The 112,877-nt window shown below is 69.9% G+C and carries 107 protein-coding genes, 2 tRNA genes and 6 pseudogenes (1 of these 115 running past the window's edge); 71 read left to right on the forward strand and 44 right to left on the reverse strand.

Translation table 11 applies throughout. The annotated features are described in order from the left end of the window. The 3 genes and pseudogenes from ABZ297_RS05550 to ABZ297_RS05560 all read left to right on the forward strand — a co-directional run. Window positions 1–202, forward strand: a pseudogene (locus tag ABZ297_RS05550) (hypothetical protein); the annotation flags it as partial. Between the two features lie 148 nt (window positions 203–350). After that, window positions 351–1,610 carry an MFS transporter gene (locus ABZ297_RS05555; protein ID WP_355339848.1) on the forward strand — a complete coding sequence of 420 codons (1,260 nt, stop codon included), beginning with the start codon at window positions 351–353 and terminating at the stop codon, window positions 1,608–1,610. Between the two features lie 32 nt (window positions 1,611–1,642). Continuing rightward, a complete protein-coding gene (locus ABZ297_RS05560; protein ID WP_355339851.1) occupies window positions 1,643–2,440 on the forward strand; it encodes a metal-dependent hydrolase in 798 nt (265 codons plus the stop codon). On the opposite strand, the gene ABZ297_RS05565 is transcribed toward ABZ297_RS05560, so the two are convergent. Beyond that, complete coding sequence (locus ABZ297_RS05565; RefSeq protein ID WP_355339854.1) at window positions 2,437–3,174, reverse strand: dienelactone hydrolase family protein; 738 nt, start codon at window positions 3,172–3,174, stop codon at window positions 2,437–2,439. The genes ABZ297_RS05560 and ABZ297_RS05565 overlap by 4 nt on opposite strands. Window positions 3,175–3,223: 49 nt before the next feature. Here ABZ297_RS05565 and ABZ297_RS05570 point away from each other — a divergent pair, with 49 nt between their 5' ends. From ABZ297_RS05570 to ABZ297_RS05580, 3 genes are read left to right on the forward strand one after another with little or no spacing between them, the layout of a single operon-like run. After that, complete coding sequence (locus ABZ297_RS05570) at window positions 3,224–3,643, forward strand: MarR family transcriptional regulator (RefSeq protein WP_355339857.1); 420 nt, start codon at window positions 3,224–3,226, stop codon at window positions 3,641–3,643. 48 nt (window positions 3,644–3,691) lie between these two features. Continuing rightward, complete coding sequence (locus ABZ297_RS05575; protein ID WP_355339860.1) at window positions 3,692–3,907, forward strand: helix-turn-helix domain-containing protein; 216 nt, start codon at window positions 3,692–3,694, stop codon at window positions 3,905–3,907. 3 nt (window positions 3,908–3,910) lie between these two features. Then, complete coding sequence (locus ABZ297_RS05580; RefSeq protein WP_355339863.1) at window positions 3,911–4,444, forward strand: Clp protease N-terminal domain-containing protein; 534 nt, start codon at window positions 3,911–3,913, stop codon at window positions 4,442–4,444. Window positions 4,445–4,448: 4 nt separating this feature from the next. Here ABZ297_RS05580 and sigJ read toward each other — a convergent pair whose 3' ends face one another. Next, window positions 4,449–5,363, reverse strand: coding sequence for an RNA polymerase sigma factor SigJ (sigJ, locus tag ABZ297_RS05585; RefSeq protein ID WP_355339866.1), 915 nt, complete (start codon window positions 5,361–5,363; stop codon window positions 4,449–4,451). A 79-nt stretch (window positions 5,364–5,442) separates the two neighbouring features. Between sigJ and ABZ297_RS05590 the strand changes: the two genes are divergently transcribed. The 4 genes from ABZ297_RS05590 (at window position 5,443) to ABZ297_RS05605 (ending at window position 8,299) form a co-directional block, all read left to right on the forward strand. Further along, window positions 5,443–5,515, forward strand: a tRNA-Ala gene (locus ABZ297_RS05590). A 603-nt stretch (window positions 5,516–6,118) separates the two neighbouring features. Next, window positions 6,119–6,898 carry a trypsin-like serine protease gene (locus tag ABZ297_RS05595; RefSeq protein WP_355339869.1) on the forward strand — a complete coding sequence of 260 codons (780 nt, stop codon included), beginning with the start codon at window positions 6,119–6,121 and terminating at the stop codon, window positions 6,896–6,898. A 36-nt stretch (window positions 6,899–6,934) separates the two neighbouring features. Further along, window positions 6,935–7,177, forward strand: a complete 243-nt coding sequence (locus ABZ297_RS05600; protein ID WP_355339872.1) for a substrate-binding domain-containing protein — start codon at window positions 6,935–6,937, stop codon at window positions 7,175–7,177. A 177-nt stretch (window positions 7,178–7,354) separates the two neighbouring features. Then, the gene (locus tag ABZ297_RS05605) at window positions 7,355–8,299 is read left to right on the forward strand and encodes an NADP-dependent oxidoreductase (protein WP_355339875.1); all 945 of its coding nucleotides are present in this window, start codon (window positions 7,355–7,357) and stop codon (window positions 8,297–8,299) included. On the opposite strand, the gene ABZ297_RS05610 is transcribed toward ABZ297_RS05605, so the two are convergent. Beyond that, entirely contained in the window at window positions 8,296–8,640 is a 345-nt protein-coding gene (locus ABZ297_RS05610; RefSeq protein WP_355339878.1) for a PLD nuclease N-terminal domain-containing protein, read from the reverse strand. The genes ABZ297_RS05605 and ABZ297_RS05610 overlap by 4 nt on opposite strands. A gap of 105 nt (window positions 8,641–8,745) precedes the next feature. On the opposite strand from ABZ297_RS05610, the gene ABZ297_RS05615 reads away from it, so the two are divergent. The 5 genes from ABZ297_RS05615 (at window position 8,746) to ABZ297_RS05635 (ending at window position 12,625) form a co-directional block, all read left to right on the forward strand. Next, complete coding sequence (locus tag ABZ297_RS05615; protein WP_355339881.1) at window positions 8,746–9,138, forward strand: DUF3224 domain-containing protein; 393 nt, start codon at window positions 8,746–8,748, stop codon at window positions 9,136–9,138. Window positions 9,139–9,358: 220 nt separating this feature from the next. Then, window positions 9,359–10,366, forward strand: a complete 1,008-nt coding sequence (locus ABZ297_RS05620; protein ID WP_355339884.1) for a class I SAM-dependent methyltransferase — start codon at window positions 9,359–9,361, stop codon at window positions 10,364–10,366. A gap of 137 nt (window positions 10,367–10,503) precedes the next feature. Next, the gene (locus tag ABZ297_RS05625) at window positions 10,504–11,559 is read left to right on the forward strand and encodes a 3-oxoacyl-[acyl-carrier-protein] synthase III C-terminal domain-containing protein (protein WP_355339887.1); all 1,056 of its coding nucleotides are present in this window, start codon (window positions 10,504–10,506) and stop codon (window positions 11,557–11,559) included. Next, window positions 11,556–12,065 (forward strand): isoprenylcysteine carboxyl methyltransferase family protein, encoded by a 510-nt coding sequence (locus ABZ297_RS05630; protein WP_355339890.1) that lies wholly within the window; start codon window positions 11,556–11,558, stop codon window positions 12,063–12,065. Before ABZ297_RS05625 ends, ABZ297_RS05630 begins: the two co-directional genes overlap by 4 nt. Before the next feature lie 17 nt (window positions 12,066–12,082). Next, a complete protein-coding gene (locus ABZ297_RS05635; protein ID WP_355339893.1) occupies window positions 12,083–12,625 on the forward strand; it encodes a TIGR03086 family metal-binding protein in 543 nt (180 codons plus the stop codon). A gap of 3 nt (window positions 12,626–12,628) precedes the next feature. Here ABZ297_RS05635 and ABZ297_RS05640 read toward each other — a convergent pair whose 3' ends face one another. Further along, complete coding sequence (locus ABZ297_RS05640; protein WP_355339896.1) at window positions 12,629–12,847, reverse strand: hypothetical protein; 219 nt, start codon at window positions 12,845–12,847, stop codon at window positions 12,629–12,631. On the opposite strand from ABZ297_RS05640, the gene ABZ297_RS05645 reads away from it, so the two are divergent. Both ABZ297_RS05645 and ABZ297_RS05650 read left to right on the forward strand, forming a co-directional pair. Next, window positions 12,846–14,342: a von Willebrand factor type A domain-containing protein gene (locus tag ABZ297_RS05645; protein WP_355339899.1), complete on the forward strand. Its 1,497-nt coding sequence runs from the start codon at window positions 12,846–12,848 to the stop codon at window positions 14,340–14,342. The two genes, ABZ297_RS05640 and ABZ297_RS05645, sit on opposite strands and share 2 nt — an antisense overlap. A 159-nt stretch (window positions 14,343–14,501) precedes the next feature. After that, window positions 14,502–14,574: transfer RNA gene (locus tag ABZ297_RS05650), tRNA-Ala, on the forward strand. A gap of 639 nt (window positions 14,575–15,213) precedes the next feature. On the opposite strand, the gene ABZ297_RS05655 is transcribed toward ABZ297_RS05650, so the two are convergent. After that, a complete protein-coding gene (locus ABZ297_RS05655) occupies window positions 15,214–16,560 on the reverse strand; it encodes a hypothetical protein (RefSeq protein WP_355339902.1) in 1,347 nt (448 codons plus the stop codon). 28 nt (window positions 16,561–16,588) lie between these two features. Here ABZ297_RS05655 and ABZ297_RS05660 point away from each other — a divergent pair, with 28 nt between their 5' ends. The 6 genes from ABZ297_RS05660 to ABZ297_RS05685 all read left to right on the forward strand — a co-directional run bounded on the left by ABZ297_RS05660 (window position 16,589) and on the right by ABZ297_RS05685 (window position 20,574). Beyond that, a complete protein-coding gene (locus ABZ297_RS05660; RefSeq protein WP_355339905.1) occupies window positions 16,589–17,164 on the forward strand; it encodes a hypothetical protein in 576 nt (191 codons plus the stop codon). Further along, the gene (locus tag ABZ297_RS05665) at window positions 17,155–17,730 is read left to right on the forward strand and encodes a hypothetical protein (RefSeq protein WP_355339908.1); all 576 of its coding nucleotides are present in this window, start codon (window positions 17,155–17,157) and stop codon (window positions 17,728–17,730) included. Before ABZ297_RS05660 ends, ABZ297_RS05665 begins: the two co-directional genes overlap by 10 nt. A gap of 87 nt (window positions 17,731–17,817) precedes the next feature. Further along, window positions 17,818–18,864, forward strand: a complete 1,047-nt coding sequence (locus ABZ297_RS05670; RefSeq protein ID WP_355339911.1) for a HEAT repeat domain-containing protein — start codon at window positions 17,818–17,820, stop codon at window positions 18,862–18,864. Between the two features lie 334 nt (window positions 18,865–19,198). After that, complete coding sequence (locus tag ABZ297_RS05675) at window positions 19,199–19,360, forward strand: pentapeptide repeat-containing protein (protein ID WP_355340224.1); 162 nt, start codon at window positions 19,199–19,201, stop codon at window positions 19,358–19,360. Window positions 19,361–19,363: 3 nt separating this feature from the next. Next, window positions 19,364–20,146 carry a glycerophosphodiester phosphodiesterase family protein gene (locus ABZ297_RS05680; protein ID WP_355339914.1) on the forward strand — a complete coding sequence of 261 codons (783 nt, stop codon included), beginning with the start codon at window positions 19,364–19,366 and terminating at the stop codon, window positions 20,144–20,146. Further along, window positions 20,143–20,574 (forward strand): hypothetical protein, encoded by a 432-nt coding sequence (locus tag ABZ297_RS05685; RefSeq protein ID WP_355339917.1) that lies wholly within the window; start codon window positions 20,143–20,145, stop codon window positions 20,572–20,574. The genes ABZ297_RS05680 and ABZ297_RS05685 overlap by 4 nt, the downstream gene beginning before the upstream one ends. A 110-nt stretch (window positions 20,575–20,684) precedes the next feature. On the opposite strand, the gene fusA is transcribed toward ABZ297_RS05685, so the two are convergent. Continuing rightward, window positions 20,685–22,769, reverse strand: coding sequence for an elongation factor G (fusA, locus tag ABZ297_RS05690; RefSeq protein ID WP_355339920.1), 2,085 nt, complete (start codon window positions 22,767–22,769; stop codon window positions 20,685–20,687). 326 nt (window positions 22,770–23,095) lie between these two features. Continuing rightward, window positions 23,096–24,565 (reverse strand): SDR family oxidoreductase, encoded by a 1,470-nt coding sequence (locus tag ABZ297_RS05695; protein WP_355339923.1) that lies wholly within the window; start codon window positions 24,563–24,565, stop codon window positions 23,096–23,098. Window positions 24,566–24,680: 115 nt separating this feature from the next. On the opposite strand from ABZ297_RS05695, the gene ABZ297_RS05700 reads away from it, so the two are divergent. Further along, a complete protein-coding gene (locus ABZ297_RS05700; protein WP_355339926.1) occupies window positions 24,681–25,922 on the forward strand; it encodes an FAD-dependent monooxygenase in 1,242 nt (413 codons plus the stop codon). Between the two features lie 23 nt (window positions 25,923–25,945). Here the strand turns inward: ABZ297_RS05700 and ABZ297_RS05705 are convergent, their stop codons facing one another. The 3 genes from ABZ297_RS05705 to ABZ297_RS05715 all read right to left on the reverse strand — a co-directional run bounded on the left by ABZ297_RS05705 (window position 25,946) and on the right by ABZ297_RS05715 (window position 28,261). Further along, entirely contained in the window at window positions 25,946–26,743 is a 798-nt protein-coding gene (locus ABZ297_RS05705) for a YbgA family protein (protein ID WP_355339929.1), read from the reverse strand. Beyond that, window positions 26,740–27,219 carry a sigma-70 family RNA polymerase sigma factor gene (locus ABZ297_RS05710; RefSeq protein ID WP_355339932.1) on the reverse strand — a complete coding sequence of 160 codons (480 nt, stop codon included), beginning with the start codon at window positions 27,217–27,219 and terminating at the stop codon, window positions 26,740–26,742. Before ABZ297_RS05710 ends, ABZ297_RS05705 begins: the two co-directional genes overlap by 4 nt. A gap of 79 nt (window positions 27,220–27,298) precedes the next feature. Continuing rightward, the gene (locus ABZ297_RS05715) at window positions 27,299–28,261 is read right to left on the reverse strand and encodes a MerR family transcriptional regulator (RefSeq protein ID WP_355339935.1); all 963 of its coding nucleotides are present in this window, start codon (window positions 28,259–28,261) and stop codon (window positions 27,299–27,301) included. A gap of 97 nt (window positions 28,262–28,358) precedes the next feature. On the opposite strand from ABZ297_RS05715, the gene ABZ297_RS05720 reads away from it, so the two are divergent. Then, window positions 28,359–29,609, forward strand: a complete 1,251-nt coding sequence (locus ABZ297_RS05720; RefSeq protein ID WP_355339938.1) for a deoxyribodipyrimidine photo-lyase — start codon at window positions 28,359–28,361, stop codon at window positions 29,607–29,609. A gap of 466 nt (window positions 29,610–30,075) precedes the next feature. Continuing rightward, window positions 30,076–31,170 carry a serine hydrolase domain-containing protein gene (locus ABZ297_RS05725; protein WP_355339941.1) on the forward strand — a complete coding sequence of 365 codons (1,095 nt, stop codon included), beginning with the start codon at window positions 30,076–30,078 and terminating at the stop codon, window positions 31,168–31,170. 168 nt (window positions 31,171–31,338) lie between these two features. On the opposite strand, the gene ABZ297_RS05730 is transcribed toward ABZ297_RS05725, so the two are convergent. The 3 genes from ABZ297_RS05730 to ABZ297_RS05740 form a co-directional block, all read right to left on the reverse strand. Then, window positions 31,339–31,680 (reverse strand): hypothetical protein, encoded by a 342-nt coding sequence (locus tag ABZ297_RS05730; protein ID WP_355339944.1) that lies wholly within the window; start codon window positions 31,678–31,680, stop codon window positions 31,339–31,341. 222 nt (window positions 31,681–31,902) lie between these two features. Then, window positions 31,903–32,961 carry an HTTM domain-containing protein gene (locus ABZ297_RS05735; RefSeq protein ID WP_355339947.1) on the reverse strand — a complete coding sequence of 353 codons (1,059 nt, stop codon included), beginning with the start codon at window positions 32,959–32,961 and terminating at the stop codon, window positions 31,903–31,905. Beyond that, window positions 32,958–33,710: a DUF5819 family protein gene (locus ABZ297_RS05740; protein WP_355339950.1), complete on the reverse strand. Its 753-nt coding sequence runs from the start codon at window positions 33,708–33,710 to the stop codon at window positions 32,958–32,960. Before ABZ297_RS05740 ends, ABZ297_RS05735 begins: the two co-directional genes overlap by 4 nt. A 291-nt stretch (window positions 33,711–34,001) precedes the next feature. Between ABZ297_RS05740 and ABZ297_RS05745 the strand changes: the two genes are divergently transcribed. From ABZ297_RS05745 to ABZ297_RS05755, 3 genes are all read left to right on the forward strand, one after another. Then, window positions 34,002–34,547 carry a hypothetical protein gene (locus ABZ297_RS05745; protein ID WP_355339953.1) on the forward strand — a complete coding sequence of 182 codons (546 nt, stop codon included), beginning with the start codon at window positions 34,002–34,004 and terminating at the stop codon, window positions 34,545–34,547. A gap of 189 nt (window positions 34,548–34,736) precedes the next feature. Then, window positions 34,737–35,204 carry a nuclear transport factor 2 family protein gene (locus tag ABZ297_RS05750; protein ID WP_355339956.1) on the forward strand — a complete coding sequence of 156 codons (468 nt, stop codon included), beginning with the start codon at window positions 34,737–34,739 and terminating at the stop codon, window positions 35,202–35,204. A 105-nt stretch (window positions 35,205–35,309) separates the two neighbouring features. Further along, the gene (locus tag ABZ297_RS05755; protein WP_355339959.1) at window positions 35,310–36,074 is read left to right on the forward strand and encodes a class II aldolase/adducin family protein; all 765 of its coding nucleotides are present in this window, start codon (window positions 35,310–35,312) and stop codon (window positions 36,072–36,074) included. A 13-nt stretch (window positions 36,075–36,087) separates the two neighbouring features. On the opposite strand, the gene ABZ297_RS05760 is transcribed toward ABZ297_RS05755, so the two are convergent. Continuing rightward, window positions 36,088–37,035, reverse strand: a complete 948-nt coding sequence (locus ABZ297_RS05760; RefSeq protein WP_355339962.1) for a helix-turn-helix domain-containing protein — start codon at window positions 37,033–37,035, stop codon at window positions 36,088–36,090. Between the two features lie 71 nt (window positions 37,036–37,106). On the opposite strand from ABZ297_RS05760, the gene ABZ297_RS05765 reads away from it, so the two are divergent. Then, window positions 37,107–38,366: an MFS transporter gene (locus tag ABZ297_RS05765; RefSeq protein ID WP_355339965.1), complete on the forward strand. Its 1,260-nt coding sequence runs from the start codon at window positions 37,107–37,109 to the stop codon at window positions 38,364–38,366. Then, entirely contained in the window at window positions 38,363–39,022 is a 660-nt protein-coding gene (locus ABZ297_RS05770) for a peptidyl-tRNA hydrolase (RefSeq protein WP_355339968.1), read from the forward strand. The genes ABZ297_RS05765 and ABZ297_RS05770 overlap by 4 nt, the downstream gene beginning before the upstream one ends. A 6-nt stretch (window positions 39,023–39,028) precedes the next feature. On the opposite strand, the gene ABZ297_RS05775 is transcribed toward ABZ297_RS05770, so the two are convergent. Continuing rightward, entirely contained in the window at window positions 39,029–39,994 is a 966-nt protein-coding gene (locus tag ABZ297_RS05775) for a DUF3616 domain-containing protein (RefSeq protein ID WP_355339971.1), read from the reverse strand. A gap of 103 nt (window positions 39,995–40,097) precedes the next feature. On the opposite strand from ABZ297_RS05775, the gene ABZ297_RS05780 reads away from it, so the two are divergent. The 7 genes and pseudogenes from ABZ297_RS05780 to ABZ297_RS05810 all read left to right on the forward strand — a co-directional run bounded on the left by ABZ297_RS05780 (window position 40,098) and on the right by ABZ297_RS05810 (window position 47,554). Beyond that, window positions 40,098–40,949: a hypothetical protein gene (locus ABZ297_RS05780; RefSeq protein WP_355339974.1), complete on the forward strand. Its 852-nt coding sequence runs from the start codon at window positions 40,098–40,100 to the stop codon at window positions 40,947–40,949. A 35-nt stretch (window positions 40,950–40,984) separates the two neighbouring features. Then, the gene (ftsH, locus tag ABZ297_RS05785; RefSeq protein WP_355339977.1) at window positions 40,985–42,913 is read left to right on the forward strand and encodes an ATP-dependent zinc metalloprotease FtsH; all 1,929 of its coding nucleotides are present in this window, start codon (window positions 40,985–40,987) and stop codon (window positions 42,911–42,913) included. Window positions 42,914–42,978: 65 nt separating this feature from the next. After that, window positions 42,979–43,557, forward strand: a complete 579-nt coding sequence (locus tag ABZ297_RS05790; protein WP_355339980.1) for a DUF937 domain-containing protein — start codon at window positions 42,979–42,981, stop codon at window positions 43,555–43,557. A 16-nt stretch (window positions 43,558–43,573) separates the two neighbouring features. Then, entirely contained in the window at window positions 43,574–44,155 is a 582-nt protein-coding gene (locus ABZ297_RS05795) for a nucleoside triphosphate pyrophosphatase (protein WP_355339984.1), read from the forward strand. 10 nt (window positions 44,156–44,165) lie between these two features. After that, entirely contained in the window at window positions 44,166–44,891 is a 726-nt protein-coding gene (locus ABZ297_RS05800) for an EI24 domain-containing protein (protein WP_355339987.1), read from the forward strand. A 235-nt stretch (window positions 44,892–45,126) separates the two neighbouring features. Then, a complete protein-coding gene (locus ABZ297_RS05805; RefSeq protein WP_355339990.1) occupies window positions 45,127–46,236 on the forward strand; it encodes a DUF4192 domain-containing protein in 1,110 nt (369 codons plus the stop codon). Window positions 46,237–46,284: 48 nt separating this feature from the next. Continuing rightward, window positions 46,285–47,554 (forward strand): annotated as a pseudogene (locus ABZ297_RS05810) (ISL3 family transposase). A gap of 3 nt (window positions 47,555–47,557) precedes the next feature. Here the strand turns inward: ABZ297_RS05810 and ABZ297_RS05815 are convergent. The 7 genes from ABZ297_RS05815 to ABZ297_RS05845 form a co-directional block, all read right to left on the reverse strand. Next, window positions 47,558–47,704: a LacI family DNA-binding transcriptional regulator gene (locus tag ABZ297_RS05815; protein ID WP_355339993.1), complete on the reverse strand. Its 147-nt coding sequence runs from the start codon at window positions 47,702–47,704 to the stop codon at window positions 47,558–47,560. Further along, window positions 47,704–48,603 carry a dihydrodipicolinate synthase family protein gene (locus tag ABZ297_RS05820; protein WP_355339996.1) on the reverse strand — a complete coding sequence of 300 codons (900 nt, stop codon included), beginning with the start codon at window positions 48,601–48,603 and terminating at the stop codon, window positions 47,704–47,706. The genes ABZ297_RS05815 and ABZ297_RS05820 overlap by 1 nt, the downstream gene beginning before the upstream one ends. Beyond that, on the reverse strand, window positions 48,600–49,712 hold the full coding sequence (locus ABZ297_RS05825; RefSeq protein WP_355339999.1) for a sialidase family protein: 1,113 nt from the start codon (window positions 49,710–49,712) through the stop codon (window positions 48,600–48,602). Before ABZ297_RS05825 ends, ABZ297_RS05820 begins: the two co-directional genes overlap by 4 nt. A gap of 29 nt (window positions 49,713–49,741) precedes the next feature. Further along, window positions 49,742–51,103: an extracellular solute-binding protein gene (locus ABZ297_RS05830; protein WP_355340002.1), complete on the reverse strand. Its 1,362-nt coding sequence runs from the start codon at window positions 51,101–51,103 to the stop codon at window positions 49,742–49,744. Between the two features lie 26 nt (window positions 51,104–51,129). Continuing rightward, a complete protein-coding gene (locus ABZ297_RS05835; RefSeq protein WP_355340005.1) occupies window positions 51,130–52,020 on the reverse strand; it encodes a carbohydrate ABC transporter permease in 891 nt (296 codons plus the stop codon). A 3-nt stretch (window positions 52,021–52,023) separates the two neighbouring features. After that, on the reverse strand, window positions 52,024–53,067 hold the full coding sequence (locus tag ABZ297_RS05840; protein WP_355340008.1) for a sugar ABC transporter permease: 1,044 nt from the start codon (window positions 53,065–53,067) through the stop codon (window positions 52,024–52,026). Window positions 53,068–53,131: 64 nt separating this feature from the next. Further along, on the reverse strand, window positions 53,132–53,812 hold the full coding sequence (locus tag ABZ297_RS05845; RefSeq protein ID WP_355340011.1) for a GntR family transcriptional regulator: 681 nt from the start codon (window positions 53,810–53,812) through the stop codon (window positions 53,132–53,134). Window positions 53,813–54,083: 271 nt separating this feature from the next. Between ABZ297_RS05845 and ABZ297_RS05850 the strand changes: the two genes are divergently transcribed. From ABZ297_RS05850 to ABZ297_RS05865, 4 genes are read left to right on the forward strand one after another with little or no spacing between them, the layout of a single operon-like run. Then, the gene (locus tag ABZ297_RS05850; protein WP_355340014.1) at window positions 54,084–55,325 is read left to right on the forward strand and encodes an RICIN domain-containing protein; all 1,242 of its coding nucleotides are present in this window, start codon (window positions 54,084–54,086) and stop codon (window positions 55,323–55,325) included. Then, window positions 55,322–55,999, forward strand: coding sequence for an alpha/beta hydrolase (locus ABZ297_RS05855; RefSeq protein WP_355340017.1), 678 nt, complete (start codon window positions 55,322–55,324; stop codon window positions 55,997–55,999). Before ABZ297_RS05850 ends, ABZ297_RS05855 begins: the two co-directional genes overlap by 4 nt. 25 nt (window positions 56,000–56,024) lie before the next feature. Further along, window positions 56,025–59,357, forward strand: coding sequence for a sugar-binding protein (locus tag ABZ297_RS05860; protein ID WP_355340020.1), 3,333 nt, complete (start codon window positions 56,025–56,027; stop codon window positions 59,355–59,357). Between the two features lie 17 nt (window positions 59,358–59,374). Beyond that, window positions 59,375–61,339 carry a beta-galactosidase gene (locus tag ABZ297_RS05865; protein ID WP_355340023.1) on the forward strand — a complete coding sequence of 655 codons (1,965 nt, stop codon included), beginning with the start codon at window positions 59,375–59,377 and terminating at the stop codon, window positions 61,337–61,339. Between the two features lie 50 nt (window positions 61,340–61,389). Here ABZ297_RS05865 and ABZ297_RS05870 read toward each other — a convergent pair. Continuing rightward, a pseudogene (locus ABZ297_RS05870) lies at window positions 61,390–61,575 on the reverse strand (transposase); the annotation flags it as partial. Between the two features lie 50 nt (window positions 61,576–61,625). Here ABZ297_RS05870 and ABZ297_RS05875 point away from each other — a divergent pair. Continuing rightward, window positions 61,626–61,757: pseudogene (locus tag ABZ297_RS05875) on the forward strand (ISAzo13 family transposase); the annotation flags it as partial. A gap of 229 nt (window positions 61,758–61,986) precedes the next feature. Further along, a complete protein-coding gene (locus tag ABZ297_RS05880) occupies window positions 61,987–62,367 on the forward strand; it encodes a cytochrome P450 (protein ID WP_355340026.1) in 381 nt (126 codons plus the stop codon). On the opposite strand, the gene ABZ297_RS05885 is transcribed toward ABZ297_RS05880, so the two are convergent. Continuing rightward, complete coding sequence (locus tag ABZ297_RS05885) at window positions 62,357–62,509, reverse strand: hypothetical protein (protein WP_355340227.1); 153 nt, start codon at window positions 62,507–62,509, stop codon at window positions 62,357–62,359. The two genes, ABZ297_RS05880 and ABZ297_RS05885, sit on opposite strands and share 11 nt — an antisense overlap. Before the next feature lie 24 nt (window positions 62,510–62,533). Then, window positions 62,534–62,662 (reverse strand): annotated as a pseudogene (locus ABZ297_RS05890) (universal stress protein); the annotation flags it as partial. 741 nt (window positions 62,663–63,403) lie between these two features. Here ABZ297_RS05890 and ABZ297_RS05895 point away from each other — a divergent pair. Further along, window positions 63,404–64,273: a GNAT family N-acetyltransferase gene (locus ABZ297_RS05895; RefSeq protein ID WP_355340029.1), complete on the forward strand. Its 870-nt coding sequence runs from the start codon at window positions 63,404–63,406 to the stop codon at window positions 64,271–64,273. Between the two features lie 283 nt (window positions 64,274–64,556). Here ABZ297_RS05895 and ABZ297_RS05900 read toward each other — a convergent pair whose 3' ends face one another. Then, a complete protein-coding gene (locus ABZ297_RS05900) occupies window positions 64,557–64,907 on the reverse strand; it encodes a hypothetical protein (RefSeq protein ID WP_350810158.1) in 351 nt (116 codons plus the stop codon). A 133-nt stretch (window positions 64,908–65,040) separates the two neighbouring features. Here ABZ297_RS05900 and ABZ297_RS05905 point away from each other — a divergent pair, with 133 nt between their 5' ends. Next, window positions 65,041–65,634, forward strand: a complete 594-nt coding sequence (locus tag ABZ297_RS05905; RefSeq protein WP_355340033.1) for a DUF1707 and DUF4870 domain-containing protein — start codon at window positions 65,041–65,043, stop codon at window positions 65,632–65,634. Between the two features lie 92 nt (window positions 65,635–65,726). Here the strand turns inward: ABZ297_RS05905 and ABZ297_RS05910 are convergent, their stop codons facing one another. The 5 genes from ABZ297_RS05910 to ABZ297_RS05930 all read right to left on the reverse strand — a co-directional run bounded on the left by ABZ297_RS05910 (window position 65,727) and on the right by ABZ297_RS05930 (window position 71,696). Next, window positions 65,727–66,803 carry a hypothetical protein gene (locus ABZ297_RS05910; protein WP_355340036.1) on the reverse strand — a complete coding sequence of 359 codons (1,077 nt, stop codon included), beginning with the start codon at window positions 66,801–66,803 and terminating at the stop codon, window positions 65,727–65,729. A 167-nt stretch (window positions 66,804–66,970) separates the two neighbouring features. After that, on the reverse strand, window positions 66,971–67,675 hold the full coding sequence (locus ABZ297_RS05915; protein WP_355340039.1) for a septal ring lytic transglycosylase RlpA family protein: 705 nt from the start codon (window positions 67,673–67,675) through the stop codon (window positions 66,971–66,973). Window positions 67,676–67,986: 311 nt separating this feature from the next. Next, window positions 67,987–69,513 carry an ATP-dependent DNA ligase gene (locus ABZ297_RS05920; protein WP_355340042.1) on the reverse strand — a complete coding sequence of 509 codons (1,527 nt, stop codon included), beginning with the start codon at window positions 69,511–69,513 and terminating at the stop codon, window positions 67,987–67,989. Between the two features lie 218 nt (window positions 69,514–69,731). Then, window positions 69,732–70,106, reverse strand: a complete 375-nt coding sequence (locus tag ABZ297_RS05925) for an FKBP-type peptidyl-prolyl cis-trans isomerase (protein ID WP_355340045.1) — start codon at window positions 70,104–70,106, stop codon at window positions 69,732–69,734. 150 nt (window positions 70,107–70,256) lie between these two features. Further along, window positions 70,257–71,696, reverse strand: coding sequence for a GuaB1 family IMP dehydrogenase-related protein (locus ABZ297_RS05930; RefSeq protein WP_355340048.1), 1,440 nt, complete (start codon window positions 71,694–71,696; stop codon window positions 70,257–70,259). Between the two features lie 94 nt (window positions 71,697–71,790). Here ABZ297_RS05930 and ABZ297_RS05935 point away from each other — a divergent pair, with 94 nt between their 5' ends. Further along, entirely contained in the window at window positions 71,791–72,243 is a 453-nt protein-coding gene (locus tag ABZ297_RS05935; RefSeq protein ID WP_355340051.1) for a GyrI-like domain-containing protein, read from the forward strand. Between the two features lie 32 nt (window positions 72,244–72,275). After that, window positions 72,276–72,416, forward strand: a pseudogene (locus ABZ297_RS05940) (methyltransferase domain-containing protein); the annotation flags it as partial. Window positions 72,417–72,519: 103 nt separating this feature from the next. Here the strand turns inward: ABZ297_RS05940 and ABZ297_RS05945 are convergent. After that, complete coding sequence (locus tag ABZ297_RS05945) at window positions 72,520–73,056, reverse strand: helix-turn-helix domain-containing protein (RefSeq protein WP_355340054.1); 537 nt, start codon at window positions 73,054–73,056, stop codon at window positions 72,520–72,522. A 92-nt stretch (window positions 73,057–73,148) separates the two neighbouring features. On the opposite strand from ABZ297_RS05945, the gene ABZ297_RS05950 reads away from it, so the two are divergent. The 6 genes from ABZ297_RS05950 (at window position 73,149) to ABZ297_RS05975 (ending at window position 78,569) form a co-directional block, all read left to right on the forward strand. After that, the gene (locus ABZ297_RS05950) at window positions 73,149–74,366 is read left to right on the forward strand and encodes an FAD-dependent monooxygenase (RefSeq protein ID WP_355340057.1); all 1,218 of its coding nucleotides are present in this window, start codon (window positions 73,149–73,151) and stop codon (window positions 74,364–74,366) included. 10 nt (window positions 74,367–74,376) lie between these two features. Next, window positions 74,377–75,594: a glycosyltransferase gene (locus ABZ297_RS05955; protein ID WP_355340060.1), complete on the forward strand. Its 1,218-nt coding sequence runs from the start codon at window positions 74,377–74,379 to the stop codon at window positions 75,592–75,594. Between the two features lie 10 nt (window positions 75,595–75,604). Next, the gene (locus ABZ297_RS05960; protein WP_355340063.1) at window positions 75,605–76,309 is read left to right on the forward strand and encodes a hypothetical protein; all 705 of its coding nucleotides are present in this window, start codon (window positions 75,605–75,607) and stop codon (window positions 76,307–76,309) included. Next, on the forward strand, window positions 76,306–76,656 hold the full coding sequence (locus ABZ297_RS05965; protein ID WP_355340066.1) for a hypothetical protein: 351 nt from the start codon (window positions 76,306–76,308) through the stop codon (window positions 76,654–76,656). The genes ABZ297_RS05960 and ABZ297_RS05965 overlap by 4 nt, the downstream gene beginning before the upstream one ends. After that, a complete protein-coding gene (locus ABZ297_RS05970) occupies window positions 76,656–77,735 on the forward strand; it encodes a glycosyltransferase family 4 protein (RefSeq protein ID WP_355340069.1) in 1,080 nt (359 codons plus the stop codon). Before ABZ297_RS05965 ends, ABZ297_RS05970 begins: the two co-directional genes overlap by 1 nt. A gap of 108 nt (window positions 77,736–77,843) precedes the next feature. Further along, window positions 77,844–78,569, forward strand: a complete 726-nt coding sequence (locus ABZ297_RS05975; RefSeq protein ID WP_355340072.1) for a hypothetical protein — start codon at window positions 77,844–77,846, stop codon at window positions 78,567–78,569. Between the two features lie 32 nt (window positions 78,570–78,601). Here ABZ297_RS05975 and ABZ297_RS05980 read toward each other — a convergent pair whose 3' ends face one another. Next, a complete protein-coding gene (locus tag ABZ297_RS05980) occupies window positions 78,602–79,723 on the reverse strand; it encodes a CaiB/BaiF CoA-transferase family protein (RefSeq protein ID WP_355340075.1) in 1,122 nt (373 codons plus the stop codon). 140 nt (window positions 79,724–79,863) lie between these two features. Between ABZ297_RS05980 and ABZ297_RS05985 the strand changes: the two genes are divergently transcribed. From ABZ297_RS05985 to ABZ297_RS06005, 5 genes are all read left to right on the forward strand, one after another. Beyond that, window positions 79,864–81,390, forward strand: coding sequence for a serine/threonine-protein kinase (locus ABZ297_RS05985; protein WP_355340078.1), 1,527 nt, complete (start codon window positions 79,864–79,866; stop codon window positions 81,388–81,390). Continuing rightward, a complete protein-coding gene (locus ABZ297_RS05990; protein ID WP_355340081.1) occupies window positions 81,387–82,370 on the forward strand; it encodes an NAD(P)-dependent oxidoreductase in 984 nt (327 codons plus the stop codon). Before ABZ297_RS05985 ends, ABZ297_RS05990 begins: the two co-directional genes overlap by 4 nt. Before the next feature lie 131 nt (window positions 82,371–82,501). Continuing rightward, a complete protein-coding gene (locus tag ABZ297_RS05995; protein ID WP_355340084.1) occupies window positions 82,502–83,851 on the forward strand; it encodes an FAD-binding oxidoreductase in 1,350 nt (449 codons plus the stop codon). Window positions 83,852–83,855: 4 nt separating this feature from the next. Further along, window positions 83,856–85,115, forward strand: coding sequence for a cyclopropane-fatty-acyl-phospholipid synthase family protein (locus ABZ297_RS06000; RefSeq protein ID WP_355340087.1), 1,260 nt, complete (start codon window positions 83,856–83,858; stop codon window positions 85,113–85,115). A 318-nt stretch (window positions 85,116–85,433) separates the two neighbouring features. Beyond that, window positions 85,434–86,294 carry a LysR family transcriptional regulator gene (locus tag ABZ297_RS06005; RefSeq protein ID WP_355340090.1) on the forward strand — a complete coding sequence of 287 codons (861 nt, stop codon included), beginning with the start codon at window positions 85,434–85,436 and terminating at the stop codon, window positions 86,292–86,294. Here ABZ297_RS06005 and ABZ297_RS06010 read toward each other — a convergent pair. The 3 genes from ABZ297_RS06010 to ABZ297_RS06020 all read right to left on the reverse strand — a co-directional run bounded on the left by ABZ297_RS06010 (window position 86,287) and on the right by ABZ297_RS06020 (window position 88,501). After that, complete coding sequence (locus ABZ297_RS06010; protein ID WP_355340093.1) at window positions 86,287–86,439, reverse strand: hypothetical protein; 153 nt, start codon at window positions 86,437–86,439, stop codon at window positions 86,287–86,289. The genes ABZ297_RS06005 and ABZ297_RS06010 overlap by 8 nt on opposite strands. Window positions 86,440–86,564: 125 nt before the next feature. Continuing rightward, a complete protein-coding gene (locus ABZ297_RS06015; protein WP_355340096.1) occupies window positions 86,565–87,224 on the reverse strand; it encodes a response regulator transcription factor in 660 nt (219 codons plus the stop codon). Next, a complete protein-coding gene (locus ABZ297_RS06020; RefSeq protein WP_355340099.1) occupies window positions 87,221–88,501 on the reverse strand; it encodes a histidine kinase in 1,281 nt (426 codons plus the stop codon). The genes ABZ297_RS06015 and ABZ297_RS06020 overlap by 4 nt, the downstream gene beginning before the upstream one ends. A gap of 122 nt (window positions 88,502–88,623) precedes the next feature. On the opposite strand from ABZ297_RS06020, the gene ABZ297_RS06025 reads away from it, so the two are divergent. From ABZ297_RS06025 to ABZ297_RS06045, 5 genes are all read left to right on the forward strand, one after another. Then, window positions 88,624–90,210 (forward strand): alpha/beta fold hydrolase, encoded by a 1,587-nt coding sequence (locus ABZ297_RS06025; RefSeq protein ID WP_355340102.1) that lies wholly within the window; start codon window positions 88,624–88,626, stop codon window positions 90,208–90,210. 92 nt (window positions 90,211–90,302) lie between these two features. Further along, window positions 90,303–90,884, forward strand: coding sequence for a hypothetical protein (locus ABZ297_RS06030; protein ID WP_355340105.1), 582 nt, complete (start codon window positions 90,303–90,305; stop codon window positions 90,882–90,884). Further along, the gene (locus ABZ297_RS06035; RefSeq protein WP_355340108.1) at window positions 90,881–91,957 is read left to right on the forward strand and encodes an efflux RND transporter periplasmic adaptor subunit; all 1,077 of its coding nucleotides are present in this window, start codon (window positions 90,881–90,883) and stop codon (window positions 91,955–91,957) included. Before ABZ297_RS06030 ends, ABZ297_RS06035 begins: the two co-directional genes overlap by 4 nt. Continuing rightward, complete coding sequence (locus ABZ297_RS06040) at window positions 91,954–92,637, forward strand: ABC transporter ATP-binding protein (RefSeq protein WP_355340111.1); 684 nt, start codon at window positions 91,954–91,956, stop codon at window positions 92,635–92,637. Before ABZ297_RS06035 ends, ABZ297_RS06040 begins: the two co-directional genes overlap by 4 nt. Beyond that, on the forward strand, window positions 92,634–93,809 hold the full coding sequence (locus ABZ297_RS06045; RefSeq protein ID WP_355340114.1) for an ABC transporter permease: 1,176 nt from the start codon (window positions 92,634–92,636) through the stop codon (window positions 93,807–93,809). The genes ABZ297_RS06040 and ABZ297_RS06045 overlap by 4 nt, the downstream gene beginning before the upstream one ends. A 59-nt stretch (window positions 93,810–93,868) precedes the next feature. Here ABZ297_RS06045 and ABZ297_RS06050 read toward each other — a convergent pair whose 3' ends face one another. Further along, the gene (locus tag ABZ297_RS06050) at window positions 93,869–95,080 is read right to left on the reverse strand and encodes an MFS transporter (protein ID WP_355340117.1); all 1,212 of its coding nucleotides are present in this window, start codon (window positions 95,078–95,080) and stop codon (window positions 93,869–93,871) included. Window positions 95,081–95,327: 247 nt separating this feature from the next. After that, window positions 95,328–95,774, reverse strand: a complete 447-nt coding sequence (locus ABZ297_RS06055; RefSeq protein ID WP_355340120.1) for a MarR family transcriptional regulator — start codon at window positions 95,772–95,774, stop codon at window positions 95,328–95,330. 94 nt (window positions 95,775–95,868) lie between these two features. Between ABZ297_RS06055 and ABZ297_RS06060 the strand changes: the two genes are divergently transcribed. Next, window positions 95,869–96,315, forward strand: coding sequence for an SgcJ/EcaC family oxidoreductase (locus ABZ297_RS06060; protein ID WP_355340123.1), 447 nt, complete (start codon window positions 95,869–95,871; stop codon window positions 96,313–96,315). A gap of 32 nt (window positions 96,316–96,347) precedes the next feature. Here the strand turns inward: ABZ297_RS06060 and ABZ297_RS06065 are convergent, their stop codons facing one another. The 3 genes from ABZ297_RS06065 to ABZ297_RS06075 form a co-directional block, all read right to left on the reverse strand. Next, the gene (locus ABZ297_RS06065; RefSeq protein ID WP_355340126.1) at window positions 96,348–96,884 is read right to left on the reverse strand and encodes an AAA family ATPase; all 537 of its coding nucleotides are present in this window, start codon (window positions 96,882–96,884) and stop codon (window positions 96,348–96,350) included. Between the two features lie 144 nt (window positions 96,885–97,028). After that, window positions 97,029–97,361 (reverse strand): YnfA family protein, encoded by a 333-nt coding sequence (locus ABZ297_RS06070; protein ID WP_355340129.1) that lies wholly within the window; start codon window positions 97,359–97,361, stop codon window positions 97,029–97,031. Window positions 97,362–97,371: 10 nt separating this feature from the next. Beyond that, window positions 97,372–98,907, reverse strand: coding sequence for a long-chain fatty acid--CoA ligase (locus ABZ297_RS06075; protein WP_355340132.1), 1,536 nt, complete (start codon window positions 98,905–98,907; stop codon window positions 97,372–97,374). Window positions 98,908–99,055: 148 nt separating this feature from the next. Here ABZ297_RS06075 and ABZ297_RS06080 point away from each other — a divergent pair, with 148 nt between their 5' ends. From ABZ297_RS06080 to ABZ297_RS06095, 4 genes are all read left to right on the forward strand, one after another. Next, window positions 99,056–100,597 carry a GMC family oxidoreductase N-terminal domain-containing protein gene (locus ABZ297_RS06080; RefSeq protein WP_355340135.1) on the forward strand — a complete coding sequence of 514 codons (1,542 nt, stop codon included), beginning with the start codon at window positions 99,056–99,058 and terminating at the stop codon, window positions 100,595–100,597. 49 nt (window positions 100,598–100,646) lie between these two features. Further along, window positions 100,647–101,900 (forward strand): cytochrome P450, encoded by a 1,254-nt coding sequence (locus ABZ297_RS06085; protein WP_355340138.1) that lies wholly within the window; start codon window positions 100,647–100,649, stop codon window positions 101,898–101,900. A 115-nt stretch (window positions 101,901–102,015) separates the two neighbouring features. Further along, on the forward strand, window positions 102,016–102,852 hold the full coding sequence (locus ABZ297_RS06090) for an alpha/beta hydrolase (RefSeq protein WP_355340141.1): 837 nt from the start codon (window positions 102,016–102,018) through the stop codon (window positions 102,850–102,852). A gap of 155 nt (window positions 102,853–103,007) precedes the next feature. Further along, a complete protein-coding gene (locus ABZ297_RS06095) occupies window positions 103,008–104,249 on the forward strand; it encodes a cytochrome P450 (protein WP_355340143.1) in 1,242 nt (413 codons plus the stop codon). Between the two features lie 3 nt (window positions 104,250–104,252). Here ABZ297_RS06095 and ABZ297_RS06100 read toward each other — a convergent pair whose 3' ends face one another. Then, a complete protein-coding gene (locus ABZ297_RS06100; RefSeq protein ID WP_355340146.1) occupies window positions 104,253–105,788 on the reverse strand; it encodes a hypothetical protein in 1,536 nt (511 codons plus the stop codon). A gap of 446 nt (window positions 105,789–106,234) precedes the next feature. Here ABZ297_RS06100 and leuS point away from each other — a divergent pair, with 446 nt between their 5' ends. Next, window positions 106,235–108,685: a leucine--tRNA ligase gene (gene leuS / locus ABZ297_RS06105; RefSeq protein WP_355340149.1), complete on the forward strand. Its 2,451-nt coding sequence runs from the start codon at window positions 106,235–106,237 to the stop codon at window positions 108,683–108,685. A 10-nt stretch (window positions 108,686–108,695) separates the two neighbouring features. Here leuS and ABZ297_RS06110 read toward each other — a convergent pair whose 3' ends face one another. Continuing rightward, the gene (locus ABZ297_RS06110) at window positions 108,696–109,526 is read right to left on the reverse strand and encodes a TIGR03557 family F420-dependent LLM class oxidoreductase (RefSeq protein WP_355340152.1); all 831 of its coding nucleotides are present in this window, start codon (window positions 109,524–109,526) and stop codon (window positions 108,696–108,698) included. 42 nt (window positions 109,527–109,568) lie between these two features. Continuing rightward, window positions 109,569–110,000, reverse strand: coding sequence for a hypothetical protein (locus tag ABZ297_RS06115; protein ID WP_355340155.1), 432 nt, complete (start codon window positions 109,998–110,000; stop codon window positions 109,569–109,571). Between the two features lie 236 nt (window positions 110,001–110,236). Here ABZ297_RS06115 and ABZ297_RS06120 point away from each other — a divergent pair, with 236 nt between their 5' ends. Beyond that, window positions 110,237–112,877 carry the 5' portion of a PDZ domain-containing protein gene (locus ABZ297_RS06120; RefSeq protein WP_355340157.1) on the forward strand. Its footprint extends 503 nt past the window's final position, so 2,641 of the gene's 3,144 nt are visible here — the first part of the coding sequence; the start codon lies at window positions 110,237–110,239; its stop codon lies off the right edge, out of view.

The raw sequence follows: 112,877 nt of genomic DNA on the forward strand, positions 1-112,877 counted from the left end.
CCTGGCGCGCGGCGCGCGCCGGGTCGCGCTGGCGGCGCTGGGCGTCGAGCTGGTCGGCGTCCTGGTCGTCGGCACCGCCAGCGTCGTCGACGCGGCCGCCTTCCCGCACGATACGGTCTGGTCGGTGTACGGCAAGGGGTACCTGTTCATCCCCCTCGTGCTGCCGCTGGTGGGCCTGTACTGGCTGCTGCGCAGGCGTTAACACCATCCTGCAGGACCGGTCTGTCCTGTGAGCTTGCCCTCGGGCCCCCGGCGTGAGCTGGGAAGTTTGTCATGTTGGGCCCCAATGGTCAGGAATAAATGTTGATTTTGCTACTGTTGGTGAGGTTATTCGTCCCATGATTTGATGAGTGGAGGACCGGTCCCCCATGAGCGTGCTGGCCCAAGAGTCCCGAGGCAGAACCGGCTCCCTGGCCTGGCTCCTCGTGCTGGGGATCGTGCTCGCCGCGCTGAACCTGCGCACCGCCGTCACCTCCGTCGGCCCGCTGCTCGACCAGCTCGCCGCCGCGCTCGGCATGTCGAGCGTCGGCACCGGACTGCTCACCACGCTGCCCGTCCTGGCCTTCGCCACGGTGGGCGCGGTGACCCCGACGATGGCCAGGCGGGTCGGCGAGCACCGGCTGCTGCTGCTCGCGCTCGTGACGCTCGGCGCCGGCCTGCTGGTCCGGTCACTCGTCGACTCGGCGCCGGTGTTCCTGCTGAGCAGCGCGGTCGCGCTGTCGGGCGGGGCCGTCGGCAACGTGCTCATCCCGACGCTGATCAAGCGTCACTTCCCGGCCCGTACCGGGATCATGACCACCGTCTACACCACGGCCCTGGCGGTCGGCACCATGCTCGCCGCCGCCGCGACCGTGCCGATCGAGCGCGCGTCAGGCGACTGGCACATCGCGCTCGGCGTGTGGGCGGCGCTGGCCGTCGTCGCCGCCATTCCGTGGCTTGCGCTGCTGCGCAGTGAGCCGGAGCGCGACACCGGCCAGAGAGACGCGGGCATCCGCCAGCTCGCCAGGAGCAAGCTGGCCTGGATGGTCGCGATCTACTTCGGCACCCAGTCGATGATCGCGTACATCATGTTCGGCTGGCTCGCCACCATCCTCGTCGACGGCGGCTTCAGCACCAGCGAGGCCGGGGTGATTCTCGGGGTGTTCACCGCGCTGAACATCCCGGTGTCGATCCTGGTGCCGATGGTCGCCTCGCGCTTCCGCGACCAGCGTCCGGTCGTGGTGGGCCTGATCGTCTCGTACACGGTCGGCTTCCTCGGGCTCTGGTTCGCGCCCGGCTCCACCGCGCTGGTCTGGGTGGTGCTCGTGTCGATCGGCATGGGCTCGTTCCCGCTGGCGCTGATGATGCTGGCACTGCGCACCCGCACGCCGGAGGCGACCGCCGCGCTGTCCGCCTTCGGGCAGAGCGCCGGATATCTGATGGCGGGCGCCGGCCCGCTTCTCGTGGGTGTGCTGCACCAGCTGACCGGCGGCTGGGCGCTGACGTACACGCTGATCTTCGGTGTGCTCGTCGCGCAGCTGTTCACCGGCCTGTACGCGGGACGCGACCGCTACCTGGAAGACGAACGGCTGCCGAAGGCGATCGAGCTGCCTGAGATGATGAAGAGGTGAACCCGACAGTAGTCACATTCCCAGATGGCCAGGTGAGCGGGCGTTCGGAGATCATCGGAGCCGTGCAGGCGGGGGGCCTGCACGGTCTGATCGTCGCCGAGACGCCGTTCCACCCGCTCGACCACACCTGGCCCGACCAGCCCGCCGACCACGGCACCATCGGTGGGCTGCCGGTCGTCGACTGCGTCTCGGGGGCACAGTCGAACGACGGCGAGGTCGTCCTCGGGGCCGACATCCCCGTCCGGCGCGGCGCCGACGGCTGGCAATGGCTGGTCGTCCATCTGACCGAGAGCCCGCTCGACGTGGGCGCGGAAGTCGAGCTCTCGGTCGACGCTGCGTACCGGGCGGGGTTGTCGGCCGGTCACACCGCCTGCCATCTGGCGGCCCTCGCGCTCAATACGTCCCTGGCGGGCCGCTGGCGCAAGGAGGTCGCGGTCGACGGGCTCGGGAACCCCGACTTCGACCAGAGCGCGATCACGTCCTCGCGGATCGCGCCGTACGGCAGCGTGGACGTCTACCGGCTGGGCAAGTCGCTGCGCAAGAAGGGGTTCTCGGCCGAAGGGCTGGACCTCGACGAGGTCGCCCACGACGCCAACGTCCGGCTCAAGGCGTGGGTGGCCGCCGACGTGCCCGTCTGGCTCGACGTGCCCGACCGCGGGCTCACCGCCCGCCGCACCTGGCACTGCGCGCTGCCCGAGGGGGAGGCTGCGATCCCGTGCGGTGGCACGCACGTGTCGCGGACCTCAGAGCTCGGCGAGGTCACGGTCGGCCTGACGCTGGACGACGCCGCGCTGACCATGCGCACCACCGTGCGACCCTCCGGTACTTAGCGGGCGGCCAGGAAGGCCAGGACCCGCTGCCAGGCGTCCTGGCAGGCCGCGGCGTGGCCGGTGGCGTGGGCCTCGAAGAAGCCGTGCGGGGCGCCCGGATAGGTGACCAGCTCGTGCTCGACTCCTGCCGCCGTCAGGGCCTGGTCGAACTCCGACACCGCCTCGGCCGGGATGCCCTGGTCCGCACCGCCGAACAGGCCGAGGATCGGCGCGTCCAGCTCTGATGCGTGCTGGGTCGGCCCCGGCCCGTACGGGCCCGCGATGCCCGGAGCGCCGTAGAAGCCGATCACGCCCGCGAAGCCGAACCTCGGGGCCGAGGCGAGGAACGCGTTGCGTCCGCCCATGCAGAACCCGAGCGCGACGGCGGGCCTGCCCAGGTGGTCGGCGGCGGCCATGATGTCGTCCTGGATGGCGTCCCTGTTGAGCTTGGTGACGTGCTCCATGATCTGGAAGTCGGCGTCGCGGCTGTCGTCCGTCGCCGTGCGGCCGTAGTAGTCGATGGCGATGGCCGGGTGCCCCTGCTCGGCCAGCCGCACGGCGAGCTGCTTGTAGAAACCGTGCAACCCGCGCACGTCAGGAAGGATGACCACGCCCGGCCCCCGCTGGTCGCCGGGGCGGGCCTCGTAGGCGGCGAACGCGGTGCCGTCGGCCGAGGTGAGGCGGACGGCCCCGGCGGACGTCGAGGTGATGGGCGTGCTGTGGGCGGGTGGTGTCGCATCGTCGTCGTAACACATAGTGCCGCGAAGTTACCAAAGCCAGATTGATAAAGCTAGACTTGCTTTTGTGCTCTCAGAAGATTTGCGGATCGCCGTGGGGCGCCTCGCCCGGCGCATCCGCCAGCTCTACACGAACGCCTCGAACGACGAGCTCTCGTTCACCGAGCTCGCGGTGCTGTCGCGGCTCGATCGGGACGGGCCGCACACCTCGGCCCAGCTGGCGGCCCTGGAGAAGGTGACGGCGCAGGCCGTCGGCACCGTCCTGGGCGGCCTGGACAGGCGGGGGCTGGTGTCCAGGGAGCCCGACCCCGCCGACGGTCGCCGGGTCATCACCGCGATCTCGGACCCGGGCAAGGCGGCGCTGAACAACCGCGAACGGGTCATCACCGAACGGCTGGAGGCGGCGGTGAGCACGCTCACGCCCGAGGAGCGCGCCCGGCTGGCGGACGCCCTCCCGATCCTCGCCTTGATGGCGGAGCGACTCTAGTGTCAGCATGTGTTGACAAGCGGGTGCTTGTCAGCACATGCTGACACCATGAGAGTCACCGAACTGGCCGAGTCGGCCGGTGATCGCGACCCCGGCGTCGGCCTGGCGGCGGTCGCCGCCCTCAGAGCCCTGCTGGAAGAGCTGGAGGCCACGCACGTGTCCAACGCGCGCGCCCAGGGCTGGTCCTGGGAGCAGATCGCGGACGCGCTCGGAGTCAAACGGCAGTCCGCCCATCGCAAGCACGCCCGCCGGGTCAGGAGGTAGTCCTTGTTCGCCAGGTTCACCGAGGCCGCCCGCCGCGCCGTCATCAAGGCCGGCACCCACGCCCTCGACGCCGGACGTCCCGCGCTCCCCGCCGAGCTGCTGCTGCTCGGGCTGGCCGAGGTGCGTCCCTTCGCGCTCGACACTTTCACCGCGACCGCCGAGGACCTACGGGAACACCTCGACACCGGCGACGCGCGCACGCTGCTCGCCACGCTCGGCATCGACCTCGACGCCGTCCACCGCCGCACCCGGGCCGGAACCGACGACTCGGCTCTGTGGCGGCTGACCCGCTCCCGCGTCAGGCCGCTGCGCGTCACCCTGTACGGGCCGCTCGGGGCGATCCCGCTCGCCGCGCACGCGCGGAAGGCGGTCGAGGTGGCCATGTCGCGGCCCGGGCCCGTCACGGGCGAGCGCCTGCTGTGGGGGCTGCTCGCCGACGGCTCCAACGGCGCCGGACGGATTCTGCGAGCCACCGGCGTCGACCTCTGCGCGCTCGTCCGCGAAGCGGGCATCCCGATGGTCCGGCGTGCCGCCTGACCGGTTACCCGCCTGGCCGTGCGGCGGTTCCGCCCCACGGCAGGTGGGCGATCTTGTCGGGGTTGGCGAGGAGGTAGATCGTGTCGATCCTGCCGTCCGAGACCAGCAGGGAGATGACCGTCACCACCCGGCCCCCGGCGAGCAGCACCATCGCCGGGCCGCCGTTCACGTCCTGCACGCCGTACGAGAAGTCCGTGTAGTCCTGGACGCCGATCGACGCCATGAACTTCGCGATGCCCTCAGGCGTCCTGGTCGACATGAGGAACTGGGTGACGTTGCCGGCCCCGGTGAGAGCGCGCAGCGGTGACCTCGCCTTACCGCCGCCGTCGCCGACCAGCGTGACGTCGCTGGAGAACAGCTCGATCAACCCGCCCAGATCGCCGTTGACGGACGCGTGGATGAACCGCTCCGTGATCCTCCTGCGCTCGCCCAGATCCACGTCGAAGCGCGGCCGCTTCTCCTGCACGTGATCACGGGCCCGCTTCGCCAGCTGCCGGGTCGCGGGCTCCGCCCGCCCGATCACCTCCGCGATCTCCGAGAACGGCAGGTCGAACGCCTCCCGCAGCACGAACACCGCCCGCTCCAACGGCGACAACGTCTCCAGCACCACCAGCAGCGCCAACTCCAGCGAATCGGCCAGCTCGGCGTGCTCCGCCACGTCAGGCGCCGTACTGATCGGCTCCGGCAGCCACGGGCCGACGTACGACTCCCGCCGCGACTTCGCCCACCGCAGCCGATCGAGCGCCAGCCTCGACGTCACCCGCATCAGGTACGCCCTCGGATCGGCCACGGCTGCCTCGTCCACCGCTGACCAGCGCAGCCACGCCTCCTGCACGACGTCCTCGGCGTCGGCGACGCTGCCCAGAATCCGGTAGGCGACACCCGTCAGCAGGCTCCGGTGCTCATCGAAAGTCGACACAAAACCTATGACGTATCACGGACGGCTCGGCGTGACACGAGGGCGCCCGTATTCCGATACACTTGGCGACGCATCGCAAGGGGCTATGGCGCAGTTGGTAGCGTGCCTCCATGGCATGGAGGAGGTCTGGGGTTCGAATCCCCATAGCTCCACCCAAGTAGCGTTACTCGAACACGGTTCTGCAAGGGCGGTGGCGAGGAGCGTCGAGGTATCCGCGGCGGCGGTGTCTGAAGAGACACCGCCGCTTCTGCTGTTCCGGCCCTGTGGTTCCTCACCCTGCTCGTCGCCGGTGCCGGCGCATCCACGCTGAACAGTCCACCCCGCGCGCTCTTGCGTCGGTGGCCGTGAGGTGACGCCGGACGTCAGGCCAAGGTGATGGTCTGCCCGGTTCGGCGAGAGCGTTCGGCGGCGAAGACCACCCGGTGACTGTCGACGCTCTCCTGGATGCCGGAGAGGATCAGCTTCGGTCGGCCCTCGTGCAGCGCGGTGACGAAGGACTCGACGAGCTGCCGCGCAGGTGAATCGGCAGGACTGGGCCCCGGGGGGCCGATGCTCGCTTCTGTCGGTAACAGCGGGGGTGTCCACCAGGACACCCCCGTTTTGCGTGTTCGGGCCTGTGAACGTGCGGCAGTGGCGTGCCGAGCAGGCTCAGCCGTCACGAGACAGGGCTGGTTTCACCTGGCTCCTGACTGGTGGTGAGTAGATCTTTTTACCGCGTGTGTCATGTGGAGGCTATGGGCGGCTACACTTCCCCAATGCGTTTTGTCCCTTTTGTCATGATTCCTCTGGTAATTGTCATGACTGTCGCCACCCCCGCATCGGCCATCACCAACGGCACCGCTGACGGAGACGCTCACCCAGAAGTGGGAGCCCTCATCGCCGAAGAACCGCACCCCGACGGCACGTGGGCCTACTGCACCGGCACGCTCATCTCGCCCACCGTCTTCCTCACCGCCGCCCACTGCGGAGAGGGGAAGATGAAGACCGCCCGGGTCTCCTTCGCCAGTCACTACAAGCCTGGGAGCCAGATCTATACCGGTCGCTACATAGCGGACCCGCGCTACCGCGAAGAGGCTGGGCTCCACGACATGGCCGTGGTCGTCTTCGACGCCGCCATCCCCGGCATTAAGCCCGCCCAATTGCCCGGTTTGGGCATGCTCGACCAGCTCGAAGCCGATAATCAGCTGAAGTCGGCGCGATTCACTCCCGTCGGGTACGGCTCTCTGGCCCCGAAAAAGAAGAAGACGCACGGGCGGCGGTTCATCTACACCGACACCCGCAACCAGGCCTCCATCTCCTTCAAAAACCTCTCCCGCAGGTGGCTCGACCTGACAATCGACCACTCCAAGGGTGACGGCAGCACCTGCTTCGGCGACTCGGGCGGCCCGAACTTCCTGGGAGGCCCCACCTCGCACCTGCTCGTCGCCACCACCATCACCGGGGCCGACAACGCCTGCAAGGCGGCCAACTACGACTACCGCCTGGATACCGCCACGGCCCGGCACTTCCTCGGCAAGTACGTCACGCTTCCCTGACCTGCTCGCGGGCGCGTGACCGGAGGTCGGCGTGCGGTGGACCTCGTGATCACCAGGGTCGGGGACGTCGTGATCGTGCCGCAACGCAGTGGCTTCTTCGGTCGGTTCCCCGAGTCGGAGTTCTTCTCGCCTCCGCTCACCACCATCAGGCAGGACTTCGGCGCTGTCGGCAGGCGCAGCATCGAGGTGCTGCTCAGGCACGTCGAGGGCGGGCAGGGGCGGGAGCGGCTCGTGGTTCCCCCCACGTTCGTCCACCGGGGGAGCACGGTCCGGCGCTAGCCGTACCTCGGACTGGCAGTTCGCCAAGGAACTGCGCTGGAACCAGGCGTACTACCGGCTCGCCCAAGGGTTCTAACCGGGGCAAAACTCCCCCTAAGAAGCTCCATGGCCAGGTTGGCGGCGAATGGCCCAGGGGACGTCCACCTCGGCCGTTTCAGTCGTCGACGGGAGTTTGTCGTGCGTGCCATCGCCATCACGGAATTCGGCGCAGATCCAGAGATCGTGCAGCTGCCCGCGCCGGAGCCGGCACCGGACGAGCTGTTCGTCCGGATCCGCGCCGCCGGGTACAACCCCGTCGATCTGAAGATCGCGAGCGGTGCGATGAAGAACACGATGCCCTACCGCTTCCCGATGATCCTGGGAGTCGACGGGGCCGGCGTCGTCGAGGCCGTCGGCGTGGAGGTCACCCGGTTCAAGCCGGGCGACGAGGTCTACGGGCGCTTCCTGGACACCGCGCGCGGGCTCGGCAGCTACGCCGAGTACGGCGTCGTCTCCCAGGACGGGCCCGTCGCGCTGATGCCCAAGGGCATGATCGCCGAGCAGGCCGCGGCCGTGCCGACGGCCACCTGCACGGCCCACGACCTGGTCGAGACCGCCAGGCTCGACACCGGGCAGACCGTCCTGATCGTCGGCGCCACCGGCGGAGTCGGCCAGAGCGCCATCCAGCTCGCCGCGCTGCGCGGCGCCCGCGTCATCGCGAGCGCGTCACCCGACGCCGACGAGCTGATGCGGGAACTGGGCGCGGTCGAGATCGCGGACCGTCTCGTCAGCCCGATCGCCGAGCAGGTGCTCGACCGTCACCCCGACGGCCTCGACGCGGTCTTCGACCTGGTCAGCCCCGCCGACTCGATCGAGCAGATGGCCGAGCTGCTGCACCCGGGCGGCGTCATCATCAGCACCATCCACTCCCTCGACCCCTCCTCGCCCTCCTACCGCGAGATCCGCGCCGTCAACCTGCTGGTCAAGCCCACCGGCCAGCTCCTGTCGGTGCTCGCCGACCTCATCGACGGGGGTCAGCTGCGCGTCCACATCGAGTCGCAGGTGCCCTTCGACCAGGCTCCCGCGCTGCTGCGGGACATCGCGCACGGTCACGCGCGCGGCAAGACCGTCATCAAGATCTAGCTCTCGTCGGACGGCGGTTTCGGGGCGTTCCTGCGCTGTTCCTCGGCGCGTTCACGGCAGCGCCGCAGGAACTCCTCGTCGTCGTCGGGGTTGGTCGCGACGAATCGGCCGGGACGGTCGTACTCCGGGTAGCGGCCGGGACGCGCCGCCCCCGCGTGCTGCGGACGTCCGGCGACCAGCCAGGCGATCGAGCCGATCAGCGGGAAGAACAGCACGATGATCACCCAGAGGGCCTTCGGCAGGTTGCGGCAGTCGGCCTCCGGCGTCGTGATCGCATCGAACAGGCAGTACAGCCAGAGCACCAGCGTGACCAGGCCCAGGCCCTCGGACAGGTAGAGCAAGGCACACCTCCTGAGACGCAGGAGAACCTAGCGTCACAGCCGCGAACCTGGCAAACACGCTGTACCTGACGGAAGCTGACAGGTACGTCCGGCATGGTAGAGCTCATGACAGCCAAGGGAACCTTCGAGACCGCCGACTGGAACGCCCAGGCGCCGTACGACGAGCGCGACGGCGTCTCGCTCGGCCACGTCACGATGACCAAGACCTTCCACGGGGACCTGACGGCCACCAGCGTCGTCACCCTGACCGTCGCCTCGACCGAGGTGGCCGAGTCGCGGTCCTACGTCGCGATGGAACGCATCGAGGGGACCTTGCACGGGCGGGCGGGCAGCTTCGTCGTCCAGCACGACGCCGTCAGCGACCGCGGCGAGCAGTCGCTGCGCATCAGGGTCGTGCCGGACTCCGGCACCGGCGAGCTGCGCGGCCTCAGGGGCGAGATGGAGATCCTCATCGCCCCGGACGGCTCGCACTCCTACGTCTTCGACTATCGGATCTGAGCCCGGCGCGCCGTCACCGTTGAGCAGCGCCACCGCGCCGAGGCCGAGAACCACCAGCGCCGCCACGATCACCATCTGCGGCACCCCTGGGTAAAACCGGTGGACCCGGGGCGGTGGTCCGTGAAACGGTCGAGCTCTGATGATCACGTGGACCGAAGAAGGACAGGAACACTCCGCCGTCTGGCGTTCCGCGTCTGGGGCGGCGCCGCCGAAGCGTGTCGTGATCGCCGACGACCGGCTGCCGGCCGACACCGCCTACCGCATGGCCTGCGAGGGCACCGCGCTGCTGTGGAGGGGTGACTTCCAGAACGCCCGGCAGCTGCTGCGGGCGATGGCTCGCCGCTGCAAGCCCGCGGAGCCCGGCGACTTCCACCGCTACCGCCAGGCCCGCTCACAGCGGGCGCGCACGCTGGGCATGCTGCTGATCCCCTTCGACGCGGGCCATGTGATCCCGCTCAGGCGGGCGCCCGACGTCCGCGTGGCCTGCGAGGAGGTGTACGGCGGCGCCGCCGGCCCGGCCGTGGGGCAGCTGCGCGAGCTGCTCGGGCTGATCGGCGCGCACGAGTGGCGCGAGAAGGGAGTGGAGATCCCCGCGCTCGGCGCCCGCATCCACCCCCATCACGGGGTGTTCTCGCCGGTCCGCGGCGAGTACGTCGACCTGGTCGCCGCCGCGCCGCTGCCCGCCCGGACGCTCGGCACCGCCTTCGACATCGGGACGGGGACGGGGGTGCTCGCCGCGGTCCTGGCCAGGAGGGGCGCCGGGCACGTGGTGGCCACCGACTGCGACCCGCTCGCGGTCGCGTGCGCCCGCGAGAACGTGGCACGCCTGGGCCTGGCCGGCAGCGTCGAGGTGACCGAGACCGACCTGTTCCCGCCGGGGCGGGCGCAGCTGGTGGTGTGCAACCCGCCCTGGCTGCCCGCCAAGCCGTCCTCGCCGCTCGACCAGGCCGTCTACGACCCCGGCGGGCGGATGCTCGGCGGCTTCCTCGACGGTCTCGCCGACCACCTGGAGCCCGGCGGCGAGGGCTGGCTGGTCATGTCCGACCTGGCCGAGCACCTGGGCCTACGCACCCGCGCCGACCTGCTGGGCGCCTTCGAACGGGCGGGCGTCCGCGTCGTGGACCGGCTCGACGCCAGGCCCGGGCACCGCCGCCCGCACGACGCCGCCGACCCGCTGCACGCCGCCCGCGCCGCCGAGGTCACCTCACTCTGGCGCCTGGGCCTGTGACGCTCACGCGCTGAAGGAGCGCCGGTCCTGGCCGCCGTCCCTGTGCGGGGGGATCACCAGGCGGCGCGCCACCGCGTTGGCCACGTTGGGGAGAGCACCGCGACGGTGCGCGAAGGCGCGGGGATCGGCGTGCCCGCATGTTAGTCGGGCCCTCTCAGCGGCAGGAGAAGCGCATGTACATTTCGGGGGTCCAGACGGTTCTGCCTGATCACCGCTACGAGCAGGCGGAGATCACCGAGGCGTTCTGTCAGGTGACGGACGCCGACCCCGAACTGATCAAGCGCTTCCACGAGGCGACTGGGGTGCGGGGCAGGAACCTCGCGCTGCCGCTGGAGGACTACGCCAAGCTCGATTCCTTCACCCGCGCCAACGAGCAGTACGTCGACATCGCGCTCGACCTGTCGGAGCGGGCCGCGCGGGGCGCGCTCGCCAAGGCGGGCGTGACCCCCGGGAAGGTGGACCTCCTGGTGTTCTGCTCCAGCACCGGCCTGGCCACGCCGTCACTCGACGCCAGGCTCGCCCAGCGCGCGGGTCTGCGCCCGGACGTCAGGCGCCTGCCGATGTTCGGCCTGGGCTGCGCCGCCGGAGCGGCGGGACTGTCACGCCTGCGCGACTACCTGCGCGGCTGGCCGGGACACGTCGCGCTGCTCGTCTGCGTGGAACTGTGCTCGCTGACCGTCCAGCGCGACGACGACTCCGTCGCCAACCTCATCGCCAGCGGCCTGTTCGGCGATGGCGCGGCGGCCGTCGTGGCCTCCGGACGCGGCCATGGCAGGGAGGTCGTCGCCACCCGCAGCAAGCTCTACCCCGGCACCCAGCACCTCATGGGCTGGAAGATCGGCGAGCACGGCTTCCGTATCATGCTCGACCCCGGGCTCACCGACTTCGTCGGGCAGGTCCTCGGCGGCGACGTCAGGAGCTTCCTCGCCGACCACGGGCACACCCCCGAGCAGGTCGGCACCTGGATCTGCCATCCGGGAGGCCCCCGCGTCATCGAGAAGATCACCGAGTCGCTCGGCCTGCCAGAAGAGGCGCTGGCCGTCACCTGGCGGTCGCTGCGCGAGCACGGCAACCTGTCCTCGGTCTCCGTCCTGCACGTGCTGCAGGAGACGCGCGGCCTGACAGGCGAACCGGCCGTGCTCATGGCCCTGGGCCCCGGCTTCTCCGCCGAACTGCTCCTGCTGCACTGGTGATCGCCTACCCGGTCCTGATCCTGCTGGTCGCCGCCGAGCGGCTGGCCGAGCTGGTCGTAGCCCGCCGCCACCTGGCCTGGGCCAGGTCGAAGGGCGGCGTCGAGTACGGCGCGGGGCACTACGCCTGGATCGTCGCCGCGCACGCCGGGCTCCTGGTGGCCGCGCCCGCCGAGGTGTGGCTGCTCCACCGGCCGTTCCTCCCGGCGCTCGGCTGGCCCATGCTCGCGGTCGTGCTGCTCGCCCAGGGGCTGCGCTGGTGGTGCGTCGCCACCCTGGGCAGCCAGTGGAACACCCGGATCGTCGTGGTGCCGGGGATGCCGCTCGTCGAGCGCGGCCCGTACCGCTGGATCCGCCACCCGAACTACGTGGCGGTCGTCGCGGAGGGGATCGCGCTGCCGCTCGTCCACACGGCCTGGCTCACCGCGATCGCCTTCACCGCGGCCAACGCGGTGCTGCTCACGGTGCGGATCCGGGTGGAGGAGGCGGCGCTGAGACCATGTGGCTGATGGGGCATGCTGGACGCATGGAGCAGATGCTGCCGTTGTTGAGGAACGCCACCCGCCGCACCGCGGACCTGGTGGAGAGCATCGGGGAGGAGCAGCACGCGCTGCCCACCCCGTGCGCGGAGTACGACGTCAAGGCGCTGATCAACCACCTGGAGTGGGGCGCCTCGCTGTTCGAGTCGCTGGCCGCGGACGGGCCGATGATCCCGGAGAAGGAGTACTCCGGCGACTTCCGCGAGCGGGCCGAGCGGATGCTGGCCGTCTGGGAGCGGCCGGAGGCGTGGGAGGGGGTCAGCCCCGGCCTGGGCCTGCCCAAGCCCGTGCTCGCCTCGATGTGCCTGTGCGACCTGCTCGCCCACGGCTGGGACCTGGCCAAGGCCACCGGCCGGACGTACGAGATCAACGAGGAGGAGGCCGTCGTGCTGCTGGGGTTCGTCCAGCAGATGGCGCCGACCGGCAGGCAGCGGGGGGCGTTCGGCGAGGAGGTCGCGGTGCCGGACGACGCGCCCGCCCTCGACCGGGCTCTCGGGATCATCGGCCGCGACCCGTCCTGGACGGCGTAGCGGTCAGGAGACCACCTCGGGGGAGCGCGGGTCGATAACGGAAGAGGCCCTTCCGGGACACGATCGGGGCTGCTCCTGCGCATCGGCGGCCACCTCATCGGGGCCGCGGATGTCGGTTCGGTGACGGCCGATCACGTGCTGATCGCGGTTTGCGCTCGCTTGCGTCACCGACCCGGCCGACTGACCTGCGGGTCCGTCGTACGGCGTGGAGGTGGTTTCCATGAAATTTCGTCCTTTAGTGATCAGCGTCGGGCTTGTGGCGCTGCTCGGGCTCGCCGCGTGCGGCGGCGGCCCGGGCTCTCCTGGCAGGGCCGCCGAACACGCGCAGGCGCCACGCCCGACGAACGCCCCGGCCCGGCCCGACTCTGAGCCCCAGGCCGAGCCCCAGGCCGAGAAGACCACCGGCGAGCAGGACACGACCCAGGCGCAGATCTCCACCTTCGCCCTCGACGTGGACACCGCCTCGTACACCTACGCCCGCCGCACCCTGCAGGAAGGGCGCTGGCCGGAACCTGCGAAGATCCGTCCGGAAGAGTTCGTCAACTCCTTCAGGCAGGACTACGCGCAGCCGCGCGACGACGGCTTCACCGTCCACGTCGACGGCGCCAGGATGCCGTCACGTGACGGCGCCGTGCTGCGCGTCGGCCTGCAGACGCGCGCATCCGACGCCGCCGCGCGGCGACCGGCCAACCTCACCTTCGTCATCGACGTCTCCGGATCGATGGCCGAACCAGGCAGGCTCGACCTCGTCAAGCAGGCGCTGCACACGCTGATCGACCAGCTCGCGCCCGGCGACCAGGTGTCGATCGTCTCCTTCAGCGACGAGGCGGACGTCCTGGCGACGATGACGCCGCTGGCCGCCCGCGCAGACCTGCACGCCGCCGTGGACCGGCTCGCCGTCCAGGGCGGCACGAACCTGGAATCCGGGCTGGTCACCGGCTACCGGGTGGCCGCCGACGCGTTCAGGACCGCCGCCACGAACCGGGTCATCCTGCTCTCGGACGGCCTCGCCAACCAGGGCAGCACGGAGTGGCAGGCGATCCTGGACCGGGTCAAGGAGTACGCCGGCAGGCAGATCACCCTGCTCAGCGTGGGCGTGGGCCGCGACTACGGCGACGAGCTGATGGAACAGCTCGCCGACAACGGCGACGGCGCCGCCGTGTACGTCAGCACCCCGGAGGACGCCGAGAAGATCTTCACCACCCAGCTGCCCGCCACCATCGAACTGCGCGCCCGCGACGCCAAGGCGCAGGTCGTGTTCAACCCGTCGGTCGTGGAGAGCTACCAGCTCATCGGCTACGAGAACCGGGCCCTCACCACCGAGGACTTCCGCGACGACAGCCACGACGGCGGCGAGGTCGGCCCCGGCCACGCCGTCACCGCCCTGTACTCGGTCCGCCTCAAGCCGGGCGCGAGAGGGCAACTCGCCCAGGCCACCGTCCGCTGGCAGGACCCCGACACCAGGAGCCCAGCCGAGGCCGGCACGTCCGTGGACGTCGGCGAACTGGCCGGATCGGTCTGGGACAAGGCGCCCCTCAGATTCCAGGTGGACGTGGTCGCCGCCGCCTTCGCCGTCTACATGCGCGACAGGGAGGCGTTCGGGCTGGACCTGCCCGCGCTCGGCGAACAGGCGAAACGCCTGGCCCAGGCCGCGGAGGACCCGATGGTGAACGAGCTCGCCACGCTCATCGAACAGGCTCACACGGTGGCGTCCTAGGCTCGCCGAGGATTCCGCGAGCGGCCAACATCGTTGCGTAACCAGGGGGCAGGGCCTCCGACATGCCACGGACAGTAGCAACCTCTGACCCTGCGCATACCTGCCTTTTGCGGCGTACTTGAGAGCGCGGGAAGTCCTATAGACTAGGCCACGCAGCAAGGGGCTATGGCGCAGTTGGTAGCGCGCCTCCATGGCATGGAGGAGGTCTGGGGTTCGAATCCCCATAGCTCCACTCGGTGAATTGGGGACCTATGGTCGCTAGCCCTTCGGGCTGGCTCCCTCGGGTCCCCTCGTCGTTTAAACGGGGGGATAACCCCCCGAGCCCCCCAGCGTCGGGCCAAATGGCCTCGCTTCGCTCGGGCGTTTTGATTTCACGCTTGCGCCCCAGCGGGATCGTGGTCGGGGTGGGGCCTATCTTGGCCACGTTCGCGGTTCGCCGTATGGGGATTGTGGCGGGTTCGCGCTTGGCCGTGCCGGGGCCGTGGTCGCCGTGGGCAGGTGGTGCCGCTAAAAGATGGGGCGCCGTGACAGCCGCGCCCACTGGGTTCCCGTTCGCGGGCAACATAAGACCTGTGAGGCGCTCTCCCTTCGCCGGTATGGTCCGGATCAGGTGACTAGGGGTCGCCGTTGCCTTTCGGCTCCGGCCTCTCAGTCCTTCCGTTGTGCCCTCTTGAGGGCTCTCGGGTCAGACTCCCTCGTCGTCCCACAGGCCTACGTTTAGTGTACCTCTGTAAGAGTCGCTCTACCAGGGAAAACGGCTCTGGAACCACTGGCCCAAGCCATGCTCACGCGTGCCGGTCAAGAGATCGCTCCTGGCGTCACACGTCCAGCGCCACCTCGCAGATCCACCGGCCTGTGCGGTGTTCACGCGTCAGTGCTTGCGGCGCCAGAGTCTGCCTGTTGTCAGGTCCAGGTGGTAGACGCGGTCGTACAGGGACCCGCGGACCAGGAAGGGGCCCTCCTTTGACCAGCCGAGACCGGTGCCGAGATATTCGTCGCCGGGGAACTTGAGGGCGACGCTGGACAGGCGCTTGCCTGTCTTGACGGCGTAGGTGTCCACGCGCTCGTCGGCGCTTCTGACGACCACGAGGCGGGTTCCGTCGGGGTGGAGGTTGTAGGTGTCCCTGGGATTCCTGCGAGGCAGGGTCATGCGTGTTCTACCCAGGTGGTCGACTACCAGGACATGAGACGCCGTCGTCGCCACGACTCCGTTCTGGTTGATGTCGTGAACCTGATGGGCGCCGAGGATGGTGATTGTGGCCCACGTCCAAGTGTCGGTGATCTGCGCGTTGTCCTTGGCCAGGGCGACGTACCTGCTCTGGTTGGCGAATGCGACGATGGGGACCGCGGTGTCGGCGAGGACGCCGGTGAGGGGGTGGGTGCCGTCGGCGTCCTGATAGATCATGCGGCGATCGTGTCTGCCCAGGTAGACGACGGCCTCATGGTCGGGGCTGCGGACGAGCGGGGCTCGCTGGGGGGCACCGCCCTTGCGGATGATGTACGGCGCGGCCTGCGGGAACGGGCGGCCGTTCACCAGCCACCAACGGCACGGGTCGTCCATCTCGTCAAACCACGGGCACTTGGGGCCTTTGATTTTGTTCACCGTCGTGAAAGAGGCGGTCGAGCCGGAAAACTGTGCGGGCATCGAATACTCGGGTAGCTCCAGCTGTATCGGTTGCCCAGGTGTGAGCAGCGCACCCGATAACACGATGGCGGTCCCAGAAAGATAAAGGCTTCGGGCCGACCATTGCCCGATTTCATCGGGCCTTCCGATTTTCCGGGCGGTGGCAAGCAGTACGGCTGCCGCCACGATGACCACGATGGCGGCGTGCGCCAGACGCGTCGGAGTGGGGCCCTGGTTCACCAGCAGAAAGCCGGACGCCACCACGGCTCCGCCCGAACCCAGCAGCCACGCCTTCCGATAGATCCCCTGGCCATCCGAGGGCGGCAGCCGTACCGCATGAAGGACAGGGACGGCGCACCAGCCCAGGACCAGATAGAAGGGGTCATCGGTGAGTCCGGTGACAAGAGCGGCGAGTGTGACGGCGATCAAGCGCCACCGGCGCAAGCCGGCGAAGTGGTAAATGACCTGGCGGGCGTTGTCCGGCGTGACGGACAAACCCGCCAGTGCGGCGAAGCGGGTGAGCCGCTCCCGGGTGACCGGCATGGCCGCCGCAAGCACGGTGATCGCGCCGGCAGTCCAGGAGAGTATCGTCACGAGGTGCCACCATATATGGTTCGATATCGTGGCTTCGGACGATATATGGCAGCAATTCGGTATCGCCTCGTGGCGTGCCTACCGGCTGCGATTACTGATTGTGGTCTACGGTTGCGTGGCGTTGCTGGTCATGACCGCGGGTCTGTGGTGGACGGGGGCGATAACCCCGCATATCCGGTGGAGCGTCGACACGTTCTTTTCTCACGCCGATGTGGACCAGAAAGGTGTCCTCTACAGCGACGTCGTTATCGAAGTCGAAAACGAGGGGTGGGTGACCTTCACGCTCACCGGGATCTCGGCTGACATTCCCGGCCTACGTTTCCTGCCTCCTGACAAGGGTCGCAACGAACATGCCACGCTCACCGCGCGGTTTGGTGGCACGAAGGTTCTCACGAGACGCGTGGTCATCACCGACTGCGCCGCGGTGCCGCACGAGCCTCGGCCGATCCGCTTCACATACCAGACCTGGCTGGGCACCGGATCAGCGGAGGTGATCTGGAGTTCGGGGCAGTTGAACGGCCCCTCGAGGAGTCTGCCGATCGCCTGGCAGCGTGGGCTCGCCAGCAAGATCTGCAACGAGGCGGTGAGCCCGGAGTGGTTCTGAAAGGCCCCTCACCCGAGTCCGCCCAGGCGGGATTGCTGCCGGTCACGAAGATCGCCATGGGCTTGGTCTTCGCTTTCGGCGCTCTTCGCATCGACGGCTTCGACGTGCTGCTCGACCCCGTGGGGTGGGGACTGTGCGCGTCCGGGCTGTCGCAGTTGCGGCGATCCGGCGACGACGGCTTCGACCGAGCCCACGCCATGGCCGTCGCCATGGTCTGGGCAGAGATCGCCATCCTTATTCTGTCCGCCGCTGATGATTCGCCTGTCAGGCGAGCGATCGGCGCCATCACCGCCGCCGGCGCCCTGATCGCCGTCTGGCTGGTGGTCGACCCTGTCGTCCGACGGGTCCGTTCTGGCGGCAACGTCTCCAGAGCAGCACTCCTCGACGTGCTGCGCTGGGCTGTGGTCGCACTGGGATGGCCTGGCGTGCTGGCCGGGTATGGCTACGCCGTCCTTGGCCCGGTCGTCACAGTCGCCTGGTTCGCGGCCGTGGTGAGCTTGATCGTCGTGCTCTACGCCTCGGCAGACCTGCCGTACCTCTCCCCGAGATGGTCACATGTCCCCTAGGGACGTCGCAGGGTTCGGTGACGCCGCGCTGACTGACCGAAAGAAATGCTTGGCCGAGGGGCGCACGGGCGCGCGACCATTCCCCTCATGGAATTCATCGCCGAAGCGGTCGAGCTGACCAGGAACGCCACCTGCCCGGGCGATGTCGACCGGGTGTGGGAGCTGGTGACGAAGGCGACGGAGAACCCGAAGACTGCGTCCGGGCTGGGCTTCACGATGGCGAGGTCGCTCGATCCGGCCGAGCGCAAGATCGGGTTCGACCTGCTCGGCAGCCTGGCGCAGATCGAGGAGTCGTCGCGGGAGCCGGTGCTGTTCGCTTGCCTGGAACTGGTCGCGCTGGAGACCGATGGCGTGGTCCAAGCCGCGATCGCGCGGGCGCTGGGCTGCACAGCTGACGAGAGGGCCGTGCCTATGCTGCTGCGTCTGGCCGACCATCCCGCCAAGGATGTCCGAGAGTACGTAGCGTCGTCGCTGCCGATGACTGGCGAGGTGAGCGACACGGTGATCGAGGTGCTGATCCGGCTGAGCAGCGACCCTGAGGACGACGTCCGCAACTGGGCGACGTTCGCCTTGGGGACCCAGTGCCAGGCCGATGGCATGGCTATCCGGGAGGCGTTGTGGGCACGCGTTCATGACGGGTTCAGCGAGGTGCGGGAGGAGGCGATCGCCGGGCTGGCCCGTCGCCGGGATCGCCGGATCGTGCCGCACGCCGAGAGAGTCCTGGGCAGCGGCTCGGTCAGCGGCTCCATGCTGACGGCGATCGCCTGCCTCGGGGACCCGGCGCTGGTGCCGTACCTGGAGGATTACGAGGACGAGGCCATTGCTGAGGCGCTGCGCGAGTGTGATCCCGTGGCGCGCGCCGTTCGTGACGCCTTCGCCGCCGACCTTACTGAGGCGCTGCACGCCCGGATGCCTGATCTCGAGTTCGGTTTGTGTGGCGAGATATGCGAGCCCGGTCTCGTCCTGTCCCTCTACGGTGACACCCGTCATTTGTCGATCGAACCGCTACGTGACCACGCGGGCGGGGACCCCGTGAGAGCCGCGGACCTTGTCGCCAGGGACCTGCAGTCGATGCCGATGCACGCCTCCAGCGCGCACTACTCACCCGAGTATGGCGAAGCACCAGAGGGGTGAGCTTCTCCAGTGACAGGCTAGAAATCATGCAGGGCGCGGCGTTTTGCCGCTGTGCTTCGCGCTTGCCTGTTCGGGTGCTCCTTCTGCTGGGGCTGGAGGTCGCGTGCATGAGGGCGCTCGCTTCGGCTGAGCCCGAAGACGGCACGTGAGTCTCGCTCCGGCTGAGTCCGGAGGCGGCACGGGGGCGACGAAACGCCCTGAAGGCCGGAAGTGGCTCGCCATGGTGGCGATCATGCTTTCTTGGCGCCCGTCCCAGGATGGCTCTGATCCGACGTACGACGAGCCCCTCCAGATGCTGAACCTGGGCGGCGTGCCTCCCTAGGCGCGCGCCGACCTGTCCGGTGCCGATCTGAGGGAGGCCGATTTCGAGCACGCCGACCTGTCCGGCGCGGACCTCACGGGCGCCCGGCTGGAGGGAGCGAAGGGCCTACTCGTGAGAGGCGTCACGCCCGCCGGATATGGCAGAGTGCGGGGACAACAAGATCGAAAGGTGTGAGTCTTGGCAGTCTTCCTCGCCGCGTTGATGGTGGCCTCGTCGCTCACCGCTCCGGCCTCCGCCCTGCCCGCGTGCCCACAGATCTTCGGGCACGGTGGCTACCCCACCGGCGCCAACCCCTGGGAGCGGGATCAGGTGCGTCAGCCCAACAATCCCACGGCCATCCGTCAGTACAAGGCCTGGGGCGCGTCAGGCGTCGAGGCTGATCTGCAGCTCACCAAGGACGGCATCAAGGCCGTCATGTGGCACAACACCTCCACATGGGGATTGACGGGCACAAAGAAGAACATCACCGACATCTGGTGGGCAACGGGTGACACCGCGCTCAAGGGCCGGACCATCGACCGCGGCCCGTTCAAGGGCGAGACCGTCCACACCTTCCGCGAGTGGCTGGCCGCGATGCAGACTTCCGGCATGGTCGGGCTGGTCGAGATCAAGCCGGAGACCCGGCAGTCGCTGCTCAGCTCCGACGCCTCGATCAGGTCGCGAGCCTGGGCCGAGGTGCTCGACCCCGTCAAGGAGCGCTACCGGTCGCAGGAGATCATCCTGTACTCCCACGACAGCGCACTCGCCGCCGAGCTCAGGAAGCAGGTGAGCGCCGCGGGCCTGACGCAGGTGCTGAGCGGCGGGCCCGTCTGGCCGGAGGTCACCAAGTGGGAGGAGCCGCCTCCCTCGTGGACGCTGAACGAGAACGCGTGGAAGGCGGCGCTCCAGAGCGGCGCCAAGCGGGTGGCCACCGACTACACGCCCCAGTTCAGCGCCTGGCTCAAGGGGAAGTGCCAGTGACCGTGCTGCCGGAGGCGTGCGGCCTGCTCGTGGTGCGCACCGGTTTCTCCGGCCAGGACGCGTGGCAGGCCGTCAGGGCGGCGCTCGGCGTGACGGACGAGGAGAGCTTCGTCGAGGAGTTCCAGGACGAGGTGGAGGTCGTCAACGATCCCGCCTACGCGGGTCTCACGTCCGATCAGCTCCTCGCGCTGCTGCCCCGCGGCTACACCAACCCGATTCTCGTCGTCGTCGACAGCGCCGCCCTCGAGTCGGCCGAGATGCCGGTGCTGGTCGTCGACCTGGTGGAGGAGCGCGGCCGGACGTTCCGCGTCATCCCCGCCGAACTTCCCTCGATCCAGATCAATCTCTCCATCGCCAACATGGACTTCTTCGAGTTCGCCGACAGCGCCGACGCCGACGGGGTCTTCCGCGGCTTCGGCACCTCGTAAACAAGGGCGGGCCACCACCGGACGCCCTTTCCACGGCTTTCTGCGGCTTTCTGTCGCTTTTCTGTGGCGCGGATGGCCCCGCCCAGGTGCGGGAGGGGCCATCGTCGGGTCTACCGGGACGGGGTACCGCTGGGCGCAGGGGCGTAGCCGGCGGCCCGGGTGGTGAAGGTGCCCCGGCCCTGGGTCCGGCTGCGCAGCCGGGTCGCGTAGCCGAACACCTCGGCCAGCGGCACGGTCGCGGTGATCACCACCGTCCCGGCCTTGGAGGTCGAGCCCGAGATCCGGCCGCGTCGTGCCGCCAGGTCGCCCAGCACCCCGCCTGCGGCGTCGTCGGGCACGGTGGCCGTGACCTCGACCACCGGCTCCAGCAGCACCATGCGGCTGGCGCGCAGCGCCTCCCGCAGCGCGAGCCGGCCGGCCGTACGGAACGCCATCTCCGAGGAGTCCTTGGAATGGGTGGCTCCGTCCGTCAGGGTGACCCGCAGGCCCGTCACCGGGTGGCCGCTGAGGGGGCCGTCGGCCAGCGCGTCCCGGCAGCCGGCCTCCACCGCCCGGACGTACTCCCGCGGCACCCGCCCGCCGACGACGGTCGCGCGGAACACGAAGCCTGTCGCGCTGCCGTCGGAGTCCGGGGTGGGCTCCAGCGCTTCCACGTCCAGGACGACATGGGCGAACTGGCCGGCGCCTCCCTCCTGTTTGACGTGCCGGTACAACAGGCCGGACACGCCGCGGGCGACCGTCTCCCGGTAGGAGACCTGCGGCCGGCCGACGCTGACGTCGAGCCCGTGGGCGCGACGGATCTTCTCCGCCGCGACCTCCAGGTGCAGCTCGCCCAGCCCTGACAGCACCGTCTGGCCGGTCTCGGCGTCGGTCCGGACCACCAGCGACGGGTCCTCCTCGACCAGCCGTGCCAGCGCCGACGCCAGCCGGTCGGCATCGGTGCTCCTGCGGGCCTCGACCGCCACGGACACCACCGGATCGGCCACCTTCGGCGGTTCGAGGAGCAACGGCGCCGCGGGCGCGCACAGGGTGGCGCCGGTGCGGGCCGCCTTCAGCCCGACCACCGCGACGATCTCCCCGGCCGCCGCCTGGTCCACCTCGGTGTGCCGGTCGGCCTGCACCCGCAGGATCCGGCCGATCCGCTCGGTGCGGCCCGCGCCGGCGTCCAGCACCGCGTCTCCCTTCCGTATCGTTCCCGAGTACACGCGCAGGTAGGTCAGCCGCCCGGTCGCGGACGAGTGCACCTTGAACACCAGCGCGGCGAACGGCGCCGCCGGATCGGCTGCCCGCTCCTGCACCGTTCCGTCGTGCCCGCCGCGCACCGCGGGCACGTCCAGCGGCGAGGGCAGGTACGACACGACGGCGTCCAGCAGCGGCTCGATCCCGCGGTTGCGGTAGGCCGACCCGCACAGCACCACCACGCCCTCACCGGTACGGGTCAGGTCGCGCAGCGCGGCGGCGAGAGTGCCAGCGGAGATCTCCGGCTCCGCGCAGAACTCCTCCAACGCGCTCGGATGCAGTTCGGCCACCGCCTCCTCGAGCAGCCGGCGGCGGCGCCGCGCCTCCTGGTGCAGGGCGTCCGGCACCGGGCCCTGCTCGTAGGTGTCGCGGCCGTCGGACCAGACCAGTGCCCGCATGCGCAGCAGGTCCACCACCCCGGTGAAGCCGTCCTCCTGCCCGATCGGCAGCTGGACCACCAGCGGGGCACCGTGTAACCGCTCGCGAATCGTCTCGACCGCGGCGTCGAGGTCGGCGCCGGCGCGGTCCAGCTTGTTGACGAACGCGATCCGCGGCACCCCGTACCGGTCGGCCTGCCGCCACACCGTCTCGCTCTGCGGCTCGACTCCCGCGACACCGTCGAACACCGCGACCGCGCCGTCGAGCACCCGCAGCGAGCGCTCCACCTCGTCGGAGAAGTCGACGTGGCCCGGGGTGTCGATCAGGTTGATCCGGTGGCCGTCCCAGGCGCAGCTCACCGCCGCGGCGAAGATGGTGATGCCGCGATCGCGCTCCTGGGAGTCGAAGTCGGTGACGGTCGTCCCGTCGTGCACCTCGCCACGCTTGTGGGTGGCGCCGGTCACGTACAGGATCCGTTCGGTGATGGTGGTCTTGCCGGCGTCGACGTGGGCGAGAATGCCCAGGTTCCGGACGCCGGTCGGCGAGTCGGTGAGATGACGGTGCAGGTCGGTACGCACAGCCCAGGTCCCTTCAGGACGATCCACACAGGCAGGACAGCGCGATTCCCGGACGAACGGCCCGAAGGCCGGCCAGGCGAATGGATCAGGTTGGGGCCGGGCAGACAGGGATCAGGTGTTCGCCGGAGACGTCCAGTGACGGCCGCGCAGCCGGCACCGGGTCGACGAAGACACCAGGATCACCTCGTACCGTGACGGGGGAGTGACCGCAGCGGTGCTGTTGCGCACGGCCGGCTCCCCTCACTCGTCAGTGCGCGCGCCGCGGAGTCGCGGTGGCGCGCCGTTCGTGGCGAGTGTACTGAGACGAGGGTGAAGGGAGAATCGAATTATTCGGTGCCCACGACGTCTCTGCGGGCCGCCGCCGCCACGTTGCGGGGCATCCGGCCGAAGATCAGGCCGTGGAACGGGGAGATCAGCCACCAGTAGAGGTGGCCGAGCAGGCCGTGCGGATGGAAGACGGCGCGCTGGTGATAGACGGTCCGGCCGTTCTCGCGTGACTGGCTGAGTTCCAGCCAGGCCAGGCCGGGCAGTCGCATCTCGGCGCGCAGCCTGAGCAGGCGTCCGGGCTCGACCTCCTCCACCCGCCAGAAGTCGACGGTGTCGCCCACGCGCAGCCGCCGGGGGTCGCGGCGGCCGCGGCGCAGGCCCACACCGCCCACCAGCCGGTCGAGGACGCCGCGGACGCGCCAGGCCATGGGGAGGGAGTACCAGCCGTTCTCGCCGCCGATCCCCTCGATGACCCGCCACAACGCGTCCGGGTCGGCGTCGACGGGCCTGCTGCGCCGGTCGACGTAGAGGCTGCCGCCCGCCCAGTCGGGGTCGGTGGGGAGCGGGTCGCTCGGGGCGCCTGGCGTGGACGCCGACGACCACCGGGTGGCGACGTCCGCCTCTCTGATCTTGTGGAGGGCCCGGGAGACGGCCTCGCGGAAGCCGATCAGCCCTTCCGGCGGGTCCGGGACGTACCGGGCGATGTCGTGCTCCCGGCAGACGGCCGGGTCGCGCAGGGACTCCACCAGGGGACGCGCGATGGTGGCGGGGACCGGCGTGAGCAGCCCGACCCAGAGGCTGGACAGCGACGGGGTCAGCATCGGCACCGGGATGATCAGGCGGTGTGGCAGGCCGGCGACCGCGGCGTAGCCGTGCATCATGGCCGCGTAGGTCAGCACGTCGGGGCCGCCGACGTCGAAGGCCCGGTTGACCTCACCGGGAACGCTCGCCCAGGCGACCAGGTAGCGCAGCACGTCGCGGACGGCGATGGGCTGGGTGAGGGTGTGCACCCAGCGGGGCGTCGTCATCACCGGCAGCCGTTCGGTGAGGTAGCGCAGCATCTCGAAGGAGGCCGAGCCCGCCCCGATGATCATCGCGGCCCGTAGCGCCACGGTCGGCACGGCGGACCGCAGGAAGATCTCGCCCACCTCGGCCCGCGAGCTCATGTGCGGCGACAGCTTCCCGTCCGGCGCGAGACCGCCGAGGTAGACGATCCGCCGGACCCCCGCCCGCTCGGCGGCCACGGCGAAGGTGCGGGCCGCCTCCCGGTCGGCCGCCGCGAAGCCGCTGCCGCCGCCCATCGTGTGGATCAGGTAGTAGGCGGTGTCGACGCCTCCCAGCGCCGCCGCCGTGTCCTCGGCGTCGCGCGCGTCGGCTTTGGCGATCTCGGCCTGTCCCGCCCAGGGCAGGTCGCGCAGCCGCTCCGGGGAGCGGACCATGCAGCGGACGTCGTGGCCGGCGGCGAGCAGTTCGGGGCCGAGGCGCCCGCCCAGGTAACCGGTCGCCCCCGTGACCAGGCATCGAGCCATGGATACCCCCTCACCCGTTCCGGCCCTCCGCATCAGAGGTGAGGCAAGATTTCCGGCAAAATCCGTCACGCAACCGCTGGCCCCTCCCGCGACGAAGAACAGAGCGGGAGGGACGATGAACGCTGAAGAGCGCGTCGACTGCGCGGTGGTGGGCGGCGGGCCCGGCGGCATGATGCTGGCGTACCTGCTGGCACGTGCCGGGGCGCGGGTGACGTTGCTGGAGTCCCACGGCGACTTCAACCGGCGCTTCCGAGGAGACTCGCTCGCCCCGGCGGTGCTCGACTACCTGCACACGCTCGGCCTGGCCGAGGAGATGCTGGCCGAGCTGCCCCACACCGTCGCCGGCACTTTCAGCTGGCAGGCCGGTGGCCGCGTCTACACCCTGGCCGACTACCGGCGCGCCAGCCGCCGTCACCCTTACTACGCGCTGATCCCGCAGGCCAGGTTCCTGCCCTTCCTGGCCGGGAAGGCGTCCGCCTACCCGGGGTTCGAGCTGCGGCTGCGAGCCCGCGTCTCCGGGCTGCTCCGTGACGGGGCGGGGCGGGTCGAGGGCGTCTGCCACACGGGCGAGGACGGGCAGGGACGGTTGCGCGCCCGGCTGGTCGTGGCCGCAGACGGGCGCAACTCGAGGCTGCGGCCCCTGGGCGGCTTCACCGCCCGGGAACTGGGCGCGTACCTGGACGTCCTGTGGTTCGCCGTGCCGCGGGACCCGGTAGGCGACCCGCCGCTGTCGGGCCTGCGGCTGTTCAGCGCTTCGGGCACGATCCTGGCCGTGCTCAACCAGGAGACGCACTGGCAGCTGGGCCACCTGATCCCGGCCGGGAGCTTTCCGAGGCTGCGCGAGCGCGGGGCCGCCCCCATCGCGGACGCGTTCGCCCGGCAGCTGCCCTGGCTGGGGGGCCGGCTCGCCGCGCTCACCGACGTCAACCAGCTCACCCTGCTCCCGGTGCGGATCACCGCCGTCGACACCTGGTACCGCCCCGGCCTGTTGCTCATCGGCGACGCCGCGCACGTGATCTCCCCGGTCGGCGGAAACGGCATCAACCTCGCGATCGCCGACGCCGCCGAGACCGCCAACCGGATCCTGCCCCACCTGCGGGGCGCGCCCGCCGCGCTGGACGCGGCCTGCCACGAGGTCGAGCGCGCCCGCCGTCCGGCGACCGACCGGGAGCAGCGCGGCCAGCGCCGGGCCGAGCGCGGCGCCCGCGCCTACCTGGAGGCAGGTGACGCGCGCCCGCCGCTCGCCCTGCGGCTCCTCGGACGCGTCCCCGGCTTGGCGGTGCTGAACGGACGGCGGAACGCGGCTCTGATCAGGGTGCCCCCGCCCCGCCCGGAGATCCTGCTGCCCGGCCCCTGACCGTCCGCCGGGCCGTGCCCTGGTCAGGCGGGGCGCAGGTCGTCCGGGTACGGCGAGAAGTAGCTCTGGGCGCGGACGTAGGCGGCCGCCTCGCCCCGGGCGTCGAGGAGCAGCAGGGCCGCTGGGACGCACAGCGGCACCAGGCCCGCCCGGTACACGTCGATCGCCTCGAGCAGCTGGGCCCGTCGGCCGGGGGCGAGCGCGATCATGCCCATGCAGTGGTGCAGCACGTTGACGTTCTTGCCGACGGTCGCCTTCCTGACGAGCGCGGCGCGGAACCTGTCCGCGTAGGCGGCGGCGAGCTCGGCGCTCGGCCGTACCCCCGCCTGGGCCACCGCACGGCCTGTCTCGCGGTAGCCGGCCGGGTCGTGGGCGAGGAGCTGCATCTTGTGCCGGGCGTGGAAGGCGACCAGGTCGTGGGGGCGCCAGTCGCTGTCCAGGAACTCGCGCAGCCGGGCGTGGGCGAAGAGCCGTTCCACGAAGCGCTCCCTGAGCTGGGCGTCGTGCAGCCGCCCCTCGTCCTGCACGGGCAGCAGCGGGTGCGCGCCGTGCAGCCGTCCCTCCTCCTCCACGGGCAGCAGCGGGCGCGCGTCGGTGCCGTCTGCGGCGAACACGCCCCGCTCGAGGGGAGGGCCGCTCACCGGGACGGCCTTGAACACGTAGCCGTCCACGTCGAGTGAGCCGAGGCCCGCCTTCGTCTCCGGGTAGATCGGCACCCAGTCGACGTACGGATCGAGCGGGCCGTACAGGAACCGCTCGCGGCTGTGCCCGCCAGGCTCGCCGAGCAGGCCGCTCGACACCGCGACCCTGGGCCTGGTCACGCCGTCGCCAGCAGCGTGGACAGGCGGCGCAGGCCGCGCGCGGTCCTGGCCTTGACGGTGCCGAGCGGCACGCCAAGCCGCTCGGAGATCTCGCGCTGGCTGAGGTCGCCGTAGTAGGCGAGCACGATGGCCTGGCGCTGGGCGGCGGGCAGCTCGGCGAGCCCTCTGCGGATCAGGTCCCGGTCGGCCAGCTCGTCGCCGTCGGCGCGGCCGTCCTGTCCTGCGGGGTCGTCGGCGGCTTCGAGCGGGACGGTGGGCGGGCGGCGGGTTCGCAGGTGGTCCACGGCGCGTTTGCGGCTGATGCCGAGCAGCCACGCCTCCAGGCTCCTGGACGAGTCGTACCGGTCTCGCGATCGCCACGCCTCGATGAAGACCACCTGCGTCACGTCGTCGACGTCCTGCGGGGGCACGAAGCGCCGCAGGTAGGCGCGGACCAGCGAGGCGTGGGTGCGGTAGCAGTCGGCGAGCGCGTCCATCGAAGCTCCCTGCGGAGATAACCTACTCAAAACCTATTCAAGCTGCGACGGCAAGAGTGCTCAACCAAGGTGAGGGAGATCAGTCCAGGGCCGCCGTCGCGATCAGGGAGACCGCCTCGTCCAGCGAGGACAGCCTGGCGATCCTGGCCGGCAGCTCACCCCACCAGCCCGGGCCGCCGATGACGACCCGCGCGGGCGGGCGCAGGGCGGGCAGCGCGGCCAGCGGGGCGGGGTCGCCGGTGGCCGCCTGCTGCGACCAGACGAAGACGACCGAGGGGCCCAGGCGGCGCATCGCGTCGGCCAGCGCCGGGTACGGCGTGCGGGCGCCCAGCACCCGTGTCTCCACCCGCCGATGCACGGACAGCGCGGCGGCCAACGCGTGGACCGGCAGGGTGTGCTGCTCGTCCTCGGCGCATGCCAGCAGCACCGGACGGACGTTGACCGGCCGCTCGGGCCGCTCGGCCAGCGGGTGCAGCGCGGCGAGGAGCCGATCGGAGAACAGATGCTCGACGTCGACGGCCGCGCCGGTCTCGGCCTGCCTGCGGCAGATCGTCCCGAAAGCCGGGCAGACCAGGTGCTCCCACGTCCAGGCCACGCCGTGCCGGGCCAGGGCGGTGGCGAGCCCGGCGTCGACGGCCCGGCCGTCGAGCGTCAGCGCCGCCCGCGCCAGCCGCGCAGCCGAGGGCACCTGCCCGGCCGTCCGTATCTGCTCGTCCGGGCCTGGCCGGCCGTCCGGCCGGGCCGGGGCCTGCGTCCTGCCCGCCGCTTCCACATCCGGGGGGACGCCGCGCAGGCGGAGGGCCCGCCGGGCGGCCTCGGCGGGAGCGACGCCCGAGTGGATCAGCCGGTTCATCTCCTCCAGACGGAGCAGGTCGGCCGTGTCGTAACGGCGGTGGCCGCCGGGGCTGCGGCGGCTGGGGCCGATGCCGTACCGCAGGTTCCAGGTCCGCAGCGTGGGGGCGGGCACGCCGAGCCGCCGGGAGACGGCGCCGATGCCGTACCCCGGTTCCTCCTCGGCGGTCAGCGCGCCGGTCTCGTCCATGCCGGGTGCCCCCGTTCGCGGTCCCTCGCCCATTCTTTCGGACGCGGACGGTCCGGGGTTGCAACCGCCGACGCCCCCGCCGCCGAATACCCAGGTGATGGAGACCGCGATCGTGCTGTTCACCCGGGACCTGCGGGTACACGACCATCCGGCCCTGGCCGCCGCGTGCGCGACGGCCTGCCGGGTGGTGCCGCTGTTCGTGCTCGACCCGGCGGTGCCCGCTGGGCGGCGGCGGCCGTTCCTGCTCGACTGCCTGCGTGACCTGCGCGACTCGCTCCGCGAGCGCGGCGGCGAGCTGCTGGTCCGGCAGGGCGACGTGGTCGCGGAGACGATGCGGCTGGCCCAGGAGACGTCCGCGGAGGCCGTCCATGTCAGCGCCGACGTCAGCTCGCTCGCGCGGGCCAGGCAGCGGCGGCTGGCGGCCGAGCGGATCGAGGTGCGGACGTTCCCCGGCGTCACCGTCGTCCCGCCCGGCCTGCTGCGGCCGTCCGGTGGCGGCGACCACTACCGCGTGTTCACTCCGTACTGGCGGGCCTGGTCCGCGGCGCCCCGCCGGGCCGCCGCCGAGACCCCGGCCGCCGTCCGGGTCCCGCCGGGGCTGGACCCCGGCCGCATCCCCGGCCAGCCGTCCTCTGGCGGCGTCCGGGGAGGCGAGCGCGCAGCCCGAGCGCGCCTGGCGGAGTGGATCAGGACCGGCCTGGACGGCTACGCCGAAGGCCGCGACGACCTGGCCGGCGACCGCACCTCCCGGCTGAGCCCGTTCCTGCGCTTCGGCTGCCTGTCACCGCTGGAACTGGCCGGGCTGCCGAGCGACGGCTTCGTCCGGCAACTGTGCTGGCGTGACTTCTACCATCAGGTCGCCTTCGCCTTCCCGGAACTGAACCGGCGCGACTACCGGCCCAGGGGCGCCCGCTGGCGCGAGGACGAGGAGGCGGCGGAGGCCTGGCGGTCGGGCATGACGGGAATCCCCGTCGTCGACGCGGGTATGCGGCAGCTGCGCGCCGAGGGCTGGATGCACAACCGGGCCCGCCTGATCACCGCGTCCTACCTGGTCAAGCACCTTCGGATCGACTGGCGGGTCGGCGCGGACCACTTCTTCGAGCTGCTGCTCGACGGCGACGTGGCCGACAACTCCGGCAACTGGCAGTGGATCGCCGGCACCGGCAACGACACCCGTCCCAACCGCACGTTCAACCCGGTCCGCCAGGCCGGACGCTTCGACCCCGACGGCGCGTACGTGCGCAGGCACGTCCCCGAACTGGCCGACGTGCCGACGCGGCTGATCCACCAGCCTTGGACGTCACCCGTGCCGATCAGCGGCTACCCGCGCCCCTTGACCGCCCTGTAGGGGCTCGGCGGCTTCCCGCAGGCTCTCCTCGCAGCCGAAGCGGATCAGGCAGGAGCGGCCGGAGAGCGGCGCGGCGGAGGCGGCGCACCTCCGAACGAGCTGGCGATTCGTTTGTCATGCCTTGTGACCAGGCAAAATGCCCTTAGCGTGCGTTTGGGATCGGTCTACCTCACCCTGTACTCTCTGTCGAGCGGTTTCGACCAGGTCCTCCACGGTTGTTGCTCGATGCGACCAGTGCCCCCCTGGACGCCAACCCGTCGGTCGGTTCCTCCCCTGGACGTCGACTCGTCGGTGAAGCTCTTTGATCCCAGGCGTTGCTGCCCAGTGCTGGGCGCTGCCGGTCCTCGATCGCCCTGCGCGGTCGCCGGCAGATCGCGGGATCAGTCCCCAGGTCTACTCCTCTGGTCTGGAGCCGATCTTGGTTCGAGGGGGACCAAGAAAGATCTCCTAAGCTCCGGAGGAGCATGTGAACAAACGAATCGGCGTCATGATCGCTGCGACCATGTCGCTGCTGACCTTCACAGGCGGGGCCGCCATGGCCGACTCACACGCGGAAGCCCGCTCGTCCCTGCAGACGAACCTGGACGCCGTCGTCGACGGCGGCTCGATCGCCGCGATCGCCGAAGTCAGGAACGGCGACAAGGTGTCGCGGGGCAGCAGCGGCTCGACGAAGGTCAACGGCGACCAGCCCCCAGCGCCCAGCGCACGATTTCGCGCCGGGAGCATCACCAAGTCCTTCACCGCGACCGTCGTGCTGCAGCTCGTGGGCGAGGGCAAGCTGAGCCTGTCCGACAGCGTCGAGCACTGGCTGCCCGGGCTCGTCGGTAACGGCGACTCGATCACCGTCCGGCAGCTGCTCCAGCACATGAGCGGCCTGCCGGAGTACTCCACGGACCTGCTCAACCGCGCGGGCATCCCGAAGCAGCGCTATCGCACCTGGGCCCCCAAGGAACTGGTGGAGAAGGCCCTCGAGGCCCCTCCTTCCTTCTCCCCGGGAGCCAAGTACGAGTACTCCAACACCAACTACATCGTGCTCGGCATGATCATCGAGAAGGTAACCGGCAAGCCGTACGGCACAGAGATCAAGGAGCGGATCCTGCAGCCGGTGGGCTTGACCCACACCTGGCTCCCGGGCACCTCACCAGAGGTGACCGGCCCGCACGCCCACGGGTACGCGGCGGTCAAGAAGAACGGCAAGATCACCAGCGTCGACGTCACCAGGTTCAACCCGACGCTGACCGGCGCCGCCGGAGAGATCATCTCCACCACCGACGACCTCAACCGGTTCTTCCGCGCCCTGCTCGGCGGCGAGCTGCTCAAGCCCGCCCAGTTGAAGGAGATGAAGGATCCCGGTACCGCGGGCGGCTACGGGCTGGGCCTGGAGGTGGTCTCCCTGCCCTGCGGCACCGCGTACGGCCACACGGGCGAAACCCCCGGCTACGTCACGGCGTCCTTCACCTCGGCGGACGGCACCCGTCAGGTCACTCTGGCGACCACCCCGTTCTCGGGCGGCTCGGAAGTCGCGGCGAAGAGCCTCCTGAGAACCGCGCTCTGCGACTAGCCAGGGCCGCTCTGATCGAGCCCGGAACGTGCGGGGAGTTCACGGCCGGCGCGGTCAGGGGCAGGTACGCCGTCATCGGCTTCGACCAGCGGAAAGGCCGCTTCCAGGGTGCTGGAAGCGGCCTTCCGTCGCGATTCGGCCAGCCTTTTCAGGCTGTGCTCGCCTCGGCTAGTGGGTGCTTCCCATGTGCGGGCCGCGCCACTCGCCGCCGTGCCAGCTGCCGTGCCAGCGGCCTTCCCAGCCGTGCCAGCCGTGCCAGCCGTGCCGGCGGCCTTCCCAGCCGTGCCAGCCGCGGCTCCTGGTGCACGTCACGCGGTTGCCGCTCCTGCAGCACGTGCGATTGCCTTTCCGCCAGCAGGTTCTGGTCTCAGAAGTGTTCTTCTGCGGGCTGACGGCCGCGGTCGTCTTCGCGGGGTTGGTGGAGGTTGAGGCCAGGACGACCCCGGCCGGCCAGAGTACGAACGTACTGAGGACTGCTGCTCCGAGCATCGACAGTCGCTTGGTGTGCATGCTGTCTCCTCCCGATGGGGACCCGCGGCTCTCGATCGAGGGACGCGAATCCAGAACCGGTCATATCGGCATATTCCCGGCATTTCGCCCAATCACTCCTGGTGATTTCAGGGAGGTTGGGGCGAGGCCATGGCGAGAAGGGCTCACATCGGCTCTGTGAGCAAGACATCCGGCAGGCGCTCTTCGCCGCACCGGAGGTCGCCCGCGCGGGCGACACGGTCGTTATCGGGCGCCGGTTTCCGGGACGGTCAGCTCCACCTGGCTGAGCAGACGTCGCCGGGCCCGCACGCTGCTGACGAACCGGGCGAGACGTTCATAGGTGGAGTCCCGGACGAAGAGCATGTCGGTCGAGATCATGATGAGGGAGAAGGAGAGCAGCCCCATCAGCACGCCGATCCCGAGATGCATGCCCATCACCGCGACGAGCCCCACCCGCCGCGTCACCTTGTTCAGCATCAGCAGCGGGAACGTCAGCTGGATGAACACCGCGGCGTAGGAACCCACCGTGACCAGGAGGACGTTGTCGTAGATCAGGCGGCTCAGTCCGGGAAACGGCTGGACGTCCTCGATGCGGAGCGCGTAGTACAGCGCCGTTCCCTCCTGCCAGAAGCGCCCCCGCACCTTCAGTAGACCGGTGTTCATGTAGAGGAGGCAGATCTGGAGCATCGCCGCGAGAAGCGCGGTGTTGTGCAGGATCGTGACGATCCGCCAGCGGAGGCTGCCCGTCGGCGGGCCGGGAAACGTCGATGCGTCGCCCGTGGTTCGCCTTGCCGCCCGCGTGGCGTCGAGTGACCAGCGGGCCGACAGGTCGGCGAACGACAGGTAGATCAGTATCAGCTCCATGATGTCGTCGCCGCCGTCGAGCACCCACGGCTGGCGCTGGTGCCAGGACCACACCATGACGGCCAGCAGCGGCGTCACCCAGCGCGTTCGCCAGCCCACCAGGAAGAGCGCGGTCAGGACGATGAACGCGTGATAGAGAACCTCGAACAGGGCTCCCGAGCCGGAGAGGGCGAACAGCGAGAACGTGCCGTCCTGCGCCAGGCGCTCTTCGGCCAGGCCCAGGGTCCACGGCGACTGCGGGCCCCAGAGCAGGCGGCGGTCGCCGTAGTTGATCAGCAGCAGGCTCAGCAGGACCAGGCCGTAGCCGATGCGCAGCACCGCCAGTCCGTACTGCCCGTAGCGGATGGTGCTGACCCGCTCCACCGCGTCCAGGGCGCGCCCGCGGAGTCGGCCGAGTATCTCCCGGGAGGTGGGAAGCGGCTCCTGCTCGGTCTTCACTCGTGCGCCTCTTTCCAGAGCCGGACCGCCTCCGCCGTCACGGGCGACGCTTCCCACCAGCCGAAGTCGGTCTCGCTCGTGTCGTCGTCGCCGTCGTGCGGGTCCGCGAAGCGCGGATAGAGGCGACTGGAGATCCGCATCTGCACCGCCGTGACCCCGTCACCCCATCGGGCCCGTGCCGCCAGGGTCAGGATCGTGCTCATGTGGCGCACCGCCTGAGCCTGGAGGAGCGGGTCGGGGGGGCGTTGGGCTGCGCCGTCCTCGCCTTCGGCGTCGTTGTCCGCGCTCTCGCCGGGTGGCTTGACATTGGCGTCCGCTATCAGCTGACGGCCACCGCCCACCAAGCGGGTGATCCGCCCAGGGAGTGCGGTGCCACGGACCTTGGCCAGCTCGGGCGCACTGATGTCCAGCCAGCCGGTCTGGCTCTCTTGGCCGCCGGCGTTCCGGATCTTCGCGCGGACCAGGACGTGGGTGTTGGAGTCGATCGGGTCGGGTGCGAACAGCTCCCAGTTCTGGCGGAAGTAGGGGTTGAGATAGCCGTTGACGATCGGGGCGGTCATCGCGGAGATCGGATTCGGAGGGGCGACGAAGAGAAAGATCGCCACGAAGTGGAAGACCAGGAACAGGGCGCAGCCGACGCACGCCAGCACGACGATCCGCCGCTTCCAGGCGGGCAGCGGGGTGCGCGGATCCCGCGTGGCGCGTGGCTCGAGCGCGAACGTGCCTGTGCCCTGGGGTGGATCCGTCATGGACCACTGTCTCCCTCCGGGGGCGTCGAACAGGGGAAGGAGACCTTCGCCGGCCCGCGGACCCGCCTTTCTCGCTGCTACGCCACGATTGCGGGGGATTACACAGAGTCATTACCCGGGCGACCCCAAGGGGGCGACGCGTCAGGGCAAAGCGATCTTGATGTTTCCGTCTGCTCTGGGCGTTGGGGCGTTCTGGCCGTTCCGGGTTCATGCGCCGATTGCCGGTGGCACGGGTATCGGATAGTGTTGCTATCCAATAATGGATAGTCGGACTATCCAAGAGGAGTGGTCATGTTCTTCGTCGTCACCGTTCTCGCGATCGCCGTGCTGGCGTTCCGCCTGCTGGGCGTGGCCGGAGTAGGCCGGTTCGCCGGCTGGCAGGTCTGCGCGGCGCACGGCATGGCGGTCATGCTCGTCGTCACCGCCAGCGCGCACTTCGTCCCGGCGGGGGTCACGTTCATGCCCAACCACGCCGACATGGTGCGCATGGTGCCGCCGTTCGTCCCATTCCCGAGCTTCATGGTGTACGCGACCGGGGTGCTGGAACTGCTCGGGGCCGCCGGGCTCGTCCTGTCCGCCACACGGAGGGCGGCCGGGATCGCGCTCGCGGCGCTGTTCGTGCTGCTGCTCCCGGCCAACGTCCACGCCGCCGTCGCCGACACGCCGTTCAACGGCGAGGTGGCCACGCCCCTGTGGTTCCGCATCCCGGAGCAGGTGCTGTACATCGGCGTCGCGCTCTGGGCGGCCAGGTCGGGCGGCACCGCGACGGCCCGGCGGGCGAACGCCGCGTCGCGCTCCCGTACCGGCGAGCCGGCCGTTCGGGCACCCTCTCGGTGACCGCGCGCGCACTCACGGGTCACGCCGCTGTGAGCCGCCTGGCGCGGCGAGCCCGCACGAAGGTCCCTCCCTCGATCCTTGTCGGGACGTGCGGCGCTTGACGGCATTGTTGCCGGTTGTGGTGGTTCGGTGGAGATGGGGGCGGGGAGCACGTTCCAGGACGTGGATCGCGGTGAAGGAGCAGAGCGTATGGGCGGCAAACCTCCTGTCCCCCCTTTCACCCGGGAGGGCGCCATCGAGAAGGTGCGCCTGGCCGAGGACGGCTGGAACACCCGCGACCCGGAGCAGGTGGCGCTGGCCTACACGCCCAACTCCTTCTGGCGCAACCGCGCCGAGTTCATCCGGGGACGCGAGGAGATCGTCGCGTTCCTCACCCGCAAGTGGACGAGGGAGCTCGACTACCGGCTCATCAAGGAGCTCTGGGCCTTCGAGGGCAACCGGATCGCCGTGCGGTTCGCCTACGAGTGTCACGACGACTCCGGGAACTGGTTCCGCTCGTTCGGGAACGAGAACTGGGAGTTCGACGACGACGGCCTGATGCGCAGGAGGCTGGCGTGCATCAACGACCTGCCGATCAAGGAGAGTGAGCGCAGCTACCACTGGCCGCTGGGACGCCGTCCTGACGGCCACCCGGGGCTGAGCGACCTCGGTTTCTGACCGGTCAGGCGTTGGAGTCTGGTTCGGCCCCGTCGCCGAGCGCGTGAGCGCGTCCTCAGGCGTTAGTCTGCCGTCAGAATGTCGTTCTGGACTCTGGGGAGAGCCATGCCGGACAACCTGATCTTCCGCCTGCCGCCGACGTTCGAGACGGTCGAGGAGGAGCGGAGGCACCGCAAGGAACGGCTCGCCGCGGCCCTGCGGATCTTCGGCAAGTTCGGCTTCGAGGAGGGCGTGGCCGGGCACATCACCGCCCGCGACCCCGAGCTGACCGACCACTTCTGGGTCAACCCCTTCGGCCTGTCGTTCAAGCACATCCGGGTCAGCGACCTCATCCTGGTCGACCACGAGGGCAAGGTCGTCGAGGGCCGCTACCCCGTCAACGAGGCCGCCTTCGCCATCCACTCCCAGGTCCACCAGGCGCGTCCCGACGTGGTGGCCGCCGCGCACAGCCACTCCGTCTACGGCCGCGCCCTGTCGGCGCTCGGCCAGATCATCGAGCCCATCACCCAGGACGCGTGCGCGTTCTACCAGGACAACGCGCTGTTCGACGACTACACCGGCGTGGTGACGGACCTGGAGGAAGGCAAGCGCATCGCCGCCGCGCTGGGCGGCAACAAGGCGGTGGTGCTGCGCAACCACGGGCTGCTCACGGTCGGCGACACGGTCGACGCCGCCGCCTGGTGGTTCATCACGATGGAACGCTCGGCGCAGGTGCAACTCGTGGCCAAGGCGGCCGGTCAGGTGGTCCCGATCGAGCCCGGCAACGCAGCCCTCACCCACCAGCAGATCGGCAACGACCTCGTCGGCTGGATCAACTACCAGCCCCTGCACGACCAGATCACCCGCGAGCAGCCCGACCTGTTCGAGTGACCTCGCGCGCGCCTCACCCGCGGAAGGTGTGGCGGTAGGCCAGCGGGGCGACCCCGACGGCGGCGTGCAGGTGCTGGCGGAGCGAGACGGAGGTGGAGAAGCCCGCTCTGCGGGCTATCTCCTCCACCCCCAGGTCCGTGCTCTCCAGCAGGTGCCTGGCGTGCTCCACCCGCTGCCTGGTCAGCCACTTCGCCGGGCTCATGCCTGTCTCCTCGCGGAAGCGCCTGGTGAAGGTCCGGACGCTCATCTTCGCGTGGCCGGCCAGAGCGTCCAGGTCCAGCGAGGCCTGCAGGCGGGAGAGCATCCAGGCGCGGGTCGCCGCGGTGCTCGTGCCGTTGGCGCGCGGCAGTGGGCGCTCGATGTACTGGGCCTGGCCGCCCTCCCTCCAGGGCGGCATGACGCAGCGCCTGGCCACGCGGTTGGCCACCTCGCTGCCGTGGTCGCGCCTGATGACGTGCAGTGACAGGTCGAGGCCCGCCGCCACCCCCGCCGAGGTGAGGACGTCGCCGTCGTCGATGAACAGCACGTCCGGGTCCAGCTTCACCTGCGGGAACAGGGAGGCGAAGCGGGACGCGTCGCGCCAGTGCGTGGTGGCCGGGCGGCCGTCGAGGAGCCCCGCCGCGGCCAGGACGAACGCGCCCGTGCAGATCGACATGATCCGCGGGCGCCCGTGCAGGGCCTCCCTGAGGTCGTCGCCGATCACGCCGTCCTTCAGGGGGCTGCCGGCGTGGATGCCGGGCACCAGGACGGTGTCGGCCGTGTCCAGGACGTCGAGGTCGTGGTCGGGCAGGACGGAGTAACCCGCCGAACAGCGGACCGGCCTGCGGCCGGGGGAGCAGGTCACCACGTCGTAGAGCTTCTCGCCGTCGGGGGACTCGGCGGACCAGAAGACCTGGCCGGGCACGCCCAGGTCGAGCGGGGCGAAGTGGTCGAGGGCGACGACCGCGATGCGATGGGCCATGGCCGGATTCTTACACATATTGGCTTCCCGGCCACTCGCGGGAACGACCTGGGATAATCCAGGATTATCGGATGACCTTGAGCACCACCCGCGCCCCCCGGCTGCACCGCGCCTGGTGGGTCGCGGCCGTCGCCTTCGTGGCCATCCTCGGGGCCGCGGGCTTCCGCGCCACTCCCGGCGTCCTGATCAACCCGCTCCAGGAGGAGTTCGGCTGGAGCAGGGGCACGATCTCCCTAGCCGTCTCGGTCAACCTGGTGCTCTACGGCCTCACCGCCCCCTTCGCCGCCGCCCTCATGGACCGCTTCGGCATGCGCCGCGTGGTCTCGCTGGCGCTGCTCCTGGTCGCCGCCGGCAGCGGGCTGACGGTGCTGATGACGGCGAGCTGGCAGCTCCTGCTCTTCTGGGGTGTCCTGGTCGGGCTCGGCACCGGGTCGATGGCGCTGGTGTTCGTGGCCACCGTCACCGACCGCTGGTTCGTCCGGCACCGCGGCCTCGTCACCGGCGTGCTCACCGCCGCGGGCGCCACCGGCCAGCTCATCTTCCTGCCCGTGCTCGCCCAGCTCGCCGAGGGCCCCGGCTGGCGGGTCGCCTCGCTGGCGGTCGCCGCGTCCGCGCTGGCGGTGGTGCCGTTCGTCTGGTGGCTGCTGCGCGACCACCCCTCGGACGTCGGCCTCACCGCCCTCGGCGCCGAGCCGGACGCGCCCCCCGTCGCGCAGCAGCACGCCAACGCGGCGCTGCGGGCGGTCACCGTGCTGCGGTCGGCGGCGCGCACCCGTCCCTTCTGGTTCCTGGCGGGCGGCTTCGCGATCTGCGGGGCCAGTACGAACGGGCTGGTCGGCACGCACTTCATCCCGGCCGCGCACGACCACGGGATGGCCGAGCCGACGGCCGCGGGGCTGCTCGCCGTCATCGGGATCTTCGACATCGCGGGCACGGTGGCCTCGGGCTGGCTCAGCGACAGGATGGATCCGAAGGTGCTGCTCGGCGTCTACTACGGGCTGCGCGGGCTGTCGCTCATGGTGCTGCCCAGCCTGTTCGCGGCCACCACCGAGCCCAGCATGCTCATCTTCATCGTCTTCTACGGCCTGGACTGGGTGGCGACTGTCCCGCCGACGGTGGCGCTGTGCCGCCGCGTCTACGGTGCGGACGGCGCGGTGGTGTTCGGCTGGGTGTTCGCCTCGCACCAGGTCGGCGCCGCCATCGCCGCCGTCGGGGCCGGGCTGGCCCGCGACCACCTGGGCGCCTACGACCTCGCCTGGTACGGAGCCGGTGCACTGTGCCTCCTGGCCACCGGCATGTCACTGGCCATCGGGCATGCTAGAGCGCGATGAACGAGACAGAACTGATGGTCCTGCCGCTCGTGGTCAGGATCGAGAGGGCGACGCCGCCCGAACGCACCGACGCGCTGGAGGCGGCCGCGATGGCCGTGCTGAGCCTGCTCGACGACCCGGGCGAGTGGGCCGGCGAGGTGGCTGCCTGGCAGTCCACCGGCAAGATCCGCAAGGTGGTGCGCAGGGCCAGGGGCGCCGAGTGGCGCAGGGCGCTCGCCCTGCCGGGCCGCACCGTCGAGCACCGCACGGCCGAGGTGCGCGTGTACCCGCCGGTGCCGCTCGACGCCTGGCCGCGTGACCTGGCCCGGCTGCAGGTGGGTGGCACCGAACTGGCCGACACCCGCGAGCCGGTCCAGGCGGCGCCGCCGGTCCTGTACGCCAATCCCGGGCTGGAGATGTCCGCGGGCAAGGCCATGGCCCAGGCCGGGCACGCCGCGCAGCTGGCCTGGTGGGCCAGCGACCGCGACGAGCGCGCCGCCTGGCGGGCCGGCGGCCTGTCGGTGTCCGTGCGCACCGCGACCGAGGCCGGCTTCGCGGAGAAGGTCGCGGCCGGCCTGCCGGTGGTGCGCGACGCCGGGTTCACCGAGATCGAGCCCGGCTCGTGCACGTTCGTCGCCGACGCGCCCTGGCTGTACGGGCGGGTCGCCAGCTCCTGAGAGCCCCTAGAGGGAGAAGACGTCCGCCAGCACGCCGCCGGCGGGCGTGATCCGGGCGGGCGACGGGCTGTCGTACACCACCATGAACCTGTCCTCGCCCACCACGGCCAGCCCCTCCGGGTGGTCGCAGCCGACGCCGTGGGGCAGCTCGGCGACCGTCTCCAGCTCGTCGGCGGGCACCAGGTCACCGCTTCGCCCCACCCGCCAGCGCATCACCCGCACCGGGCCGTCGAGGTCCATGCTCGGGCCGGTGAGCAGCAGCAGGTCCCCGTCGTACGGGCACAGGTCCCGCACGCCGAGCCCGCCCAGGTCCAGGAAGTGCTTGCGGTACGGGCTGCGCAGCCGCAACCGGCCAGGCTCGCTCGCCTCGGGGCGCAGCTCCAGCACCACCGCCCAGCCGCGCAGTACCGGCCCGCGCAGGCCCAGGTAGACCCGCTCGCCCAGCACCGCGATGCCCTCGATGTCGAGCCCGTTGTCCTTGCCGGGCAGCGCCAGGAACGGCGCCAGGTGCTCGTCGTCCGCGAGCTGGGCGGCGACGTTGTCGCTGCCTGACAGGACCGCGCCGGGAAGCGGCGCGTTGGACGCCGGGTCCAGCGGGAGCCTGGCCAGGATGAAGCGGTTCTCCTCCCGGACCACGGTCGCCAGCCGCCTGGCCGCCTTGGCGGGGTCCTTCGACTTGACCCGCTTGCGCTTGAGGCTGTGCGAGCCGACCGCCCACAGGTGGCCGTCGGCTCTGGCCAGGCCCTCGATGTCGGCCTCGTCCTCGCGCCCGGCGGGAAGCCGCACGTAGTCGGCCAGGTGAAAGGTACGCTGACCTGCGAAGACCTCGCCGTCCCAGGCGAGGTGCTCGATCGTCGCGGTCTCGTCGCCGGCGAGCCAGAGGCCGGTCTCGTCACGCCGGAGGGCTGAGAGGTTCGTGTGCGTCTGCGCCGCCCGCGAGGCGTGATCGAATCGGAGCTCCACCTGTTCCACGGAGCCCATGATGACACTTCGGTCGCTTCGTGAGCGGAATGGCGGGATTTGTCGTACGCTCCCGATCGTGCTCGATGGGGAAGATGGGACCGAAGGTGCCCCTGTGACAACTGTCAACAGGCCGGCCGCCGCACCACCTCGTCGGTCCCGCGTCGGCGACCTGCGGATGCGGGACGTCTACCGGGGGCTCGCCGTGGTCGCCGCGCTGGCGGTCGCCGCCGGGGCGGTCGTCCTGGCGCTCCCGTCGCGGCCGGACGAGGCCGCCGCAGGGCCGATCGCCGCGCCATCGGCCCCGCCGTCCTCGTCCGCGCCGCCCACCACCGGGCCGACAGGGCCGACAGCTGGGCCCACCACCGAGCCGTCCCCCGGCGCTCCGACTCCACGGCCGATCCCCACGCCCGGTACGTCGCTCGCCCCCGGATACACCGCCATGGAGGCCCTGTACGCCGACGCCCGCGTCCCCCGGCTGTCGGGCAAGGTCAGGCGGCTCCACCTGCGCGCCACCGGCAAGCGCTTCTCCAAGGACGTGCGGACCGGCCTGCTCGTCCCGAAGCTGGGCAAGCCGTGGAAGGTGTCGGGAGCCGCGCCGTTCACCAGCAAGCAGGTGCTGCCCAAGGAGCGCGGCAAGGCGCTGCGCGGCACGTTCGTCACCTGCCCGCTGCCGATCGACAAGCAGAAGTCGCCGCGCGACACCGCGCTCCTGGCCGCCCGCTGGACCCTCAACCACCACCCCGAGGGCTCGCGCATCCACTGGCTCGCCTCGCAGCCCGTCAAGGACGGATGGATGCTGCTCTACCAGGTCGACTACGGCAAGCACGCCTCGCGGGCGGCGGTGATCGTGCTCGACGGGGGAATGAGCAAGCCGGGTCTGGCGTTCGTCTCAGTACCTGACACGCAGCGCAACCGGTGGCGCGACATCACGCGCGTGATCTCCGGGATGCGTGTTCTAGGCTAGAGATCATGGTTGCGGCGATGTGGGGGAGTGACGCCGTGGAACGCTCTGGAGCGCCGCAGGCAGGGGAGAAGGACAGGTCCAAGCCGCCGTGGCGCGCGGAGGGGCTGCCGGGCTCGACGGGCGGAGGCCGTCCGAAGATCAACTGGTGGCGGTTCGTCATCACGCTCCTCGTCGTCTACGCGGCCTTCTTCCTGGTCTCGTCGTTCTTCGACAGCGGCCAGGTCGAGACCGTCTCCTACACCGAGTTCACCAAGCAGGTGAACGCGAAGAACGTCAAGGACATCTACGCCACCGGCCTGTCGGTCGAGGGCGACCTGAAGTCCGCGGCCAAGGACCCCGACAGCGGCAACGCCTCCTACACGAAGTTCCGCACCGAGATCCCGGCCTTCGCCGACCACGACCAGCTCTACCAGCGGCTCGAGACGGCCCAGGTCGACATCAAGGCCGATCCGATCAACTCCGGGCGCGGCTTCTTCCTCAACCTGCTGCTGTCACTGCTGCCCGTGCTGCTGCTGGCCGGGCTGTGGATCTGGATCATGCGCCGCGGCGCCAGCATGATGGGCGGTGGGCTGAGCGGGCTCGGCAAGTCCAAGGCGGCCAAGCCGGTCGAGGCGGGCCAGGTCCGCGTCACGTTCGAGGACGTGGCCGGCATCGACGAGGTGGAGAACGAGCTCGTCGAGGTCGTCGACTACCTCAAGGACCCCGACAAGTACCGCAGGCTGGGCGCCAAGCTGCCCAAGGGCGTGCTGCTCGCGGGGCCTCCCGGCACCGGCAAGACGCTGCTGGCCAGGGCCGTCGCGGGCGAGGCCAAGGTGCCGTACTTCTCCGCCAGCGCGTCCGAGTTCATCGAGATGATCGTCGGCGTGGGCGCGTCCCGGGTGCGTGATCTGTTCGAGGAGGCGCGCAAGGTGGCGCCGTCCATCGTGTTCATCGACGAGATCGACGCCATCGGACGGGCCCGCGGCGGCGCGGGCGGCCTGGGCGGCCACGACGAGCGCGAGCAGACGCTGAACCAGATCCTCACCGAGATGGACGGCTTCTCCGGAGCCGAGGGCGTGATCGTGATCGGGGCGACGAACCGTCCCGAGATCCTCGACCCGGCGCTGCTGCGTCCCGGACGGTTCGACCGGACCGTCCAGGTCGGGCTGCCCGACGCGGCGGGGCGCACCGCGATCCTGCAGGTGCACACCCGCAGCGTCCCGCTCGACGGTGAGGTCAGCGTCGACCAGATCGCCAAGACCACGCCCGGCATGACCGGCGCCGACCTGGCCAACCTGGTCAACGAGGCGGCGCTGCTGGCGGCCAAGCGCGGCAAGGAGAAGGTCGGCGCCGCCGACTTCGCCGACGCGCTGGAGAAGCTCCAGCTCGGCGCGGCGCGCAGCATCGTCATGCCGGAGGAGGAGCGCAGGCGCACCGCCTTCCACGAGGCGGGCCACGCGCTGCTCGGCATGCTCCAGCCGGGCGCCGACCCGGTCAGGAAGATCTCGATCATCCCGCGCGGGCGGGCGCTCGGCGTCACCCTGTCCACGCCCGACACCGACCGCTACGCCTACGACGAGCAGTACCTGCGCGGACGCATCACCGGCGCGCTCGGCGGGATGGCCGCCGAGCAGGTGGTGTTCGGCGTGATCACGACCGGCGCGGAGAACGACCTGGAGCAGGTCACGATGATCGCGCGGGGCATGGTCGGCCGCTGGGGCATGTCGGAACGGGTCGGGCCGCTGACGATTCTGCCCAGCGACGGGCAGCAGCCGCAGGCGTCCCCGGCCACGCTCGCCACCGTCGACGAGGAGGCCCGGCGGATCGTCGACGAGTGCTACGAGCGCGCGGTGCAGGTGCTCAGCGAGAACCGCGACAAGCTCGACGCGATCGTCGTCGCGCTCCTCGAGCACGAGACGCTCGACGAGGCCAGCGCGTACGCGGCGGCCGGTCTGGGCGCCCACGGTAAGTTTTCCGAAGATTAGTACAACCTGGGATATAGCTCGGTTTAGTGGAGGGAACGTCTCCCGTCGACGATCGGGGGACTCTCATGACATTGAATGACGAGCTTCTCGCGCAATTGGGCGACCCCGGCGTGGAGCAGATCGCCGAGCTCCTCGGCACCGACGTCGCCTCGGCCCGCAAGGTGATCGAGGCGACGTCCGGCACGATCATCGGCGGCATGGCGCGCAACGCGGAGTACCCCGAGGGCGCCGAAGCGCTGCGCGCCGCGCTCGACGAGCACCTCGACGCGGACCCCTTCAACGCCGACGTCGCCTCGTTGTCGCGCGACGGCCAGAGCATCCTCGGCCACGTCCTCGGCGGTCAGGGCACCGAAGAGGCGGCGGCGGGGCTGTCACGGCTCGCGGGGGTCGCCCCCGGCATCATCATGAAGCTGCTGTTGCTGCTCGCGCCCATGATCATGTCGCTGCTCGCGAACCGGGCGTCATCCACCGGCATGGACGCCGGAGCGGTGGCCGACGCGCTGCACCGGGAGCAGTCGGCGCTGCCCGGCCGCCTCGAAGACCTGCTGGACGACCTGCTCGACGGCATCTTCGGCGGGGCCCAGCCCAGCGTCCCCCAGCAGGGGCGGGCCGAGCCACAGCGGGCGTCGCACCCCGAGTGGTGACCGGTAAGCTGGGGCCGTGATCGTCCTGGCCTCAGCATCCCCCGCCCGCCTGGCCCTGCTGCGCAGCGCCGGGCTCGACCCCAAGGTGATCGTCAGCGGCGTCGACGAGGAGGCCTTCTCCGCCTACTCGCCCGCGGCGCTCAGCCTGGAGCTGGCCAAGGCCAAGGCGGCGGCGGTCGCGAGCGGCCTCGACGAGGGGCTGGTCATCGGCTGCGACTCGATCCTCGAACTCGACGGCAGGCCCTACGGCAAGCCGAGCACGCCGGAAGAGGCGATCGACCGGTGGCGCCTCATGCGCGGGCGCACGGGGCGGCTGGTCACCGGGCACTGCGTGATCGACGTGGCGGCCGGCAGGCAGGCGGCTGAGGTGGCGACCACCGTGGTCCGGTTCGGTCAGCCGTCCGACGAGGAGATCGCCGCCTACGTCGGCACCGGCGAACCGCTCGCGGTTGCCGGGGCGTTCACCCTCGACGGGCGCGGCGGCTGGTTCGTCGAGAGCATCGAGGGCGACCACGGCAACGTGCTCGGCATCTCGCTGCCGCTGGTTCGCGAGCTGTTCGGCGAACTGGGCTACGCGGTGACGTCGTTCTGGCGCTAGCCTGCCGGGCATGCGCTCTTTACGCGATTTCGCCGCGGGTGTGGGGTTCTTCCTGCAAGGCTTGGGATGGGTCGCCAGGAACGGCCGATGGTGGCTGTTCGGGCTGATCCCGGCGCTGATCGCGTTCGCCGTGTACGTGGTGGCGCTCGTCCTACTCGGGACGAACGCGTCCGATCTGGCCGAGTTCCTGACCCCGTTCGCCGACTCGTGGTCCTGGCGCGGGACCTTCCGGACCCTCATCGGGGTCGCGCTGGTCCTCGGCGGCCTCGCGCTGGCGGTGCTCACGTTCACCGCGCTCACCCTGGCCATCGGAGAGCCGTTCTACGAGAAGCTGTCGGCCGCCGTCGACGTGCTGCCCGACGTGGAGGAGCAGCCGTGGTGGCGTACGGTGCCGCGCTCGATCAGGGACAGCCTCGTGACCCTGGGCTGGGTGCTGGTGTTCACCGTGCCGCTGTTCTTCCTGGGCTTCGTCCCGGTGATCGGGCAGACCGTGGTGCCGGTGATCGGGGCGGCCGTGTCGGGCTTCTTCCTCACGGTCGAGCTGACGATGCTGGCGCTGGAACGGAGGGGACGCTCGCGGCGCGAGCGCTTCGCGCTGCTGCGGGCGAACAAGGGGCTGGCGCTGGGGTTCGGGGTGGTGGTGTTCCTGCTGTTCCTGGTGCCGTTCGTGGCGGTGCTGGCGATGCCGGCGGCGGTGGCGGGCGCCGCCCTCCTGGTCCGCGACCGACTCGCCTGACGACCTCGCCCGCGGTCCATGCCCGCTTGACCCCACCCACAAGCTCCCGTCCCCGGTCCAAGGCTGCTTGTTGACCGCGCCCGCTTGACCGCGCCCGCTGGCCCGCGTCGAACCCGCCCGCGCGCTCCGCAAAGGCCCCGCACCAATCCACAGGCCGAGTGACCTCCGCGCCCTTCGTCCACAGAACGCGGTTCCGGCGCGCCGGGCCGGGGCGGCTGCGGGCACCCTCGTGCCCATGACGACCTCCGAGCCCTGTCTCACCCTGTCCAGCCCCGCCGACGTCCTGGCCGGCGTGCCGTACCTCGTCGGCTTTCACCCCGACGACAGCCTCATCGTCATCGGGCTGGCCGAGGGAGAGGCGAGGGTGGCGACCCGCTGGAACCTGCCACTCCCACCAGGCGCGCTGGCCCCCTTGGCCTCCCTGTTCGACAGGGAGGGCATCACCCAGGCCATCCTCGTCGGCTATGGCCCAGGAGAGCGGGTCACCCCAGCGGTCGACGAAGCCAGGCTGCTCGCGGCCCGCGCCGAGGTGGAGGTCGAAGAGGCCCTGCGCGCCCACGAGGGCCGCTACTGGTCGTATCTGTGCGGCCTCGCCCGTTGCTGCCCGCCCGAAGGCACTCCGTACGACGTCGCCACCAGCCACGTCGCCGCCGAAGCCACGGTCCGCGGCCTGGTCGCCCTCCCCGACCGCCAGACCCTCGAACGCACGATCGCCCCCGCCTCCGGCCCCGTCCGCCTGGCCATGCGCCGAGCGACAGCCGAAGCCGTGGCCGACATCCGAGCCAAGCTGGCAGCGGCCCCCGACACCGACGCCTTCGCCACCGACTTCGTCACCGACGGCCTGGCCAGAGTCAGAACAGCGCTCGCCACCCACGCCGCGGGCGGGCGTCTCGACGACGGCGAAGCAGCCAAGCTCGGCCTGGACCTGGCAATCATCAGAATCCGCGACGAAGCCTGGACCCTCACGGACGAATCCCACGTCCCCCTCTGGAAAGACCTCACCCGCCGCCTGGAGCCGCGCTTCACCCCGCCGGTCGCGTCACTCCTCGCCATGGCGTCGTGGCGTGGAGGCGACAGCATCCTCGCCACCATCGCCCTCGACCGCGCCCTGACCATCAACCCCGGCTACTCGATGGCCAACCTGCTCACGCACGCCCTGCACCACCTGCTCTCCCCACGCATCCTCCGAGGCCGTCTCCCCACCGCCGCCGAACTCGACACCGCCATGGGCCCGCCCCACGCCAGCTGGCTCCTCCCCTTGGTCGCCCTGCTGGACGAAGAGAGACCCGTGGCGGGACTGTACGGTTTTCGGCTCTGGCCCGTAATCGGTGGTGGCGCTGCGTGATCCCTGCCAGGCTGGGCCGTGCTGAAGATCGGCGATCTTACGAGTGTGGTGTTTGCTGGACTGTCTGCCCTGGTCATCGAGGGAGTGAAGGACGAGGGCGACCTCATTCGGGTCATGGCCCGTACTCGCGACGAGTTGGCGCAGTGCCCGGTTTGTGGGGCGCTGACCGGTCGGGTGCACGGCTACGCCAGCCGGACGGTCACCGATGTCCCGGTCGACGGGCGGCGGGTGGTGGTGTCGCTACAGGTACGGCGTCTGGTCTGCCCGGCCAGGGGATGCCCTCGGCAGACGTTCCGTGAGCAGGTGCCTGGGCTGCTCGAGCGGTACCAGCGTCGAACGAGCAGGCTCACCGGTCAACTGGGTGCAGTGGTCAAGGAACTGGCGGGCCGGGCGGGTGCTCGGCTCTCGGCGGTCCTGGCCGTCACGATCTCGAGGTCCACAGCGCTGCGATTGCTGGTGCGGCTACCATTGCCACCGCTGCGGATCCCGCGCGTGCTGGGTGTCGATGACTTCGCGCTCAAACGCCGCCACCGTTATGCCACCATCCTGACCGACGCCGAGACTGGCGAGCGGATCGATGTCCTGCCCGGCCGCGGTGCCGATGTCCTGGAGGCATGGCTGCGATCCCACCCGGAGGTCGAGATCGTCTGCCGCGACTGGTCGGGCGCGTACGGTGAGGCGATTCGACGTGCCCTGCCGGAGGTTGTGCAGGTCGGGGACCGGTGGCACTTGTGGGCGAATTTCTGCGACAAGACCCTCGCTGAGGTTCGGTCGCACAGCGCCTGCTGGGCCACGGTCAACCCGCCCCGGCCCGCCGGCGTCCATGAACCGAGCACCCGCGAGCGCTGGCAGCAGATCCACGACCTGCTGGGCAAGGGTGTCGGCCTCCTGGAATGCGCCCGTCGGCTGAACCTGTCCCTCAACACCGTCAAGCGCTACGCCCGCACCCAAAAGCCCGAGGCTTTGCGCCGCGCTCCACGCTATCGGCCCACTCTCGTCGATCCGTACCGCGATCACCTGCGTGAACGGCGCGCCGCCGACCCAGCCGTTGCAGTCCAGCAGCTGTTCCGAGAGATAAAAGAGCTCGGATACACCGGCAGCCTCAACCTGCTCTACCGCTACATCACACAAGGTCGAGCTGAAGGGGAACGGCCCGTTACGGCCTCGAACTCGACCGCGGCGCCGTGAACGCCGCCCTCACTCTTCCGCACCACACGGCCGAACCGAAGGCGTCAACACCCGCACGAAGAGGATCATGCGGCAGATGCACGGCCGTGCTGGGTTCGACCTTCTGCGCCACCGCATCCTGCTGCAGTGAAGATCACCCAACGCCACCACCGATTACGGGACAGAGCCGAGAACACACCGTACAGTCCCGGCTCACCCGGACCGGGCGGTCGTTGAGGATCCGGGAGACGATCGAGGCCGACACGTTCGCCTTCGCGGCGACCTCGTAGATCGTGGGCATCAGGCAACTGCTGGCGGCTGAAGCCCGTTGATGAGGCGTTCGAGCCGGTTGCGCGCCTCGTGATGGGGTACGTCGAGAGCCATCCGGCTCGTGCCGGTCGGCAACGCCCGCAGGCCGAGTGCCAGCTTGAGCAGCACGATGCTGGGGCCGATGGTGGCGGCGGCCTCGTCGGCTCGTAGCTGCGCTTCCCGCTCAGCGCCCGAGTCGTGGCTGGCGACTGCCGCGGCGAGTGCCAGGAACGGTTCCGGTACTGCGCTGGAGACGCCGGACACCACGCCGTGTCCGCCGGCACGGACGACGGGCGCGAGTTCGGCGTCGGATCCGGACAGCAGTTCGAATCCGGGGGGTATGGCGGCGGCGTAGGCCGCGATCGGCGCGGTGCCGCCCATACTGACCTTCGCGCCGACGAGCCCGGGCAGCCGGGCGAGTTGTGCGAGTTGATCGGGCCGGACTGTGGTGTTTGTGAGGTCGGGGTAGATGTAGGCGTAGACGCCGGCGCCGTCGGCGGCGTCGCACACTCGTGCGTAGTAGTCGTTGAGCGATTGCCTGCCGGCCGGGAGGAAGTACGGTGTTATGGCGGCGAGGCGCTGTGCGCCCGCGGCGCGGATCTGTTCCGTGAGGCGGACGGCCTGCCGGCTGCTGGCGGCCCCGACATGGGCGATCACACGACTGGCCGGGGCGACGTCGAGTGCAGCCCGGACCAGGTCGACCCGCTCGCGGTCGTCCAGAGCGGGGAATTCGCCGGTGGTTCCAGCGACGAACAGCGCGTCGACGCCAGAGTCCGAGATCGACCGGTAGAGTTGCGCGTTGCGGTGCAGGTCAACGCTGCCGTCGTCCGCGAACAATGTCGGAACGGCCGCGATGACGACTGGGCGGCGGCCGTCTGTGTCTGCACTCACTCGTTGCTCCCGTTCGGCATGTGTTTGCGGAAGCCGGGGACGCGGTGGAACGTGAGGTAGTTGGCGTCGTGGTGGCTGTGGGCAGCGGCCTCGCCGGTGCCGTGGGCTGTCCGGGACAGGAACAACAGATCTTCATCCTCGGTCAGCCAGTCGACGTACTGGAAGCCATGCAGCCGATCGTCCGGGTGATGGAGCAGCGTCGTGTGCCGCGTCCAGTGGCGAAGGTCGAGCGAGGACACCAGCGACAGGGTGTTGCGGGCGCGCACACCGATGCCGTCGAGCTGTGGAGTGGGTACGTCGTTCACGAGTGACAGATACCGTCCGGACGGCACGTCGTACCGGATGGTGAACTTCTTCGATCCACCTGGGAACGGGATCACGTCGCAGTCCGGGTCGAAGGTCGCGCTGAGGCCGTCGTCGCCGATGTGCATGATGGCGGCCTTCTCGGTGCCGTCGGCGAACGAGTCGACCCGCAGTACGTTCACGATCTCGCCGTCGGGTGTCTGTACTGCGTTGCCCTCGAGCCAGCCGCCGAAGTCGCCCCAGAGCCAGGTGTGGCGGCTTTCCATTGGGGGAGTCGCCTGCCATTGGCCGGCGTCCAGTAGGTCCGCGTCCACCGGTGCGCTCATCATGAAGGCCCGGAACATCTCACCCCAGTTGCCCGGGGCTTGTGCGTCCTCCATCGCCCGCCAGATCCGGCCCTTCGCGACCAGGACTGGGCCTGGTGTCGTGTGATGCCGTCCGCTGCGTAGCAGTCCGGTCGCCGGTCCTTCCGGAGTTGTCCACGTGACGCCGCCGTCGGTGGATCGACGGATCACGCAATGTCCGTATTCCGTGGTTGTGCCGAACAGATAGAGCGCACCTTCGTGGGTGAACAGGCTTGACCACCACTGTCCGGTGAGCTCCGCGATCTGCTGCCACGAAGCTCCGCGGTCGGTGCTCTGGTAGATGAATGTCTGGTCCCGGCGGCACCCGGGACCGAAGTGGTCGTGGCTCGCGACGTACCGGCCGTCCGGGAGGACGGCGAACGCGGGCGATCCGACGTACCTGCCGGTGCGAGCTGCGACATGGTGGACAATCACGCCGGGTGCGGCGTCGTCTTCGAGCACGTGTGGTTCCTTCGTCAGAGGGGGAGAGGTCAGCCCTGCGGTGCTTTCTGCTCCTTGGCCCAGGCCTCGGCCTTGGACTGCTGGTCGGCCAGTTCCTTGCCAAGGTCAACGTTCTTGCCTGCCAGCATCTGCGCGACGATCGCTGCCATCCACGGTCGGAACGTGCGGAACATGAACTCGGGGAAGTACACGTTGCGGGCGGCGGTCGCGCACTTCAGGAACGCGTCGGCGTACGGCGAGGTCTTCGCGTCGATGAAGCCGGCGTTCTTCCAGGCGGGGAGGATGCCGTAGTTCTGGTACGAGTACTTCTGGCCGTCCGGTCCGGTGAGGAACTTGATCAGTTCCCAGGCGGCGTCCGGGTCCTTGCACTTGGACGAGATCGCCCACTCGCCGGCGCCGACGAACGGGGTCGCGCCGTGGCGGTCCCGGATGCCTTCGGTGACGGCATAGCGCTCGGCCTGGCCGTTGAGGGTGGCGTCGATCATCGACCGGGGGTTGACCGCCATGTTGATGCCGACGGTGTTGTCCTTGGAGCCCCAGTTCTCCGCGCCCTGGCCGATCTGGAAACCGGGCGGGCAGTACTTGGCCACGGCGACCATCTTCTGGATGCCGGTCTTGATCTCGTCGGTGTCGAAGTGGAGCTGGGACGGGTTGGCGGGATCGAGCTTGCCGAGGTCGAGGCCGTGTGCGAAGTACACGAGCATCAGGTGTGAGGAGCTCCGAGGGTCGTAGTACAGGCCGTAGCACTGTTTGCCGGTGCGGGGGTTCTTGCCGGTCAGCTTGGGGGCCTTCTCGAGGATCTCCTCGATGGTCGGCTGGGCACTGAGTGGCTCGACGTCGAAGTCCTTGAACAGTTGCTGGTCGTAGGCGACCGAACTGGTGTCGAGGCTGTCCGGCGAGGAGACCTTTCCGGTTGGGTGGCTGGACCACGCGGGCAGCAGGACGCGGCCCGCCGGCGGCTTGAAGATCGAGTCGACGAAGTTGGCCTGCCATTTGTCCTTGTCGTAGTACTTGTTCAGGTCGATGAGCAGGCCCTGGTCGTAGAACGGGTAGACCGTGTAGCCCTGAATCACGTCGGCCTGACCACCGAGTAGGAGGGTCTGGATCTTGCTCGTGGTCGCAGTCGGCGAGTCAGCGACGATGTCCAGGAAGCTGGCCTTGGACTTGTACGACGTCGTGTCGAGGAAGCCCGTCATACCTTTGATGTTCCGTCGGGTGGTGGCGTCCTGGGTGTCGCGCGACTTGTAGCCGGTGAGGGCGACCCGCAGGGTTGAGCCAGCGCCCGAGGTACCCGACGTCCCACAGCTCGCGGCGGCGATGCCGAGACCGGTGATCACAGTGCTCAGCAGCACCGTACGGCGGGAGACCGGGCGGGTGAGTAGTGCGGTCATTTGTTACTCCTTCGTGGGGCCGCGGCCTATCCCTTGATGGATGCGTTGGCGACGTTCTGGATGATGTGCCGTTGGAAGATGAGGTAGACCGCCAGTACCGGGATGAGCGAGAGGACGGTGGCGGCCATGTTGATGGAGGGTGAGGAGTAGGACTGCGCGCCAGTAGTCGACGCGAACGATGCGATGCCGAGCTGGATCGTGTACTTCTCGGGGCTGTTGATCACGATCAGCGGCCACAGGTACGAGTTCCAGTTGGCGAGGAACTGCAGGATCACCAGCGTTGCAGCGAGTCCCTTGCACAGCGGCAGGTACACGGACCGCAGGATGCGCCAGTCGCCGGCGCCGTCGACGCGGGCCGCCTCGCGCATCTCGGTCGGCAGTGCGTCCAGGTACTGCTTCACCAGGAAGGTCCCGAACGGGTAGGCCATCGAGGGCAGCCACAGCGGCCAGTAGGTGTCGAGCAGGTGCAGTCGCGAGAAGGTCAGGAAGTTGGGGATGAGGGTGGCTTCGCCGGGGATCATCATGGTGGCGAGGAGTACGGCGAGGAAGATCCGCGAGCCTGGCGGGCGAATCTTGGACAGGGCATAGCCGGACAGGAAGGCCGCGCCTACGGACAGCACGATGTCGACGGTGGCGACGAGCAGGGTATTGCCGTAGAGCCGCCAGATGTCGAGGGATCGGACGGTGTAGTCGTAGGCGTCGGTCGACGGGTGTGCAGGCCACAGTTGTGGCGGGAACGGGATGCTGTTGCGCGCGTCCGCGTTGAAGCTCGTGCTGAGCATGAACAGGAACGGCGCGATCATCACCACGCCGCCGATCGCGAGTACGGCGTACCCGACGATGTGTTTCGGGTTCCGGCGCTTGCTGACGCGGACGGCCAGTGCTGGTTGGGTCATGGTCTCGAGAGCTGTGGCCATCGGTCAGGCCTTCTCTCGGAAGATGCGGAAGTTGACGGCCGTAACGATGACCATGGCAACGAAGACGATGAACGAGGCCGCGGACGCCTTGCCGAATTCGAAGGTGTTGAACCCGGTTCGGTAGATGTAGACCATCAGGGTCGTCAGTACGCCGCCGGGCTGGCCGTCGCTGCCGCCGATCTGGTAGACGTCCGCGAACCGTTTGAAGCTTGCGATGCACTGGGTGACGATGACGAAGAAGATCACCGGACGTAGCCCCGGGACGGTCACGTGCCACCATCGCCGTATGGTGCCGGCACCGTCGCACGCGGCTGCCTCGTGGAGCTCGGGGGAGACGTTCTGCAGGCCGGCGATCCAGATCAGGATCAGAAAGCCGATGCCGTGCCAGGTCGACATCACGACGACGCCCAGCCTGGCCAGCGCGGGGTCGGCGAAGAACTTGAGCGGCTCGACGCCGAACAGGCCGAGGAAGCTGTTCACCCAGCCGCCGTCGGTCGGGTAGAAGACGTACAGGAAGGCGATCGACACCGAGATCGCCGACGTCACGTTCGGCGCGAAGAAGATCGACTTGAACAGCGACTGACAGCGCGGCAGCGAGTTGATCACCGTTGCCGCGAGCAAACTCAGTGGCACTGAAAGGACGAGCGATCCGACGCCCATGTACACGGTGTTCCACATCGCGGTCCAGAACATCCCGTCGTTCAGGACCGAGCTGTAGTTGGCGGTCCCAACGAACTTGCCAACGACGCCGTTGCTGTTGGTGAAACTGAGCCAGCCGGCCGAGACCATCGGGTAGATCGTGAACGCGAGCAACGGCACCGTGGTGGGCAGGAACATCAACCAACCAGTGAGCGCGCCGTTGGCGCGCCAGCGAGCCACCCGGGCGCCCCGGGCGCTTGGCGCCGGAGTTGTCTGCGCCGTCACCACTGGACCACCTCGCGGTGCGCGGGTGCGGACTGGGCTCGGGCAGCAGCGAGTGACGTTACGTTCATGGCGACTTCCTGGTCTCGTGAGGACAGGGGGTACCGATCTCGTGGCGGAGATCACTCCCGCGGTGATGGCGTCGCGGGCGAACGGCTCGAAAGCCGGATGTGTGCTGGGAGAGCGGGAGCTAGTGCTCCGAGTCGCTCTCCTCGCGCGCGGTGCGGATCCGGTTGCGGGCGCCGAACAGGTGCTCGCTCAGGAGTGCCGCCGCGGCGTCGACGTTGCCGGATCGCATGACCTTGAGCAGGTCGGCGTGTGCCTCCGCCGAGGGATGCAGATCGGCGTCCTGTGCATTCGATGCTTCGAGCAACACATGGAACGTCGGTCGATGCTGCGCCCACATACTCTGCAGCCGGCGATGTCCGGACAACTCGTAGAGCCTGGAATGGAACTCCAGGTCCGCGGCCGCGTAGTCGGCCGCGGACCCGTCGTCGGCCGCGGCGCGAAGACCTTCCAGCGACTGTTCGAGCAACGACCAGTCAGTGTCGCCGCGACGCATCGTCTCCCGCAGCGCGAGTAGCTCGAGCGCCTCGCGCAGGGAATACAGTTCATCGACGTCGCTCGAGCTCAGACCGGCCACCGCGACGCCGCGCCGTTGCGACACCACCAGTCCTTCGTTCACCAGCAGCCGAAGCGCATCACGCACCGGTCCGCGGCTGACGTCGAACTGCACAGACAGCGTGTCCTCGACTAGGCGGTCGCCCGGTCGCAGCCGTCCCGTCACGATCATCACGCGCAGCTCGTGAGCAATCTGCTCGCCGAGCGGTGCTTGCCGTACCGGTCTGGATACGCTCATCAGTTCCCCCACCGTCAATCGACTACCGTTAACGGTTGACGATACGGCATCCTGAGTCCGCAGTGTGAAGGTTGTCAAGACCTCGCCAGCGGCGGATTTTAGTGGTCGGTAAGGCATTGACGTCATCGATCTGCTGATCGTACGGTCAAGCATCATCCGTTGACCGTTAACCGTCAACGAAGTCGCGAGGCGTTGCCCTTGCCCTCGTACCCAAGTCTCGTGCGGCCGCGGCATACATCACCTCACGCTCCACTGCCGGAGCGCGCCAGAACGGAGATGAGCGATGGAGTCGACCACCCACGCCTACCCGCTCAGCAGGCGGGCGGTACTCGGCGGCGCGGCGGGAGTCGCGCTGGGAGCACTGCTGCCCGGCGCCACAGCGAGAGCCGACCCACCGTCGCCGCCGGCTGGTAGTTCGTGGCAACTGGTGGACTCGTTGAGCGACGACTTCGCGGGCTCAGCCTTCGATCCGGCGAGGTGGCGTACCGGACTGTGGTACGCGACGTCCGGCGTCGGTGCTTTCAATCCCGCCAACGTGTCTGTTGCCGACAGCAATCTGCTGCTCACCGCCGAGCAGGAGTCCTACAACGGCAAGAGCTACACCTTCGGGGCCGTCCAGTCGCTCTTCGAAGTCCCGGGCGTCAACACGTACGTCGAAGTACGCGCCAAGGTTCTCAATTCACAGGCCAATGTTCTCAGCGCGATCTGGATGCAGACCGCCCCAGGGACGGCAAAGAACGACCCGAACCCTGAGATCGACATCGAGGAGACCTTCAACTTCACCGGCCTCCGCACCGGTCTGCATGTCTGGCCCACCTCGTCGACCATCGGCTGGGGCCCGTACCTCTGGGACTCGGGGATCCCCGACATCAGCGCGGACTATCACCTGTACGGCCTGGAACGCCGGGACGGCCGGCTGCGGGTGTACTTCGACGGACAGTTGGGGATCGACCTGGCTCCACCGGATCTGTCTCTGCTGAACATGTCGCGGCGGATGATCTTCAGCCTAGAAGGCCATCTGGGTCAGCCGAACGACGCTTACCTTCCGGCGAGCTTCGCGATCGACTACGTGCGCACCTACTACGCCGTACCGAACATGCCGGATCCGTCTGGTCAGCACCGCCTGGCCAACCGCAAAAGTGGCTTGGTGCTGACAGCCCCAGCCTCCGGATCAGCGACTGATCCGGTCACACAGGAGACGTGGACCGGGTCGGCGCTGCAGCTGTGGACGATCGCGCGGACGGACGACTGGACGTACACGCTGACCAATGCGGCCAGGGGCGGCTACCTCGACCTCAAGGGTGGCTACGCCCAGAACGGCGTCGCGATCGTCCAGAACCCGACGGCGACCACGACCGGCAGCCAGCGCTGGCATGTGTTTCCGACAGATTCCGGCTTCCTCAAACTGCAGTCGCGGCTGAGCGGCAAGGCTGTCGCAGTCGCCGGCGCCTCGCTGGATCCAGGAGTGCAGATTGTCGAGATGGATTTCGGTGACGCACAGAACGATCAATGGATGGTCCAGTGAAGCTGCAGCTGCATACGTGGGGGACCGGCGAGCGAGTGGTTCTCCTGATCCATGGACTCACCGACGATCACACGACCTGGTGGCGGGTTGGGTCGGCGATCGCGGACCGCGGGTACCGGGTGGTCGCGCCGGACCTGCGCGGTCACGGGATCAGCCCGCGTGCCACGACGTATATGCTGGCCGACTTCGCCGATGACCTGGCTGAGTCGTTGCCGGCCGAGGCGGATGTTGCCATCGGCAACTCGCTGGGAGGGCTGGCGTTGTCCGGCGCGGTGGAGCGGTTGCGACCGCTGCGGGCGATCTACCTGGACATCGGCTGGACGCCGATCCCGAGTACGCCGACGCGCTTCGTGCCGCGGACCGCGGAGCACACGATCCGCAGACATCCGGCCTGGAGCGAGGCCGACGTACAGGCGGAGATCTCCTCCGACGCGCGCTGCGACCCGGAGGTGATGTGGCAGATCGCCGCGGAGTTCAACCGCGGGATGGAGCCACCGCCGCTCGTTGCTCCATCCCTTGTCGTCGCCGCGGGCGACGGCCCGATGGTGCCACCAGCACGACAGAACGAGCTGCGATCGCTGGGGTTCGCCGTTCGCGAGGTGCCGCGGTCCGGGCACGTCATGCACCGCGATCGCTACGACGACTTCATGGCCGCACTCGACGGCTGGATCTGAACCCTGACTTCTGGAGGCGCCCACCATGCACACCGAAGAACCGCATAACCGGCCGGCCTGGACCCGCCGTGCCTTCATCGCCGGCGTCGCGATCCCGGCGGGTGCCGCCGCGATCGGCCTCGACTGGCTGACAACGCCGACCGCTCTGGCGGCCGGGACGACAGCACTAGACAACCAGTCCGTCATGATCAGCGACTTCGAGACCGGGCTCGACGGCTGGGTGGCCCGCGACGGCCTGGAATTCGATCCCGACCGCGTCGTCGTATACGGCTTCGAGCAGTCGAACGCCCGGGCGAACACCGGCTCGTGCTCGGCTCTGCTGACCGCCGACTTCAGCCACGGCGCGAAGACCAACGCGTACGTCGCGATTCGCAAGGACTTCAGCTACCCCGGCCGGATCCCACCGACCGGTATGGACATCCAGGAGCTGACCTTCTGGACCTATCCGGTGAACATCGGACGGTTCCTGCTGCGTGCCACGGACTCGACCGGGCAGACGCATCAGCAGCACCTGGTCGTCGGACAGCAGAACCAATGGCTCAAGCTCACCGTCAATACCTTTACCGGCTCCAGCCACTGGGGTGGAGCCAACGACGGCGTGTGGCACGGACCGGTCGCGGCCATCGAGCTGCTCGTCGCGCGCTCGGAACTCTATGCACCGAACACCGCCGGTCAGTGCTGGCTGGACACCATCGAAGCGGTCGTCACACCGCTGCCGCTGGCCCTGACCCAGACCGCGCTGGGCAGCATCTTCCCGGTCACGACCGCGGCATTCTCGGTCGACACGTCAGCGACCGAGATCACGTGGCGGATCAAGGACCTGTGGGGTAACCAGATCGCCTCTCGGACCGTGACACCCGAACCGGGAGAGCCTGTGCAGATCCCAGCAGGGGAGTACGGGTACTACGGCCTGAGCGTTACCGCAGGAGACGCCACACTCGACACGCCGTTCGCCTCGCTGCCCCCGCTCGACCCGGCGCGCGCGACGCCGGAACAGTTCGGGTTCTCCACGCACTTCGGCCGCTGGGGCACCGATCCGATCGACCTGATGGCGTTCTCCGGAGCCCGTCAGGCAAGGGACGGGGTCGGCTGGGCGACCGTCGAGAAGACCAAGGGCACCTACACGATCCCAGCCGCGGCGGACGCGTGGATGCAGAAGCTGCACGACAACAACATCCCGGTGCTGACGATCCCGTTCGGCGACAACCCCCTCTACGACGGCGGGAAGACGCCGTACACGGATGAGGGCATTGCGGCGTTCGCTGCCTATGCCGTGGAGCTGGTGAACCATTGGCGTCCGCAGCTGGGCGGTGTCGAGGTCTGGAACGAGTACAACATCCCCCAGTTCTCCACCGGTCCCGGGGCCACCGACGTGCACAACTACGAGAAGATCCTCGAGGCGACGTACGCCGCGGTGAAGGCGGTCCGGCCGGACCTGCCGGTGCTCGGGCCGGCAACGTCGGGTGTGCCGATGACGTGGCTGGAGGATCTGTTCAAGCTCGGCGCCCTGAACCATCTGGACGTCGTGTCGGTCCACCCGTACCGCTACATGTCGCCACCCGAGGGACTCGACGACCAGATGCTGCAGCTCGACGCGCTGATCAAGCAGTACAACGGCGGTGTGAGCAAGCCCATCTGGATCTCCGAGATCGGCTGGCCGACCGACACCCTGCACCACGTCAGCGAGCGAGCCCAGGCAGAGGACTTCGTCCGCTCCTGTGTACTGGCGGTGTCGGTCGGCGTGGAGCGGTTCTTCTGGTACGACCTCGTCAACGACGGCCTCGATCGCACCTACAACGAGAACAACTACGGCGTACTCCGCGCGGTCAACGATCCGCTGGGCGAGTACACACCGAAGCCCGCGTACGTCGCCTTCGGCGTCATGAACCGCCAGTTGGCCGGCACGACGTACGACCGCCGCGAGACCGCCGTACCCGACGGAGTGCGCAGCTACCTGTTCCGGGACGGCACCGCGGAAACTCGGGTGATGTGGTCCACGACAGGCCGCCAAGACGTCACGCTGACGACGCCTGATCCGCTGCAGATCACGGACCTGATGGGGCGTTCGCTCAGCTATCAGCCTGATGAGTCGCGGGTGTTCGTGTCCTTGGGCGGGGACCCGGTCTTCGTCAACGGCAACGTGAGCGCCGTCACCGCAGGCTCGCCGATCGCGATCTCGGCCAGTGCGGTGGCCATCGGAGACAACGTGCCGATCACGTTGAGCGTCGACGCCACCGGTGCCAGTACGCCGCTTCCCGCGAGCTTCTCCATCATCGGCTCGACGGCACCCAAGACGCTCACCGCCGCGGCTGGCACCATCGCGCGTCGTACCGTGTCAGTGCCCGGACTCGACCAGGTTGGCACCCGGACAGTCGTTGCCGACGTCAAACTCCGCGGCCGCCGCGCCGCCCGGATCGCCGCCGACGTACCCGTCCTCGTGCCGCTGACCGTGCAGGTCGCACCCTTGGTCGTGAACGCGGACCCGCTGCAAACTCAATTGACCCTGTCCGTGACCAACAACTCCTCGGCCCAAACCCGCGCCATCAGCACGGTTGCATGGTCAGTCGGTCCACAGAACGGGACTCTGGACGTCAACTCAACCTTGGCTGCCGGGGCCTCGACCCAGATCGTGGTGCCACTGCCGATGGGGCTCCTTCCGTGGAAGCCGTACGACACCACCGTCACGGTGCACGCCGACGCACTCGCGACCGCAACCAAGACACTCAAGGCCACGTTCGCGCCGGTACCCAAGCGCACCGTCACCGTCGACGGCACGCTCGACACGGGGGTGGCCGACCTCCCCGGCATCGATCTCTCGACCGACGGACGCTGGACGACCCTCAACGCGTCCCAGCCGTACGGCGGCGCCACCGATGCGGGCGGGAAAGCCTGGCTGTTCTTCGACGACAACCACCTTCACTTGGTTGCCGCGATCACCGACAACACGTTCTCCCAGAACTACAGCAGCGGAAACACCTGGCAGGGCGACAGCATCCAGTTCGCGATCGCGGCGGGATCGCCAGCGGCCGGCGGGCCCACGCCGTACCGGTTCGCCCTCGCGCTCACGCCATCGGGACCGCAGTTGAACCGCGACCTGGCTCCCGCCGGTGTTCCGCTCGGCCTGGTGACTTCCGCGACCGCTGCTATCGGACGGAACGGAACCACGACAGTTTATGAGGCTGCGATTCCGTGGGCAGAGATACCGATCAACGCGACGACCGGGCCGTTCGCGTTCGACCTGCTGTACAACGACAACGACGGCAGTGGCCGGAAGGGTTACCTCGAGTGGGGCGTGAGCCTAGGGTCTGGTAGCCCCGACCCGTCCCAGTTCTTTGCCTGCCAGCTGACTCAGTCATGAGCGGGTGGCTTCCAGGGGTGACCTCGATCAGCTACGGCGGCGACTACAACCCAGAGCAGTGGCCGGAGGAGACCTGGCCGGAAGACATCGAGCTGATGCGGCAAGCCGGGGTCAACCTCGTCAGTATCGGCATCTTCTCCTGGGCACTGCTGGAACCGCGGCGGGGCGAGTACGACTTCGGCTGGATGGATCGGCTGTTCGCTCTGCTGCACGAGGCCGGTATCCGCATCAGCCTCGGTACGCCGACAGCCTCGCCGCCGGCCTGGTTCTTCCACGAGCATCCCGAGGCCCGCGTGGTGACCCGGGACGGGACGGTCCTCGGATTCGGCTCGCGTGGCATGGCCAGCCCGAGCTCACCGGCGTACCGGGAAGCCAGCGTGTCCATCGCCCAGGCGCTCGCTCGTCGCTACGGCAAGCATCCGGCGCTCGCACTCTGGCACGTCCACAACGAGTACGGCGCGCCCGTGTCCGAGTGCTACTCGCCCGACAGCGTACGGGCGTTCCGGCGCTGGCTGCAGGAACGGTACGGTTCGCTGAACGCGCTCAACCAAGCGTGGGGTACGGCGTTCTGGGGCCAACGCTACGGGGAATGGGAACACGTGCCAGCGCCGGCGGTATCCCCGAGCGTGGTGAATCCCGCGCAGCGGCTGGACTTCGCGCGATTCACGTCCGACGCGTTACTGCAGTGCTTCATCGCCGAGCGCGACGTGATCCGGGTGGAATCTGAAGCACCGATCACCACCAACTTCATGGCCGGATCCTGTCCGTCGGTTGACCTGTGGAAGTGGGCCAATGAGATGGATGTCGTTGCCAACGACCACTATCTGGACGCCGCGGATCCGCGCAACCACGTCGGCCTGGCGTTGTCCGCGGACCTGACCCGGTCGCTCGCGGGCGGGCGTCCCTGGATTCTCATGGAACACTCGACATCCGCGGTCAATTGGCAACCCCGCAACATAGCGAAGCGGCCTGGCGAGCTGGCCCGCAACGCACTGACGCACCTCGGTCGCGGCGCCGACGCGGTGATGTTCTTTCAGTGGCGGGCGTCGCGATCCGGCGCCGAGAAGTTCCACTCGGCCATGCTGCCGCACGCGGGTACAGGGAGCCGGATCTGGCGCGAGGTGTGCGCTCTGGGGCGGGGCCTCGGCCGGCTGGGCGAGGTTCTCGGCTCCGAGGTGCGCGCGGAGGTCGCGATCCTGTGGGACTGGGAGTCGTTCTGGGCACAGGACCTGGAATGGCGACCGAGCGTCGACCTGTCCCACCGCGAACGGATCGACGCCTTCTACGACCGCCTGTGGCGCGACGGAATCACGGTCGACTTCGCCCACCCCGAGTCTGACCTGTCGACATACAAGCTGGTGGTCGCACCGGCGTCGTACCTGCTCACAGATGTTGCGGCGAGCAACATCCGCCGGTACGTCGAGGACGGCGGCACGCTCGTGGTGTCGTACTTCTCCGCGATCGTGGACGAGTACGATCGCGTACATCCCGGGGGCTACGTCGCGCCCCTGCGAGAGGTGCTCGGCCTGACAGTCGAGGCTTTCCTGCCGCTGCGGGCAGGGGAGACTGTCACGCTGACAGGCGAGATGACATGCGACGTCTGGGCTGACGACATCGCATTGGAAGGGGCCGAGGTACTGGCCGTCTTCGAGGACGGGCCAGGCGCGGGCAAGCCGGCCATCACCCGGCACACGCTGGGCGCCGGATCGGCGTTCTATATCGCGACGCGGCTCGGTGTGGACGAGCTGTCCGTTGTACTGCGGCGGCCGTATGACGATGCGGGCATCGCGCTGTCCACCGCTCCGGACGATGTTGAGCTGATCCGACGGCACGCGGATCACGCCAACTACCTGATCGCTCTGAACCACAGCGATCGGCCGGCGCAGCTATCGGTCGCTGGAACGGACTTGCTCACCGGCAAGACAGGTGACTCGCTGAAGCTCGAGGCTGGCGGCGCCCGCGTCGTACGAGTCTGCCTTTGACTGGGTGTGTCAATTTAACGGCTGATCTTGGTCGTTGAGTGGTCAGTTATTGCCCACGCGTCCGACCACAGCTTCACGATCGCCGGATACTTCCGGCCCCAGGACTCCTGGAACTCCAAGAACCGCTCCATGGCCGCGTCCTCGCTGGGCGCGGTGTAGACAGGCTTGAGAGCCTTGGCGACCTTGTCCCAGTCTTGGCGGGCGGCGTAACGGAACGAGTTTCGCAGCAGGTGGAGCCGTCAAGAAATAAGGCGTTGCTTTCTGATCTTGGGCTCGTTGGAGTGGTATGGCCATCTCCAGCGACGTTCGCGACCAACTCGAGCGGAAACTCGAGGTGCTGTTACCGCACCTGAACGAGCGTCAGCGGCGCCTGGTACTGGCGCAGGAGGCCCGGTTGCTCGGGCATGGCGGGGTTCGGGGTCCCCGTAGCTTCGGCCGAAAATCCAACAGATAGGCCTCTGGCCTGCATTGACAGGCGGAGCTCAGGTCTGGCCCACCAGCCCGAGACCTCTGCATAAGTACTGGTGAGAGGCATATCTGTTGGATCCTGCGCCATTACTACCGGGACCCAGGGAGCGCTGTGGCTGCTGGCCTATCCGGAGCAGTGGCAAGCTCTGGTGCAGGACCCGTCGAGGATCGACGCGGCGGTGGAGGAGATCCTGCGCGCGCCCGGCCTGGGCGGGGGCGGTGTCCCCCGCTACGCCCGCACCGACCTGGAGATCGCCGGTGCGCACGTGCGCACCGGAGACCTGGTGTTGCTGGACAACGGCGCGGCCAATCACGACGCTGCTGTGTTCACCGACCCGGACAGCTTCGACATCGACCGCCCCGCCGTGCCGCATCTGAGCTTTGGCCACGGCGCCCATTACTGTATCGGCGCGCCCCTGGCCCGGATCGAGCTGCAGGTGGTTTTCTCCCAGCTCGCCGCTCGCTTCCCGACCCTGAAGCTGGGCTGTGCGCCAGAGGAGCTGAGCTTCAACGCCCACGTGCTGACCGGTGGCCTGACCGCCCTGCCCGTCACCTGGTGACCACCATGACGAAGACGAGCACGAGGACGAACTTGCGCCGGCCGGTCTTCGGCCGGCTGTATCCGATGATGGCCCGCGCTCTGGACGAGGGCGGCCTGGCCGAGCGCCGCCGCGAACTGCTGGCTGGCCTGACCGTGCGCACCCATCGCCGTACCTCCTCAAAGGCAGCGCCCGCAGGCAGATCCAGAGTCGGCATAACGTGCACGAGACGTACCGTGACCCCCCTCATGGCGGCCTCGCCTACGGCCCATCCCACTGCCACGAGGCTCTCCGGGGAGCCGTCCACACCCACCATGATCACGATGTCCTCCGAGGCGTTACAGGCCGAATCCCCGTCGGTAGCCGCGCACTTTCATCCGATCGCATCAGGGTGGCCTCGGGCAGGGTCGGAAGTCTCGAGGTAGGTGTCAGCAGGCAGGTGTCCGGCATCCAGCCGCCGCAGAAGCCATCGACGGAGTCCGAGAACAGGACACGCAAAAGCGGGGCGTCGTAAACGGAGGTCCGCAGAAAGCCTCGGCCTTCAGGACGCTGTTGCCCAATTCGGCGCGCCTTCTTCGCCTTGATCGTTTTCTGGTTCAGGATGTCGTCCCTCTGCTCGGGGTCCCCCTCACTGGGCGGTGTCGATACGGCCGCGTGCTTGGCCAGAGATTCCCGAGATGACCGTGCGAGTGGCCCGGGCGGCGTTTCCGAAGGGGATACTGGCCATCCGGATGAGGGATGCCCTGGGTCCGTTGTTGGGACTGTACGGTTTCGGCTCTGGCGCACATCCGGTGGCCGCCTGAGGCCCCTTCGGTGTGTGCGGCAGGCTGCCGGCATGAGGGTCCTCATGCTTGGCGGCACCTGGTTTCTCGGCCGCCGCGTGGCCGAGCGGCTCGCCGAACGAGGGGTGCCGCTAAGAAGCGTGTCGCCAGCCGCAAACGAGCGTGTTCGGGCAGGTCAGTGGCAGGGTGCGTGCGTGATCACGGCGACGCCGGTTACTGACTGCCGGTGGGAAATCCGGGTGCGGAGGGTCGGTGGGGTGGTGTGTGATCGAGGGATGGCGATCGAGATGGGTAGGCCGGGGGGCGACGGGCTCGGTGACGTGCTGCGGGTGTTGGGGGAGTGGCAGTACGACGGAGGGCCCGTGCAGTTGCATCCGGGGGATGTGGGGTGGTTCTGGCGGTTCGGTGCGGAGCGGACGGCGGAGGCTACGCGGACCTGGAGTCGGGCTGGGGAGGTTCTGGCGGTCGGGCTGCTGGATGGTGCGGAGTTGCTGCGCTTGGCGTTTTCGCCGGAGGCGTTGCAGGACGAGGAGTTGGCGCAGCAGGTGGTCGAGGACGTGTCGGCGCCTGAGCGTGGTGTGCTGCTCGATGGCAAGGTGTACGTCGAAGCGCCGATGGGTGCGCTGGTCCAGGACCTGTTGTTCAAGGATGGCTGGGAGAGCGGCGAGTCGTGGACACTACTTCGGCGTGACCTCGGCGCGCCTGTGCCGGATCCCGGCGTTCGCGTCGAGGTGATCGGGCCGGAACAGGCGCGCGAGTGGGCCGCGGTTCTGCGGGCGTCGTTCGACGGGTCGACGTTCACCGACGAGCGCTGGCACGCCATGGCGGCAGGTGCGCCGTATGACGACGCGCGGTGCCTGGTCGTTCGCAATGAGCAGGGCGAGGCGGTGGCGGCCGTGACGGTGTGGTCGGCGGGTGAAGGCAAGCTAGGGCTGATCGAGCCGATGGGGGTGCATCGGGCACACCGCGGTCACGGTTACGGCCGAGCGATCACGGTCGCCGCGGCGCGCGCACTCCAGGAGTTGGGTTCGTCCAGCGTGGTCGTGTGCTGCCCGAGCTCCAACGTCGGCGCCGTCGCCACCTACCAGTCGGCCGGCCTCGAGCAGTTGCCCGAGAGACGGGACCTGTACCGCAACGCTGCCTGAGGCTCTCGGTGTGGGTCGTCCAGGATCGTCCAGTGCTCGACCAGCTCATCGATGTGCATCGGGTGCCCACCGGCACCCCATGGGCTGAACCTCAACGTCCGCCCGGTGATCGCGTTGTGGTGCTTCGCCGGCGGGCCGTCGGCCCTCGGCTGGGTTCGTGACCGTCTGTCCAGAAAGGCCCAGAGCGCACCGCAGGCCTGACCGCCCCGTTGTCGTGGTGGCGTGTTCGTTGCTTGTGTCGTGTGCAGCAGGGAGCGGTCGGCCCAATGGGGTGATCGGTGAGTCAGTCCTGCTGACCGTTCGCCTCGCGGCGGCGGCGTTCGTTGTAGGCGCGCATGCGCGCCGGGTACCCGGTGAGCTGCACGTCGTAGACCGGCAGGGCAAGGTCGCGGGCGACCTTGTGGATCACGGCGGGGGAGCCCACCCTGCGCCTGGTCCATTCGCCGTCGTCAGCCACCGCGACTGCGGTCGTGTCGGTCGCGAAGGTCTCCGGCTCGACGTAGAACTCGACGCCACGCCGCGACCGGGCGAAGTCGATGAGGGCTTCGATGTCGGCGTCGGTCGCCTCACGGTCGAACTTTGCGACCTTCGCACCCCGCAGTCGCCGGATGCCGTAGCGGTCTCGCCATCTCATGGATCCTTTTTATACCGCCAAGAGGCGCCGCGCGTCGGGGTGATCTAGGGGATACATCCGGGATAGTCCCGATGGCCACGCCGCTTCGCGCCGAAGCAGTATGGAGGTTGACTGCCCGAACCGAAGGAGAGGCATGACCGTTATGGCTGGGGTACCCACACCCCCGGGCCCGGGACAGATGCCGCCGGCTCACCTGCGCGTCACCAACCAGGACCGCGAGCATGTCGTGGAGCACGTCAAGGCCGCCTACGCAGAGGGCCGCTTCGACAAGCTCGAGTTCGACGAGCGCCTGGAACGTGCGATGACCGCGCGTACGCACGGTGACCTGATGCCCATCATGACGGAGCTCTACGGCACCCGCCCTGCCCCGAGCATCTACCCGGCACCGCCGACCGCCCGTCCGGATGCGCCCACGGAGAGCAACGAACGTCTCGGCGCCTCCCTGGCCCACCTGCTCACCGTGGTCGGCTTCCCGATCGTCGGCCCGTTGATCCTGCTGCTGACGGGCGCCAAGACATCGCCCTACATCAGGCAGCACGCGGTGGAGGCCCTCAACTTCCAGCTCACGGTCCTGGGCGCCACCATCCTGCTCCCGTTCACGTTCGTCGGCATCGTGCTCATCCCGGTTCTGTGGGTGGCCGCCTTCGTCCTGTCCATCGCTGGAGGTATCTCCGCCCTCTCGGAGAACTCCTTCCGCTACCCCTTGACGGTCCGCCTGGTCAAGTGACCCGGCCCTGCCCGCCCCGGGTGCGCCCCGCTCAGGCTGAGGACAGCTCGGCAGGGTCCTGATCGCGGGCCGGCCGGTGAGCCGCATCGTCCTCAGCTCCGCCCGCAGTGGCGGCAACGGCCGCGTCTGCGCAGGTGGTAGGCGAGGGCGGCGGTGGCCAGGGCGCCTCCCCAGAGCGGCCAGAACGTCTCGGGCAGCCAGGCTCCCCATTCGGACAGAAGAAAGCGTCCGGCGAGCCACTGGCGGATGTACGTCAGGCCCGCCACGGTGATGACGATCGCGACCAGGGTGGCCGGGACGATGGCGAGCAGCGGCGGCACCCGCCTGCTGCGCAGGCCGGGGATCCAGCGGGGGAAGATCTCGCCCCAGCGCTGCGTCAGCCCGAGCGTGAGCAGGCCGCCGCCCGCCCCGAAGGTGGCCAGGTAGGCGCCGGCCAGCCAGATGCCGGGAGCGTCCTTAGCGCCTTCGTCGAGGAACTCCTTGCTCACCCCGAGGGGGATGTCCAGAGCCCAGCTCCACCGGGTCGCGCAGTACACGAGCGGGACGGTGACGGCGACGTAGACGGCGACGCGGCCCCAGCGGGCCGCCGCGGCGGGGGACGTCCAGCCGTCCTCGTCGGTACGCCCGCAACCGGCGCACGCGTCCCGGCCGCGCCGCCGGTAGGCGACCGCGCCGACCGCCAGCAGCAGCCCGCCGAGCATGCACAACAACTGGTTGAGGACGGGCCAGGGCCAGGCATCGGACAGCTGGACGCCACCGAGGCTCCAACCGGTGAGGGGCGCGACCAGCAGCAGCGGTGTATAAGCCAGTCCCATCATGACGCGGGAGTCGGGAATCACGACGGCCAGCAGCGCGGCGAGGGGCCAGGCGAGGAACAGGGGGGCGAGGCGTAGCGGCCCGCGTCCGCTCGTCCGGGCCAGCGCCAGGGCGGTGACCGTGCAGAGCAGGCCGAAACCGGCGATCCACCAGCCGCCGGGGGTGGGGTCGAGCCCAGCCAGGATGGACAGCGCGCCGTCGGGGTCGGGATCGCTCCGGCCCCAGGGGAAGCCCGGCGCGCCCAGCGCCCACGACAAGCCCAGCGCGCCGTAACCGAGCGACCACACCGCCGCCGCGTACGCGGGCCACAGCGCACGGCGCGTGCGAGGAGATCCAACACTGATCGTTGTCATATGCCCAGCGTCGTGCCCCCGACAGGTCGGCGGCCATGTGCCGTTCGGCAGATCCTGACCGCCGTTGGACGTCGTGTCTGTGCCATTCGGGGGGCGCGGCGGCGTCGGACGCTGTGCTTGTGCGTTCAGGGGGTGGCGTTGGGCGTTGTGCTGCGGTTCAAGGGATGTCAGCGGGCGAGGACCTCGTACCTGACCGTCATGACGCCCGCGCTGATGCTGCCGATGGCCTTGAACGCGGCTGCGGAGAGGTCCAGGCAGCGGCCGCCGACGAACGGGCCGCGGTCGTTGATGCGGACCGTGACCGACTCGCCGCTGGACGGGTTGGTGACACGGACCCTGCTGCCCATCGGCAGGGACTTGTGGGCCGCCGTCATCGCTGACGGGTCGAAGCGCTCGCCGCTGGCCGTCATCTGGCCCTCGTCGTAGTAGGAGGCGCCGCAGGTGCCCGACGACAGGACGCGGGTCTTCGGCTTGGCTGGCTCGCTCTTCTTGGGCGCCCGCGCCTGCTCCGTCTTGACGGTCTTCGGCAGGGCTCCGTTCGGAGGGTTGGGGGCGGAGGACGTCCTGGGCGCGGAGGACGGCTTGGGCTTGGAGGCAGCGGACGGGGTCGTGTCAGGCGTGGACGCAGGGCTGGGCGTCCCCGAGCTGGTGGGTGCCGGGGTGGACGGTTCGGGGGTCGCGGGGGAGGGGGCGGCGAGGTCCATTGTCGTCGTCGACCTGGGGGCGTCGTTGGCGACGGCGGCCCAGGCGGTGGTGGACGCGGCCGCGACGACGGCGGCGCCGGCCGCGACGGTGACCCATCGGCGCTTGGAATGACCTGTCGCGCGCTCGGTCGGATTGGGACGGAACGGTTTGCGGGAGTGCTGGCCCAAGGGAACCACGGTCCTTGTTAGGGGACAGGACAGGGAAGGCCAGGACGGGGACAGGAGTGGGGGCGTGCGTCGGCCGTTCCCGAGAACGAGGGCGGGGGAGCCCTCGAGACGTGGACAATACGGGACAAACTGCAGGCAAAGGCAAGTTAAAGGAACATTCAGTGACATATTATCACTTAAGTAACAAGATTGCCCAGAGCTCCCACGGTACGCCGTGGATCTACCGGATTCTGGTAAAACGACGACCTCCATACCGCATGCGTATGGCTCGTGAAGATCGCGCTCTCTCGCGGAGGCGCCGCGACGCTCGTCTAGAGCATGAGGGAGCGGACGGTTTCCACCGTGTCGGCGTCCTGGGGACGCTTGTCCGGGCGATAGCGCAGGACGCGCGCGAAACGCAGCGCCATCCCGCCCGGGTAGCGGGGCGAGCGCTGCACCCCGTCGAAGGCGATCTCCACCACCAGTTCGGGACGGAGCCGCACCATCCACTCCTCTGTCGGCCCGTCGGCCAGCTCCAGGAAGCGCTCTGTCTGCCAGGCCAGCAGCTCGTCCGTCAGCCCCTTGAAGGTCTTGCCGAGCATGACGAAGCCGCCGCCCTCGGTGTCGCGCGCCCCCAGGTGGAGGTTGGACAGCTTGCCCTGACGGCGGCCGTGACCCCATTCGGCGGCCAGGACGACCAGGTCGAGCGTGTGCCGCGGCTTCACCTTGATCCACCCGGCGCCCCTGCGGCCCGCCGCGTACGGCGACGCCAGGGACTTGACGACCAGCCCCTCGTGCCCGGCCCTGACCACGTCGGTGAAGAACTTCTCCGCCTCCGCCACGTCGGACGTGACGAGCCGAGGCGTCAGCAGGGCCTGCGGGATCGTCCGCGCGAGCACCTCCTGGCGCTGGGAGTAGGGCAGGTCGAGCAGGTCGGCGCCGTCGACGCGCAGCGCGTCGAAGAAGAAGACGCTCAGCGGAGTCTCCTCGCGCAGCCGCGACACGTTGGTCCGGCTGGTGGCGCGGCCGGCCGTCACCTGGAACGGGTGCGGGCGGCCGTCGGGACGCAGCGCGAGCACCTCGCCGTCGAGCACCAGATCGCCGGACGGCAGCCCCCGCACCGCCTCGACCAGCTCGGGCACCTGCGCGGTGATGTCGTCGAGGGTGCGGGTGAACACCTTCACCTCATCACCCGAGCGGTGCGCCTGGACCCGCACGCCGTCGAGCTTCCACTCCAGAGCCGCGGGCGCGCCGGCCTTCTCCAGCGCGGCGGCGACGTTCGGCGCGCTGCCCGCGAGCATGGGGGAGACCGCCCGCCCGACCTCGAGCCGGAACGCGTGCAGCGCCTCCACCCCGCCGGCCAGCGCCGCAGCCCCGACCGCGGGCAGCCAACCACGCAGCGTCAGCGCCTTCCGGACGTCCGCCGACGGCGCCCCTGACGCCTTGGCGATCGCCTCGATCATCACGCCGTCGAGCGCGCCCTGACGCAGCTCGCCGCCGAGCAGGCGGAGCATGAACGACTGCTCCTGGCTGGTGAGACCGGCGAACAGCTGGGTGACGGCGCTCTTGCGTGCCGCCTGCGAGCCCTGCCCGGAGATCGCCTTGATGCGGGTGAGTTGCTCGTCGACGGCGGTGAGCGTGGCGGTGGCGATCAGCTTAGGCTCGGGAAGCTCCTGCAGGGTGCGCCAGCCCACGCCGATCTGGCGCTGCGGCAGCTCGCCCGACAGGTAGGAGATGGCGATCTCCGCCTCGTCGGGGCCGACCCGGCCGAGCAACTCGGCGAGGTGGCCGACCTTGCCGAGCCTGGCGGACGTCCGCGTCACCGCCTCGGAGACCCGGACCACGTCGATCAGTAGCACACGCCTATCGTGCCTCACCTCGCCGAGATTTCGTACATTCTTTCCTGTCCGGCCGCCGGGCGGTCAGTCCGTGTCGACGGCGTGCCGCCGCGTCACGTGGCTGTTCGCCGTAACAGCGCGTCTCGGCCTGGGCTTGCTGGATCGGTGCGGTCGCCCGGTGAGCTGCCTGGCGGTGGCGGGCCCGGGCCGTGGAGGCCGGGGTGGGCCCGCCCGCGGGTTCAGCTGACGCCGAGGAGGTCGACCACGAAGATGAGGGTCTCGCCCGGCTTGATGCGGGCGCCCGCGCCGCGGTTGCCGTAGCCCAGGTGCGGCGGGATGATCAGCTGGCGCCGGCCACCCACCTTCATCCCCGCCACGCCGCGGTCCCAGCCCGCGATGACCCTGCCGCCGCCCAGCGGGAACTCGAAGGGCTGGTTGCGGTTCCAGGACGCGTCGAACTCCTCGCCGGTGGAGAAGGCGACACCCACGTAGTGGACGCTGACGTTCTGGCCGGGCTTGGCCTCGGGCCCGGTGCCCTCGGTGATGTCGACGATCTCCAGGTCGGCGGGCGGGTTGCCTCCTGGGAAGTCGATCTCCGGCTTTTCGAGTGCCACGAAGTGCTCCTGTGGACGATGTGAATGGACCCGACGACTCTATGCGGTCGGGATATCGTCATCGTCCATGGCGGCCCTTTCTCCCGACGACATCCTGCTCACCGGGCGCGTCGCGGAGCACGTGCGGGTCCGCCGCTGGGCCGCCCGGGGTCACCAGCTCTGGTGGAGAGGCATGCCCTCGGTGTAGCCGGACGAGCTCTGGATGCCGACCACCGCGCGCTCATGGAACTCCTCCAGGTTCCCCGCCCCCGCGTATGTGCAGGAGGAGCGCAGCCCGGCCACGATCGCGTCGATCTGGTCCTCCACGCTGGGACGTTGCGGGTCCAGGTACATGCGCGAGGTTGAGATGCCCTCCTCGAACAGCGCCTTCCTGGCCCGTTCGAACGCGCTGTCGTCGACGGTCCGCAGCCGCACCGCCCGCGCGGACGCCATCCCGAAGTTCTCCTTGTACTTGCGCCCGTCGGCGTCGGTGCGGGTGTCGCCGGGCGACTCGTACGTCCCGGCGAACCAGGAGCCGATCATCACGTTGGCCGCTCCCGCCGCCAGCGCGAGCGCGACATCGCGCGGGTGGCGGACGCCGCCGTCGGCCCAGACGTGCCGGCCGAGCCGACGCGCCTCGGTGGCGCACTCCAGGACTGCGGAGAACTGCGGACGCCCCACGCCGGTCATCATCCGGGTGGTGCACATGGCGCCGGGGCCGACGCCGACCTTGAGGATGTCGGCGCCGGCGTCCACCAGATCCCGCACGCCCTGAGCTGTCACGACATTTCCGGCAGCGAGGGGGACGCCCGGGGCGAGCGCGCGTACGGCCCGCAGCGCCGAGAGCATCTTCTCCTGGTGCCCGTGCGCGGTGTCGACCACCAGACAGTCAACCCCGGCCTCCAGCAGTTCCTTGGCCTTGGCTGTCACGTCACCGTTCACGCCCACGGCCGCCGCGATGCGCAGCCTGCCCCGGGCGTCGAGCGCTGGACGGTAGAGGGTGGCGCGCAGGGCGCCCGTCCTGGTCAGTATGCCGACCAGACGGCCGTCGCCGTCGACGATGGGGGCGAGGCGGTGACGTCCCTCGTGCAACCGGTCGAACGCCTGGCGCGGCTCCAGCCCGGCGGGCAGCGTCAGCAGCTCGCTCGACATCACCTGGGAGAGCTGCGTGTACATGTCCACGCCCTGGCAGTCGGCGTCGGTCACGACGCCGACCGGCCGGTTCTCCCAGTCGACCACGATGACCGCGCCGTGCGCGCGCTTGGGCAGCAGCTGCAGGGCCTCGCCGACGGTGTCGTGCGGGGTGAGCGTGAGCGGGGTGTCGTGGACGAGATCGCGCTTCTTGACCCAGTCGACCACGTCGGTCACCACGTCGATGGGAATGTCCTGCGGGATCACGGTGATGCCGCCACGCCTGGCCACGGTCTCGGCCATCCTGCGCCCGGCGACCGCGGTCATGTTGGCCACGACGACGGGGATGGTGGTGCCCGTGCCGTCGTGCGTCGAGAGATCGACTTCGAGCCGGGAACCGACCGAGGACCGCGACGGGACCATGAACACGTCGCTGTAGGTCAGGTCGTACTGAGGCTCCAGGCCATTAAGAAACTTCACGTTCGTCCATCTTATGTGCTGACAGGTCATGGGGGGTTTCCCGTTTCTGGTGGCCTTATGATCGGCCGGGAAACTTATGGGGGATGGAGGACCTGTGGAGGTCACAGACCGCGACGAGCTGACGGTGGTCGGCTTCGCCGTGCGCACCACGAACGCCGAGGAGAGAGATCCGGCCAGGGCCAAGCTGCCCGCGCTATGGCAGCGGGCGGGCGCGCCGGGGGCGTTCGCGCACGTGCCCGGACGCCTCGACGAGAACCTGTACGCCGTCCTGACCGACTACGAGAGCGACCACAACGGCGCGTACACCCAGATCGTCGGCATCGGCGTGCGGACGGTGCCGAGGCTGCCCGAGGGGATGGTGGCGGTACGGGTGCCCGCGGCCAAGTCGCTGCGGATCGAGGCGCGGGGGCAGCTGCCGCAGGCGATCGTGGAGGCGTGGCAGCAGGTGTGGGGTCACACCGAGTCGGGCGCCGCCCCCGGCCGCGCGTTCACCACCGACCTCGAGGTGCACCACAGGGACGGCGCCGACCTCTACATCGCCGTCTGAAGCAGCACTGTCTGAAGCAGCACTGTCTGAAGCAGCGGCCAGCGATGTCAGCCCTCGCCGGAGATGTGGCCGGCCGCCGGATCCTGGACGCCGGCTGCGGCTCAGGCCCCCTGTCGGCTGCACTGCGCGACCGCGGTGCGGTCGTCGCCGGCATCGACGCCAGCGCCGGGATGTGGCCTGAGTCGAACCCGCTCTGCGTTCGTCGGATCTCCCCGCCCCACGACCATGCCAACGATCCGAGACCACGACGGTCACAAGATCCGCCGTACAGGCCCTCTAGGCGGGGCCGGGGAGTCTCAGTGCGGCCGCGGCCGCCTCGACGGCCACGTCCTTGACCTCGTCCAGCGGCAGGTGGGCGTACTCCACCGTGCAGTCGGCCATTCCGCCGAGCGCCACCGTCGCGCGGATGTGCGCCGCCTGCGTGATCTCCTCGCCGAGCAGCAGCGTGATGAGCCGCCGCCGCCAGTCGAACATGCGCTCGCCCAGGTCGAGGTAGGCCAGCGTGGACATCTCCCGCACCACCATGACGATGACCTCGCGATGCCGCCAGATCAGGTCGAAGTAGTCTTCCAGCAGCTTGCGGGGGTCGCCGGGCTCGCGCCTCGCCACGAAGCGCTCCACGTCCTCGACCATCGGCTGGACGATGCTCCGCACCAGGTCGTCGCGTGAGGCGAAGTGGTAGTAGAGGGCGGGCTTGGTGATGCCGAGCCGGTCGGAGATCTGGCGCAGACTGGTGTTCTGCACGCCCTGCTGGACGAACAGCTCGCGCGCCACCGCCTGGATGCGCGCCTTGGTGTCTGTCTGCCTGGCCACGACACCAGCCTATCCCTTACCTATCGTTAAGTAAGTCCTTGTGCGATGCTGTAGAACCGACTTACCATCCGTTAAGTAAGGAAGTGCCAGCCATGCGGATCCTCATCTCCGGCGCCAGCGTCGCCGGACCTGCCCTGGCGTACTGGCTCGACAGGTACGGGTTCACGGTCACCGTCGTCGAACGGGCCCCCACGCTCCGCAAGACGGGCGGGCACGCGATCGACCTGTTCAGGCCCGCGATGGACATCGTCGAGAAGATGGGTGTGGTCGACCGGATCCTGGACAGGAAGACGGGCACCGACTGGCTCACCATGTACAGGGAGGGCGAGGACCGCCCCGTGGAGCTGGAGCTCCGCAGGGTGTTCACGGCCATCTCCGACCGCCACGTCGAGATCATGCGGGACGACCTCAGCGAGATCCTCTACGACGCCACCCGCGACCACGTGGAGTACGTCTTCGGCGACTCGATCACGTCGATCTCCGACGACGGCGAGGTGACCTTCGAGCGCGGCCCGGCCCGCCGGTTCGACCTGGTGATCGGGGCCGACGGGCTGCACTCGAACGTCCGGCGGCTGGTCTTCGGGCCGGAGTCGCGTTTCTCCGCCTGGATCGGCGCCTACCTGGCCGTCGTGTCCGTCCCCGACTTTCTCGGGCTCGACCAGCGGATGGTGGGAGTCGCCGGGGTCGACCGCATGGCCGGGCTCTACAGCGCCGCCCACCTGCCGGACGCGCGGGCGCTCTTCCTGTTCAGGACGCCGGAGCAGCTCGACTACCACTACCGGGACGTCCCGCGGCAGAAGGAGCTGCTGCGCGAGAGGTTCGCCGGGCTGGGCTGGCAGGTGCCCCGGCTGCTGGACGAGCTCGACGGCACGCCCGCCTTCTACTTCGACTCGATCACCCAGTTGCGCATGGACACCTGGTCGCGCGGGCGGGTCACGCTCGTCGGCGACGCGGGCTACTGCCCGGGTCCGGCGGTGGGCGGCAGCACCAGCCTGGCCGTCGTGGGGGCGTACGTCCTGGCGGGAGAGCTGGCCGCGTACGGCGGCGATCACGCGCGGGCCTTCCCCTCCTACGAGGCGGAGCTCGGCGACTACGTCCGGCGCGGCCGCGCGTTCGCCGTCGGGACCGCCAAGCGGATCGTGCCCGGCAGCCGCGCCGACCTGTGGGCCCTGACCCAGGGGGTGCGGCTGGTCAACCTGCTGCCCGCCGGGCTGACCAGGGCCGCGACCAAGCTGAGCAGCAAGGGCGTGCGGCTGCACGACTCGATCGCGTTGAAGGACTACTCGGCCTACGAGGGCGTCCTTCACTAGACTCCGCGCCGTGCGTGCCGCGTACTTCGCCTTCGACCGCTTTCCTTCTAGCAAGGGGTCCGCCGTCCACATCGGGCAGATGGCGGCTGAGTTGTTCCATGGGTACGGCGGGGGGCTGCTGGGGGTGCTGGGCGGCGGCGGGCTGCCGCGATACCAGCGGGAGGGCGACGTGCTGATCGCCCGGTTCGACGAGCAGATCCCCAACCTGATCGACCGGGCCGAGGCGTACTCACACTGGGTCGCCCGGCACCTCGCGCCGCACCTCGGCACGCTGGAGCTGGTCCACGTGCGCGACCCGTGGAGCGCGCTGCCCGCGCTCGGGGACCGGCACAAGGTGGTGTACGAGGTCAACGGGCTGCCGTCGATCGAGCTGCCGCACACCTGGCCGCACGCCGCGCCCGCCACCCTGGCCAAGCTCAGGGACCTGGAGGCGCACTGCCTGGCGGGCGCCGACGCCATCGTGGTCCCCTCCCGCGTCATCGCGGACTGCGTTCGCCGGTACGGCATAGATCCGGACAGGATCCACCTCGTCCCCAACGCCGCCGACCCGGTCGTGCACCTTCGCGACGGCGCGCCAATGGAAGCGGGGGAGGGCGCCCCGCCGAGCGCGCCCAGCGTCGAGGCACCCGGCCCGGTGGGGCTCGGGGCAGGCGATGGCGAGGCGGCCGGTCCGGCGGGGGTGGGGCGGTACGTCGTCTACGTCGGGGCCCTGCAGCGCTGGCAGGGGGTGGACGTGCTGTTGCGGGCCTTCGCCAGGCTGGCCGACCTGGACTGGCTGCGGCTGGTGATCTGCTCGTCGGTGCCCGAGCGGCGCGCCAGGCCGCTGCGGCGGCTGGCCGAACGGCTCGGCGTGGCCGAGCGGGTCGAGTGGCGGTTCACGCTGCCCCACCACGAGGTGGCCGACTGGCTGGCCGGCGCGGAGGTGTCGGTCGCCCCGCTCACCGCCTGCCCGCGCAACCTGGAGCAGGGCTGCGCCCCGCTGAAGATCCTGGAGTCGATGGCCGCGGGCACTGCGGTCGTGGCGTCCGACCTGCCCGTCGTCCGGGAGATCCTCGGCGACGACGGACGGCTGGTCGCGCCCGACCGGCCCGCCGAGCTGGCGCGGGCCATCAGGATCATGCTGGAGTATCCGGAGGCGGCGGAGGCGATGGCGGAGCGGGCGAGGGTGCGGGTGCCGAGCTGGTCCGAGTCCCGAGCGAGGCTCGCCGCCGTCTACCGGCGTGTGTAGGGTTCCAGCCATGTTCTGGCGGAAGACCCGGGCGGCCATCGCCCAGTTCCACCCGCTGCACCAGGCCCTGATCTGGCAGCACACGCTGTCGGCCACCCTCCCCAGGGCGGAGTGGGAGGCGCTGCTGGCCAGCCTCTCGCGGCACGACGCGCTGGTCCGCAGGCGCAAGTGGCGGCTGCCCGCACGCACCGAGAGCGTGCTCGTGCCGCTGATCCGGGTGCTGTGCGAGGACGCGGGCAGAGGCACCGTCGCCATCGACGCCGACCTGCGCGGCCACGACGTGCCCGGCAAGGCGAGCCCGCCGCGCGAGCTGCCCGTCCTGCGTCCGGTGCGCAGCGTGCGGGAGTGGTGGGTGCGCGACCCGTGGCTGCGCGCCCGCTCCGAGTTGCGCGACGGCGGCCTGCTCGAACTGAGCGTCACCGACCATGTCAGGCACCGACGCGTGGTCAAGGTCAACCCGCGCGGGAAGCGCAAGGTCAAGACCAAGACCAAGTCCGTCCAGCGCGTCCAGACCACCCGTTCGCTGGCGAAGAACCAGGCGGCCTCGCAGCCGGGCGGCCCGCCGCCGCCGTGGATCCAGGTGAAGGTCCGTCCCGGGGCCAAGACCGTGATCAGGGCCGGCGCCAAGCTGCCCGTGCCCTCGGAGCGCGATCAGTTACCGCTGATCATGACGGTGGCGACCGAGCTGTTCAGGTGGACCAGGAGGACCTCATGACCCCGTGCCTGGTGAGCACCGGCTTCTTCGTGCTCGGCCGGTGCGGCAGGCCGTCGGTGGCGGGCTGCGCCGGCTGCGGCAGGCCGATCTGCGACCGGCACGTGGCGCCGGGCGGCCTCTGCCCGGAGTGCGCCACCGCCCAGGGCTACGGCTCGCCGTACGACCCGTTCTGGACGAGCGGCTTCCGCGCCCACCACTACCACAGCAGCGCCTCGACCTACTCCGACCCCACCTGGTACGCGACCTTCGACGACTACGACAGGGGCGCCTTCGACCCCGACGACCAGGGCGACTTCGGCGAGAGCGACTTCGGCGACGGCGACGACCGCGACTTCGTGGACAGCTGATGCGGCTGCTGTGGATCACCGAGCACTACCCGCCGAGCAGGGGCGGGATGGCCGAGTCGTGCGACAGGATCGTCCGCGGCCTGCGCAACGCGGGCGTCGAGACCGACGTCGCGCACCTGACCAGGCGCGCCAGGCCGTGGCAGGTCGCCGGCGAGCACCGCGGGCGGCTGCTGACCGTGCCGCTGGAGGACAATCCGGAGCACGCGCTACGCAGGCTGTGGACCGTCCTGTCGGGCGAGTCCTACACGCACGTGGTGGCGTTCGGCGGCACGTACGCGATGCTCGCCGCGCCGGTCCTGTCGGCGTGGCTGGGCGCCCCGCTGGTGACGCTGCTGCGCGGCAACGACTTCGACACCGGCGTGTTCTCCCTGCGTCGCCGGAGCGCGCTGCTCGAGGCGTTGCGCGCTTCGGCGAGGGTGTGCGTGGTGGCCTCGTCGCACGCGCCGCTGGTGTCGGCCCTGGCGCCGGGCGCCGAGGTGCGCTGGGTGGCCAACGGCATCGACACGTCCAGCTGGCAGATCCTGCCGTCGGAACGCGCGTCGGGGCAGGCCAGGCGGGCGGCGGCGGGCAAGCGGACGATCGGCCTGATCGGGCAGCTCAAGAACAAGAAGGGCGTCGGCTTCCTGCTCGACGCGCTGGCCGCCTCGGGGCACGCGGCGCAGTTCCACCTGCTGCTCGTCGGCGAGCTGGAGGCCGACCTGGAGGTGCCGCTCGAGCACACCAGGCTGCCGTTCCTCGACCGCTACGAGCTGCCGGCGCTCTACGCCGCGTGCGACCTGGTGGCGCTGCCGTCGTTCTACGACGGCCTGCCGAACGTCGCGCTGGAGGCGGCCGCCCTGGGCGTGCCGCTGCTCGCGTCCGACGCGGGCGGGCTCGGCGACCTGGTCGACGACGAGATCGGCTTCCGCTTCCGCGCGGGCGACCCGCACGAGTGCCGCGCGGCCGTGGACCGGGCCGCGCGGGCCACCGATGACCAGCTCGCCAAGCTCGGCACGGCGGCGGCCGAACGGGTGCGCAGGGACTTCACGGTGTCGGCGGAGACCGACGGCTACCTGCGGGTGTTCCGCGAGGTCGGATGAGCGCCTGCCCCGAGCTCCGCATGAGCGCCTGCCGGATGGTCCGTGAGGTCGGATGAGCGCCTGCCCTGAGTTCCGCATGAGCGCCTGCCGGATGGTCCGTGAGGTCGCGTGATCGTCTGTTATGCGCGGGGCGGCGGCCTGGGCCATCTCACTCGCGTCCGCGCCTTCCTGCACACCCTGCACCGCGGCGAGCCCGCCACGATCGGCGTCAGGCCGGAGCCCGGGTCCCCGTTCGTCGTGGACGCCTTCCCCGCCGGGCTGGACGGCGAGCTGGACGCGTCCACGGCCCCGCCGGGCACCAGGACCGTCCACCTGGCCCGGCTGCTGCGCTGGGACGCCTACCGCCCGCTCCTGCCCGCCCGCCCGCTGCGGTTCGCCACGACGTACCTGATGGAGCCGGTGAGCGAGCCGCACCTGGCCTACCTCTGCGAGGTGTCGGACGAGGTCCTGCCGCTCACCCTGGTCGACCCGCCGGCCCCGCCCGCCGAGGCCCCCGGAGAGTGGCTCGTCGTCCATTCGGGGCCGCCGGGCGAGATCGCCGAGCTGCTCGGCTACGCCCGCGAGACGGCCGCTCTGGAGGGCGTCAGCCCGAGGCTGGTGCTGGTGTCGCCCGCCGCACCGCCAGGGCTGCCCGACGACGTGACCCATCTGGCCGCCTACCCGGCCTGGCCGCTGTTCGAGGCCGCCGAGCGGATCGTCTCGGCGGCCGGGTTCAACGTGGTGCGGCAGGCCGCGCCGTACCGGCACAAGCACCGCATGCTGCCGTTCCCGCGCCGCTTCGACGACCAGTTCACCCGCGCCAGAGCGGCTCGGACGCCGCGGAACCCGCCATAGCCTCCATCAGGTCAGCACGTCAGGTCAGCACGTCAGGCCAGCACGCCCTGCGAGCGCAGCTTCTCCGACTCCTCCGGCGGCAGGCCCCAGGACGTCAGGTCGTCCAGCCGGGTGGCCGGGGAGAGGTCCGGCTCCGGCGCGCCGGACAGCCGAGGGGCGGGCAGCGGCTGGTGGAAGTCGCCGACCTGGACGAAGGCGCCCCTGGCGACGTTGTGCGGGTGCGTGACCGCCTCGGGCATCGAGAGGACCGGCGACACGCACGCGTCCGAGCCGTCGAACACGGCCTCCCACTCGGCGCGGGTCCGCGACCTGAACGCCTCGGCGAGCCGGGACTTCAGCGTGGGCCACTGCTTCCTGTCGTGCCGGTCCGGAAGGTCGGTCAGGCCCATCCTGGTCACCATCGCGTCCCAGAACCGGGGTTCCAGCGAGCCGACCGCCACGTACTCGCCGTCGGCGGTCTCGTAGGTGTCGTACTGGGGCGCGCCCGTGTCGAGCAGGTTGGTGCCGCGCGGGCCCCACGCGCCGCTCTGCACGCCGTGGTAGAACATCGAGAACAGCAGCGCGGCACCGTCCACCATGGCGGCGTCGACCACCTTGCCCCTGCCGGTTCGTTCGCGTTCGAACAGGGCGAGCAGCACGCCGTACGCGAGCATGAGGCCGCCGCCGGCGAAGTCGCCCAGGATGTTGATCGGCGGAGTGGGCTTGCCGCCCTCGCGGCCGAGCATCGACAGCACTCCGGAGATGGCGAGGTAGTCGATGTCGTGCCCGGCGGTCGGGGCGAGCGGGCCGTCCTGGCCCCAGCCGGTCATCCGGCCGTAGACCAGGCGCTCGTTCACCGCGTGCAGGTCGTCGGGGCCGATGCCGAGCCGTTCGGCCACGCCGGGTCTGAACACCTCGATGACGACGTCGGCGTTCTCGGCCAGCTTCTTGAAGGCCGCCACGCCCTCCGGCGACTTCAGGTCCAGGCCGATCGTGTGCTTGCCGCGGTCCATGACGTCCGTGCGGGGCCTGTCGGAGACGGCCTGCACGCGGTCGATCCGCAGCACGTCGGCGCCGTGGTCGGCGAGCATCATCCCAGCGAACGGCCCAGGTGCGAGCCCCGCGAGCTCCAGCACCCGTACCCCGGACAGCGGCCCCTGCCGCGCTTCAGACATGGGATCTCCTTAGCTGGCGAGTCCGCCCCAGTAGAACAACATTCGGTGAGCTGTGGCAAGCCGCCTTGCCGACCACCCGCCACAGCGGAGTGAGGTATGGGAAACTTGCCCACTGTTCGGGGCTTCTACAGGGGTTGGACATGGTTTCGGAGAGCAATAGGCTGATCGCCCAGCGGTACCAGTTACAGCGCGAACTGGGCCGTGGAGGCATGGGGGTGGTCTGGGAGGGCTACGACACCCTCCTCAACCGGCCCATCGCGGTCAAGGAAGTGCTGTTGCCGCCAGGGGTGCCGCCCGCCGAGCAAGAACGCCAGTTGCTCCGCACCGCCCGCGAGGCCCGCACGGCGGCCAGGTTGAACCACCCGTCGGTCGTGGCGGTCTACGACGTCGTCGAGGAGGACGGCCGTCCCTGGATCATCATGGAGCTGGTGCGGCATCCCTCCATCGAGGAGGTCGTGGCCACCACCGGCGCCCTCCCGGTGCGGCAGGCGGCCGACGTCGGCAGGCAGGTGCTGTCGGCGCTGCGCGCCGCCCACGAGAGCGGGATCCTGCACCGCGACGTCAAGCCGAGCAACATCCTGCTCACCGACGACGGCCGGGCCGTGCTCACCGACTTCGGCATCGCCACCGCCGAGGGCGACCCGTCGCTCACCAAGACCGGCATGGTGACCGGCTCGCCGAGCTTCCTCGCTCCCGAGCGGGTGCGCGCCGCCGAGGCGGGCCCGGCCTCCGACCTGTGGTCGCTCGGCGCGACGCTCTTCGCCACCCTGGTCGGGCGCTCGCCGTTCGAGCGCGGCGAACCCATGGCCACGCTCAACGCCCTGCTCAACGAGGAGCCGGACTACCGCAGGATCCCTCCGATCATGCATCCGATTCTGAAGGGGCTGCTGCGTAAGGAGGCGCACGAGCGGGTGACGGCGGAGGAGGCCGACCGGCTGCTCTCCGACATCATCGCCGTCAAGGCCCCGCCCATGGACCCGGAACCGGCCCCGCCGAAACAGCGCCGCGGGAGCCGCGTGCTGCTCGCCGCCGCGGTGGCGGCGGTGGTGGTCGCGGCGGGCGGCGTCACCTATCTCAAGCTCAGCTCGCCCGCGCAGGGCAGCAGCACGCCGCCCGTCGCGCAGCCGGCCGCCGCCACCAGCCCGCTGCCCAGCGCGACGCCGACCGCCAGCCGGACTCCCACGCCCACCCCCACACCGAGCAGGGTGGTGCCGCTCGTGCGGGCGTGGAAGTCGCCCGACGGCTGGGCGATCGTCCGGCCCACCGGCTGGAGGGGCGCCCGCAAGGATTCCTACACCGAGTGGACGCGGCCCGACAGGACCGGCCACCTCGGCGTCGAGGAGGTCTACGCCACGCTCGACCCGCACCAGATCACCCGCGACGCGGAGGAGTCGCTCCGGCAGAACGCCCCCGACCTGCGCGTCGTCCGCCGCGGGGCGGTCAACCACCAGGGCGCCAAGGCCGTGGAGTGGGAGTTCACCTACACCGCCGGAACCGGCGGCGACACGCCATGGGCCGTGAGCGGCCAGCGCTACCACGAGGTGCAGCGCGCGATCACGGTCGGCCAGACCGCCTACATCCTGTCCTGGACCGTCGCCGAGACGCAGTGGCGTCGCAACGCCTCGCTGATGCGGCAGGTGATCGGCAGCTTTACGGTCAAGGCATGACCCCCTGGAACCTGCTCGCCCTGCCGCCCCTCCCCGAGGAACTGCTACGCGGCCTGCTCGCTCCGCTCGGTGACCGGGTGGACGTGCGGGTGCCCGCCTCCCGCCACCGGGCGGCGCTGCTCGACGCGCTGCCCGAGGCGGAGATCGTCCTGGGCGACTGGTCGGGGCTGCTCGCGCTCGACGCGGCGGCGGTGGCGGCCGCCCCGCGCCTGGCGTTCGTGCAGCAGCCGTCGGTGGGCGTCGACGGCCACGACTCCGCGGCGCTCGCCGCGGCGGGCGTGCCGCTGGCCAACACGGCCGGCGTCAGCGCCGTCGCGGTGTCGGAGTGGTGCGTCGCCGCGGCGCTGTCGCTGACGCGCAGGCTGGGCGCCGCCGACGCCGCCGTCCGCGCGGGGGAGTGGCCGCAGCAGGGCCTCCAGCCGCGCGAGCTGCACGGCCAGAACGTCGGCATCGTCGGTTACGGCCCTATCGGCGCCGCGTGCGCCAGCCTGTTCAGGGCGTTCGGCTGCCAGGTGTCGTACTGGACGCGCACCCCGCGCGAGGACCCCGGCTACACCGACCTGCCGACGCTGCTGGACTCCTCGGACGTGGTGGTCGTGGTGATCGCGCTGTCGGACGAGACCCGCGGCCTCGTCGACCCCGGACGGCTGAAGCAGGGCGCGCTGCTCGTCAACGCCGCCAGAGGTGGCGTCGTGGACCAGCGCGCGCTGGCCGCCGCCCTCGCCTCCGGACACCTCGCCGGAGCCGCGCTGGACGTGTTCGAGACCGAGCCCCTGCCGGGCGGTGACCCGCTGCGCGAGCTGCCAAGAGTTCTGCTGTCTCCGCACGTCGCGGGGGTCACGCCGGAGGCGACCGGGCGCTTGCTGGGGGCCGTCATGGAGAACCTCACGGCGGCCCTCGACGGCCGCGAGGTGGCCAACGTGCTGAACGGCGTTTCCCCGATGATCTGTAGGAGATTTTCGGATTCGCCTTCCGCGTAAGCGTTTCACCTGGCACGATAAACAGTTTTCGTGTCTTTAACGACCCCGGTCTGGTCGACTTCCCCGCTGGGGGATACCGTCTTACGCGACGATCTCTACCAGCTCAAGGGGGTGCTTAGGTGACGACGTCGATGTCGACACACCGACGGGCAGTAGAGCAGATCCGGCAGTCGTACGCCGAGATTCCCGGCGACGCCGCGCCCCGGCTCGCCAAGGCGACGTCCAACCTCTTCAGATTCCGCGACTCCGGCAAGACGGCCAAGCTGTCCGCCAGGGACCTCGACGAGGTCATCAGCGTCGACCCGGAGACGATGACGGCCGAGGTCCAGGGCATGACGACCTACGAGCGGCTGGTCGACGCCACGCTGCCGCACGGGCTCATGCCGTACGTGGTGCCCCAGCTGAAGACCATCACGCTCGGGGGCGCCGTCACGGGGCTCGGCATCGAGTCCACCAGCTTCAGGGACGGCCTGCCGCACGAGTCGGTCGAGGAGCTCGAAATCCTCACCGGCGACGGCCGCGTCATCGTGGCCCGCGCCGACAACGAGCACCGCGACCTGTTCAGGGCGTTCCCCAACTCGTACGGCACGCTCGGCTACGCGCTGCGCATCAGGATCAAGCTCCGCAAGGTCCAGCCGTACGTCCGGCTCACGCACGTCAGGTTCACCGACGCCGACAAGTGCATGCTGGCCATGCAGGAGATCTGCGACAGCATGGAGCACGACGGCGAGCCGGTCGACTTCGTCGACGGGGTGTTCTTCGACCCGGAGGAGATGTACATCACGGTCGGCCGCTTCGCCGACCGCGCCCCGTACGTCTCCGACTACACCGGCATGCGGATCTACTACCGGTCGATCCAGCAGCGCAACCGCGACTGGCTGACCGTCCGCGACTACCTGTGGCGCTGGGACACCGACTGGTTCTGGTGCTCGCGCGCCTTCGGCGTGCAGCAGCCCGTGGTCCGCTCGCTGATGCCGCGCCGCTGGATGCGCTCCGACGTCTACCGCAAGCTGGTCGCACTCGACCGGCAGTACGGCCTGACCGCCAGGGTCGACAGGTGGCGCGGCCAGCCGGTGCAGGAGTCGGTCATCCAGGACGTCGAGACCCCGGTCGAGCGCGGCGCCGAGTTTCTGGAGTTCTTCCACCGCAAGGTCGGCATGACGCCGGTGTGGATGTGCCCGCTGCGCTCCTCGTCCAGCTGGCCGCTGTACCCGCTGGAGCCGGGCAGGCTGTACGTCAACTTCGGCTTCTGGGGCATGGTTCCGCTGCCGCGCGGCCAGTTCGACGGCTACTACAACCGGCTGATCGAGAACTCCGTCCACGACCTCGACGGGCACAAGTCGCTCTACTCGACGTCGTTCTACGCCCGTGAGCAGTTCTGGCAGCTGTACAACGGCGACGCCTACTGGCCCGTCAAGCGGGAATACGACCCGAACGGACGCCTGCTTGACCTGTACGACAAGTGTGTGCGGGGAAGGTGAACAGGTGGCACTCGCAACCATCTTTGAGAAAATCGTCGGTTCTGACGCCAACATCGCGTTCATGGCCTACGACGGCAGCAAGGCGGGGCCCGACGGGGCGGACCTCGCGATCGAGGTGAAGTCGCCCATCGCGGTCGCCTATCTGGCGCAGGCGCCCGGTGAGCTCGGCCTGGCCCGGGCCTACATCTCGGGCCACATCGACGTGCACGGCGACTTGTACGCCCTGCTCGACCGGATGTGGAACATCACCATGAACGACCTCTCCACCTCCGAGAAGGTCGCCGCGGTACGCTCGCTCGGGCTCAAGCCGCTGCTCATGCGCGTCCCGCCGCCTCCGCAGGAGATGCGTCAGAGCGCGCTGGCCAGGCTCGGCTCCCGCCACGCCAAGCAGCGCGACGCCGAGGCCATCCACCACCACTACGACGTGTCCAACCGCTTCTACGAGTGGGTGCTCGGACCGTCCATGGCCTACACCTGCGCCACCTTCCCCGAGGAGACGTCCTCGCTGGAAGAGGCGCAGTACACCAAGTTCGACCTGGTGGCCCGCAAGCTCGACCTCAAGCCCGGGATGCGGCTGCTCGACGTCGGCTGCGGCTGGGGCGGCATGGTCATGCACGCCGCCAAGCACTACGGCGTCAAGGCCGTCGGCGTGACGCTGAGCAAGCAGCAGGCCGAGTGGGCGCAGCAGGCCATCATCGACGCCGGGCTCCAGGACCTCGCCGAGGTCCGGTTCATGGACTACCGCGACGTCAAGGAGACGGGCTTCGACGCCGTCAGCTCCATCGGGCTCACCGAGCACATCGGCAAGGACAACGTCCCGTCGTACTTCTCCTTCCTGTACGGAAAGCTCAAGCCCGGCGGACGCATCCTGAACCACTGCATCACCAGACCAACCGGCACCGAGAAGACGTTCAACAAGGGCGGCTTCATCAACCGGTACGTCTTCCCCGACGGCGAGCTCGAGTCCGTCGGCTGGCTGGTGCGGCAGATGGAGGACCTCGGCTTCGAGATCAGGCATCAGGAGAACCTCAGGGAGCACTACGCCAAGACCCTCAGGCACTGGTGCGACAACCTCGACGCCAACTGGGAGGACGCGGTACAGGAGGTCGGCATGGGCACCGCCCGTGTCTGGGCGCTGTACATGGCGGGCTGCATCGTCGGCTTCGAACGCAACAAGGTTCAGCTGCACCAGGTCCTCGGCGTCAAGCTGGACGGCAACGGCCGCTCCGGCGTCTCCCTGCGCCCGTCCCGCAACTGGCCCTGACCGCGACGCGCCCCCCGCCGGGGGGCGCTTTCAGGCTCGGGCTGTGTTCGATTGGGGTGCGGAGCCCGCGCCCCGCTCAACAGCGGGGTCCTCGCCGGAGGGCGCTTCGCGTCTTCCGGCTCGGGCTGCTTCTTTCAGGGGCACCCTTTGACGACAGGCGTCCCGGCCCCTCACGCTCCCCAAGCGCGATCGGACCGCTGGGCTGAGCGGCTGCGTAGATGTGGCTGAGCCGTCGGCGGTCTGCCCTGGTCGGCGATAATGCGTGGAGTAGGTCATCTCTTGGAGAGATGGCCGCCCCGTCGGCTGAGGGAGGGTGGATTGGATCTGCGGCAGATGGAGGTGGCCGTCGCGGTCGCCGAAGAGGGCGGGTTCACGGCGGCCGCTCAGCGTCTGCATGTCGTCCAGTCGGCCGTCTCCAGCACGGTACGCGCGCTGGAGCGCGACCTGGGGGCCCCGCTGTTCGACCGCACCACTCACCGCGTGTCCCTGACCCCGGCGGGTGAGGCGTTCGTGCCGGCGGCGCGTGCGGCGCTTCGGGCGGCCGAGCAGGCGCGGGCCGCAGTCGACGGGGTACGGGGAGAGCTGCGCGGGCGAGTCACGGTCGGCACGATGCAGGGCGTCTGGGCCAGCCTGCACCGCGCGCTGGCGGGGCTGCGGAAGGAGCACCCCGGCGTCGTGGTCCGCCTGCGGCAGGCGGCCGTCGTCGATATCCGGCAGGCGCTGCGCGACGGGACGGTGGACCTGGCCGTGGTCGCGCTCGACCGTCAGCAGCAGCGTGGCCTGGTGACCCGGTTGCTGTCGCGGGAGGAGATGGTGCTGGTGACCGCGGCAGAGCGTGAACTCCCCAAGGCCGGGCCGGTGACGCTTGCCGACGCGGCCCGCATGCCCCTGGTGGACTTCTCGCCAGGGTGGGCGATCCGGCACTCGGTCGACCAGGCGTTTCGCGCGGCTCTGGTCGAGCGGACCACCACGTTCGAGGTGAACGACATCGTGGCGGCGTCCGAGCTCGTCCGCCACGACCTGGGGGTCTGCATCATGCCGGAGTCGATCGCCGCGCGGTTCCCGGACCTGGCCACCTACCACTTCGCCCAGCACGCGCCGCGGTGGAAGGTCATGGTCGTCCGGCCCAGAGGAGAGGTGCCGCCGGCGGTCGCGGCACTACTGCGGCACATCACCTGACCCGGGCGCGTGCCGCCGGGCGGTACGTCAGGCCGAGGTCGCCCAGACCGCCTCGCGGATCAGCTCGGCCACGTCCTTCGGACGCGACACCGCGACGGTCGACGCCCGCCTCCAGGTGCGCCACGCTGGCCACCAGCGTCGCCATCCGCCGCTCATCGCCATGCCTCTTCAGCTGAGCGACATCCGTGCCCATCCCGTAGCGGGCCGGCCGGCCGCCCACCTCCCGGCGGTGTCCCCCGCCGCTCTACCACCCCGAAGTACCAAAGATCGTTAGGTGGCTCCGGTGCGTACCAGGCCGCTTTCGTAGGCGAAGACCACGGCCTGGACACGGTCACGCAGGCCGAGTTTGGCCAGCACGCGGCTGACGTGGGTTTTGACGGTGCCCTCGGACAGGAAGAGGCACTCGGCGATCTCGGTGTTGGACAGGCCGCGGGCGATGAGGCTCAGCACCTCGCGCTCGCGTTCGGTCAGGACGTCGAGGCCGGCTCTGGGGGTGACCGGGGCGGCGCCGATGCCGACGTATCGTTCGAGGAGCCGGCGGGTCACGCTGGGCGCGACGACCGCATCGCCGCGTGCGACCACGCGGATGGCCGAGAGGAGGTCGGGCGCGAGGGTGTCCTTGAGGAGGAACCCGCTGGCGCCGGCGCGGAGAGCGGCGTAGACGTACTCGTCGAGGTCGAAAGTCGTCAGGATCAGCACCCGGATCCGGGTGGTGCCGGTGCAGATGCGGCGGGTCGCCTCGACGCCGTCGACCTCGGGCATCCGAACGTCCATCAGCACGATGTCGGGCTGGAGTTCGAGGGCCATCTCCGCGGCCTGCGCGCCGTCGCCTGCCTCGCCGACGACCTGCATGTCGTGGGCGTTGTCCAGGATCATGCGAAAGCCGGTACGGACGAGAGCCTGGTCGTCGGCGAGCAGTACGCGGATCATGCGGTGTGTCCCTGGATCGGGAGCGCTGCCCGTACGGCGAACCCGCCCTGAGGTTCGGGGCCGGCTGCGAATGTGCCACCGAGCAGTTTGACGCGCTCGTGCATGCCTCGCAGCCCGTTACCTCCGCCAGTGTCTCCGGCCCGGCCGTGGCCGTTATCGCTGATCTCGATGCCGATCTCCGCGTCGTGGTAGGTGAGGACGACGCTGGCGGTGGCGCCCGTTCCGGCGTGTTTCATGGTGTTGGTCAGCGCCTCCTGCACGATGCGGTAGGCAGAGAGGTCCACTGTCGCGGGCAGGGCCACGGGTGAGCCTTCGACGCGCAGCCCTACTGGCGTGCCTGCCCTGTTCACCTGCGCGAGCAGGGTGGACAGGTGTGCGAGGCCGGGTTGCGGATGCCAGGCGTCGTCCACCTCGCCGACTGCGGCGAGCACGCGTCGCATGTCGGCGAGGGAGTCGCGGCCGGTGCCGACGATCGCTTCCAACGCGGCCCGGGTGTCGGTGGGATGGCTGTCGAGCGCGGCGGCGCCGCCCTGGGCCTGGATCACCATGAGGGACAGGCCGTGGGCCACGACATCGTGCAGTTCTCGGCTGATCCGAGCGCGCTCGGCGGCCACCGCGAGCGCGGCCTGCTGGTCGCGCTCGCGTTCGAGGTCCTGGGTGTGTGCATGGAGTTCCTTGAGGTAAGCGCGGCGGTTGCGGGTGCCGGAGCCGATCGCCCAGGAGGCGACCAGAGCCGAGCCGAGTACGGACAGGCCACTCCAGGTATCGGCCGAGGCCCGGCGATGGACCCTCATGACCTCTTTCGGCCCGGATGGGCTGTCGAGGCCGGGGCCCGTTGAGAGCACATCGGATGGCCCAGGTATCGGACGCGCGTCGTAGAGGCTCCATCCGGTGGCCAGAAGCAGCAGACAGGCCAGGAGGGCGAGCGAGACGACCCGCGCGTAGCGGGTGGCGACGGTATAGAGCAGGACCAGCACGCTCAAATCGATGAGCATGAGAGGCGCGGCCTGGGCCACGTGCACTGCGGCGGAGAGCATGCAGACGGCGAGCATGGGGAGCGGCCGGCGTCTGCGGAGCGCGACCCCGGCGGCGGCGAGCGCCGTCGCCACCCACCACAGGGCGAGCTGTACGGCCTGCCCTCCGGCGACGGGGGTGCCCGCTGTCTTGCCCACGATCGCGTTCGGGTCGTTGACCAGCACGCAGATCGCGAGCAGCATGGCGGACAGCGCCGCGTCCTGCAGCATCGGCGAGCGTGACCACGCGCGAAGAACCGTCATAACCCTGTGAGCTTATGGCCAGGCCCGATGCGCCCGCGTCTGTCGCAAGTCTGATCCGGCGGCGCCGGGATACATCTGGCGACAGATGTGAACATGCGGCCGGGGGCAGACGCGGGTTCGGCATGGCCGGCAGCAGGGTTGGCCGCATGTCTCAACGTGAATCCCTCACCGGCCGCGCGGTTACGGCCATGGCCGTGGGTGCCGTCGCTCTGGCATCGCTGGTCGCGGGTTCGTCCGCCGCGACGGCTGCGACCGGGCAGGCCAAGGCTTCGGTCAAGTGGAGCGCCTGCCCCGCCTACTCCGACGACGTGATCCGTTCCCTCGTCGTCTCCGACGAGCAACTGCGGAATTTCCGCGCGCTGCTGGGCCGGATGGAGTGTGGAACCGTCAGCGTTCCGCTGGACTACCGCAAACCACGCGGACGGCAGATCACCATCGCGATCACCCGGGTCAAGGCCGTCGACCGCAAGCACCGGCTGGGCAGCCTGGCGCTCAACCCGGGCGGGCCAGGCGGCGCCGGTTACCTGTTCCCCCTCCAGATCGCCTCAATGAACCAGGCGAACGCGAAGCTCAATGACCGCTACGACCTGATCGGCTTCGACCCCCGCGGGGTCGGCTACAGCACCAAGGTCGAATGCCGAGCCATGGGCGGGCAGGCGCCGGAGCCAGGGCCGCTGACCGAGGCGGCGGCCAAGCGCATCCATGACAGCGGGATGGCCAACAATAAGGCCTGCGGAAGCTCCGATCCCGCCTTCCTCGGCCAGCTCACCACCCTGAACTCGGCCCGCGACCTCGACTGGGTGCGAATCGCGCTGGGGGAGCGCAAGCTCAACTTCCTGGGCATCTCCTGGGGCACCTGGCTCGGCGCGGTCTACCGCAGCACCTTCCCGGGCAGCGTCGGGCGCATGTTCCTGGACAGTGTGTCGCCCGTGCGCTTCCGGCTGGACGACTTCGAGGACGGCCACGCTGCGGGCACCGAGCGCAGCTTCGGGCGGATGGCGGCCTGGATTGCCGAGCGCAACGACACGTACGGCCTCGGTACCACCTCGAAGGAGGTGCGGACCACGGTACTGGCGCTCCGCCGCGCCTATGACGAGAAGCCGAAGCGCTACAGCGACTGGGAGATGGTCGCCGACGGCGCCACGGTCGCCATGCTGGCCATCCAGAGCGCCCCGGACTGGCCGCAGGTTGCCCAGGCATTCAAGGAAATGCAGGACGAGGGCGACACCGCGCCGCCCGCTCTCAGGAAACTTCTCGGGCAGGGAGCTCTGAAGCCTCCGCCGGCCGATGCCCCGGAGCGGTTCAACGCGACCACCGGCCAGGCCGTCTTCTGCAACGAGGACCCCAGCCGGCTCGGCTTCTCCGACGCCTGGACCACCTACCAGCGGCGGCTCGAGCGCAACCCGGTCACCGGGCGTGCCAGCCGCTTCTCCGCCCAGTGCGCCGGCTGGCCGCTGCCGGTGCAAGAGACCAAGGTCCACCGCACCGGCGGGTCGCTGGTGCTGGCCGGACACCGCTACGAAGCGGTCTCTCTGTATGAGTGGACGAAGCAGATGCACGCCGCGATCGGCGGCACGGTCTTCACCGTCGACGACGACGTACACGGGTCGGTCCTGCGAGTGCCGAACTGCGCCACCAAGCTCGTGTCGTACTTCAACACGGGCCGAATCGACAGCGGCTGCGACGGCACCCCCGTACCCGAGAAGTAGCCACCGGTAGCCCCGCCCCGTCGCCGGGACAGCACCGCACGCGCCGCCCCGGCGACCGGGCCACATCCAACCCGCACACCATGGAGATCGAAATGGACGGCACCCTCAGCCAGGACGTGGCCAGGCCGAAGCGGTCACGCAGGAGCATCGCGATGGCCGTCGCGATGGCGGCTCTCTCGCTGGCCGGCGCGGCCTGCGGGAGTGGCCAGGAACCCGGCAGGACCGTGGCATCCATGGCGCCGCAGGCAGGTTCGGCGTCCGCCGCCCCGCAGGGCGGTTCCAAGGCCGATCCGGTGGCCTTCGCCCAGTGCGTCCGTGAGAACGGCGTGCCGAACTTCAAGGATCCGGAGCCGGGCGTAGGCATGGGAGAGGGGATCGACCTCAACTCGCCGGCGTTCAAGAAGGCAGTCGAGGCCTGCAAGGAGTTCATGCCCGCCCCGCCCCCGCAGACCAACCCCAACGAGACGTGGTCCACGGCGGACAAGCTCAAGTACGCCACGTGCATGCGTGACAACGGCGTGCCGTCGTTCCCCGACCCTGACGCGGGTGGCGGTTTCAAACTCAACGACGACCCGAACACGCCGCAGTTCAGGAAGGCCGAAGAAGCCTGCAAGCAATACCAGCCGCAGAGCATTCGGAACATGACCCCCAACAAGGGCGGTGGCGGCAGTTGAGCACGATCCGCCGGGCGGCCACGCTGGTGGCGGTCGGCGCGCTGGTGGCAGGGGGTGTCTGGGTCCTGCGCGCCAACCCGTTCGCCACCCCCGCGGCGAGCACCACCGCCCAGGGCGCGGCCAGGACCGGCGTGGCGCAGGTGACCAGGGGCGCGCTGTCGGCCCGCACCCTGCAGAACGGCACGCTCGGTTACGCGGGAGAGTTTCAGGTGGTCAACAAGGCCAGCGGTACGGTGACCATGCTGCCCGCCGTGGGCCAGGTGGTCACCGCGGGCAGGGTGTTGTACCGGGTGGACGGCAAGCCCGTGATGCTGCTCAACGGTGTGGTTCCCATCTACCGGTCGCTGTCGTGGGGCACCGAGGGCGTCGACGTTCAGCAGCTGAACGCCGCGCTGGTGGTGCTCGGCTACGCCACCAAGGACGAGCTCGACCCCGAATCCGACTACTTCGGCAGGGGCACCTACAACGCGCTTCGGGAACTGCAGGACAAGGTCGGGCTGGAGGAGTCGGGAAACCTTTCGCTCGGCCAGGCGGTGTTCGTCCCAGCCAAGGCGATCCGGGTGCTAAAGGTGAATGCGGTCAGCGGTGCGCAGACGGCGGCCGGGACCGTGGTGCTGCAGGCATCCTCGACGGCCCGGCAGGTCACCATCGAGCTGAATGCCAGCCAGCAGAGCCGGGTGGCCGTTGACGACAAGGTGATCATCGCGCTGCCAAACGGCAAGACCGTGCCGGGCGTGGTCTCCGAGGTCGGCAAGGTCGCCACCACCTCCGACAGCGGGACCACGATCGAGGTGAAGATCCGGCCGACCAGGCCGACGCAGACCGGCAGCCTGGACAAGGCGCCGGTACAGGTCTCGATCGTCACCGACACTGCCGAAGACGTGCTGTCGGTGCCGGTGAATTCGCTGCTCGCGCTGGCCGGTGGCGGCTACGCGGTCGAGGTCGTCGACATCGGTGGCGGGCATCGGCTGGTCGGTGTGACGACCGGGCTGTTCGACGACAGCGAGGGCAAGGTCGAGGTCACCGGCGACGGTCTGAGAGCGGGCCAGAACATCGTGGTGCCGTCATCATGACGAACGTTCTGGAACTGGACCGGGTGGCCAAGGTCTACCCTGGCGCGAGTCCGGTGGTGGCGCTGGAGGAGGCCACCTTCACCGTCGCGGCTGGTGAGCTGGTCGCCATCGTAGGCCCGTCCGGGTCGGGCAAGTCGACGCTGCTGCAGGTCATGGGAACCCTGGACCGGCCCACCTTGGGTACGGTGCGCATCGTCGGCGACGACGTCGCGCGCATGTCCGACCGCGCCTTGGCGAAGCTGCGGGCGACGCGGATCGGCTTCGTCTTCCAGCAGTTCTTCCTGGCCCAGCACGCCACCGCGCTGGAGAACGTCGCCGACGGGATGCTCTACACCGGCACCAGGCACAAGGTCCGGCTGCGCGCCGCGGCCGACGCTATGGAACGGGTCGGACTCGGCCACCGGCTCGGCCACCGGCCAGCGCACCTGTCGGGCGGCGAGCGACAGCGGGTCGCGATCGCCCGCGCGCTGGTCGGGAACCCGGCGATCGTGCTGGCCGACGAGCCCACCGGCAACCTCGACAGCGTCTCCGGAGCCGCCATCTTCGAACTGCTGAAGGAGCTCAACGGCGAGGGCGCCACCATCATCATGATCACGCACGACCGGGAGCTGGCCGCGAGGCTGCCGCGCCGCATCGAGATGCTCGATGGGTGCCTCGTTGCCGACAGGCGGCTGTCATGATGTACCCGGCCGACCTGGCGCGGGTCGCCACTCTCGGCTTGCGGACCCGGCGGATGCGGGCGGCCCTGTCGGCGCTCGGCGTCGCCATTGGCGTCGCGGCGATGGTGGCCGTGCTGGGCTTATCAGCCTCCTCCCAGGCCGGGCTGCTGGCCGAGATCGACAAGTTGGGCACCAACCTGCTCACCGTCACCCCCGGCCAGACCATGGGCGGGGACAATGCGAAGCTGCCCAACGACGCGCCGGGGATGATCGCCAGGATCGGCCCGGTCGAGAAGGTCGAACACACCGGCAAAACCAAGGCCAACGCCTTCCGCAACCCCTACATCCCCGCCTTCAACACCAACTCGCTGACCGTCCAGGCGGCCAGCCTGGACCTGCCCGGCGTGGTGCGCACCAGCCTGGCCCAGGGTGCCTATCTCAACGCTGCCACCGCCCGCCAACCGGTCGCCATCCTCGGAGCCGACGCCGCTCGGCGCCTCGGCATCGCTCAGATCCACCAGGGGATGCGCATCTGGGTCGGCGGCCAGTGGTTCTACGTAGCCGGGATCCTCAAGTCGGCGAAGCTGACGCCGGAGATCGACTCCGCGGTGCTGGTCGGCTACCCGGCCGCCAAGAAATACCTGCACTTCGACGGCCATCCGACCACGATCTACGTGCGAGCGGCCACCGAACAAGTGGCCGACGTGCAGAAGGTACTGGCCGCCACTGCCAACCCGCAGAACATTGGCGAGGTCAACGTCAGCCAGCCCTCCTCCGCCCTGGTGGCCCGCGCGGCCGCCCAATCCGCGCTCAACGGCCTGTTCCTGGGCCTGGGCGCGGTGGCACTGCTCGTCGGCGGCATCGGCGTCGCCAACACCATGGTCATCTCGGTCCTGGAACGCCGCTCCGAGATCGGCCTACGCCGATCCCTCGGCGCGACCAGAGCAGACATCCGCCTCCAATTCCTGGCCGAAGCGATCCTGCTGGCCGCGCTCGGCGGCCTCGCCGGCGTGGCCATCGGCACCCTGGCCACCACCGTCTACACCCACATCAAGAACTGGGCCACCGTGGTACCGCCGCTGGCCTGGGTCGGCGGGCTGGGCGCGGCCATCGCCATCGGCGCCATCGCCGGGCTGCTCCCTGCCATCCGCGCGGCCCGCATGCAACCCACCGAGGCACTGCGAACCGTCTGACATGCCCGGCGCGATTGTGCAAGTTGCGGGCAGTTTAGGGCGATTCCATGTTGAGGCGGTCACGACGTGGTGGGGCGTTCGGTCGTCCAATAGAGCAGGGCAAGGACGGGGAGTGCGGCGCCCAGGACGGTCACGCCGGTCCAGCCGTAGGCGTGGTAGAGGATCGAGCCGACCTGGGAGCCGATGGCGCCTCCGGCGAAGAACGTGGCGATGTAGACGCTGTTGAGCCGTGCCCGCGCACCCGCGTCCAGCCGGTAGATGGTGTGCTGGCCGAGGATGAGGGTGGTCTGCACCGCCATGTCGACCAGGACGGCGGCGACGGCCAGCAGGACGACGTCGTGCCGGCCGAACCCGGCGAGCGCGAACGCCAGCGCGGTCGCGGCGAACGCCACGGCGGTCATCGGGCGCACCAGCCCGCGGTCGGCCCAGTGCCCCGCGAACGGTGCCACCGCCGCTCCGGCCGCTCCGACCAGGGCGAACATGCCCACCCCGAAGCCGGAGTAGTGGAAGGCGGGGCCGGTGAGCACGAACGACACCGTGGTCCAGAACGCGCTGAACACGCCGAACATCACCGCCTGGTACAGGCCGCGCCGCATCAGCGCCGGGTGGGTGCGCGCCAGCTGCGCGGTGGAGCGCAGCAGCCGGCCGTACGACACGTCCGTGCTGGGGGCGTGGCGGGGCAGGGCCGCGCGCAGCGCCAGTGTCAGCACCGCCATCAGGACGGCCGAGCCCAGAAAGACGACCCGCCACCCGGCGGTCTGGGAGACCAGGCTGCTCAGGGTGCGTGACAGCAGGATGCCGGTGAGCAGGCCGCTCATCACCCGACCGACCACGCGCCCGCGGGCGTGGTCGGGGGCGAGACCGGCCGCGAACGGGACGAGGATCTGGGCGACGACCGAGGTCCCTCCGGCGACCAGCAGGGCGGCCAGGAGGACCGGGAAGGTGGCGGCCGTCCCCGCCACCACCAGCGCCACCGTGGTGACGGACAGCAGGATCACGACCAGCCGGCGCTTCTCGATGCGATCGCCCAGCGGGACGAGCAGCAGCATGCCCGCCACGTAGCCGACCTGTGTCGCGGTGATGAGCCCGCCGGCGGCGACCTCGCTGATCCCGAAGAACGCGCTCAGCGCGGACAGCAGGGGCTGCGCGTAGTACAGGTTGGCGACGGCCACTCCGGTGGCGACGGCCAGGAGCGCGACGAGCCGGCCCGATGGCCCGACGGCCGGCGACGCGGCCCGTTGGGCGGTCTGGAATTGAACAGAAGGAGCCACAGGTGCCTCTCAGAGATGGAGCGTCTGGTGCGGGTCCGGTCAGCGAGGGGGCTTCGCTCCCTCATGACGCCTTCCAACGGCGGACGCGCGCACCTGCTTCCTCTGTCGCCGCGATAATCCTCGATGACTGTCATCTCTGATGGAGATAAGCCGGAGAGCCGCTACGGCCTTGGCCGATCGAGACGAACATCCCCGCCGCGCTCAGCGTTCACAGGCGCGGAGTCGGGAAGAAGGTGTCGCCAGGAGATCACGGCGTTCTGGATCTGATGAGTTCGTCGGTGGCCTCCTGGTAGGCGGTGGCGGCCCGCCTGAAGTAGTCGAAGAGCGTGGCGACCTCCTCCTGCGAGTAGCTCCGCAGCAGCTCGCCGAGCCTGCGCCTGGTTCCCGACAGGACCTCGTCGAGATCCTCGGGCTGCCCGCTCGTCTCGACGATGACCTTGCGGCGGTCGGCCGGGTCGGGCACCCGCCGGACATGGCCGCCCTTCTCCAGGCGGTCGATCAGACGGGTGGTGGCGCCGGTGGTGAGGCCGGTCTGCGTGCTCAGCTCGCCGGACGTGAGCGGCCCCGCGAGGTCGAGCAGGTTGAGCGCGTAGTAGTCGGTGGCGTTCAGCCCGGCCGCCTCGGCGCTGGCCAGGCTGTTGAGCACCATCGCGCTCAGGTAGCGGCGGAAGATCTCGCTCGGGTCGGTTGACACGGTCGATTCCTCTTCTCTAATCTAATATCTGCAAGAAAGCAGATAAACACTTGATGCAGACACTGCATCGAGCAAGGTACCAGAAGGGGCAGCAGTGAACACCACGCACACCACCGAGCAGGCCGTCCACGAACTGTTCGGCGCGATGGAGGACGCCTGGAACCGTGGCGACGGCGCAGCCTATGGAGCCTGCTTCACCGCCGACGCCACCTACACGTCGTTCGTCGGCACCGTCTACCGCGGGCGCGAGGACATCGCCGCCGGGCACCAGGCGTTGTTCGACTCCTTCCTCAAGGGGACGACGATGTTCAACGAGATCGCCGAGATCCGCTTCTACGGCTCCGACACCGCGGTCGTCACCGGCAGGGGAGAGGTGGCCAAGAAGCGTCCGGGCAAGCTGCCCAAGGTGCAGACGTACACGCTGGTCCGCGAGGCCGACGGGAGGTGGCGCATCGCCGCCTTCCACAACACCCGGCGCAGGTCGCTGATGGAGGCCATCTCCTTCAGGTTCGTCCCCGCCAGCGCCCCGCGCCACGCGTGACGGCCGTCGGCGAAGCAGGCCCTGACCGGGGCTCAGACGAGCCGGTCGAGGACGAACCGGGCACGCTGCTCGACCGGCGCCCGCGGCAGCGTCACCACCTCGTACCCGTAGCCGGCGTACGCCGCCACGCACGCCTCGTAGGTCCGCTCCGCCTCATCGAGCGACTGCCTGCGCTCGGAGTCCTGCTCGTAGATCTCCGGCCACGGCGGGGCGGCGAACACGCGCCGGTGGTAGCGGAACGTCCTGGCCGCCGCGTCGAGGTGCCGCGGCACCGGGCGCCCGAGCAGCCCGAGGTAGCCGACCGTGTCGACGAGGCCGCGGTCGAACAGCACCGGCTCGTCCGTCGAGGCCTCCCGGTAGGAGCGCAGGTCCCAGGCCAGCATCAGCTCGGCGAACAGCCCGGGGTCGGACCAGGGGAGCGCCGGCCCCGAGATCGCCACCTGGTCCTGGATGATGGCGCGGCCCGCCTCCGGCTTGGTCGCGAAGCCCCGGCCGGCCAGGTGCCGGATCAGGGTGCTCTTCCCGGAGCCCGGCCCTCCGGTGATGACGGTGAAAGAGTTTTCGGGCATGCGGCTGGCTGCCTGCTTCCGCTAGGTGGGCGTGGATGATCCGCTCGCGTCAGAGGAGGCGGAGAAAAGGGGACGGCCTGCGCGCCGCGGAAAAAGGGGCGGCTTGGCGACTGGGACGTCCGAACAGGGCCAGGATACCGGCGATCAGCCGCGCGGGGCGTACATGATGACGGCGACGCCGAGCAGGCAGATGGCGACCCCCACCAGGTCCCAGCGGTCCGGGCGGAAACCGTCCATGACGACGCCCCAGAGCAGAGAGCCCGCGACGAAGATGCCGCCGTACGCGGCCAGCACCCGCCCGAAGTGCGCGTCAGGCTGGAAGGTGGCGACGAAGCCGTAGGCGCCGAGCGCGAGGACGCCGCCCAGCACCCACAGCACGCCGCGGCTCTCCCGGATGCCCTGCCACACGAGCCAGGCCCCGCCGATCTCGGCGACGGCGGCGAGCACGAACAGCAGCAGGGACCGGGCGAGCGTCATGGACGCGACCCTAGCGGAGCTCGCGCTTGAGGATCTTGCCGGTGGCGGTCATGGGCAGGGCGTCCCGGAACTCGACGATGCGCGGGTACTTGTAGGCCGCCATGTTCTCGCGGGCCCACGCGATCAGCTCGTCCTCGGTGATCTCGCTGCCGGGCGTGCGGATGACGTACGCCTTGATCTCCTCGCCGTGCGACTCGTGCGAGACCCCTACCACCGCCGCCAGCGAGACGGCCTCGTGCGTCATCAGGACCTCTTCCAACTCGCGCGGGTACACGTTGAACCCGCCCCGGATGATCATGTCCTTGGTGCGGTCGACGATCGCGTAGTAGCCGTCGGCGTCGCGGGTGGCGAGGTCGCCGGTGCGGAACCAGCCGTCGCGCATCACCTCGTCCGTCGCCTCGGGACGGCCGTAGTACCCCTTCATGATGTTGTGCCCGCGGATGGCGACCTCGCCGGGCCCCTCACCGTCGATCGTCTTCCAGTCGCTGTCGATCAGCTTCATCTCCACGCCCCAGATGGGGGTGCCGATGGTGCCGGGCTTGGTAGGGCGTCCGAACTGGTTGAAGGAGGCCACCGGCGACGTCTCTGACAGCCCGTACCCCTCCAGGATGCCGATGCCGAAGGTCTGCTCGAAGTCCCGCAGGACCTCGACCGGCGAGGACGCGCCGCCCGCCACCGCGACGTTCAGCGTCGTGGGCATCGTCGCGCCCTCCGCGTGGATCTTCGTCAGCATCGCCCAGTACATGGTCGGGACCCCGGCGAAGAACGTGACGCCCTCCTTGACCATGAGCGCCAGCGCCTCGCCCGGGTCGAAGCGCGGCATCAGCACCACGGCGGCCCGGCGGCGGAAGCCGGTGTTCATGACGACCGTCTGCCCGAAGGAGTGGAACAGCGGCAGCACGGCCAGCATCACGTCGCCGTCGGCGGCGCTGGGGAACATCTCGTCGCTGACGACGGCGTTCATCAGCATGTTCTGGTGGCTCAGCTCGGCGCCCTTGGGCTGCCCGGTGGTGCCGGAGGTGTAAAGGATCACCGCGGTGTCGTCGGGTGCGGTCTGCACGGTCTCGAACTCGCCGGGCATGCCGTCCAGCGCGGCCCAGAACGACTCGCCGTACTGCGACTCGGTCGCGAGTGGCGTGGCGGGCAGCACGAAGAAGTGCTCGCACCCCTCGGACGCCTCGAACCCCGCCCTGCCGCGCTCGCCCAGCGGCAGTTCGGGCGTGCCCTCGAAGCAGAACAGCGCCTTGGCGTCGCTGTCGTCGAGGTGGTAGGAGATCTCCCTGGACTGCAGCAGCACGTTCAGCGGCACCACCGTGGCCCCGGCCTTGAGGACCCCGAAGTAGACGAACGGGAAGTACGGCAGGTTCGGGCAGGCGAGCGCGACCTTGTCGCCCTTGCCGATGCCGCGCGTCACCAGGAGGTTGGCCACCTGGGACGCCACGGTGTCGATCAAGGAGTAGGGCAGGCGCATGTCGCCGAAGACGACGGCCGTGCCGTCGGGGGTGGCCCTGGCGCTGTCTTCCAGGACGATCGACAGGTTGAGCATGGGACGCCTTCCTTTTCTGAACGGCTTGCGGGCCATCTTCGCAAAAGGTCGTACCGACCGGTAGGTGACGCGGGTTGCAACTGAATATGGACGCCGTCGGTTCGCCTGGAGTAAGCAAGGACCAGATCGCTTACCCCTGGGAGGGGCCATGGAGTACGACTACGTCGTCGTCGGGGCGGGGTCGGCCGGTTGCGTGCTGGCCAACAGGCTGTCGGCGGATCCGGGGGTGTCGGTCGCGCTGGTCGAGGCGGGTGGCCGCGACGACAAGCTGGAGATCCGCATGCCCGCGGGCTTCGCCAAGCTGTTCAAGACCGGCTACGACTGGAACTACACCACCGCGAAGCAGCCGGAGATGTCCGGCCGTGAGCTGTACTGGCCCAGGGGCAGGGTGCTCGGCGGCTCGTCGTCGCTGAACGCCCAGATGTGGGTGCGCGGGTGCCAGCACGACTACGACCAGTGGCAGATCCCCGGCTGGTCGTACGAGGAGGTCCTGCCGTACTTCACCAGGGCCGAGCACCGGGTCGGCAGCAACCGGGGCGGGGTGTACGGCGAGGACGGCCCCCTCTACGTCTCCGAGCTGCGCAGCCCCAACGTCACCACCAAGGCGTTCCTGCAGGCCTGCGAGGAGCTGGGGTTCACGCGGCTCGCCGAGCTCAACGGACGTTCCAACGAGGGCTACAGCCCCACCCCCGTCAACCAGAACCGCGGACGCCGGTGGAGCGCGGCGGACGCCTATCTGCGTCCGGTGATGAAACGGCCCAACCTGACCGTGATCACCGGGGCGACCGTCGCCCGGGTGGTGTTCGACGGCAGGCGGGCCGTCGGAGTCGAGCACGACGGCGGCGCCCAGGTCAGGGCCAGGAAGGAGGTCATCCTGTCGGCGGGGACGATCGGCTCGCCGTACCTGCTCATGCGCTCGGGCGTGGGCGCCGCCGACGAGCTGCGCGACGCCGGGATCGCGGTCGTCCACGAGCTGCCGGAGGTCGGCAAGAACCTGCAGGACCACCTGTCGTCAGGGGTGTTCGTCGAGTGCAAGGAGCCGGTGACGCTCAGCAGGGCCGAGTCGCTGAGCAACCTGCTCCGCTACATCGTGCTGCGTTCCGGCATGCTCACCACCAACGTGGGCGAGGCGGTCGCCTTCATCAGGACGTCCCAGGACGAGCCCGCGCCCGACATCGAGCTGATCTTCGCGCCCGGTCCGTTCGTCAATCACGGCCTCACCCCGCCCACCGGCCACGGGATGACCGTCGGCGTCATCCTGCTGCAACCGGACAGCCGCGGCAGGGTCGGGCTGAACGGCCGCGACGTGCTGATCGACCCCGGCTACCTGAGCAGGGAGGCCGACGTCAAGCGGCTGGTCGCCGGGCTGAAGACGGCCAAGCGGGTGTTCGCCACCGCCGCGATGCGTCCGTACGCGGGCGGCCCGATGGCGCCCTACCAGGCGCCGGAGAGCGATGACGAGCTGGCGCAGTGGGTGCGCGAGCGCGGCGAGACGCTCTACCACCCGGTGGGGACGTGCCGCATGGGCACGGACGAGGGCTCGGTCGTGGACCCGGCGCTGCGAGTGCGCGGTCTTGAGGGCCTCAGGGTCGTGGACGCGTCGGTCATGCCGACCCTGAACCGTGGCCACACCCACGCCCCGGCCATCATGATCGGCGAGAAGGCCGCCGACCTGATCGCCAACCCCTGACCGAACGATCCCTTGACGTAAGTGGTCACTTGCGTGAGGCTTTGTACGTATGACGCTCTCCGCAGACGTGGAACTGTCACAGATCCCGTTCTGGGGGCTTCCCCAGGCCGAGCGCATGGCCGCCTTCCGCAGATTACGCCGGCTCGACCGGCCCGTGTTCGTGCCGGAGCAGGTCGTGCCGTTCATCAAGGGCGGGCCGGGCTTCTACGCCCTGGTGCGGCACGCGGACGTGACCGAGGCCAGCAGGAACGCCGCCGTGTTCAGCAGCGAGCCGTGCTCCAACAGCATCCCGGACATGCCCCGCTGGCTGGCCGTGTACTTCGGGTCAATGATCAACATGGACGACCCGCGGCACGCCAGACTGCGCAGGATCGTGTCCAGGGCGTTCACCCCGCGCATCCTGTCCAAGATGGAGGAGGATCTGGCCACGGCCGCCGCCGAGATCGTGGACCAGGCGATCAAGGAGGGGCCGGGCGACTTCGTCGCCCAGATCGCTGCCAGGCTCCCCGTTCGGGTCATCTGTGACATGATGGGGATTCCGCCGAAATTTCATGACATGGTGCTCCGGCGGACCAACGTGATCCTCGGCAACACCGACCCCGAGTACACCGGCCTCGACGTCGACTTCAGCCGCGTCAACGTGGCCCGCGGCCTGGCCAAGCTGCTGCACGCCGGGTTCTCGCTGAACCGGCTCGCGGCCCGCCTCGGCGACGAGCGGCGCAGGAACCCGACGGGCGACCTGGTGAGCCTGCTGGTCAACGGCGACGAGCGGCTCACGTCGCAGGAGCTGGGGTCGTTCTTCATCCTGCTCGTGGTCGCGGGCAGCGAGACGACCCGCAACGCGATCGCGTACGGGCTCAAGCTCCTCACCGACCACCCCGACCAGCGCGAACTGCTCCTGTCCGACTTCGACGGACGCATCACCAAGGCGTGCGACGAGATCATCCGCTACTCCACCCCGGTGATCCAGTTCCGCCGCACGGTCACGCAGGACCACGAGATGAACGGGATGGAGTACCGCAAGGGCGACAAGGTGCTGCTCTTCTACAACTCCGCCAACCGCGACGAGGCGGTCTTCACCGATCCCGACGCGTTCGACATCACCCGCGACCCCAACCCGCACGTCGGCTTCGGCGGCCCCGGCCCGCACTACTGCCTGGGCGCCCACCTCGCGCGCCGCGAGATGACCGTGATGTTCCGCGAGCTGTTCACGCGGCTGCCCGACATCCGGGCGGTGGACGAGCCGGACTTCCTGCACTCCAACTTCATCAACGGCGTCAAGCACCTGAAGTACGCGTACTGAGCCCGGCCGGCAAGGATCGGCGCCAGACTCGGGCTGTTCTTCCAGCTTGGGCCGGACCGGCCCGAGGTCGGCTGACAGTGGTGCTCCGCCTGCGGAGCGGCTAGGTTTCGCAGTCATGGAGATCAGGACAGTCCACGCCAACGGGGTGGAGTTCGCGTATCTGGCCCAAGGGGAAGGGCCGCTGGCGCTGTGCCTGCATGGCTTCCCCGACACCGCTCACACCTGGCGCCACCTCATGCCCGCCCTGGCCGAGCGCGGCTACCGCGCGGTGGCGCCGTTCATGCGCGGCTACGCGCCCAGCGAGATCCCGGCCGACGGAGCCTACGAGGGCGCCGCGCTGGCCGCCGACGTCCGAGCCCTGCACGAGGAGCTCGGCGGCGACGAGCGCGCGGTGGTCGTCGGACACGACTGGGGCGCCTTCCCCGTGTACGGCCTGGGCGGGAGGTTCCGCAGGTCCGTGGCCATGGCAGCGCCGCCGACGGGCGCGCTGGGCACCGGGTTCTTCGAGTACGAGCAGCTCAAGCGCTCCTTCTACATCTTCCTCTTCCAGACCGCGCTGGCCGAGAGCGCCGCCGCGAGCCCCGGCTTCCTGGAAAGCCTCTGGCGCGACTGGTCGCCGGGCTACGACGCCCGGCGGGACCTGGAGTTCGTCCACCAGAGCCTCGGCCAGCCCGGCAACCTGGCCGCCGCGATCGGCTACTACCGGGCCATGCTCGGCACCACCCCGCCCTCGGGCCGGTACCCGGACCCCGAGCCCACCACCGGGCCGATCCTGTACCTGCACGGAGGGCGGGACGGCTGCCTCGGCCCCGACCTGGTCAAGGACGTCCTCGGCCACCTGCCGGAGGGCTCGCGCGCGGAGCAGGTGCCCGGGGCCGGGCACTTCCTGCACCTCGAACGTCCGGACGAGGTCAACCGGCTCGTCCTCGACTGGCTCGGCCCCGCCTCTTGAGCACCGCGAGCAGCGGGTGTCTGCCCGGCAGGGTCACTTCGACCACGCGCTCGGCCAGGAAGCCCTTCGGCACGTCCGCGACCAGCTTCCCGCGCGTACGTACGCTGTACGTGCAACCGTTGACGCGGGCGACCGCCGCTCAACATGATGGCTGAATGAGCGTCGTTGACTTCGATCTGTCGGAACGCGAGTTCTGGGCCAAGCCGATGTCCGAGCGGGAGCAGGCGTTCGACCGGCTGCGAGCTCGCAAGACGCCGGCCTTCTTCGAGGAGATGGAGATCTCCTACGCGCCCAAGGGGCCCGGCTACTACGCCCTGGTCAAGCACGCCGACATCCTGGAGGCCAGCCGGACCCCGGAGGTGTTCTGCTCGGGCGACGGCGGCGCGACGAACATCCCCGACATGCAGCCGGAGTTCGCCGAGTACTTCGGGTCCATGATCAACATGGACGACCCACGCCACGCCAGGCTCCGCCGGATCGTCTCGCGCGCCTTCACGCCCAAGATGATCAGGCAGTTCGAGACGGACGTGGAGGCCGCCGCCGCGCGCATCGTGGACGACCTGCTGGCCAAGGGCCCGGGGTGCGACTTCGTCACCGAGGTGGCCTCCCGCCTGCCCCTCAAGATCATCTGCGACATGATGGGCATCCCCGAGAGCGAGTACCAGTTCGTCCTCGGCCACACGAACCTGATCCTCGGCGGATTCGACCCCGAGTACGCCGGCCCCGACCTGGACGAGCTCCCCGAGCGCCTGCTCCGCGCAGCCATGGAGCTCCAGCAACTCGTGCAGGACCTCGCCTCGCACCGGGCCGACAACCCCACCGGCGACCTGATCTCCTCCCTCGTCAACGCCAACCTCGACGGCGAGCGGCTCACGATGCAGGAGTTGGGCTCGTTCTTCATCCTCCTGGTCGTGGCGGGCAACGAGACCACCCGCAACGCGATCTCGTACGGTCTGCGCCTGCTCACCAAGAACCCCGACCAGCGCGGCCTGTGGCTGGAGGACTTCGAGGGCCGCGCCCCCGGCGCCGTGGAGGAGATCGTCAGGCTCGCCTCGCCCGTCAACTTCATGCGCCGCAAGGCCACCCGCGACCACGAGATGAACGGCCACCTCTACCGCAAGGGCGACAAGGTGGTGCTGTTCTACTGGGCGGCCAACCGCGATGCGAGCGTCTTCGACGAGCCGTACCGGTTCGACATCACCCGCAGCCCCAACCCGCACGTCGGCTTCGGCGGCCCCGGCCCCCACTTCTGCCTGGGCGCGCACCTGGCGCGCAGGGAGATCACGGTGATGTTCCGCGAGCTCCTGCGCCGCGTCCCGGCCATCGAGGCCGGCAGGCCCGACCGCCTGCAGTCCAGCTTCATCAACGGGATCAAGCACATGGAGTGCTCGTTCTGACGGTCAGGGCTGGCCGGCGACCTTGAGCTGCCTGACCACGGTGTTGATGTCGGGCAGGTACTGCTTGCCGTCGGCGGGCACGGACATGTACACGATCGCGGGGACGTCGCCGCCGGAGTTGATGGCGGCCGTCACGATGGTGGCGTTCTGCGTGCCCGAGGTCAGCGAGTAGGCGACCAGGCGTCCGGTGGACTCGCCCACCTTGAGCGGCTGCTGGGCGATCTTCCGGACCTTGTTGTCCTCGGGGAAGAAGCGCTTGCGCGCCGACAGCACGACCTGCCTGATGACCGGCTCCAGATCGTCCTCCGAGGTGAAGGAGGACGCCAGCTTGGACGGCAGGGGGCCGGTCATCAGCTCGGCGTAGGAGTTCTCGCCGACCTTGGCGAACTGGCGGGTGTCGTAGCCGTACGTGGTCTTGACCGTGGCCCGCTGGTCGAGCTGCCAGGTGCCGCCGAGCCGGGGGACGCTGATTTTGGCCGCGGCGTCCTGGAGGGCGCCCGTGACCGGGGCCGCCTTGCCCGGGTAGCGGGGCAGGCGGCCGATCGAGGTCGAGGGCTTGGTGGGTGAGGGGGGCGCCGACGTGCTGGCCTTGGCCGGAGGCTGGTTCGCGGCCGGCTCGTCACTCGCCAGGGGGCCGGCGAGGAAGGCCCACGCGAGGGCGCCCACGAGGGCGATCGCCACCGAGCCCGCCAGGGCGTACATCCAGATCGGCCTGCCGGGCTCGTCGAGGGAGTCCTGCTCGCCCATGGCCTGGTAGTTGTCGCCGAAGACGGTGTCCCAGAGCTCCTGCTGGCGCTCTGGCGGCGGGGTGCGGGAGCCGCTGATCTGCCCGGCCGTGACGAACGGGCGGTCCGGGTCGGAGGGGTCGCGGCTGAGGTTGGCGCCCGGCCTGGCGTGGTCGTCCATCGAAGGCGGCGTGCCACCCGACGGGACGGCCCGGTCGTCGAGGGGCGTGCCGGGGAAGACCTGCTGGCCCTGCGGAGGGCCCGGGTAGACCTGCTGGTCCTGCGGAGGGGCAGGGAAGACCTGCTGGTCCTGCGGAGGAGCGGGGTAGACCTGCTGGTCCTGCGTGGGGCGGGGGCGGGGGCGGTCGTCGAGCGGCGTTTCGCTCTTGGCGTAAGCGTCCGCGGGGGTGGCCTGGTTGTGCGAGGCCGGACGATCGAACGGGCCGCCCGGCTGGGTCGCCTGGGGCCACGGCGCGGGGGAGGAGAGGTTGGACCACGCGTCCGGGGAGGTCGTGTTCTGCGGCTCCGGCCAGGCGTCAGGAGAGGTCGTGCGCTGCGGGTCGGGCCAGCCGTCGGGGGAGGTCGTGCGCTGCGGGTCGGGCCACGTGGGCTCCTGTCGCGGCGGTTCCGGCCAGGAGGGCTGCGCGGCTTCCGGCCAGGACGGCTGCGCGGCTTGCGGCCAGGAGGTGGGCACGTCCTGTCGCGGCGGCTCGGCCGGCCGCGGGTCCTCCGGCCAGGTCGGCGGGACCTCCCGCTGCGGCACCTCGGGCCAGGACGGTGGCAGGTGTGGACCTCCGGACTTCTCCGTTGCCATTGCTGCCGGGCCTCCCGAGGCTATGTCCGAATTGGATCTGTCACGCATGGTCTCATGGGATTTTCCAGGAGATGCGGCCGGTTCCGCAGGGAAACGCGGGAAGCCGTGTGGATCGGTCGGCGGATCCTGCATCGGCAGGCCCGGCTCCGGTCCTTCTGGCACTCCTGGGTACACCACGGCGTTGAGAGTAATCTAAAGGGACATTAGAGGTCACAACGGATAGATCACCATCGGGTCTCGCGTGACCCGAAGCACCTATTGTGCCCTCCGGAGTCGGTCGACTACAGGCGTTCACTTTAAGATGTGCGCTAGGCTTGACCTATGCGTTCCGCGACCCTGCTTCTTAGCGGGCCGCGACGGCCCTGAGATCTCGCCGTCGCGGCTGCCCCTCGTTGTCGCACGAGGGGTTTTCTTATGTCCCAGTCAAGCCCAGAAGGACGACAGCCGTGAGTGAGTACGACCCGCAGGCGCTGCAGGCCAAGTGGCAGGCGCGTTGGGAGGAACTGGACCCGTTCCGGGCGAGCGAGGACGCCGCCGACCCGCGAGAGCGGCGGTACATGCTCGACATGTTCCCCTACCCCTCCGGTGACCTGCACATGGGCCACGGCGAGGTGTTCGCCATCGGCGACGTCGTCGCGCGCTACTGGTTCCAGAAGGGCTACAACGTCCTGCACCCGATCGGCTGGGACTCTTTCGGCCTGCCCGCCGAGAACGCGGCCATCAAGCGGAACGCGCACCCGGCCGAGTGGACGTACGCCAACATCGACACCCAGGCCAACTCCTTCAAGCGCTACGGCGTCTCCTTCGACTGGTCGCGCCGCCTGCACACCAGCGACCCCGAGTACTACCGCTGGAACCAGTGGCTGTTCATCCGCTTCTTCGAGCGCGGCCTGGCCTACCGCAAGGGCGGCCTGGTCAACTGGTGCCCCAACGACCAGACCGTACTGGCCAACGAGCAGGTCGTGGGCGGCAAGTGCGAGCGCTGCGGCGCCGACGTCGTCCGCCGCGAGCTGACGCAGTGGTACTTCAAGATCACTGACTACGCGCAGCGGCTGCTGGACGACATGGCCCAGCTGGAGGCCGCCTGGCCGGAGCGCCTGCTGACCATGCAGCGCAACTGGATCGGCCGCTCCGAGGGCGCCGACGTGCTGTTCCAGATCGAGGGCCGCGACGAGCCGGTCCACGTCTACACCACCCGCCCCGACACGCTGTTCGGCGCCACGTTCTTCGTGGTCGCCGTTGACGCGGCGCTGGCTGACGAGATCGTCACCGACGAGCACCGGGCGGCCTTCGAGGCCTACCGCGCCGAGGTGGCCAAGCTGAGCGACATCGAGCGGCTGTCCACCGAGAAGGACAAGACCGGCGTCTTCCTGGGCCGTTACGCGATCAACCCGGTCAACGGCGAGCGCATCCCGGTCTGGGCGGCCGACTACGTGCTGTCCGACTACGGCCACGGCGCCATCATGGCCGTGCCCGCGCACGACCAGCGCGACCTCGACTTCGCCCGCGCGTTCAACCTGCCGGTGAAGGTCGTCGTGCACACCGGCCTGGCCGACCCGGGCGAGACCGGTGAGGCGACCCCCGGCGAGGGCTCCCTGGTCAACTCCGGCCCGCTCGACGGCCTGTCCAAGACCGAGGCCATCGCCAAGATCATCGAGGTCCTGGAGATCCAGGGCAAGGGCACCGGCGCGGTCAACTTCCGGCTGCGCGACTGGCTGCTGTCCCGTCAGCGCTTCTGGGGCACGCCGATCCCGATCATCCACTGCTCCGACTGCGGCGAGGTGCCCGTCCCCGACGAGCAGCTGCCGGTCACGCTGCCCGACCTGCGCGGCGAGGCGCTGGCTCCGAAGGGTGTCTCGCCGCTGGCCAGCGCCACCGAGTGGGTCAACGTCGAGTGCCCCAAGTGCGGCGGCCCCGCAAAGCGCGACACCGACACCATGGACACCTTCGTCGACTCGTCCTGGTACTACCTGCGCTACACCTCGCCCGGCTACACCGACGGCCCGTTCGACCCCGAGCAGGTGCGCAAGTGGGGCCCGATCGACCAGTACGTGGGCGGCATCGAGCACGCCGTGCTGCACCTGCTCTACTCGCGCTTCTTCACCAAGGTCCTGTACGACATGGGCATGCTGGACTTCACCGAGCCGTTCATGCGCATGCTGAACCAGGGCCAGGTGATCAATCAGGGCAAGGCCATGTCGAAGTCCCTGGGCAACGGCGTGGACCTGGGCCGGCAGATCGACGAGTTCGGCGTCGACGCCGTCCGCCTGACCATGATCTTCGCCTCGCCGCCCGAGGACGACATCGACTGGGCCGACGTCTCTCCCGCCGCGTCGCAGAAGTTCCTGGCCCGCGCCTTCCGGGTGATGGACGAGGTGACGAGCGTCCCCGGCATCCCGTTCGACGACGGCGACCAGGAGCTGCGCAGGTTCACCCACCGCACCATCGACGAGGTCACCAAGCTGGTCGACTCCCACCGCTTCAACGTGGCGGTGGCCCGCATGATGGAGCTGACGTCGGCCGCCCGCAAGGCGATCGACTCCGGCCCCGGCGCGGGCGACCCTGCGGTCCGCGAGGCGGCAGAAGCGCTGGCCGTGATGCTGTCGCTGGTCGCGCCCTACACGGCCGAGGAGGGCTGGGAGCGGCTGGGCCACACCGGCACCGTCGCGTTCGCGGGCTGGCCGTCCGCCGACCCGGCGCTGCTGGTGCAGGAGTCGGTCACCTGCGTCGTGCAGGTGGCGGGCAAGGTCCGCGACCGGCTGGAGGTGCCGCCCTCGATCTCCGAGGACGAGCTGAGAGAGCTGGCGCTGGCCTCGGAGAAGGTCCAGGCGCACCTGTCGGGCACGCCGCGGAAAGTGATCGTCCGGGCGCCGAAGCTGGTCAACATCGTCCCGTGACCTCCGCGGTTCACAGGCGGCGCAACGCCGGCAGCAGTTCGCTCTCCGCCCAGGCGAAGAACGGCTGCTGCTGGTCGGCGCCGATCCGCACCAGCGCGAGGTGCGTGTAGCCCGCGTCGGTGTACTTCTGCGCCGCCTCGACGACGGCCTCGGCGTCGGCGTCGTAGGCGATGGCGAGCTGGCCGTAGACCGGCCTGCCCGCGCCGCCTGCGGTCTGGAACCGCTCGACGACCTCCGGCATCGGGTCGTTGATCATCAGGATGTCGCCGAACTCGGCCGCGATCTCCGCCGACCTGCCCCCTGAGGCCGCGATCCCGATCGGCACCCGCTGGTCCGGCAGGTCGTGGAGCTTGGCCGAGTCGATGTCGTAGAACTCGCCCTGGAAGGTGACGTAGTCGCCGTCGAACAGCTCCCTGATGATCTGGACGGCCTCGCGCAGCATCCGGTGCCGGGTGTCGACGGGCGGCCAGCCCTCGCCGATCACGTGCTCGTCCAGGTTCTCACCCGCTCCCAGGCCGAGGGTGAACCGTCCCTTGCTCAGCACGCCCATCGTGGCGGCCTTCTGTGCGACCACGGCCGGGTGGTAGCGCATCAGCGGGCAGGTCACGTACGTCACCAGCGGCAGCCGCCTGGTCGCCTGCGCCGCGGCGCCCAGCACCGACCAGGCGCAGGGGGAGTGGCCCGTCTCCGCAAGCCATGGAGAGAAGTGGTCGGAGATGATCGCGTAGTCGAAGCCCGCCCGTTCGGCGAGGGCGGCGTGGTCCACGAGCTCCCGCACCGGGGTCCGTTCGCGCATCGCCGGGGTCTGTTCGCACATCAAGGTGTAGCCGAACTCTGCCATGGAGTGCGCCTCCCTGGAGTCGTCGTTACCTGTGTCAGGAGATCAACGGCGGGGCCGGAGGTCGGCCAGCTCCTCGACCACCAGGCCGAGCCCGATGCCCAGCAGCCAAACGTCCTTGGCGATGGGGGTGCCCTGCTGTGACGGGCGCAGGCTGCCTTCCTCGCGCAGACCGGGCGTGCTCAGGTAGAGGCCGAGCAGCCCTCCGGCGAAGGCGGTGAGCGCCGCTCCGGCCACCAGAGACGGCACGACCGGCAGCAGCAGGGCCAGGCCGATGGCGGTCTCCGCCCTCGACACGAGCCTGGTGAACGCCTCCGGGTCCTTCTCGCCCAGGAACGGGTAGCTGCCGGACGCCATGCCGTGCACGGTCTTCGCGGTCTGCAGGTCGGCGTCGGCCTTGGTCAGCCCGGAGTTCAGGATGAACGCTCCGGCTGCCACGCGCGGCGGGAGCTGGTGCAGGCGGGCGAGAATTCTCATGATCCCTCACTCCTCGTACCGAATGTCGGTCATCTTCCCATTTGTCGGGTTGGCATCCTTGGGCGCATCCGGTCTTGACCCATCCTTGGAGCGGACGGCTGTTCGCTTGTAGCGCAGGCCGTGTCCTCGGGTTGTCCGGGTTCTGCGAGCTTGCCGGGTGCGCGGCGTGGCGCTGTCACCTGCGGGGGGCGGTCTGGGTCTCGGCCGTTCGAGGTGCCGCGCATTAGTGTGCAGCTGTGACAAATGGCGCATACCTCAGATATCCGCATCTTCACGGTGACCTGGTCACCTTCGTCGCCGACGATGACGTCTGGCTGGCGCCGCTGGCGGGCGGCAGGGCCTGGCGCTTCACCGCAGACCGGACGCCTGTCTCCAACCCCCGGTTCTCGCCCGACGGCACCCGCATCGCGTGGACCAGCACCCGCGAGGGGGCGCCCGAGGTCTTCGCCGCCGAGGTCGACGGGCCGGAGGGCGAGCGGCTGACCCACTGGGGCAACGCGATGACCGGGGCCCGCGGGTGGAGCGCCGACGGGGACGTCTTCGCCGTCACCGCCGCCGGTGAGGGCGGGCGGGCGCGGACCTGGGCGTACGCCGTCCCGCTCGACGGCGGGGCCGCGTCCCGGCTGCCGTACGGGTGGGTGAGCGACGTCGCCGTGAGCGGCGCCAAGGTGGCGACCGTCTCGCCGATGTGGCGCGAGCCGTCACAGTGGAAGCGCTACCGGGGCGGCACGGCGGGCAAGATCTGGGTCGACGCCGAGGGCGACGGCGAGTTCACCCGGCTGTTCGCCGACAGCGACGCGCAGTACTGGTCGGTGACGTGGGTGGGGGACAGGATCGCCTTCCTGGCCGACCCCGACGGCACCGGCAACGTCTACTCGTCCCTGCCCGACGGCTCCGACCTGCGCAGGCACACCTCCCACGACGAGTTCTACACCCGGCACGCCTCGACCGACGGGCAGCGGCTGATCTACAGCCACGCCGGTGACCTCTGGCTGCTGGAGAGCCTGGACGCCGAGCCGACCCGGCTGGACATCAGGCTCGGCGGGCCGCGACCGGCCCGCGCCAGGCGGCCCGCCCCCATCCGCGTCGGCGGGTTCTCCCCGGACGCGACCGGCCGGGCGAGCGCGGTCGAGATCCGCGGCACCGCGCACTGGGTCACCCACCGCGACGGCCCGGCCGGCATGCTGCGGGCCGAGTCCGGCGTGCGGGTCCGGCTGCCGCGCACGCTCGGCGCCGACGGGCGGACCCTCTGGGTGTCGGACGCCGGAGGCGAGGACGGCCTCGAGATCGGCACACCGGGAGGCGAGATCCGCACGCTGGCCACCGGGGAGCTGGGCCGGGTGCTCGACCTGGCCGCCGCGCCCGACGGCAAGCACGCGGCCGTGGCCACGCACGACGGGCGTTTGCTGGCCATAGACCTCGAATCCGGAAATATCCGGGAACTGGACCGCACGTCCCAGGGCGACATCAGCGGGCTCACCTTCTCCCCCGACTCCGCCTGGCTGGCCTGGGTCCACCCCCACCACGAGCCGCTCTCCCAGATCAAGCTCGGACGCCTCGACGGGACCACGGTGATCGACGTGACCCCGCTGCGCTTCGCCGACTTCAACCCCGCCTTCACCAGGGACGGCAAGCACCTGGCCTTCCTGTCCGTCAGGACCTTCGAGCCGGTCTACGACGCGCACGTGTTCGACCTGTCCTTCCCCGCCGCCTGCCGGCCGTACATCGTCCCGCTGCAGGCCACCACCCCCTCCCCGTTCGCCCCCAGCCTGCAGGGACGCGGCTTCAACGGCGAGGACGACAAGCCCGCGTCCGAGGAGAAGAAGGACGACGCGCCGCCGCGCACCGAGGTGGACGCCGAAGGGCTCGCCTCCCGCGTGGTCCCCGTCCCCGTCCCCGCCGGCCGGTACCGCAGCCTGCGCACCGCCAAGGACGCCCTGCTCTGGCTGCGCGTCCCGCAGTCCAGTCAGCCCGACGGCGGCACGTCCGGCGAGACCGTGCTGGAGCGCTACGACCTCAAGAAGCGCGCCAAGGCCGAGCTGGGCCAGGACGTGCGGGCGTTCGAGGTGAGCGGCGACGGCACCAGGCTCGTCACCAACGGCAAGAACGGCCTGCAGACCCGCGCTGCCGTGGAGGGCGACGAGGTCGTCAGCATCGAGCTGGACCGGATCTCGGCGCAGCTCGACCCGGTAGCCGAATGGCGGCAGGGCTACCGCGAGGCCGGACGGCTGATGCGCGACCACTTCTGGCGCGCCGACATGAACGGCGTCGACTGGCAGGCCGTCCTCGACAGGTACGCGCCGCTGGTCGAGCGCCTCGGCTCCTACTCGGAGCTGATCGACCTGCTCTGGGAGGTCCAGGCCGAGCTCGGCACCTCCCACGCCTACGCCCGCGCCAACGGCACGGCCGTGGACCCTCGCCGCCGCCAGGGCCTGCTCGGCGCCGACCTGGCCCGCGACGCCGACGGGGTGTGGCGCGTCGAACGCGTCCTGCCGGGCGAGTCGTCCGACGACGAGGCGCGCTCGCCGCTGCTCGCGCCCGGTGTCGCCGTGCGGGCGGGGGACGCGATCGTCGCCGTGGGCGGACGTCCCGTCGATCCCGTCCGCGGGCCGTTCCCCCTGCTGTCCGGGACGGCGGGGCAGCCGGTCGAGCTGACCGTGCGTCCCGCGTCCGGCGGCGACCCGCGCCGCGTCGTCGTCACCCCGATCGACGACGAGACGCAGCTGCGCTACCACGACTGGGTGGAGGGCCGCAGGGCCTACGTCCGCGAGGCGTCCGGGGGCAGGCTCGGGTACCTGCACGTGCCCGACATGGTCGCCTCCGGCTGGGCGCAGTTCCACCGTGACCTGCGCACCGAGATGGCCTACGAGGGGCTGG

It is taken from the genome of Nonomuraea sp. NPDC005983 (assembly GCF_040614375.1).
In the GTDB taxonomy this organism is placed as follows: Bacteria; Actinomycetota; Actinomycetes; order Streptosporangiales; family Streptosporangiaceae; genus Nonomuraea.

Bases quoted from the DNA above. Each gene is read 5' to 3' on its own strand.
- ABZ297_RS05835 (WP_355340005.1), bottom strand. From the start codon at position 52,020: ATGGCCACAGCTCTCGAGACCATGACCCAACCAGCACTGGCCGTCCGC.
- ABZ297_RS06090 (WP_355340141.1), top strand. From the start codon at position 102,016: ATGGAGATCAGGACAGTCCACGCCAACGGGGTGGAGTTCGCGTATCTG.
- ABZ297_RS06020 (WP_355340099.1), bottom strand. From the start codon at position 88,501: ATGACGGTTCTTCGCGCGTGGTCACGCTCGCCGATGCTGCAGGACGCG.
- ABZ297_RS05910 (WP_355340036.1), bottom strand. From the start codon at position 66,803: ATGACAACGATCAGTGTTGGATCTCCTCGCACGCGCCGTGCGCTGTGG.
- ABZ297_RS06030 (WP_355340105.1), top strand. From the start codon at position 90,303: ATGGACGGCACCCTCAGCCAGGACGTGGCCAGGCCGAAGCGGTCACGC.
- ABZ297_RS05960 (WP_355340063.1), top strand. From the start codon at position 75,605: ATGTTCTGGCGGAAGACCCGGGCGGCCATCGCCCAGTTCCACCCGCTG.
- ABZ297_RS05755 (WP_355339959.1), top strand. From the start codon at position 35,310: ATGCCGGACAACCTGATCTTCCGCCTGCCGCCGACGTTCGAGACGGTC.
- ABZ297_RS05965 (WP_355340066.1), top strand. From the start codon at position 76,306: ATGACCCCGTGCCTGGTGAGCACCGGCTTCTTCGTGCTCGGCCGGTGC.
- ABZ297_RS05575 (WP_355339860.1), top strand. From the start codon at position 3,692: ATGAGAGTCACCGAACTGGCCGAGTCGGCCGGTGATCGCGACCCCGGC.
- ABZ297_RS05850 (WP_355340014.1), top strand. From the start codon at position 54,084: ATGGAGTCGACCACCCACGCCTACCCGCTCAGCAGGCGGGCGGTACTC.
- ABZ297_RS05815 (WP_355339993.1), bottom strand. From the start codon at position 47,704: ATGCCCACGATCTACGAGGTCGCCGCGAAGGCGAACGTGTCGGCCTCG.
- ABZ297_RS06095 (WP_355340143.1), top strand. From the start codon at position 103,008: ATGAGCGTCGTTGACTTCGATCTGTCGGAACGCGAGTTCTGGGCCAAG.
- ABZ297_RS05695 (WP_355339923.1), bottom strand. From the start codon at position 24,565: ATGGCTCGATGCCTGGTCACGGGGGCGACCGGTTACCTGGGCGGGCGC.
- ABZ297_RS05805 (WP_355339990.1), top strand. From the start codon at position 45,127: ATGACGACCTCCGAGCCCTGTCTCACCCTGTCCAGCCCCGCCGACGTC.
- ABZ297_RS05625 (WP_355339887.1), top strand. From the start codon at position 10,504: ATGTTAGTCGGGCCCTCTCAGCGGCAGGAGAAGCGCATGTACATTTCG.
- ABZ297_RS06100 (WP_355340146.1), bottom strand. From the start codon at position 105,788: ATGGCAACGGAGAAGTCCGGAGGTCCACACCTGCCACCGTCCTGGCCC.
- ABZ297_RS06065 (WP_355340126.1), bottom strand. From the start codon at position 96,884: ATGCCCGAAAACTCTTTCACCGTCATCACCGGAGGGCCGGGCTCCGGG.
- ABZ297_RS05895 (WP_355340029.1), top strand. From the start codon at position 63,404: ATGGCGATCGAGATGGGTAGGCCGGGGGGCGACGGGCTCGGTGACGTG.
- ABZ297_RS05715 (WP_355339935.1), bottom strand. From the start codon at position 28,261: ATGGACGAGACCGGCGCGCTGACCGCCGAGGAGGAACCGGGGTACGGC.
- ABZ297_RS06110 (WP_355340152.1), bottom strand. From the start codon at position 109,526: ATGGCAGAGTTCGGCTACACCTTGATGTGCGAACAGACCCCGGCGATG.
- ABZ297_RS05710 (WP_355339932.1), bottom strand. From the start codon at position 27,219: ATGGACGCGCTCGCCGACTGCTACCGCACCCACGCCTCGCTGGTCCGC.
- ABZ297_RS05745 (WP_355339953.1), top strand. From the start codon at position 34,002: ATGTTCTTCGTCGTCACCGTTCTCGCGATCGCCGTGCTGGCGTTCCGC.
- ABZ297_RS05640 (WP_355339896.1), bottom strand. From the start codon at position 12,847: ATGGAAACCACCTCCACGCCGTACGACGGACCCGCAGGTCAGTCGGCC.
- ABZ297_RS05700 (WP_355339926.1), top strand. From the start codon at position 24,681: ATGAACGCTGAAGAGCGCGTCGACTGCGCGGTGGTGGGCGGCGGGCCC.
- ABZ297_RS05770 (WP_355339968.1), top strand. From the start codon at position 38,363: ATGAACGAGACAGAACTGATGGTCCTGCCGCTCGTGGTCAGGATCGAG.
- ABZ297_RS06025 (WP_355340102.1), top strand. From the start codon at position 88,624: ATGGCCGGCAGCAGGGTTGGCCGCATGTCTCAACGTGAATCCCTCACC.
- ABZ297_RS05565 (WP_355339854.1), bottom strand. From the start codon at position 3,174: ATGTGTTACGACGACGATGCGACACCACCCGCCCACAGCACGCCCATC.
- ABZ297_RS05595 (WP_355339869.1), top strand. From the start codon at position 6,119: ATGCGTTTTGTCCCTTTTGTCATGATTCCTCTGGTAATTGTCATGACT.
- ABZ297_RS06085 (WP_355340138.1), top strand. From the start codon at position 100,647: ATGACGCTCTCCGCAGACGTGGAACTGTCACAGATCCCGTTCTGGGGG.
- ABZ297_RS05765 (WP_355339965.1), top strand. From the start codon at position 37,107: ATGACCTTGAGCACCACCCGCGCCCCCCGGCTGCACCGCGCCTGGTGG.
- ABZ297_RS05740 (WP_355339950.1), bottom strand. From the start codon at position 33,710: ATGACGGATCCACCCCAGGGCACAGGCACGTTCGCGCTCGAGCCACGC.
- ABZ297_RS06010 (WP_355340093.1), bottom strand. From the start codon at position 86,439: ATGGCGACGCTGGTGGCCAGCGTGGCGCACCTGGAGGCGGGCGTCGAC.
- ABZ297_RS06080 (WP_355340135.1), top strand. From the start codon at position 99,056: ATGGAGTACGACTACGTCGTCGTCGGGGCGGGGTCGGCCGGTTGCGTG.
- ABZ297_RS05990 (WP_355340081.1), top strand. From the start codon at position 81,387: ATGACCCCCTGGAACCTGCTCGCCCTGCCGCCCCTCCCCGAGGAACTG.
- ABZ297_RS05905 (WP_355340033.1), top strand. From the start codon at position 65,041: ATGACCGTTATGGCTGGGGTACCCACACCCCCGGGCCCGGGACAGATG.
- ABZ297_RS05790 (WP_355339980.1), top strand. From the start codon at position 42,979: ATGACATTGAATGACGAGCTTCTCGCGCAATTGGGCGACCCCGGCGTG.
- ABZ297_RS05995 (WP_355340084.1), top strand. From the start codon at position 82,502: ATGTCGACACACCGACGGGCAGTAGAGCAGATCCGGCAGTCGTACGCC.
- ABZ297_RS06015 (WP_355340096.1), bottom strand. From the start codon at position 87,224: ATGATCCGCGTACTGCTCGCCGACGACCAGGCTCTCGTCCGTACCGGC.
- ABZ297_RS05970 (WP_355340069.1), top strand. From the start codon at position 76,656: ATGCGGCTGCTGTGGATCACCGAGCACTACCCGCCGAGCAGGGGCGGG.
- ABZ297_RS05645 (WP_355339899.1), top strand. From the start codon at position 12,846: ATGAAATTTCGTCCTTTAGTGATCAGCGTCGGGCTTGTGGCGCTGCTC.
- ABZ297_RS05730 (WP_355339944.1), bottom strand. From the start codon at position 31,680: ATGCACACCAAGCGACTGTCGATGCTCGGAGCAGCAGTCCTCAGTACG.
- ABZ297_RS05980 (WP_355340075.1), bottom strand. From the start codon at position 79,723: ATGTCTGAAGCGCGGCAGGGGCCGCTGTCCGGGGTACGGGTGCTGGAG.
- ABZ297_RS05635 (WP_355339893.1), top strand. From the start codon at position 12,083: ATGGAGCAGATGCTGCCGTTGTTGAGGAACGCCACCCGCCGCACCGCG.
- ABZ297_RS05900 (WP_350810158.1), bottom strand. From the start codon at position 64,907: ATGAGATGGCGAGACCGCTACGGCATCCGGCGACTGCGGGGTGCGAAG.
- ABZ297_RS06115 (WP_355340155.1), bottom strand. From the start codon at position 110,000: ATGAGAATTCTCGCCCGCCTGCACCAGCTCCCGCCGCGCGTGGCAGCC.
- ABZ297_RS05860 (WP_355340020.1), top strand. From the start codon at position 56,025: ATGCACACCGAAGAACCGCATAACCGGCCGGCCTGGACCCGCCGTGCC.
- ABZ297_RS06070 (WP_355340129.1), bottom strand. From the start codon at position 97,361: ATGACGCTCGCCCGGTCCCTGCTGCTGTTCGTGCTCGCCGCCGTCGCC.
- ABZ297_RS06045 (WP_355340114.1), top strand. From the start codon at position 92,634: ATGATGTACCCGGCCGACCTGGCGCGGGTCGCCACTCTCGGCTTGCGG.
- ABZ297_RS05830 (WP_355340002.1), bottom strand. From the start codon at position 51,103: ATGACCGCACTACTCACCCGCCCGGTCTCCCGCCGTACGGTGCTGCTG.
- ABZ297_RS05950 (WP_355340057.1), top strand. From the start codon at position 73,149: ATGCGGATCCTCATCTCCGGCGCCAGCGTCGCCGGACCTGCCCTGGCG.
- ABZ297_RS05800 (WP_355339987.1), top strand. From the start codon at position 44,166: ATGCGCTCTTTACGCGATTTCGCCGCGGGTGTGGGGTTCTTCCTGCAA.
- ABZ297_RS05985 (WP_355340078.1), top strand. From the start codon at position 79,864: ATGGTTTCGGAGAGCAATAGGCTGATCGCCCAGCGGTACCAGTTACAG.
- ABZ297_RS05760 (WP_355339962.1), bottom strand. From the start codon at position 37,035: ATGGCCCATCGCATCGCGGTCGTCGCCCTCGACCACTTCGCCCCGCTC.
- ABZ297_RS05670 (WP_355339911.1), top strand. From the start codon at position 17,818: ATGGAATTCATCGCCGAAGCGGTCGAGCTGACCAGGAACGCCACCTGC.
- ABZ297_RS05615 (WP_355339881.1), top strand. From the start codon at position 8,746: ATGACAGCCAAGGGAACCTTCGAGACCGCCGACTGGAACGCCCAGGCG.
- ABZ297_RS06040 (WP_355340111.1), top strand. From the start codon at position 91,954: ATGACGAACGTTCTGGAACTGGACCGGGTGGCCAAGGTCTACCCTGGC.
- ABZ297_RS06075 (WP_355340132.1), bottom strand. From the start codon at position 98,907: ATGCTCAACCTGTCGATCGTCCTGGAAGACAGCGCCAGGGCCACCCCC.
- ABZ297_RS05750 (WP_355339956.1), top strand. From the start codon at position 34,737: ATGGGCGGCAAACCTCCTGTCCCCCCTTTCACCCGGGAGGGCGCCATC.
- ABZ297_RS05720 (WP_355339938.1), top strand. From the start codon at position 28,359: ATGGAGACCGCGATCGTGCTGTTCACCCGGGACCTGCGGGTACACGAC.